Here is a 115343-nt window from a genome sequence, read left to right as displayed (position 1 = left end):
GCATACGTGCGAAACTTTCTAATTCCTCCATGTCTGTTTTCTGTTTTAACATATTGATAATCGTATCGTGCTCATCAATGGATTTAGGCGTACGTTGTGGAAAAAAGGTGAAGCCTGTCCTTCTTACAGCGTCCATTCGGTCCCACATTTGCGTAATGTTTTGAATGAGCAGCTGATTTGGACAAAAAGTGTAAATCGTAAAATGAAAATCTCTATTTAACTCTCCTATTTGTTCTAACTCATAATTTTTTAGGAGTACTTTCATGTTGTTGTTTAGTGCCTCCAGTTTTTCAATCCCTAAACGCGTTATGTAAGGAGCACTTAAAACTGTGGCATAACCTTCTATTAATGCCAACACCTCAAGGATTTCCATATAAGCCTTGTCATTAATCCCCCGAACAACAGCACCAGAATTCGGTTTGTATTCAATCAGTTGATCCGATTCCAATTGGTGAATAGCTTCTCTAACCGGAATGTGACTTGAGCCAACCTCCTTTGCAATTTGGTCAATAATGATTCTTTGTCCAGGGACATATGTGCCATTTAATATTCTTTTACGTATCACTTCATAAGCATATTGGCGTTTATTTAACTTTTTATTCTCATTCATACTTAAAAATATATACGATTTTATATATTATTTCAACAAGATCAATGCCAAATCTAACAAACGCACTATATTTCAGTGATAACAACAATTTTAAATCATTTGATTTAATAAAACTTTCGGAATAAACGCTTGTAATCATATATAATTTGATATATGATAATCGGTAAGAAATCGCTTACATAATAGGTGTTAAATTGATAAACAGCAACTTTGTCTGAGCTTGCTATCGTATTTTAGTTCATTTCGGGAATTGTGCTCCTCGATCATTAGAGTCAAACACAAACAGCAGCTTGTAAGCATATTCATAAATTTCAGAGAAACCTATTAAAGGAGTGAAGTTCATGAACCAGAAGCAGAAAAGATTTTTCATCTATTTGCTGACAGCTTTAGGAATACTGCTTATGTCGGCTTGCGGCAAAGATGTTAAGAAAACAAACTCAGAACATAAGATTGAGCTTGATTTATCTCATCATTTTCCGCCGAATCATGAGCAAGAGACCGTTGTCGTTCAGGAGTTTATTCAAGAAGTGAGAGATGCAACAGATGGAAAAGTGCATATTACATCATACCCAGGCGCATCATTGGCTGCCCCTGATGCAACCTATGATTCAGTGGCAACTGGAGCAATTGATGTTGGTTTAACGGTACATAGCTATACACCAAATCAATTTCCTCTTACTTCTATCATGGAGCTTCCGTTTATGAGCAAAAGTGGGGTCGAGGGTTCAACATTGTTATGGAAGCTGTATGAAGAGTTTCCAGAATTGCAAGAAGAACATGCAGAAACAGTCCCATTATGGCTGGCAACATCAGAACCAGGGCAGTTGTTTACAGTTCACAAACAAGTGAAAAGCGTTGAGGATCTGAAAGGAATGAGAATACGTTCTCCTTCTCCGGAAGTGAATGAGTGGTTGACAGCGTTAGGAGCGACACCAGTTTCTATGTCAATGACAGAAGTGTATGAAGCGCTTGAGCGGGGTGTTGTTGATGGAACTTTGGGCCCTTGGCATACGCTGCTCGATCATAGTTTGCAAGATGTAGTCAACTATGTTACAGTTGGTGATTTTTATATGAGTACATTCTTTTCCGTTATGAGCAAAGAAGGATGGAACTTATTAGGTGCTGACAATCAACATGCGATGACGGAGATAATAGGAGAGAGAATGGCGATTGCTGCAGGTGAAAACTTTGACAAACGTGCAGAAGAGGCAAGGAAAGCGGCTGCTGAAAAAGGGATTCGCTTATACGAATTGGATGAAGCTGAAATGGCAGAATGGACTTTGCTTATGGAGCCAGTAATAGAAAAATGGATTAAAAAGATGGAAGATAAAGGCTTGCCAGGGCAAAAAATGTATGATCGTGCTTTAGAATTAAGCAAAAAGTAAGCTATTTAACGTAGTCTCGTTTAGTGAATTTATTGTTAATTTTCAGAAATATAACCTTGTAATCATATATCTTTTTATATATGATTATCTTATATCACTATTTTCACAGTGGAAAGTTGGTGTTAAAACAGAAAATAGTTACAAAGAGCCATAAATAAAAAAATGAATGTAAAAAGCCAGCCGCTATCACTGAAGAAAATGTATACGGGTAAATCAAGGAGTTGAAAAGTATTGAAACAGAACAATTATTCTCAAAAGATGCTCACAATTCTGTTCATGGCAGGAATGCTTCTACTCACAGCTTGTAGCAATAACGGCAGTGATCAAAGCAATAAAAAAGCAGCTACAACGTCAAAGCAGAAATCTAATCTTGATTTTTCTCATTTTTTTCCGCCTAATCATGAACAAGAAACGGTAGTTGTACAAGAATTTATTTCGCGAGTGACAGATGCAACTGATGGAAAGCTAAAGGTTACTTCCTATCCAGGAGCGTCATTGGCAGCACCTTCTGCCCAGTTTGATTCTGCTGCAGCAGGAGCCGTTGATATCGGGCTTAGTGTACATAGCTATACACCGAATCAATTTCCTTTATCATCGGTAATGGAGCTTCCATTTATTAGTGATAGTGGCGTACAAGGTTCTAAAGTTTTATGGCAGCTATATGAAGAGTTTCCCGAAATGCAGCAAGAATACGCGGAAGTCGTCCCATTATGGCTATATACATCAGAACCAGGTCAATTATTTACGGTTGGCAAGCCGGTAAAAAGTGTTGATGACCTGAAAGGAATGCGGATTCGCTCCCCATCCCCAGAAGTAAATGAATGGTTGACAGCACTTGGAGCATCACCTGTCTCGATGTCAATGAATGAGACGTACGAGGCATTAGAAAAAGGCGTCGTGGATGGAACAGTCGGCCCGTGGCACACGTTGCTCGATTATAGTCTTCATAGTGTTGTTGACTATGTAACCGTTGGAAATTTTTATATGAGTACTTTTTTTACTGTTATGAATACAGACAGCTATGATGCCTTAGGGGCAGAAAACCAAAAAGTATTGAAAGACATTACTGGAGAAAAAATGGGGGAAGTTGCTGGCGGCAATTTTGATAAACGTGCAGAAGAAGCAATAAAAACTGCCAAAGAGTCTGGAATTAAAATATATCAATTAAGCGATCAAGATATAGAAGAATGGAAGATATTGATTAATCCGACAATCGAAAAGTGGATTAAAAAGATGGAAGATAAAGGCTTGCCAGGACAAAAAATATATGATCGCGCATTGGAATTAAGTCAGAAGTAGATAGGGGATGTTACGAATGATACGGACGATAAAGACATTTGATCATTGGCTGCAAGTACTAACGACATTCCTACACTATGTGTCAAATGGTTTACTTTTTTTTATCATGCTGATGATTAGTTTTGATGTGATTTGGCGCAATATTTTTAATCGTCCTTTAACGGGTGCATTTGAAATGACAGAATTAGGGTCAGCATTGCTCGTGTTTTTTTCCCTAGCGATTACACATCAGTATAAAGAACATATTTCGATTGGTTTTATTGTCGATAAGATGTCTGCTAAAGTAAAGGGGCTTGTTTTAGGAATAATTGAAATCGGGATCTTCATCATCTTAATTGTGATGTCAAATCAGCTATTCTCCAATGCTGCCCGTGTGATGGGAAGAAATACAACTACAAGCGACTTGAGTTTGCCGATTTATCCTTTTTTATATTTATCAGCTTTTGCAGCAATCGTCTTTGCTTTTGTTGCCTTATCAAGCGGTCTGAAGTATTGGATAAAGGCGGTGGATAAATCATGAGTGTAGAGATGATTGGTGTTATTGGCGTTATTGTACTATTAGTGTTGTTCCTTCTGAAAGTTCCTGTTAGCCTTTCTTTATTGATTGTCGGTACAGTAGGGATTGCGATGATTCGAGATTGGAATGCAGGCTTCGTTCAATTGGGAAACACGCCTTTCAATACAGCTAGTTCGTATTCATTAAGCGTGATCCCACTTTTTATTTTGATGGGAATGTTCCTTTCTTATAGCGGTTTCGGCCAAGATTTATACCGTGCTGTTGATTCTTGGATTGGCCAAGTAAAAGGCGGGCTTGCCATAACGACCATTGGAACGAGCGCTCTTTTTTCTTCCATTTCTGGATCGGTAAATGCAACGACAGCAACGATGGCGCGGATTGCACTCCCTGAAATGAATAAATACAAGTATGATCCTGGTCTTTCGACATCATGTGTTGCGGCAGGAGGAACATTAGGCATTCTTATTCCGCCAAGCGTTATTTTGATTCTTTATGGGGTATTAACGATGGAGCCGGTCGGAAAATTATTAATTGCTGGCATTATTCCAGGAATATTGCAAATGGTTATTTTTATGGCGGTCATTTATTTAATGGTTGTGAAAAATCCTTCGCTTGCCCCAACGAGTACGAGAAAATCTTGGAGTATAAGATTTAAATCATTAGGGAAAGTATGGCCTTTTTTCTTGCTTTTCGCACTTAGTATTGGCGGAATTTATCTTGGATTTTTTACACCTACAGAGGCAGGCGGGGTAGGAGCTTTTGGCGCGTTTATAATTTCAGCAGCAACAAGAAGATTAAGCTGGGAAGATTTTAAAAAAGCCCTTAGTGAAACGACTCGTCTTACTGCGATGATTTTTCTCATTTTAATGGGGGCAGATATTTTTAGTAAATTTCTGGCGATGAGCAGAATTCCGGTGATTGTTACTGAATTTGTAGGCAATCTTAACATGTCGCCATATATGATTCTTGCTTTTATTCTATTAGCATATTTTATTCTTGGTCTCTTTCTTGAGGGAATCGCCATTTATGTGTTGACATTGCCCGTCGTCTACCCGCTTATTATTCAGTTAGGGTTTGATGGCATTTGGTTTGGCGTCATTATGGTAATGGTGATGAACATTGGGCTGGTTACACCGCCGCTTGGTATTAGCGTATATGTCATAAGCGGTGTAGCAAAGGATGTACCTATTGAAAAGATATTCCGCGGAGTTGTTCCGATGCTATGTGCGATGATTCTTTGCTTGCTGTTAATCGCTGTTTTTCCACAAATTGTAACCTTTTTACCGAACTTGATGAAGGGCTGAGTTGTGCGGTGAAAGGACGCTGAAGCGTTCTTTTCACTGCTTTTTATTTTTCCGTAGAGGGAATCTCACTCTCAAGCAGAAAGGACATCTCCTATTATCCATTCAACTATGTCATTAGCTGAATCTTTCTAAAAGATGAGTTTATTTATTTGTTTTATTCTAGCATCGCTAGTATGTATAAAATACAATCAATCATTGAATAAAGATGACAATTAATGAAACTATTAAAAAAAATGAATGAAACAGAAAAAAAGAATGCAGCTAAATCAGCTGAAATTGCTTTTTGCTTTTATTCCATTATCTTACTCATTCATTCTCTGTATTCCTATTTTGTAAAAGGGACGTTTGGCGCTTCATTTACGTTTTAATTTTAGGTCTGATTGTATTCTTTAGTAGTGCGTTTATCCCACATCTAACTGGCAGTAAGACCTCTAAGCGCTTCATCTTCTTTGGTAGGTACGTATATAGATGTAAGCTCTCCGGCTCTAAATAATTGTGCTAAACGGAGTGCATCTCGACGATCTGTTTTTACTCGATCTCCTGGTTTTTGTGGAATAAGTGAGGGTGCAATGACTGCACATTCTACTCCAATGCTTACGAGCAAACGGTATATACCATATCCCGTTGGACCTGTTTCATAACAAAATTTTAATTGATCTAGATTACCCAGTTTTTTAACTAACTGTCTGATAGCATTTGGTGTATTAGAAATCATCCCAAGATATCTTGGTTCATTTCTTCCTTCATCTGCGATCGCAACAGCAATTTTTTCCTTTGACACGTCTAAACCTACGTATTTTGTGGTATCCTTCATATTAATGGCTCCTTTCGTAATGCAGCTCTAATTTGGTTTTCTATTTAGTAACAAGTCTAACCAAGTTAACCTGCGATATTACGAGTAAGGGGCCAGTTTCGTTCATGATAACTTTATTTTAAATAAGATAATAAGGGTTAGCAGCATATCATTTCTGCTAACCCTTATTATCTATTCTTTACGGTAACGAGCATGAATGTTGTTCTGTTTATAAGTGCCTGCTTCGCTAAATTCGATTAATTCCATTGATAATGCTAGGTAGCGTTTCGTAAATAAAACGGCAAAATGATCTTTAATGACATCGAAAAGTTCATCACAGGCTGTTTTTTTATCGGTTTCCGAGCGGCCGGCTCCAATTTTTAAGGCGACATGTACGAAGGCATCATCTTCTGCACCATCTGCAACGCGGTAATCTTGAAGCTCAATCGCTCTGGAGCGGATACCGCCAATAGGGAAAATGGCGCTTTTTGAAATAAGAACATCATTGATTTTTTTCAGCAGCTCCGGCATGTTTGCTTCGTTTTTTATGTTGGCTGTGTATTCCACAATAATATGCGGCATGAGCATTTCCTCCTCTCTTATTCCTAGTGAAGACTCAAGACTATTTCAAAAGGCATCATCACCGACAATCGTGTTTACCAAACGGCCAATGCCATCAATTTCTGTGATTACCTCATCACCAACCGCCGTATCAACAGAGCCCTTCGGGGTTCCGGTTAAGATGATGTCGCCGTCATTTAGTGTCATAAAGCTGCTAAGGTATGCTATCAGTTCGTGAATGCTAAAAATCATATCTTTCGTCGTACCCTCTTGCGTCAGTTTTCCGTTGACATATGTACGCAGTGAAAGATTCATAGGATCGCTAACGTCCTTTGCATCGACGAGCCAAGGGCCAATAGGAGTACAAGTGTCACGATTTTTCACTCGCAAGTTAGGACGATAATAGTTTTCTAAATAATCACGAATGGCATAGTCGTTTGCAACGGTGTAGCCTTTAATATAGTGATAGGCATCTTCTGCTTTCACATTGCGTGCCATTTTGCCAATGACGACAGCAAGCTCACATTCGTAATGCATAAATGTTACATCAGACGGTCTTCGTGTATGAGCGCGATGTCCGATAAACGTATTCGGGCCTTTTAAGAAAACAAGTGGTTCAGTTGGCGCGTTGAAAGCAAGTTCTTTTGCATGATCTGCATAGTTCAAGCCTAAAGCAAAGACTGTACGCGGTTGAATGGGCGGCAGCCATACGACTTCTTCTTCCGCGGCAATCCGCCCATCTGCCAGCTTTAGTTTGCCCTCAAATTCAAAAGCATCATGAATAGCGCCATCATATACAACTCTCGCTCTTTTCATTTCGCCACCCCCAAAACGAGCTCCTGTTCTCGTACAACGGTATTTTCGAGCATCCCTACACAATCGATTTCAATACGGACAATGTCACCTGCTGCAGCTGAAGGTGCTTTTTCGGGCACGCCTACTAGCAGCACATCACCAGGATGAAGCGTCATAAAATCTGTTACATCAGCAATTAAACGGGCGACAGGGCGAATTAAGTTTGCGGTCGTATTTTCCTGTTTCAGCTCGTTATTTATGTAGACACGTATTCCCAATTCGTCAGGGTTTGAGACCGCAGAACGATCTATAATCCAAGGGCCAATCGGGCAGAAGCCATCTCGCGCCTTGTATTGAACAGCAGGACGATATACGCTGTCATGTGGAATGCTGACATCATTTACAACTGTATATCCTGCTGCATAAGACAGCGCTTGTTCTTCACTTACACGTGTCGCTTTTTGTCCTATTACAACGCCTAATGCAGCGCCAATCTCTAATGCTTGTGTATGAGATGGCAGCGGAATTGGCATGTTGCAGCTGCTAAATGTATTTACTGGTTTTATATAAAGAATAGGTGCTTTTGGTGGCTCATGATAAGGAGACTTAGTCATTGCTTCATTGAGAGCAGCGAAGGCACCTTTATAATTTAATAGGGTTCCGTAAACAGTTCCTGAAATTGGAACATCTACTGACAATTCGTTTGTCTGAAAACGCTGTCCATTCAAGTTTACGATGTTGCCTTTAGGATCAACGTCTGCTTCGATAAGCTGTGGAATCCCGTACAGCTTCATTTTTGCTTTTGTCATTATGTCACTCCTCTGATAATAGAATATTTATTGTGTAGAAAAAAGAATCATAGAGATATCATATATCATATAATATATTATCTAAAGGTTCAAATAATTATTTATTTGTTTTAAAGGAGTAGGGAGTACCCTGTCATTACTTTTCTATCAAATAAAGATGCCCTGAATAAAGGAATTTTTCAAAAAATTACTTGAAATCATATATGATTTAGTATATGATTAAAACGTGAAAAATATTTAAAAAGATGAAGTCATTCATTTTAGTGAAGGTGTAAAACAGTTTTCATTTCAAGTTCCCAAAGGAATAATGAATGAAGAAAGGATGAGGAGGAGCTAATAAAGGAAGCAACATAAGAATGTACTCATTAGATTAGCCAACGGTTTAATACTAAGTGCACGTGTACTGCGCAGGTTTGGATTTGTTTTTATATTAAAAGTGCCTAGTTAATGATTGAAAACGAACAATAACATATATTATCAGAATATAATTATTATTCAAGTTGTAAGCGTTGACAAAAAACATGTTGAGGGGGAGAAATCATGCCAGCACGTACAGGCAAAGAATACATTGAAGGAATAAAAAGTCGGAAGACAGAAGTGTGGATTCATGGGGAAAAGGTGGACAACATTCCTGAGCATCCTGCCTTTAAAAATGTTGTTCAAAGTGTTGCCGGCCTTTATGATCTTCAATATGAGAAACCAGACAAAATGCTCTATACTTCTCCTACATCTGGAGAAAAAGTAGGTCTTTCTTTTATTGCCCCGAAGACAAAAGAAGATTTATTTAGAAGAAGAGAAATGCACAGTGAATGGGCTGCTTTTTCTGGTGGAATGATGGGAAGGTCGCCTGATTATTTAAATACGAGCATCATGGCTTTCGGGACGGCTAGCTCTTTTTTCGCGCAATCTGGCGGAGGCGATCCCCGCTTTGCTAAAAACGCGGAAAATTATTATGAATATGCTCGTGAGAACGATATCAGCTTAACACATACTTTGATTCATCCACAGGTGAATCGTTCAAAGCTGACACAATCTGAACAGAAGGACCCTTTCCTTTCTGCACGGATTACGAAAAAAACAGCAGATGGCATTGTTATTAATGGGTGTCGTCTCCTTGCAACTTTAGGCGGCATTACCGATGAGCTCGTTGTCTTTCCGTCTACGGTAAATAGAACACCTGGAAATACAGATGATCCGTATGCGTTTGCTTTTGCAATTCCAAACAATACGCCAGGTTTAAAGTTTCTATCTCGCGAATCATTTGATTACGGTAAAAATCAGTGGGATCATCCACTAGGCGCTCGTTTTGATGAAAGTGATGCGATTATTTCGTTTGAGGACGTACTTGTTCCTTGGGAAAGAGTATTTGTTTGTGAAAGTACAGATATTTGCAATCGTACATATGCGGAGACGAATGCCGTTGTGCATATGACTCATCAAGTCATCGCGAAAAACACTGTAAAGACAGAATTTGTACTTGGAGTTGTCCTTAGTATCATAGAAGCAATTGGCATTGAACAGTTCCAGCACGTCAAAGAGAAGGCAAGTGAGATCATGATTATTTTGGAAGTGATGAGATCACACTTATATCGTGCAGAACATAATGCCAAGATTGACAAGTATGGAAATATGACACCTGATTTTGAACCTTTGAATGCAGCACGCAACTGGTTTCCAAAAGTTTATCAAAGAATGGTAGAAATCATTAGGATACTGGGCGCTTCTGGCTTAATGGCTCTGCCAACACAGGATGATTTTAACAATGAAGATATTGGAAATCTCGTTCATCGCTATACACAAGGAGCTAATATTGACGGCTATGATCGAGTACAATTATTCCGTTTGGCTTGGGATATTTCTATTAGTGCATTTGGCAATCGCCAATCGCTTTATGAGTACTATTTCTTTGGCGACCCTGTCAGAATGTCCAATGTATATTATGATATGTACAACAAAGCGCCATATAAAGAAATGATAAAAACTTTTCTAGAAAGAGCAAAAAGTCCAAACAAAACGTATACGAATATATGAGTGAAAAAGAAAATAACATTCTTTTCTTGTCAGTTTACGATTTCGTATAATCGATAACACTTCTCACTTGCCTAAATGATGCAAGTTGCTTCATGATTGGAAGTAGAGGTGGAACCTCTACGATCCTTAGGTCGCCCTCATGATGGTAATAAAGAGTGTCTAGCGATACACAGCTTCTTAGCTTTACGATCATCTGAACTGAATAAAGGGCCTTCCTGTTCGGGAAATATGGAAGAAAGGAGGAGGAAAGATGGAAAAAATAGAACAAACCATCGATGATCGTTTGTTTCGTCAAGCGATGGGAAGCTTTGCATCAGGTGTGACCGTCATTACGACAAAATCTAATGGCGATATTCATGGAATGACTGCGAATGCTTTCATGTCTATATCATTACAGCCTAAGCTCATTGCCATAAGTGTTGATCATCGAGCGAAGATGCTGGAGCATATCCGTGAAGCAAAGAAATTCGCTGTTAATATTCTTTCCGATCAACAGAAAGAAATGTCTATGTATTTTGCAGGACAGCTGAAAGAAAAACGGGCGATTTCGTTTGAAGAACTTCAAGGCGTTCCAGTGCTTCCAAAATCAGCAACATCTATTGCTTGTCAATTATACAATGAGCATGAAGCAGGAGATCATACGATTTTTATCGGCGAGGTATTGGGAATAACATTAGAGAAGGAAGCACCTTTAGTTTTTCATGGGGGGCAATATAAAAAAATTGTTCCCGCTATAAATTAACGGATTGCGCTATTTTTATACTCATCTCTATTATACCTTGGGCTTAACAGTCAGGTGAAGCAGCCGCTTCACCTGCTAAAAGTCCGACGATCTAAGTGAATGTGTGATGCTTGTCTACGTAATCGGTTTATTAGGAACTAAGTTTTAGTCTCCTATATATTTTTACACTAAAAAATCATATATGATTTTATATATAATTTACATGTTTATTTAATATAATGTTATTGATAGAAGAGTAAGGGGATAATTTGCAAATAAAAATAAGAGGAGGCAGATTGTATTGGCTTATGAAGATGTAAAACAAAGATTAAGAGGTTCGATTTGTCCAGTTATTACACCGTTTACAGAGCAAGGAGAAATAGATGAGGAAACCTTTAAGCAATTAGTAAATTGGCAAATTGAAAGCGGCAGCCATGGCATATCGGTAACAGGAACGAGCGGCGAGCCAAGTTCTTTAACAGTGGAAGAAAGAAAACGAGTAATGAAATTAGCAATGGAAACGATTGATGGGCGTGTTCCCTTTGCACCTGGTACGGGTTCCACGAATCATAAAGAAACGATGGAATTAACAAAGTATGCAGAAGAGCTGAGTGCAGATGCAGCGATGGTTATTGTTCCTTATTATAACAAGCCGAATCAGCAAGCTCTATATAATCATTTTAAAACGGTTGCTAATGCAGTGAAAATACCGATTATTATCTATAATATTCCAGGACGTACTGCTGTTAATATGGAAGTTTCAACGATGAAACGTTTAGTGGAGGATTGCCCTAACATTATCGGGGCTAAAGAATCAAATAAAGATTTTGAACATGTTAATCGTGTACTCCTTCATTGTGGAAGAGATTTCTTGTTGTTTTCAGGCATTGAGCTGCTTTGTTATCCAATGCTGGCAATTGGCGGAGCAGGTTTTATTAGTGCTACAGCAAATGTGGAGCCAAAGAAAGTAGCTGCACTTTATAATGCTTGGGCCGATGGCGATGTGAAACGTGCACAGGATCTCCATTATGAGTTAATGCCGCTGAATGATGTACTCTTCAAGGATACAAATCCGGCTCCAGCAAAAGCAGCGCTTGGAATGATGGGCAAAATATATCCAAAATTGCGTATGCCAATGGGGCCGCCATCAGAAGCATTGAAAGCAGAAATCCGAGAGACATTAGCGCATTGCGGTATTCTTGCGTCAGCAGGAAGCAAGTCTTAAAAGAAAGGGAAGATGATAAACATGCTTCTTAAACACCAAGCACAAAAAGATATTTCCTTATATATCAATGGTGAATTTACCAAAAGTATAAGCGGCACTATGTTTAACAACGTGAATCCTTTTACAAATGAAGTAATCAATCAGGTAGCGGAAGGCCGTTCAGGAGACATAGAGCAGGCTGTAAAAGCAGCGAAGCAAGCATTTGTAGAAGGACCTTGGAAAACAATGAAAGTGAAGAAACGGTTGGCATATATCAATCGGATTGCTGACTTGATTGATGAAGAAGTAGAAAATATTGCTTATTTAGAATCTTTGGATACAGGCTTGCCTATTAGTCAAACGAGAAAAATGGTGAGCCGCGCTTCGGAAAATTTTCGCTTTTATGCAAGAATGGTAGAAAGCCGTCTCGTCGGAGAAACATATCAAGTGGACGATGAATTTATTAATTACACTATTCATCAACCCGTTGGCGTTGCTGGTTTAATAACACCGTGGAATGCGCCGTTTATGCTGGAAACGTGGAAAGTAGCTCCAGCACTTGCTACTGGAAATACTGTCGTTCTAAAGCCTGCAGAATTATCGCCGTTAACAGCGAATAAGCTTGCGGAGATCATTCATAAAGCAGAGCTTCCTAAAGGCGTTTTTAACATTGTTCATGGGTTCGGAGAGACAGCAGGTGCTGCACTTGTAAAGCATCCTGATGTTACACTCATTTCTTTTACTGGTGAGACTATTACAGGTTCTACTATAATGAAGAATGGTGCAGACACATTAAAACGCTTTTCAATGGAGCTTGGTGGGAAATCGCCAATCATTGTTTTTGACGACGCTGATCTTGACCGTGCTTTAGATGCTTGCGTCTGGGGCATCTATTCCTTTAATGGAGAGAGATGTACAGCGAATTCGCGGCTATTTTTACATGAAAATATAAAAGAGAAGTTTATTGCCGCATTAAAACAGCGTGTAGCAAATATTAAAGTTGGCGATCCGCTTGCTGAAGAAACGCAAGTAGGTCCACTTATTCATAAGGAACACTGGGAAAAAGTAAAAGGCTACTTAGAAATAGCGAAAGAAGAAGGGGCAGAAGTGATCACAGGGGAGATTCCGGCAAGCCTTCAAAAAGGAAATTTTGTATCCCCGACGATTATTTTAAATGTCGATAACAACATGCGCGTCGCACAAGAAGAAATTTTTGGTCCTGTGCTGACAGTACTGACTTTTAAAGAAGAAGCAGACGTCATTAAAATGGCTAATGATGTAAAATATGGTCTTGCCGGCTATGTTTGGACGAACGATATAAAGAGAGGACATAGAGTAGCGCATCAAGTTGATTCAGGTATGCTTTGGGTAAATGCGCAAAATGTCCGTGATTTAAGAACGCCTTTTGGCGGTTCCAAACATTCAGGAATTGGTCGTGAGGGCGGCCACTATAGTTTTGAATTTTATACAGAACAAAAAATCATTCATGTGGCAATTGGTGAACATCATATCCCTCAATTTGGCAAGTAAATGATGGGTGGGAATCAGGTGGAGATATTGCCTCCGCCTGTATTCCATATATTGATTAATAAATATTCTTAAAAATCAATCATTTGATAGGCAGTGTACACTATTTAAATCGTACTTTGATTTAACGTATTTTTGAATAACACATGTATATATTAGAAAAAATTATTTGTTTCTTTATGTTGATAAAAAATAGAAAGATAGGGTGAGAAACATGACATTTTCTATCATTCGTGTAGCCAGAACGGTGCTTCATGTAACTGACTTGCAGGCATCACGAGATTTTTATGTAAATGCGCTAGGCTTTATTGAAACAGAACATGATGAAGAGCATATTTATTTGCGAGGGCTGGAAGAACATGTCCATCATAGTCTATTGTTAAAAAAAGCTGACAAGCCAGTTGTTGAAGTGTTAGGATACAAGGTAGAGAAAGAAGAGCATTTGACAAAATTGGAAGCGCTTTTTCAATCGCAAGGCTTGAAAACTAAATGGGTGGAGAAAGGGAAACAGCGAGCAATGGGCAGGGCACTGCGCGTCCATGATATATCTGGGATTCCATTAGAATTCTTTTGTGAAATGGAAACTGTCGAACGCATGCTGCAGCGCTATGATTTATATCGAGGAGCAAGAATTCAACGAATTGATCATGTTAACTGTGCTGTACCAGATGTTCAAAAGGCGTATGACTTTTATATTGATCAATTGGGCTTTGCTTGTTCTGAATATACAGCTACTGAAGATGAGAAAATTTGGGCAGCATGGCTTCATCGTAAACCAACCGTCCATGACCAAGCCTTTATGAATGGCAAAGGCCCAAAGCTGCATCACTTTGCCTACTGGCTATCAGAACCAATGAGTTTGATTCATTGCTGCGATGTGCTGGCAAGCATGGGATATGCTGATGCCATTGAAAGAGGGCCGGGGCGGCATGGTTTATCGAATGCCTTTTTCCTTTATTTAAGAGATCCGGACGGCCATCGCATCGAGCTTTATACAGGTGACTATTTAACGAGTGACCCAGACTTTAAGCCAATTCGTTGGGATTTAAATGATCCAAGACGCCAAACCTTCTGGGGACACAAAGCTCCTGACAGCTGGTTTAACGAAACAAGTACATTTATCGATATTGAAACTGGTGAAGAGATTGCTGTTCACGAACCGCTGCTGGAGCAAAAAAAGCCTGAATTTATCATTTAAACACGAGGTCACAAGCTGTAGCAGTTATTAATCTTTCCTTCCTAATAAATGTAGCAGAGATGATTGTTTTTGCGCGCTGCGATAGTGGGTCGCAGCGTTTTTCATTTGTTGATGCTGCTCTTCTTTAAAGTGAAGTCTTTTCTAATCCATTTTTATGCGAACACAATAGGGGGGATGAACTTGAAAACAGTATTTTTATCTGAAGAAGAACAACCTATATCAATCGTAAAAACGGATACTTGCGTCATGGCTCTTGGCTTTTTTGACGGTGTCCATCTCGGCCACCGCAAAGTCATTCAGACAGCTTCTGAAATTGCTAAAACAAAAGGATTGACCACTGCTGTGATGACTTTTTTTCCTCATCCAAAAGAAGTGATTAGTGACGGTAAAATGAAAGTTGACTATCTCACTTCTCTTGCACAAAAAGAAGATATATTGAGTCGTCTAGGCGTTGATTGCTTATATGTCGTTGCATTTAACCGACGTTTTGCCATGCTTTCTCCAGAACAATTTATTGAACGGTATGTAACTAAGTTGGGAGCAAAACACGTTGTTGCTGGCTTTGATTTTACATACGGTTATCGTGGACAAGGGAATATGGATAGGATCGCAGTTGATGGCAAGGGAGCATTCTCTGTTACGAAAGTCGAAAAAGTAGCGTTAAACGGAGAGAAGATAAGCTCTACATTGATTAGATCCCTCATTTTAGCAGGAGAAGTAGACAAGGTATTGGCATATTTAGGGAATGAGTATCAAATAGCTGGTTCCCTTCAATTTAATCAGTATGAAATCACTTTTATCAATAGAGACAACAATTTATTGCCAAAACCAGGCGCCTATCATGTATCTGTTTATGATGGAAAAGAAACGCACTCTGCGATCGCTCATCGAAGAAATCATCATAACAACATATTGTTGCAGTTTACGAATAGTATCGCTCCATTTCCAGAGAACGCTTGGTTAACAATAACGTGGCACAAACAGTTTGTTCAAGATAAACAAAAATTTAGAGAGCATATGGACGTACAGATCCATCAGTAGAGGAAGAACCCCCTGCTGATGGACAGTTACTTGATCATGACAACTCATTCTGCGTATACATTCATCATTCAAAAACGCTTCTAATCTGCTAATCTAGTTCCTGCTTGATATTTCTGATTTCTTCGACACTTAATTCGGTGAGGCTCGCAATGACTTCTTCTGTATATCCTTTCTTTATCATATTAGAAGCGATACGTTTACTACTCTTTTTCATTCCTTGTTTCATACCTTGTTTCATTCCTCGTTTTATTCCTCTTTCAATCCATGAATTTGGCAGTTTTAAGATTCCTTCTGTTTCTTGAGGCTGAAGATGTTTGATTTCTTCCATTAGTATTTGTTCCTCCTTTTGGTCGAGTTTTAAATATGTTTCAAAGAAGCCATTAATCAATGCCATTTTTGCTGGGTTCAGTTCCATACGGACGAGCATGCGCAAAAATTCCAGCTTCACTTGAATCCGTTCTTTCGCAGTGTAGTCCATTTTACTAAGCAAGGCAGCAGCAGCGGGATTATTAGCGTACACAAAGCTGCGCCAATTCATTGTTCGCAGCTGCAGTTTTAAAAATTGAAAAGTGAGCACCTCTTGAAAAGGAAAAGACATTGAAAATGTCGTTGGTTCTTTCCGCTTTTCATCGTAGCTAAAGACAGCAATCGGTAGAATTGGTTTTCGATATTTTTCGTATAACCTGCTAAAGTAGATAAACATCCGTTCATGGAAATAAGGCTGTGTGTACGATTGGGGTTCAATGTGAATGATAATAATCGTATTTTTTTCGCGTAGTTTTGTTTCCATGAGGATGTCGACTCTCCTTCTTTCACCGACAGTTACATCTGTAAAAACTTCTTCTGATAGCAGTTTCAGGTAGGAAAAGTCAATGTGGCTGTGAATGTGTGGGAAAAAAGCTTCCAAAAATTCTGCGAAAAATGTCCGAATGAGCTCTTTAAACAAACGGTCATGGTCTGTATATTGCCGCGGCTCCTCACGAAGAAGCGCTGTTGACAACATTGTATCACATCCTTATTGAAGTAATGAAGATGACAAGGGGCGTTGCGGAGGTCTATAGGTGAGGGTTTCATCTTCATCATAAATATAACATAAAAAACAAACAGGAACAAGTGTTCTTTTTGTCGTTCATCTTTTTTGATCTAAACAGCTTCACTTCCACATATCATAAAAAAGACTTCATATCTTTGGTTAAAATAAAGTGAAACTTCCATGAGTGGGGGGGTTTCTTTTATCCCACTGATAAGAAGTAGAACAAAGGCTAAGATCGCAACGTCCTCGAAAAGGAAACCGCTTTTCTTCGTGCGATGTATCGCTGCCGAAGCTTTCCTTGTCCTGTTGCAACGCCTTTGTGACCGACATCCTCGAAAAAGAAAAACACTTTTTCTTCGTGCGATGTTGATTCAAGAAGCTTTCCCTTGTCCTGTCGGCCCGAACCAATCGGACATTTGACTTTCAGTTATCCCCACCTAGACTTCTTCGATTTCTCTTACTCTTGAGGTGGAGGTCTTACTGCCAGTTAGATGTGGGATAAAAAATAGTATTAAATGGACATATATGATAAATTTAGAATAGAATCTAATCGGACTTTCATAGCATCATAGAGTGATAGCGGAACAGCAAAGAGGAGGATGGCGATGAAGAAAATAAATTCTTTTAAGATTGTTGCTGCTGCCACAGTTCTTGCATTAGCGTTGCCTGCAGTTGCCAATGCTGCTGGAAACAGTGAAAAGATGGTGGAAACAGCTAAAGTATCTCAAACGAATTTGAAAGATGCAATCGTTCCTGTTCGCATGATTGCAGAGGCGATTGGCGCACAAGTTAAGTGGGAGCAAGGTGCAAAAACGATCACTGTTTTACGTGGTGATACAACACTTGTATTGCAAATTGGAGAATCGACTGCAACAGTGAATGGAAAGACGAAAGATATTGGACAGAAATTAGAAACAAAGAATGAACGGGCGATGATACCGCTCTCCTTTATGAATGAGGTGTTCACTACTCAGCTAGGCTGGAATGAAAATAAAATCATCTTTGAAGCGGATGATTATATTGGACGGGCAAGTTTTTTTATCCATGATGTCGTTCATGGAACTTTTTCTGCTTCCGATGCAAATTTGAGTCCAGAGCTTCAGAAGCTTTTTCAACCGCAAATTTTTCAGGAAATGTGGAAAACGTATGAGCAAAACATGTATGGGGAAATCGGAAAGCAAATTTCCGCTCATGTAGAGGAAAATAATGTTCATATTAATGCGACGTTATTATATGAAGCGAAAAATATGCCGTTTGAAGTTGTCATTCGCTTTAATAAACAGGGGCAGATTGATGACTTTATGATATCGCCGTTTGGTCCATCAACATCAACTATTTACCAAAAACCTGATTATGACCATAAAGAGAAATATATTGAGCAAGAAATAACTGTTGGTGAAGGGCCGTTTGCTCTGCCTGGGACATTAACACTGCCAAAAGGGGAGGGGCCATTTCCAGCTGTTGTGCTTGTTCAAGGTTCTGGTCCTCATGATCGAGATTCAACAATGGGTGGTATGAAGCCTTTTCGAGACATTGCTGTTGGATTGGCAGAGCATAACATTGCAGTCCTTCGCTACGAAAAAATTACGAAGGAACATCATTTTAAATCATTTGATCCAAAAATGACATTGAAAAGAGAGACAGTAGACGACGCTTTGAAAGCTGTTGCTTTATTGAAAGATCAAAAAGCGATTGATCCTTCCAAAATTTTTGTTGCTGGCCATAGCCAAGGTGGCTTCGCAGTGCCAATGATGATAGAAAGCGATAGAGATAAAAGCATTGCGGGTGCGATTTTATTAGCAGGGCCAAGTCAAAAGTTTGATGCACTACTCGTTGAACAGCAGGAAGTGGCCTTGGAACGAATGAACCAATTGAAGATGCCTACGGAAGCGATCAAACAGCAAGAGCAGGCTGCCGCGATGTGGAAAAGCATTGCTGAAATGATAAATGATCCGCAATATTCTATCGATCACTTGCCAGAGAATTTCCCGGCTGGCCACCCTTATTGGTGGTTTGAAATCCGAGATTATATTCCAAGTGAAGCAGCTAAAGAACAGAAGACGCCAATGCTGGTGATGCAAGGGGAAAATGATTGGCAAGTGTCTGTCAAGCAATTTGAGGGATGGAAAGCAGCTCTAAAGCATCGTCAAGATGTTGAATACAAATTATATCCAAAGGTAAACCACTTTTTAACGGAGTATGATGGTATATCTATTGGGATGGAATACAGTGAGCCTGCGAATGTCCCATCACAAATTATTGACAACATTGCTGCTTGGATCAAGAAAGTAAAGTAAGAGGAACAAAGAGCTAATGTCAAAAACATTGACGATGTTTTGACATAGCTCTTTTTCTAATAAAGCTTTAGAATTGTCCTGTATCAAAAGGTCTTTTATACCATATTTGACAAAGGTAATAGGATTGTTTACAATTATGACTGACGGTCAGTTTTTATTTTAATAGGTTAAGCCCTGCTGCTTAGGGAAGGAAGAACCCCTTTGATTCTCTATGTTCAAGCCGGAAGCTTAAATGAGGCTGTTAGAGGGATGTGAAGATTTACATGAGCAAAAAAGAGAAGTTATTGAATGCGGCCGTTGATATTTTTTCTGAGAAGGGGTTAGAAAAAGCAACGGTATCTGATATTACTGCAAAAGCTGGTGTTGGGAAAGGAACTTTTTATTTGTATTTTGCGTCTAAAATGCAAGTCGTTCCTGAAATTGCAGATGCACTGCTGCAAAAAATTATGCAAAAATCGAAGGAAAATATCTCTTTAGACGAACCATTCGACCAAAAAATAGAGAAACTAGTGGATCTTCATTTTCAAGCAACGAAAGATTACAAAAAAATATTAAAAATTTGCTATTCTAGTCTTGCTGTAGCAGATGAATTGACAAAATGGGAAAAAATATATGAACCATATTATCAATTTATTACGGAACTGCTGGAAGATGCGAAAGCAAAAAACGAAGTAATTTCTACAATTAACACGAAAATCACTGCTAGACTTATCGTTGGCTCAATTGAAGAGGCAGCTGAACAGTTATATATTTTTAATGATGATCTGCTTGAAATTGAGGAAACTAAAAAAGAACTAATAGATTTTTTAAGGAGAGCACTTCAATAAGCAGGTGCATCGGTATTATACTATTATGACTGACGGTCAGTCATTGAGTAGAGGAGCTTCATTATGAATAAAGGTTGGATTTATGTATTATTAACAAGTTTATTTGAGGTTGTATGGGTTACATTGTTAAAGACAGCTGATAGTGTTTTAGATTGGGTGATCATTGCCTTAATTGCTGTCGTTGATTTTAAAATTCTTATTAAAGCGTGTGATCATTTGCCGACAGGAACTGTTTACGCAGTATTTGCCGGTTTTGGTGCAGTTGGTGCGGTTTTAATTGATTGGCTGTTTTTTGATGGTCAAATAACAGTTCCTAGGTTATTTTTTGTCTTCTTAATGGTTTTAGCAGTGATAGGATTAAATTTAATTGAAACGAAACAACAAAAAGAGAGGAAAGCATAATGGGTTTACTAAGTGTATTTTTTGCCGCATTTCTTGAAATAGCAGGAGTAACGAGCTTGAATCGCTATAGCCGTGACAAAAAATTATTGGATTTAGCTGGTATTTTCGTATTTTTTGGCCTTAGTTTCTTCTTATTAAATATTGCTTTCCAGTACTTGCCTCTTAGCGTTGCATACGTTATTTGGACTGGAATTGGAACAGCAGGAGGCGTCATTATCAGCATGCTTTTCTTTGGAGAGTCAAAAGATTGGAGAAGAATTAGCTGTATAGCGGTTATTATTATTGCTGTTATTGGTTTGCAAATATATTAAGGATAGACAAATATTTAAAGCAAAGCAGCTAAGAAAAGTGCAACATTTTTCTTAGCTGCTTTTTAAAACCGATTTTATATCCCATATCTAACTGGCATTAAGACCCCCACTCATGGAAGTTTCATTATAGGAAAGTAGTGAGTTAGAAGCCCTGCTGCTTTGTAATCAATCCAAAGTTCACATAAGGAAAACGATTGGAAACAAACTGATTTCTTATTTATACTTTGTGCTGGCGTAGATGGCCACATTCTTCTTCAAGTTTAAATGCTGTTTTTTCCATGCTTTTAATATTTCGATCCATACTTAAAACAGTAAGTGCTAATGTATATTGACAGAAAAATATAAATATGTTAATTTTAATGAAAATTAATTCAAGAGCTTCTTATCTTCACATCAACTAGCCGAAGTTGATGCGCTTATTCCAGGTCTTGACGATTATAAGTTTTATTCAGAAATGAGATACAACCATCATTATCGAGGTTGGTTAAGCTTTTAATAAAGAAACAGATTTTGGCAATCTTGTGTATTACCGCGGTTTATATAGAGACCCTATACCATACCCAAGCCATTTGGTGGTCCGGCTGAATCTGAATAATTTACTATAAAAAAAGGCTCTTCCTTCCCTATAAATGGAAGTGAAGCGCCTTTTTTATATAAATATAGTCTTGATTTATTAGGAGGTCGAACGATGATTCTATCAGTCAATCAAATCCACAAATCGTATGGAAAAGAAAAAGTACTGAAAGGTATTTCTTTTACGATTGATCAACCGCAAATTGTTGCTTTAGTTGGTCCCAACGGTTCTGGAAAATCAACACTTTTAAACATTATCACTAATCTAGTCACCGCTGATCAAGGGACTGTGACGATTTTGGGCAAAAATAATAAGAATCCTCAGATTTTCAAGGAGATTGCTTTTATGCAAGATAACGCTGTCCTCTATGATTATTTAACGGGCTATGATCATCTTCAATTTATCAGTAACGTCCAAAAAATTCCGAAACAACAAATGTTAGAAACTGCAGAGCGAATTGGAATGACCGACTACCTACACAAAAAAGTAGGAAATTATTCTCTCGGAATGAAACAGCACTTATTATTAACAATGGCTCTTTTAAATCAACCGAAATTGCTCATATTAGATGAACCTTTAAATGGTCTTGATCCTACAAGCGCCATAAAAATAAGGAATCTATTACGAGATTTATACGAAAAAGGCACAACGATTATGCTATCTTCACATCAACTAGCTGAAATAGACCTTGTTACTTCCGACATCTTATTCTTGAAAGATGGCAACATCATACAAGAACATATCCCTCATGATGAAAAAATTGGTTACCAACTAACCGTTGACAATGTCCACCAAGCAAAAAAGCTCTTAGAAGCAAACAATATTCCAGTAAAAATAGAAAACAATCAACTATTGCTCTATATGAAAGATACTGCTATTCACGATATGCTTCAATTGTTCTTCGAGCAAGAAGTAAAACTATTAGATATCGAGAAAAAAATGCTCGGTTCTGAAGATCGTTATCAACAAATTTTTGGGGCGGATGTATCATGAGATTTCTTCAATTCGAACTAAAGAAAGTATGGCGGGAAAAACGACTTCTTTGGCTATTTGTAGTCATCCTTTTAAGCACAGGTGGTATGTTCTATCACCATTATTCGCAAAAGACTCTCATGTCAGAACGGGCTACAAAGAAGATGGAACCGCTTAACCGTGAAGTAAACCGTTTGAAAGAAGAACTGGAAATGCTGAAAGAAGGAAGCGGTTTCGACGATGTACAAGCAAAACAATTTGCACATTTGCAAGATATGGGAGTTTCATTGGTGCATTGGAAGGTTGCAATTAATCATGAAAAATGGGGTGAGATTCCCGCACATGAAGAGGATTTCTTGATCCATTTACAGGAGCTTGAACAGTCTGGAGGCACATTTCCTTTATTAGAAGGAATGGAAAAAGAAAAAGCAATCGCAAAAAATGCTTGGCTTCGAGATTATAACCTACCTTATGAAGATGAGGAATTTCCATTATCTCCAGTCTTGTTTTTAAAAGCAAATGCAACGGTGCATGTTGGTTTTTTCGGTATCCTCTTATTACTACTCTTCTTTGGTGCTACGATCATCGCAGAAAAAGAACAGAAAACATGGTTAACGTTAAGTACGCAACCAATTGCTAAATGGCGGTTGTTAGGCGGAAAATATGTAGGCTTATTAGCGATGTTGTTCCTTTTTCTCATCATGGTTACTGCTTTAGGGATCCTTATCCCTATCCTGTTTGGTTATAGTCAAATTCACTTTCATTATCCACAAATTGTCCCTGCTGGAGACAGTTTTGACCTGATTTCTACTTTTGAATATTTGATAAGAGGGGCAATGCTCTTTCTTAGTGCCAGTCTCTTTGCTTTTAGTCTTATCATTTTCTTTAGCACAAGACTCACAACGACTTTCCGAGCTTTATTATTTATTTGTACAACGGTTCTTTTTGGTTATGTCGTGACAAATAAGTATGAGGTGTTACAAACGCTTATTAATCCTTTTCAAGTTTTGCATTTATTATCAAAGATAGAAGCAATGTCTACCAGTACGATTATGTTATCCTTTCTCTCTGCAGTGGCATGGAGTTGTTTGTTGCTGGCAACCGCCATGGTACTACCTGAGAAAAAAGCTGGATTATCACGGGAACATGTCTATCGACCTTTTCGACGCGGGGCCATTCAACCGCAGCGCTCCACGTGGCGGCAGTTTACTATATTCGAATGGCGAAAAATGAAACGGAAGAAGCTCGTCAAGCAAGTGTCGATCTTTCTTGTTGCGCTGCTAGCGCTCGGATATGCGCTTATTTACCAAGAAGCAAAAGAAAAAGAAGCTGCCTACTTTAATAAGTTAAAAGACTCTCAAAAGCTTATTGATCTTTTGAAAGAAGATATGTCTGAAGCAGGAGAATTCGTTGAACTAATGGCCGATTTAGAAATAGCATTGGCCTTTGCTGAAGAACGATTAGCTAAAAGCAATCTTGCTATTGAAGGCTACAAAAAGGGAGATTGGCGTCCATTATATGAGTATCAGCTTTTCGAAAATCGGTTTGCGAACAACGAACTGGATACTGGTAATATTGAAGGTTCGATGGAGCATAAAACGGGGAGAATGGCAATAGCTGCTAGTTTGTTAGAAAAACAATGGTTGATGGAACGTCATATTCGACCTGTATTTCCAGGAGAGGACGTTCTCACTATATTTCATTATTGGAAAGAAAATGAGGCGCATTATCAAAAAATGTGGGAAGAAGAGAATCGGAAAGTAGATAGCAGTGGACTTTTTTCGCTATTTCTTTACATAGATCGGCATTACTTTTTTGTGCCCCTCGTCTTGTTTTTTCTATTATTAGGAGGCGGCTTGGCAGCAGAAAGAGGAAAGCGTCCAACACTACATTTTCTATTCACACAACCACTTTTGCGTACGCAAATTTTTAATGGAAAATGGCTATCATCGTTCATGGCAGCTATTGGAGGTAGTGTCGGGCTTGTTTTCATTTCTTTACTCATTGCGACGATCTTTAATCGCTTTGGAGATTGGATGTATCCCATTTTCGTCTATGATAGTGCTAGTTTAGCCAATTCACCAGCCTATACAGGAAATTATGCACAAGGAATGGGCTTTCACTTTATCCCAATTGGTGAATATGTAGTCCAAAGCATTGTCTTATTTTTAATTGTATTGATGTTCTTGCTTACTTTAACTATTTTTTGTTCTGTGTGGATAAAAAATCAATTCAGTTTGGTTACGTTCGTTACCATCCTTGTTATTGCTGGCTACTTCATAGGAACGCAACTATTTCCGCAATTCGCCCATTTGTCGCCGTTTACTTATTTTCATATTGCCAAGATCATGAATGGTGAAACGCAAGCGTTGCTAGACAATCAGTATGTACAGTTTACAACAGGCAGTATCGTGTTACTGCTTTTGACAGCTAGCTTGATCGTGATCGGGAACATCGTTTTGCATAGAGATAAAAGGAATATTAAGATGGACAAAGACACTACAAAGCAAATAAGGATATAGAATGATGTTTTAAGATGATAGGAACATCCCTTACCACCTTTATAATAGGGGCCAAAGAGCCCCTTATTTTTAGAAAAATGTACGTTATCATTAAAGACAAAGATATGATTTTGAGTATAGGGGTGAGGTTATGAAGATCATCATAGAAAATGCAAGAGTTGATGAGGCAGAAAGTTTAGTAGACGTTTACCGTGATGCTTACGAAGAAAATGAAAAGTTAGGGCTTCCTGCGAGCGCGCCAAAAGTATCAATACAGGAGTTCAACATTGGATAAATGAATCGATATTAGTGACGGCCAAAGAAGCAGGTTCTTTCCATATTTTAGGTACAGTTAGGTTAAAGTATCATCGTGATTGGCAGTGTTATGTTTTAAGTAGGTTGGCTGTTAAATCTGCTTATAAAGGGATAGGGATTGGGACAAATTTAATGAAAGATGGAGAAAAGAAACTGTCAAAAATGGGTGAAATAAAGATCAGGCTGACAGTCGCTCAAAGCCACCCTTATTTAGTTAAAATGTACGAAAAAAAGGGCTATGAAATCGTAGAAGAACGTTTCCTCCCTGACTTGCCGTATGATAAATTTGTCATGGAAAAATCATTATAAAAAAATCCTTGACTCCCTCGTTACGTGATACTTTAGATTAAAGGTATCTTAGTGAAGGGAGAGAAGGATAATGGAAGCTTATCCGATGCCGTTGTTTGTTAAACTTTCAGTAAACAATATGGAAAGTTCTCTTAATTGGTACAAAGAAGTACTTCATTTTGATTCCGTATTTGAGCTGCCGGACGGAGATGGTAATACGATAATGGCTCATATTCGAGGGAACAAGTATCAAGACATCATGTTGGTGTCAGAAAAAATCGATCAGGAATCTACTGGAAAAGGGATTGTTCTCAACTTTACAGTAGAAGATATTGAAAGTTATGCTGAAAGAGCAAGCAAGATGTGCGCAAACGTAATAGAAGGGCCTATCGAGCGGCCATGGAATGCTCGTGAACTTTTTTTGTGTGACCCTGATGGTTATGTCATCACCCTTTCGATGCAAATAGATCAGACCAAAACGATGAATGATATCGTGGATCAGGTTAAAGCATAAAGTATGAACAGTACTTGATGTTTTAAATATACGAAAAATAGTGCTCCGTTTAATTGGAGCACTATTTTTGTTACCCTGCTTGATTGTTCGGCTGTCCTTGCTGCAATTGATACATTTGATAATATTTTCCTTTTTTATCCATCAGTTCGCTATGATTGCCGCGTTCGACAATTTGTCCCCGATCTAAAACGAGAATTTGATCAGCATTTTTAATGGTGGATAGGCGATGGGCAATGATAAAGGTAGTTCTGCCTTTTTTAAGCACTTCCATCGCTTCTTGAATAATCATTTCTGTTTCTGTATCAATGCTTGACGTTGCTTCATCTAAAATTAAGATCGCTGGGTTAAAAGCCAACGCACGAGCAAAGGAAATGAGCTGACGCTGTCCAGAAGAAAGCGTACTGCCTTTTTCAACGACTGGTTCATCATAGCCATTTTCAAGATTTTTAAAGACTTGATCTGCACCAACCGCCTTCAAAGCTTCATCTACTCTTTCAGGGGTGATCCGAGGATCATTTAAGCTCACATTCGAACGAATTGTCCCTGTAAATAAATAGGGATCTTGCAGTACAATTGCCATATGCTCACGCAATGTTTGCTTTGGAATATCTTTAATGTTTCGTCCGTCAATGCGAATCTCGCCTTTCTTACTATCATAGAAACGAAACAATACATTCATAATCGAGCTTTTTCCTGATCCAGTATGTCCAACGAGTGCAATCGTTTCTCCTTTTTTCGCTTCAAAGTGAATATCTTTCAAGACGTAATCGTCTCCTTTGTAGCCAAAGTAGACGTGGTCAAAAGTAACGTTGCCTTGATAACGCGTTATTTTTTCGTCGCACACGTCTTCACCTTTTTCATCAAGTAAACGGAACACACGCTCACCAGCAACGAGGGCTTGCTCTAAGTTACTGAACTGATTGACAATATCGGTGATTGGGTTCATCAAGCGATTAATATATTGAACATATGCGTAGAGGACCCCAATTGTGATTGCTGAGTGCGCTTCAATTGCACCACTTCCGAAGTACCAAATAAATGCTACGAAAATCAGATTTTTTAATATCCCAACAATATTATGGGAAGACAGCGCATTTAAGGATAACAGCTTATTTTGGTACTGAAAATGCGTCTCATTTACAGCTTCAAATTCCTTCTGCATTTTTTCTTCACGGCGAAACGCCTGAATAATCGTCATTCCTTGAATCGATTCATTCATCATCGCGTTCAATTCACTTACTTTCGAACGAATCACATGATTATACTTTGATGCATATTTACGGTAGATAATCATCCAAGTGGTTAATATTGGCAGCAATAGCAAACATAGAAGTGCCAGCTTTACATCTAAGATAAACATCCCCGCAAAAATCCCTGTCATGGAAATAACGCTTGTAAAAAAGGTCGATAAGACAGCAACATAAAGATCACGGATTGCTTCTGTATCGTTTGTAATCCTGGCAACGACTTTTCCAGCGGGAAGATTATCAAAATAACGAATTGGCAATCGTTGAATGTGGCCGAATACATCGATGCGCATTTTTTGAATGATGCGATTAGCGGCTTTTTGCAAGTAAAAATATTGTCCATAATGAAAGACTGCCGCAATGATAAATAGGCTAAAATAAATGATCATCAGCTTCACCATATGAGGAATTTCCGGCTGATAAAACGCAAGTGTTTCCGATATGGAGAGCTTATCAGCATCATATGCCGTAGTTTCACCACGAAAAGCAACGATGAGTTTTCCATTTTTGATAGAACGATTTCCCTCAAAAGGCACTTCTTCATGAACAAAATAAAAGCTGCGTTCTACTTGAAGAATTGTTGCCTTTTCACTTTTTACCGCTTGTTGCTTATCGAGATAGGACTGTCTAACATAGTTTACTCCTTGATAGGCAACGGAAGCGTCTGTTTGACTTGTTTGCATCCAATGGTCCTCAATGCCCAAAATATGATCATCTATCACTTTTTTTGCAATGAATGGCCCAAGGACATCAGCGCTAACGGATATTGCCAGCATTACGAGAGCAGCGATAATGAGCCCCTTAAAAGCGAATGCATATTGACATAATCTTTTTCCGACCATTATGCATGCACCTCCTCTGTCAATTGCTGGCGATCAAATTGTTCTTTATACCAGCCATTCTTTGCCAACAATTCAAGATGCATGCCTTCTTCTGCCACTTTTCCATCCTCTAATACAATAATCCAATCGGCATGTTCTACAGCCGATAAGCGATGTGTTGTAATAATGGTTGTTTTTTCTTTTCTTTCCTCGCGAATGTTTTGAATAATGCTTGCTTCGGTTTTTGCATCTACAGCAGACAATGAGTCATCTAGGATGAGTAGCTCAGGATCTTTAATAAGCGCTCTAGCGATAGAGATGCGTTGTTTTTGGCCTCCTGACAGCGCTACTCCTTTTTCACCGACGAGTGTTTCTACTCCTTCAGGAAGCATTTCCAAATCTTTATCAAAAGCAGCGAGCTTGATCGCTTTTTTTAATTCTTTGTCTGAAGCATTCTCATTTCCGAATAAAATATTTTCTCTAATGCTTCTTGAAAAGAGAACGTGATCTTGTGGTACATAGCCAATCCAGCTTAGCACTCGATCTTTTGGCAATTTAGCAATGCTATGTCCAGAAATCTCCAGCTCTCCATCACCTAATGGATATTCACGAAGAAGCTGTTTAATAAGGGTTGTTTTGCCGCTGCCTGTTTTCCCTACAACACCAATCGTATCGCCTTTCTTTATGTGCAAGGAAAGATGAGACAGGTTATCGATTTTTGCTGAAGGATATCGGAAGCTCAGATCAGCAAATTGTATCGCATCTAATTGATCTACTATTTTTGGTGATGTAGGCTCCTTCACATCCTCTTTATAATCCAATGTTTCCTGTACACGATCTAATGATGCATTTCCACGCTGCATGACGTTCATTAATTCACCAATAGCAAACATTGGCCAAATAAGCATTCCTAAATACATATTGAAGGAAACGAGATGGCCGAGCGTAATCTCTTGGTGAAAGACTAAATATACTCCGTACGAAAGTCCAATCATGTAGCTCAATCCGGTAATGACTTTTGTCAACGGATTGAATAGGGCATCGATTCGTTCGACATGAATATTTTTCTCATACACATCTTCAGTCATTTCTCGAAAACGTGCTTCATCTGCTCTTTCTTGTACATAGGCACGAATGACACGTACTCCAGCAACCGTCTCTAATACGTGGTCATTCAACTTTCCGAACGCATCTTGTGCTGTCATATAGCGTGTATGAATTTTCTCTCCTAATAGCCTCATAATCCAAGCGAGCAGTGGCAATGGAAGAACAGCCGCGATTGTGAGCTTCCATGAAACGAGAAAACCCATCGTCAATAAAATCGTAATCATATATAAAGTTGAATCAAATAGGGTTAACATCCCGAAACCGGCTGTCATAGAAACTGCTTTTAAATCGTTTGTTCCTCTTGCCATTAAATCGCCTGTTCGATTCTTTTCAAAGAAGGTTGGCGTCATTTTTAATAAATGTCGAAATAAGCGGGAACGCAATGTTTTTTCAACGATAAATGCACCGCCAAACAATTGGTATTGCCATACGAACGTAATCCCATAATTCATAATGGCGCCGCCAAGTAAAATACCAATATATAAGAGTAACGTTTGCATTGTTAGCGAGCTAAGAAATATGTGATCAATCGCTGAACCGAGAATGAACGGTGGAATGACCTCAAGTACGTTTGCAATACCTAACAATACAAGCGCAATGATATATCTTTTCCAATGTTTTTTAAAAAACCAGTTTAATTTTTGTAATACAGTAAACACGGAGCAAATCCTCCTTTTTCGTTAAGCTCAAAAAAGCAGTTGTTGTACTTTACAACATCGCTTTTTTGAAGATTCCTCGTTTTGCTATCCACTCTCTAGCTCCATCGCTTCCATTAGCAGCACATACATTGGTCTCATTGTACCTTCCTCCTCTATGAATAAAATGATCTATGAGAAACAGCATGTTCGTGTGCTTTCACTGTCAGCAGGAAAGGGGGGGACCCCGCTGCAGAACAGCTTGCACGTTATGCTGTTATCCCCAAAAAAAGGATAAAAAAAGAAGGATAGTGCGCCAACTTTATGTGTACGCAACTATCCTTCACACAAAAAAGACACAGATTGATATTAGGCAACCTGTGTCATTATTTTCCATAAAAGTAAAACATGATTCAATGAAAAAGAAAGACTTATATCGACAGGCTACGTTCATATGTAATTTGTTTACGGTTTACAAGCAAATGCAGTAATTTTTTCATCATCGTAGCCTCCCTTTCTTAAAAATTGAATATCGTATGGACATAATGTTAGCATAGTACAATTTTTAGTGTCAATAGATATTTGGAAAATAGTGTGTGAAAAAAATTGTTTAATGATAGATCGTATGACTTCCGTGTCATTAAATTTAATTACTAAAAGTTTCATTAAAGAACACCAAAGTACGATCATACGTGTCTGATTCTATATTAATTTTATAACAGAATTCCGCACATTATTTGTGCGGAATTCTCGTATTATGGAATCGGATGCCAGTTTTCTACCGTGCTAATACGTTCGCTCTTTATCAAGCGTTCTTCCACTTTTTCTCTGTCCACTTCAAAACCGATGCCAAGTCCAATAGGTACTGCAATCAACCCTTTTTCCATTACGACTTCAGGAACGATAATATCTTCATCCCAATAATGGGAGGAAGGTGCAGTATCTCCTGGAATAGTAAAGTTGGAAAGGGCGGTCATCGCAACGTTATGTGCGCGTCCGATGCCAGTTTCAAGCATACCGCCGCACCATACTGGTATCCCATTTTCTTGACATAGATCGTGTATGCGAATCGATTCTCCAAGTCCGCCAACTCTACCAATTTTAATATTGATAATGCGGCAGCTGCCAAGTGACAGTGCTTTTCTAGCATCCTCCAAGCTATGAATGCTTTCATCTAAGCAGATCGGTGTTGCCATTTCTTTTTGTAAGACAGCATGGTCAATTATATCGTCATGTGCCAACGGTTGTTCGATCATCATTAAATCAAATTTGTCCATATCTTTTAGATGAGCAACATCTTTCAGCGTATACGCGGAATTGGCATCTGCCATTAATGGAATAGATGGAAAGCGGCTGCGGACAGCTTCTAAATAGTCAAGGTCATAGCCAGGTGCAATTTTCACCTTGATTTTTTTAAAGCCTTCTTCGACATATTCGCCTACTTTTTCTACCAGCTCTTGAGGAGAACGTTGGATGCCAATACTTTTTCCAACTTCAATCGCAGTGTTTTTGCCGCCAATCAATTGTGCCAGTGATTGATTATTTTTCTTAGCAAATACATCCCAAATTGCTGTTTCTAAAGCAGCTTTTGCAATGTTGTGCCTTCGGACAAATGTAAGCATGTCGTGTACGTCGGCAGGGTGCTGAATGGTTTGATGCATCACTTTTGGTATCAGAAATTCTCTTAAAATATACGTTGCAGTAAAGGTTGTTTCCTCGTTGTAATAAGGCTCATCGCTTGTAACCGTTTCTCCCCATCCTGATAAACCTGATTCATCGATCACTTCAACTAAACAAACGTGTTTTTCGCTCATCGTACCAAAGCTTGTTGTAAATGGTGTTTTTAGCTTCATTTTAATCGTATGAAGAATGACTTCTTTTATCTGGATAGGCTTCATGCGTCAACAGCTCCTTTTTTGGTCGTTAAATGAATGATTTCAGTTAAAACATCAATACCGTTGAATAATGCTTCGCGATCGAACGTCATTTTCGGATGATGCAGTCCAGGTTTTAAATCACAGCCAAGCCCGATCATTGTCGCTTTTAATGTAGGCTTCTTAATGGTGTAAAAATGAAAATCATCGCCTCCAGGTGTAACGAGTGGAGGAGTCTGCTTATCTTGGCCGAGAACATGTTGAATAGCTGTACTTGCAATGTCTTCCGCTTCTTTGTTCACTTCAGCAGCAACGATTCCGTTTTGGTCGATAATAGAAATCGGTGATTGGAAGAGCTTTTCGGTCGCTTTCAGTATGTCTTGGACTTTTTCCTCCAACTGTTTCATTAGTTGGTTTGTTTGAGCACGAAGGTCGATTGCTAATGTCGCTTGCCCTGGAATGATGTTTGTATTTTTTCCTCCTGCTTGAAACTTTGTCACTTTAACGGAATGTGGAACTCTTGGATCCAAGTGAATCATATTTATTGCATTTACGATATGCGTACCGACTTCAATCGCATTGCTCGTTAGGTGTGGTCTTGCCCCATGGGCATCATCGCCGGAAATGGCGATTTCCAAAGAACCGGTTGCGCCATGAACAATACAAGGGGCTGCATATCCATTTGGTGTTTCTTGGGCAGGACGCAAATGAATGCCAAATAAATAGTCGACATCATCAATAACGCCTTTTTCTGTCATTTTTAACGCTCCTGTACCAACTTCCTCTGCGGGTTGAAAGATGAAGCGGACAGCAACTTTTTCTTTAAGGGATGGATCTTCCGCAAGCTTCCAAAGGACGCCAAGCACCATTGTCATATGCGCATCATGTCCACAAGAATGATTCCCTTGAAATGTTCCGTCAACTTCTTGCCATAAAGCATCCATATCAGCGCGAATGCCGATAATCGGATTTTGGCCATTAAAGTTTCCAAAATCGCCTATCACTCCTGTGCAATCAGGAAATGTTTGTACTTTACATCCCGCTGCTTCAAGATGTTGTTTGATATATGCTGTTGTTTCTGTTTCTTCCCAACTAATCTCCGGATGGGTATGGAGGTGTTGAAATGTTTCTAAAATTCTTTCCCTAAATGAACTCAAGTGGTTTCATCCTTTCATTTTTCGTTAAAAATTTCTTCACCATTCCCTAAATCTACTCGATATAGTATTTATTCGTTGGATTGACGAAATCGAGCTTTTGCACTTTTTGGGCAATATGTAAAATAAGTGTGTTCAGAACAGAAAAGGTAACTGGGCCTTTTTCTAAAATAGATTTTTGAGAAATTTGAATGTTTAACACATAGTCCCCGTATTTTGCGACTGGCGAGAGCTTTGAATCGGTAATGACAATAATCGTATTTCCGTTTTGTTTAGCCTCTTCTACAAGACGTATCGAATCCAAAGCGTAGCGATAATAAGAGAAAATGACAAGACAATGTTCTTTGCCTTTTTCTCCAATATTCATATCTGTCTCGGGTCGATATAAATACGTATTTTTTAATAAAAAGTGTAAAAGAAAAGAGAACCAATGCGCATATGAAAAAGAGTGATAATAGCCAACCACTTTAATTTGCTTTGCTCCCACGAGCGCCTCTACAATTTGTGATCCTATTGTCCAATCGATAGATGCAGCAGTAGCAGCAATATTTTTTTGATCCATTGCCATAATTTGTGCGAATGTATTGTTATTTGTGTCAGCTGCTGGTTGATCAATTGATCCGTATAAAGATAGGAGTGTCTGCTGAACATCTTTTTGCAGCTCACTATAGCCATCGTAGCCAATCGCTTTGCAAAACCGAATAACCATCGTTTCACTTACATCCAATAACGAGGCGATTTTTTTTGCAGAGAAAGTTGCAAAAGGGATTGGATCAGTTAATAATGCTTCTGCTACTTTTTTTAAACCTTTTGTCAATTTATCGTGGTGAAGCTCCGTCCTTTTCATATAATTCATCGGCAAACCCCTTTTTAAAGTTTTTACAACATTCCTATTGAAATAAATTATAAGCTTTAATATAATGATCATCAACTAAAAATTCTTTATTTTTAAGAATTAAAGGGGGAAAGCCATAAATTGTAAGATATTAACGTTTTAGATGCTGTCGAATGATACGTGATGATTATTATCTCAAGAATGTTCAGATAATTTACTATCCTTTGTCCATTGGCATGGATCAGGATAGGCACTTATACTTTTTTTATGTGCTTTAGTACGGCAGCAAGTTAATACAGAAAACAAAAAATTGGAGGAGAAACGATGACAAAGGCTGAAGAAGCAAAAGTAAAAAAGAAATGGGGGATACCAGATGCATACGTCATTTTATTTGGCATTTTAGTACTCATATCGATTTTGACGTATGTGATCCCTTCTGGTGAATTTGAGAGAAAAGAAGTAGATGGGATTACGACTGTTGTCCCAAATAGTTATGCGAAAATAGATGCAGAACCAGCTGGAATAATGGACGTTTTTCTAGCAATTCAGCAAGGGATGATTGATTCGGCACCTTTGATTTTTCTCGTATTAATCATTGGTGGTTCGTTTGCAGTGATAGAATCAACAGGAGCGATTGATGCTCTTATCATGAAAACAATTCAAAAATCAAAAAATAGAGAAGTCTTTTTAATTACAGCAGTATGTATTCTGTTTTCTATCTTTGGTACACTTGGTATCATTGTGAATGCTGTTATTGCATTTATCCCAATCGGGATTATTTTAGCAAGATCAATGAAATTAGATGCAATTGTTGGTGTTTCTATCATTTATCTAGGCGCATATGCAGGTTTCAATACCGCCTTTCTTGACCCACTTACGACTGGAACGGCACAAAGAATAGCGCAGCTGCCGCTATTTTCAGGAATTGGCTTTCGGGTGATTATTTATATTGCAGTCCTATTATCTACTATTATTTACATTGTTTGGTATGCAAAGAAGATTAAGAAAAATCCTGCAAAGAGTGTGCTTGGAAATAATCCATTTCCAAAAGTTGATGAAAAGAATGATTTGAATAAGGAAGTAGCCCTTACAAGCTTGCATAAATTAGTGCTTGGTTGGCTTGTGCTAGGCATCGGCCTTTACGTTTTTGGCGTCTTTAAATACGGATGGGCATTAAATGAAATGGCGGCTATTTTCCTTATTATCGCAGTGGGAACAGCTTTTATAGGAAAAATAACGCCGAACAAACTTGTTCAAGAGTTTTTTAACGGTGCGCGGGGATTGGTCTATGGCGCATTAATTATTGGAATGGCACGTTCAGTCGTGGTGATCTTGGAAAATGGGAAAATACTAGACTCCATCGTTCAAGCAATGGCGATTGCCATGGAACCATTTTCAAGTGTCAGCGGAGCCATTGCGATGTTTATTGCGAATGAAATTTTTAATATCTTCGTATCGTCAGGCAGTGGACAAGCAGTTATTGTGATGCCGATTATGACGCCGCTTGCCGATATTATGGAAATACCAAGGCAAGTAGCCGTACAGGCATATAAAATGGGAGACGGCTTTACAAATGTGATCACACCAACGTCTGGTATTTTAATGGCGAATCTTGCTATTGCAGGCGTCCCATGGCCAAAGTGGATAAAATTTGTGATGCCATTATTACTTATTTGGACAATTATAGGGATTATCTTTTTAGCAATTGGCGTCATGATCAATTGGGGGCCAATGTAAGGAAGAGGGGGCTGTCTGATAAGTCCTTAAAACGAAAGCAGCTAAGAAAAATGAAACAAATTTCCTTAGCTGCTTTTTTAAAAAAATGATACTTTTTCTTATTCTTCCTCCTCAAGTAAAATAACACTTTCTAAGTTATGTACAAATCTTCTTAATTCTTTTGCTAATTCATTATTTATATTACCAGCTTGATACCATTCATTGATAAGATTTCTTTGTGCTTCAATTGCTATTAATGCTAAGTATTCTTTTTGTTCTTCCTGTTTTGAAGAATCCATTTTATAAGAAGCATATTGTAAGTGACGATAATACATCTCCACTTTTTGCGCAATATCTAAAGAAAATTCATTCGTTTCACGAACATGCTTTACAATTGAGGATGACACATATTTTTTTAAATCTTTTTTTACAGTAATCATTTGTTCTACAACATTGGCAGGTAGTTTGCTCATCTTCCGTTCATGTAAAAAATAACGTAAACGACGTTTTAACAAAGTAAATGGCTGATTATTCAACATATCTTTTCTTTCTTTAAGAATATACTCAATTTCATGTTGAATTGATTCATTTAATTCATGCTTAGCCATATATTGATTCGTATAAATTGTTTCTAACTCCATCCCAATTTTTCTAGCTTCCAGTATTTGTTGCTTGTACGCTTGAAGTGCTTCCTCTGACTGTTTTCGCTCAATATTCAATAACATTGTGTTATATTGATTCATTAACCTTAGAGCTATAGGAGCATTTTCTTCAACCGTTTCACGTTGAATACTACGAATCGCATGTTTTATCATTTTTCGTTTTTCATCAATTAAATTTGACTGTTGGGCTGTTTCTTGAGCGTTTAATAAAGGTAAAAATATGGTGGCCATTACCAAGGTAAATAAAATAACACCTGCAGCTAAAAAGATGAGTAATTGACGGTCCGGGAATAATTCTCCTTGATTTGTTATTAGAGGTAATGATAATATCCCGACCATCGTGATAGTACCACGAACTCCAACAAGCGTTGTCACAATATGATCTTTCATTGTCACTGTTTCTTTGCTCTTAAATATTTTTTTATCCATTACATGAAAGAACATCATCCAAGCAAAACGGATTACGAACACCATCAAGCCAATTCCTAGCACATATAAAATAAGGATACTATTGTGAATTTCTTCGCTTACCAGTATAGAATTTGTGGCAGAAGGTAACATCAGTCCTAGTAAAAGGAAAATAACGCCATTTAATATAAAATTCACAATTGACCAAACATGTTCTGTCACCACTTGTTCTTGTGCAATGATACTTTCGGTCTTTTCTTTAATAATTGCTGAAATAATTCCTCCTGTTACAACGGTAATTACCCCTGATGCATGAAACACTTCTTCTGCTATCAAAAATAAAATAAAGGGTGTTAGAACTTGTAGCAGGACGTAAAATGTTAAATCTACAATTCCTATACGACGAAAATGAAGACGTATCAAAAATATTACTAATGCACCGAATATCCCAATAAATACACCAACAAAAAACATATAAATAAAATCATTTGTTGCTGATTTCAATGAAAAGTAACCTGTTACAATCGCCGCAACTGCATATTTAAATGCGATTAACCCCGATGCATCATTGATTAAAGATTCCCCACGAACTAAATTCATAATACGATCTGGAATATGAACCCGTTTAGCGATGACATTTACCGCCACTGGGTCAGTAGGCGATAAAATAGCCATTAAAGCAAAGGCACCCGCTAAAGGAATCGACAGAATCATCCAGTGCACAAATAGACCGCCAACAATAGTCGTTAATAATACTAATATAATAGCGTTTCCTAAAATGGGTAATCGCATTTTCCATAATTGTTCACGAGGAAAATGTGCTCCATCATAATAAAGTAACGGTGCAATAAACAATAGCAAAAACCATTCCGCTTCAACTTCAATGGTGAAATTCTTTGCTGCTAAAGCAACTATCATTCCAACTGCAATTTGAATGAGAGCAATCGGGATGAAAGAAATATAATGTGCTAGGACATTTGTCACTAATAATAATACAAGTAGAATCAATATCGATATTAAGATCTCCATGTACGGTCTCCTTTATAAGAAATATGCCCCCAGTTTTTCAAAGTCAACCAAATTATATCCCACATCTAACTGGCAGTAAGACCCCAACCTCGGGGAGTAAGAGGAATTAGAAGCGCTAGGTGGGGGATAACTGAAAGTCAAATGTCCGATTGGTTCAACTAACCATCAGTGGGGGATAAGAGAAAACCCCCACTGATGGAAGTTTCACTTTATCCGACTAATTCTCCCTAAGTTTAAATATGTTTCACAAACTTTCGCTTTTATAAATAAATACACATATTTGTTCTGCTGTTCCCAACAACAAGAAATAGCCATTTCAACAGTTAGTATTTGTTCACGGACTCAATTTACACCCACATTCTTTCAACGAGTGAACAATACACTAGGACAGGTATAGTAAAAAGCCGTTTCTCTAATAGCGAAACGGCTTTTCTTTAATAAAATATCAGCAAGGATTACTCTTTTAAATCAACGGTGTTTATTCAAGGTCATTAGAACGTTTCAGTGTCAGTATGTTTGTTAGTAATATGCTATGTTAGAATCTGAAAACGATTAAATAATTTTTTCGATTGAAAAGAAAAATAAAAAATAATAAAAGCCAAATGCTCTCCACGTTTGTCTAATGTATGAGACGGAAAGAGAGTTGAATCAACTACATGGATATCGAAAAGCTTGTGAAGAAAGCGCAAAAAGGCAACGATAAGGCATATCTTACATTATTTCAACATTATGAGGAAGCAATCTATCGCACTGCCTTTGTATATGTGAAAAATCAGGATGATGCGCTTGATGTCGTGCAGGAAACGGCGTATCAATCTTTTAAATCTATACAGAAGTTAAGAGAACCAGCTTATTTTAAAACATGGTTAATTAGAATTACGATCAATTGTTCGATTAATTTGCTGCGGCAAAAAAAGAAAGTGATTGCGTTTAAACCCGAGTTAATAGAACAAATAGATAGCAGCAGTGACGATGATATTCTCCTAACTATTACGCTGCAAGATTTGCTAGATACGTTAGAAGATAATGAAAAAACTGTAATTATGCTAAAATACTATTTTGATTATACGCTTCAAACGATTGCTGAAATTATGGAATTGCCTTTAGGGACGACAAAAACTACTTTGTATAGAGGATTAAAAAAACTCCGTCATTGTGTAAAGAGAGGTGAAATCTCATGAGTAAAAAAGCAGCGAAAAAAGTGACTCAAGAAATAGAAACCATCGAGATTCCTTCAGAATTACAGCAGCGAAGCAAGTTAGGCATTCAACAAGCAAAACGAGAGATGAGAAAAACAACCCGGACGAAAAGATTCTTAAAGAACATCGCAGTGGTTGCTGCAGGAATTGTGCTTGCCGTTGCATTAGGAGCAGCTACATCGCCAACATTTGCCTCGTTTGTAAAATCGTTAGTAAGTGCAGTTGATGCGATTAAGGAGGTGGACTTCGAAGAAGTAGATCAAAAATATGTGGATGCAGCAAAGAAAGCAATTGAGCAGCATAGCAACGGGAAAGCTTTCAAGCTGGATAAAGTACAAAAACATGATAATCACTATGTTTTTGAAACGAAAATGAGTGAAGATTTCCTACGAAGCGATGTCTCTGTTTATGTAGATGCTAAAACGGGAGAAGTCTTTCATATTAATTTGAGATTTAAGGCTGATGAAGTAACAGGATCTTATAAAGAATATGTAGAATCGGCACAATCCGCAGTAAAACAAATCAATAGCAAATCAACATTCCAAGTGAATGAAATGCAATATAATTGGTTTAAAGGGGGCATAGAGCAGTTCAGATTTTATGGCGATGATAAAGATAATAAGTATCAACAATATATCGAGTTAGAAGCAGAAACGAATAAAGTCCTCGGTTATCGAATCAATTTCAAACCAGCGGATGTCGATGAAGCAATCATTTCCGCTGCTGAAAAAGCAGTGAAAAGTATACCAAATACAACATTAGAACCATTTACGAGAGCAATAAAAGTCAAATTTAATGAGTCGGAAGAAGAACGTTGGGTTGTTGGTAAAATTACTGAACATACCAATAATTACGGAAGCACATATGTTAACGAGAAGGAATCGACCTTTGCCACTATCGGAGAAAAATCCGGGAAAGTTTACGAAGTGAATGTTCCTCGAGAAACACAATATGAAGAGAACCAACTAACAAATGAACAAATTGTTGCTATTGCAAAGCCTGTTGTGCAGGAAGTATTGGGAGTCGACCTTTCTAATTATGAGCCTAAATCCGATAGCCAATGGGGGGGTTATCAATTCAGTAGTCCAGGAAAAGAAACCATTAGAATAGGCATTCATAATAATGGCCACTTACATTCAATTGAATTAGCAGGTCAATCAAATTGGAGGTAATGATAGAATAGAAAGGAGTTGCCCACAAGTTTTTTCCTAACTTGTGGGCGGCTCTTTTCTATAAAAAAATTGCCTCATTGTTATCATGCAAACGTCGACATTTTAGAACAAATGTATAAAAAAAGTGATATGAAGGATACCTACCATGTTTAAAAGTGAGGAACTTTCTCAGAATATCAATTGCTTCCAGAGGAAGAAAAATAAAGATTAATGTTAAACAATACGAACAATCAGGAGCTTCCTGCCCCATCTGATTCGAGTTATTGACCTTTTATATAAATTTTTTGAAAAAGTGAAAGCCAAGTGTATCCTTGGCTTGTCTAATAGATGAAAGAAAAAAACAAAATGAAGGAGAGATGGAAAATGAAACCAACAAAGAAAATCTTGACATCTATTCTAGCTTTAAGCGTCCTTTCTGCTACACCAGTGCTAGGAGCTGAACTTGAAACAGGTGCGACAGTAAATGCAGTTGAGGCGATTAAGGAGCTGGAAATCGAAAAAGTAGATCAAAAATATGTGGATGCAGCAAAGAAAGCAATTGAGCAGCATAGCAACGGGAAAGCTTTCAAACTGGATAAAGTAGAAAAAATGGATAATCGCTATGTTTTTCAAACGAAAATGAGTGAAGATTTCCTACGAAGCGATGCCTATGTTCATGTAGATGCTAAAACAGGAGAAGTTATTCATATTAATTTGACGTTTAAGGTTGCTGAAATAACAGGAAATTACAAAAAATATTTAGAATCGGCACAATCTGCAGTAAAAAAAATCAATAGCAAATCAACATTCCAAGTGAATGAACTGAATTATTTCTGGAATAAAGGGGAAAAGCAGTTCAGATTTTATGGCGATGATAAAGATAGTAAGTATCAACAATCTATCACGTTAGAAGCAGAAACGAATAAAGTCCTCGGTTATCGAATCAATTTCAAACCAGCGGATGTCGATGAAGCAATCATTTCCGCTGCTGAAAAAGCAGTGAAAAGTATACCAAATACAACATTAGAACCATTTACGAGAGCAATAAAAGTCAAATTTAATGAGTCGGAAGAAGAACGTTGGGTTGTTGGTAAAATTACTGAACATACCAATAATTACGGAAGCACATATGTTAACGAGAAGGAATCGACCTTTGCCACTATCGGAGAAAAATCGGGGAAAGTTTACGAAGTGAATGTTCCTCGAGAAACACAATATGAAAAGAACCAACTAACAAATGAACAAATTGTTTCTATTGCAAAGCCTGTTGTGCAGGAAGTATTGGGAGTCGACCTTTCCAATTATAAGCCTAAAGCCGATAGCCAATGGGGGTTTTATCAATTCAGTAGTCCAGGAAAAGAAACCATTAGAATAGGCATTCATAATGATAGCCACTTACATTCAATTGAATTAGCAGGTCAATCCAATTGGAGGTAATGATAGAATAGAAAGGAGTTGCCCACAAGTTTTTTCCTAACTTGTGGGCAGCTCTTTTCTATACAAAAATTCCTCATTGTTATCATGCAAACGTCGACATTTTAAAATAAATGTATGAAAAAAGTGATATGAAGGATACCTACCATGTTTAAAAGCAAGGAACGTTCTGGGAATAAGAAATAAAGATTAATCTTAAATAATACGAACAATTAGGGGCTTTTTGCCGCTCATCTGATTGAAGTAATTGATCTTTTATCCCACATCTAACTGGCAGTAAGACCCCCACCTCAATAGTAAGAGGAATCGAAGAAGTCTAGGTGGGAGATAACTGAAAGTCAAATGTCCGATTGGTTCCGGGCAGACAGGATAAGGAAAGCTTCTTGAATTAGCATCGCATGAAGAAGAAGTGCGCTTCTTTTTCGAGGACGTTGCGATCTTAGCCTTTGTTCTACTTCTTATAAATGGGGATGAGAGGAAACCCCCACTGATGGAAGTTTCACTTTATATTAATTTTTTTAAAAAGTGAAAGCCAAATGCATCCTTTGCTTGTCTAATAGATGAAGAGAAAAACAAAACGAAGGAGAGTATTGAAAATGAAACCAACAAAGAAAATCCTGACATCTATTCTAGCTTTAAGCGTCTTATCTGCTACACCAGTGCTAGGGACTGAATTCGAAACAGGTACGAGAGTAAGTGCAGCTGAAGTGAATAAGGTGCTGGACATCACAAAAGTAGATCAAAAATATGTGAATGCAGCAAACAAAGCAATTGAGCAGCATGGCAACGGGAAAGCTTTCAAACTGGATAAAGTAGAAAAAATGGATAATCGCTATGTTTTTCAAACGAAAATGAGTGAAGATTTCCTACGAAGCGATGCCTATGTTCATGTAGATGCTAAAACAGGAGAAGTTATTCATATTAATTTGACGTTTAAGGTTGCTGAAATAACAGGAAATTACAAAAAATATTTAGAATCGGCACAATCTGCAGTAAAAAAAATCAATAGCAAATCAACATTCCAAGTGAATGAACTGAATTATTTTTGGAATAAAGGGGAAAAGCAGTTCAGATTTTATGGCGATGATAAAGATAGTAAGTATCAACAATCTATCACGTTAGAAGCAGAAACGAATAAAGTCCTCGGTTATCGAATCAATTTCAAACCAACAGATGTCGATAAGCGCATCATTTCCGCTGCTGAAAAAGCAGTGAAAATTATACCAAATACAACATTAGAACCATTTACGAGAGCAATAAAAGTCAAATTTAATGAGTCGGAAGAAGAACGTTGGGTTGTTGGTAAAATTATAGAAATTACCAACAATTACGGAAGCACATATGTTAACGAGAAGGAATCGACCTTTGCCACTATCGGAGAAAAATCCGGGAAAGTTTACGAAGTGAATGTTCCTGGAGAACCACAAAATGAAAAGAACCAACTAACAAATGAACAAATTGTTGCTATTGCAAAGCCTGTTGTACAGGAAGTATTGGGAGTCGACCTTTCCAATTATAAGCCTAATGCCGATAGCCAATGGGGGGTTTATCAATTCAGTAGTCCAGGAAAAGAAACCATTAGAATCGGCATTCATAATAATGGCCACTTACATTCAATTGAATTAGCAGGTCAATCGAATTGGAGGTAATGATAGAATAAAAGAGCTGTCTACAAGTTTTTAACTCACTTGTGGACAGCTCTTTTCTATACAAAAATTCCTCATTGTTATAATGGAAATGTCGAACATCTTAAAATAAATATATGACGAACATCTAAAATAAATAGAGGATATAAGGCTGTTCCTTTATATTAAAATATCAGTTCATCGATAGACCGCGGACAATTTGTCAGCATTTCATAGCCATCTTTTGTGACGATAATTGTATCGGAATGACGAAATCCACCTATTCCCGGTACATAGATGCCTGGTTCGACTGTAAACGCCATTCCCTCCTGCAAGATAAAGTCTTCATCAAAGCGGAAGTATGGCGCTTCGTGAAGGCTGAGTCCGATACTATGCCCAACTCCATGGATTGCGAATTTACCATAGCCTGCTTCATGTATCACCGAGCGTGCTGCTGCGTCTATTTTACTTGCTTTCACACCAGCTTTTATTATTTGTAAGGCTGCATGCTGTGCTTTCAGCATGATATTAAATAGCTCTCTTTGCTTTTCAGTCGGCTCTCCGACAAAGCATGTACGCTCACACTCTCCTTTATATCCATCTAGCGAAGAAATTCTTGTAATAATTAAAACATCACCAGCCTCTACTTTTTTCAAATTTGAAAACACATGAGGCATAACCGTACGCTCTATACCAGAAGGACACATACCGCGAGTCATCACGGCTGAGTTTGGAAACAACTTAGGAGCTTCCTGATATAATGCTTGTGAACCAATACTTTCTATTTCTAATTCTGTCATACCGACTTTAAGTGCTTGCAACGATGCCTGTATCGAATAGGATGCTAATAAACTAGAATTCCGCAGCTTTTCCAATTCTTGGTCGTCCTTAACAGAGCGCTGGTGAATCATTTCTGCTGTTATATCTAGCAGTTCCCAATTTTTTGCTTGCAGATAGCTGGCTAAACCAAATGGCATCGAGAGGAATTCAATGCCGATCTTCTTGTTTCCATTTAGTGGTCCTAAGCAACGTTCAATTAATTGCATCGGATCAATACTTTCCTCCGCTTTTTCAGGATGTTCGTAATAAACTAACAAACGATCATATACTGCGGTTGCTTTTGCGTGCTGTTCCTCTAGTCCAGGAACAATCAATATCGATTCATGCTTTGTCACAATAGTAAAGATTGGTCGTGAATATGTAATAATCTCAAATCCCGTCAGATAGCACTGGTTATACGGGTCTGTTACAAGTACCGCTTCTACGTTCTCTTTTTCCATATATGTTTTTAATTTGTTTAATCGTTTTGTCGTGTTCACCTTTTATTCCTCCGATCCTTTACGATAGGAAAACCCATACCTTAATAGGCTGACTAGTCTTCCAATCTTTTTAGCATTTTTCAATAAAAACAAGAGAAGAACCAGCCTAAAAAAAACAGCACAAGAATAAACCCTTTATTTTGTGAACATGTTGAATTCAAAATCATTTTTCCCATCCAATCTGTTCTTCCCGTTGACTATTTTTCCAAAATATGCATTTGTCTGCTCCTTTTTCTATCATGAATAATCAGTAAACATAGTATGGTTAGTTATTTTTCTCTTCATCTATTAGACAAGCAACGGATGCATTTGGCCTTCACTTTTTTGAACAAATTAAATAAAAGTGGAATAACTCTAATCAGATTAGATTAAAAGATCCACCTGGATTTATATAACAGATGGAGGAGCACCCTTGAATATGTTTATCCTACATCTAACTGGCAGTAAGACCCCCACCTCAAGAGTAAGAGGAATCGAAGAAGTCTAGGTGGGGATAACTGAAAGTCAAATGTCCGATTGGTTCGGGCCGACAGGATAAGGAAAGCTTCTTGAATCAGCATCGCACGAAGAAAAAGTGTTCTCCTTTTTCGAGGATGTCGGTCACAAAGGCGTTGCAACAGGACGTTGCGATCTTAGCCTTTGTTCTATTTTTTATGAGTGGGGGATATGAGAGAAAACACCCACTCATGGAAGTTTCACTTTATTTTGTTCTTCGATAATGTATAGAAAAGGAGCTGCCCATCAGTTAGTTTAACTAACTTGTGGGCAGCTCCTTTCTACTCTATCATTACCACCAACTTTTAGCATGATCTACTAGTTGAATATCATATAGTTGGAAAGGTCGACTCCCAATACTTCCTGCACTACAGGCTTTGCAATAGAAACAATTTGTTCATTTGTTAGTTGTTTATTTTCATGTTGAGATTTTTGAGGAACATGAACTTGGTATATCTTCCCTGATTTTTCTCCAATAATAGCAAAGGTCGATTTCATCTCGTTAAATATTTTACTTCCAGAGTGAATCCGTTCATCAAGTACTACCAATTACCCAATGTCAAGTCAGTCTCTTTGTGCTGCAGCTCTTTCCCAGGCCTGGATTGAAGGAGATACTATGATCACATACCCTTCTCATGATGAGAAGAGCGAGGTGCTTGCATCTCCAGTTTTTTAGCGCGCAGGAAGCCGAACATAACAATGGATGTCAAAAAGCAGAGACAACCTGCTAAGAGAAGGACATTGCCGACACCAATTTTTTTAGCCAAAAGAGCGCCTAAGGAAGGAGCAAGCAGCATCATCATTGTTTGCATACTTTGGGCAGCTGAACTGACACGACCCATCTTTTCAGCAGGTGTTTCGACTTGCAAAATGTATCCATATGGAATGTTTTCTCCACATGTTAATATTCCTGCAATAAATGCACTAACGAACCATACATAGATTGGGAGCTGCAAAAGTTGAGAGGCTCCTATTCCCATCAGGGCAATAATAAAACCACTTCCAAAAAAACTATATAACATCGTTAATAACGGTTTTTGTTTCCAAAACTGCAGCTGCCCTAAAATAAGTGAACCGATGACGGAGCCAACGCCTACTAAGGAGACAAATAATCCAAAGAGGCCTTCATGAAATCCAATTAATTGAGAGACGAACACAATCAAGCCATCGTATAAAAAGATAATAAATAGCGAGATGCTTGCTGCAATAATCGCTGTAGATAAAATGGGGTTCTGTGTTATGTGTTGAAAACCTTCTCGTAATGCTTGAAAATAAGATAACTGATCCTGTTCTTTTTTATCGTCAAAAGAAACCGAAGAAGTATCCTTATTAGGAAAAGATACAAAAATCAAACAAATAGCAGCAAGGGAAAAGCAAAGTGCTTCAACAATAAACGCGATCGAAACATGAGAAACTGCAACCAATGCGCCACCTAAAGCCGGTCCGATGATTTTCATCGTTTGGTGAGAGATTTGCGACAGCGTGACCGCTTCGGGAAGCAATTGTTTAGGTACTAGCGTCCGAATGCTCGCTTGGCGAGCAGGATCGAATATCGAAGCGAAAACGCCTTTACAAAATACGAACAAGAGTAGAACGACTAAATTAGGTGCGGAAATGTAAGCTAGAACGACCGCAATTCGCAAGATTAATGTCATTGCCAGCACTTTTTTGCGCGGCCATCTATCAACAAAGACGGAGGCAAATGGTCCAATAATTACCCAGGGAAGGCCATATACAATGATGAATGAAGCCATGGCTGACTCATCTAATCCCCAGTTGTACGTAATAAGTACCGTTAAAATCGTAAAATCAAGCCAATTTCCTAAATCTGAAAATAACTGAACAGTATAAAAAAGTCGATATTCCTTTTGTTTTAAAGGAGCGATAAGCGTATGCTTCATCCATTATCCCCCTTCTTTTCTGCTTCTAATGCTTGCTGGTAGCGTTGCTTGCTTTTAGCGATCAGATTATGTGGATCTTGTACAGGAGGTTGGGCAGGACCTTTTAGTTTTTCAATCGTTTCATCGATCCAGTCTAATTCTGCTTGCAATTTTTTCGTTACATAATCAATGACAAACATACCATGTTCTCCTATAGAAGAAATGCCGTTTGTAGGCCATGCTTGATAAAAAGCAAGGGTCGCTTCTGAATGCTGCTTTCTTTCTAATAAATGATTCATTAATCCTTCTCGATCATCTTGGAGAATGGTTGCCCAAAAACTAACTTTGACGAGTAATTCGTCTTTTATTATTGGAGAAGACGGTTTTTTCTTAAGCCAAGTTTGCAATTCTCTCCACCCTTTTAACGTAAGTTCATAGACTTTCTTACCGCGACCAGATGATTCTTCAAATAATGTCGTGATATATCCGTTTTCTTCAAGTTTTTTTAATCGTGGATAGATGCTCCCAAAGCTGATACCCCAAAACTGGCCTGCACCAGGATGTTCAAATTCCATTTTAATGTCATAGCCAGTACTTGGCATGGTACTAATTGCACACATAATATAATGATCAAGTGACATCATGTTTCACCTTCTTTTCATAATATATCATCATGATATATCATTATGATATATCTACAATTGGGAAAGATGCAAGAAAAATATAAAATGTACCACTTTTTTCAAAAAGGTACTGTATGTTGTTCCTTAGTGAAAATGTAATATACTTAAATAGATGCAACTTTAGCTAGTTCGGTGAAATAGTTAGTGTATGTACATGACAATAGAAAGTTAGAATTAGATCATGAATGAAGAGATGGCAGGTGAAAAGCATGACCCATATTTTATATATTGAAGATGATTCGGAAATCGGAGAATGGGTGGCATCAGAACTAAAGGGAAATGGGTACGAGGTAACATGGCTATTATCAGGTGAAGGTGCACTCACTTTGATGTCGGAGGTAGATGTGGTCATTCTTGATGTGATGCTTCCGGGATTGGACGGCTTTTCAGTTGGAAAAAGATTGAAGAAAGTGCAACCAGATGTCCCTATTCTAATGCTTTCCGCTAGAACTTCTGTAGACGACAAGCTGCAAGGACTGGAATTTGCTGATGATTATTTAACGAAACCATTTCATCTGGAGGAGTTAGTAGCTAGAATTGAGGTACTGCTTAGAAGATTTGAGCGAGAGAAGCCAAATGTAATAGAGTTAGGGCATTTAACTGTTTATATAAAAGAAAATCGGATCGTTCATCGCTATACGGATGAAGAAATTATGCTAACTGGTAAGCAGCACCAAATATTTCATTATCTATTAAGACACCCAAATCAAATTTTAACAAAAGAGCAGCTTTACGAAGGTGTATGGGGGGAACCTTACTTGGATGGAGATAAAACCTTAATGGTACATATTCGTCATTTGCGTGGGAAATTAGAGAAAGATCCTTCTAAACCAACGATTATTGAAACGATTCGAGGAATTGGCTATCGGGTGAAGCAATGAAACGGCGCCATTCTTTATTAGCAAAGTACTTGATCATTATTGTGTTTGCCTTAGTTTTAATCCCGATATCCATCCCTACTATATCGATTCTTTATTATACTTCTATGGAGTCGATTCATGGCGGAGATGAATATCTATATAAAAATGGGACTGATCTGGAGAAGATGTGGCACGAAGAAGCTAGTGCATTACGTTCCTCAACAAAAGAGGAGATCATGACAACATTACAAAGCTTGCATGATGCATACAAAGAGGCGGCGATCTTTTGGGTGGACGAGCATGGCAAAAAACAATGGCAATCATCTAATAGTAAAGATATTCCCTCTATATGGGATGCTGCAGAAACGGTAGCTTTTATGAAAAAAAGCTACAATGGCGACCCTTTTACAGTCGTTGCTTTTGTTGGGGAAGATAAAAATAATGGGTTTATGGTTTTTCAATTGCCAAGGAAGTATTTAGATTATGAAGGCAAGACAATGGTAGAACGTTATTCTAAGCTGATGATTGTAACTATTCTATTCATATTATTGTTATTTATTTTCTTTTCTTGGCTTTTTTTCAACCGGATTCGCAAACGGCTTTTAAGGCTTCAATTAGTAATGGAAGATAGAAGCGATGATGGCATCCCTGAGCATGTACTTGTTGATAAAACGGATGAAATCGGGCAACTTGAATCTTCCTTTAATCGAATGGTTGATCAATTAGAAGAAAGCAGGAGGCGTGAGCAGGAAGAAGAACAGCTTCGCCGAGAACTAATCGCAAATTTGTCACATGATTTGCGAACCCCTTTAACGACGCTGCGCGGTCATGCATCTGTTCTAAAGAAGGAGCCGCTTACTGAAAATGGAAAACAAACATTAGCAGCATTAGATTTAAAAGTTACCTATTTGGGCGACCTTATTGACAATCTCCAATCTTATACACTCTTAAAAGCAGGCAAGTATCCTTTTCATCCACAAAAAACCGATGTTGTCAGGCTTGTGAGACAAGTTTCTGCATCGTGGTATCCTTTGTTTGAGAAGGAAGCTTTTGTAGTAGATATTGACTTGCCAAATGAGAAAGTAGAGTGGATAATTGATATCCAATGGTTTGAACGTGTGTTAGATAATTTTTTTCAAAATATATATAGACATGCGAGAGGCGGAAAATATATCCGAATCGGTATGGAAAAAACAGTGAATGGGAGGCAATTATGTATAGAAGACCATGGGCCAGGCTTTAAACAAACTTCGAAAAACAAAGGGGCTGGCATTGGTTTATCGATTGTATCATTAATGTTAAAGGAAATGTCGCTTGCTTGGGAGATTACATCTACTAAAAAGGGGACGTTGATTACAATAATGGAAGCACATTAAGCCGAGCGTTGCAGCTCGGTTTTTATTTGTATAGGGTCGAGAGGCTTTTTTTCTATTAGTATCAAATATTTTTTAACCTATTTTTAAACTTTCACTAGCTCTTCCTTTAACCATGTGCAGATAAGATGGACATTGAGGTGAAGGAAATGAGCGAATATATCGTAAGAACGAATCATTTAACGAAAAGATTTGGTGCAAGAAATGTTGTGAATGGTGTCAACCTAGAGATAGAAAAAGGTGAAATTTACGGTTTTTTAGGGCCGAATGGTGCGGGGAAAACAACCACCATTCGCATGCTTTTAGGGCTGATGAAACCGACCCATGGCTCGATTCAGTTATTTCAACAAGATTTTAGCAAGAATAAGCTTTCAGCATTGCGAAAGATTGGTTCTTTAGTTGAATCTCCTTCCTATTATGGGCATTTATCAGCGGTAGAAAATTTAGAAGCATTAAGAAAAATTTTAAGTGTGCCGCGATCACGTATTAGTGAAGTGTTGGAGACCGTTCGTTTGTCGAAAGAGGCTAATCGTCCTGTTAAAGGCTTTTCTTTAGGGATGAAGCAGCGTTTAGGTATTGCTGCCGCTTTATTAGGAAATCCCGAATTGCTTATTTTAGATGAACCAACGAATGGGCTAGATCCTTCAGGGATTCAAGAAATTCGTGAACTTATTAAAAATATGCCGCGTGAATATGGGATAACAGTACTTGTTTCTAGTCATTTATTAAGTGAAATCGATCAAATGGCAACAAGAGTCGGTATTATTTCAAAGGGATCTATGATTTTTCAAGATTCGATTGAAAAGTTGCGCCAAAAGGCAAAAAGCCAAATTCGCATCTCTGTAAATGACGGAGAAGCTGCATGGAAATTTTTATTGAACGAAGGAATAACAACGATGTATGAAGATGGTTCTCTCTTTTTGGACAAGGTTGAAAATGAACAGGTGGCAAGCGTTGTTTCTGCTTTGGCTTCTGAACGATTCTCAGTGTATCGCGTAGAGGAGCAGAAGATGTCTCTAGAGGATATTTTCCTTGAGCTGACAAAGGAGGAAGTCAGCTTATGATGATAAAAGTATTAAAGGCTGATTTATTAAAAATGAAGCGCAAGTGGATTTGGTTTTTGGTTTTTTTAGGACCTCTCGGCATCGTAGGTCTACAGGCAGTAAATTTCGGTCTTCGCTATGATTATTTAGTTGGACAGGCAGAAGATGTTTGGCAAGAGCTGCTGCAAAATGTGAACGTGCTTATTCCTATCACGCTATTGCTTGGCATTGCTATTCTTGCTTCGATGACTGCAAATGTGGAACATCAGCAAAATGCCTGGAAGCAGCTGTTAGCTCTACCAGTATCACGAACAGCCGTTTTTACGGCAAAGTTTATTGAAAATGTGCTGTTGTTGCTCGTCGCTTGCTTTCTATTGGTTATCGAAACCATTATACTTGGGATCGCTTTAAGGTTTGGCTTTGATTTTCCTTTGTTGCAAGTGATAAAAAATAGTTTTTATCCTTTATTTGCGGCACTGCCGATCATGGCGCTTCAGGTTTGGCTTTCAATTACAATGCGAAATCAGGCGCTTCCTTTAACCATTGGCATCTTTGGGGCAATTTTTTCTCTTTATTCTGTTCGTGGGCCAGATTGGCTTATTTGGAAATGGCCGCTTTTAATAAGTGACAAGCATCAACCTGAGTGGTTTGTGATGGTAGGTTTGGCGGTTGGATTGTTGATCTTATTGTTTGGAATATTTGATTTTGAGAAACGGGATGTGAAATGAATGTGGTGGAAACTTGTTCGTTCAGAATGGCTAAAGCTGCGAAAAACAAATATATGGCTGCTTATATTTATTAGTCCAGCGCTGGCAAGCTTTATAGGGTTTTTGAGTGAGAGTGAATTGGGGTGGCTTGGTACACTTGGAATGATGATCCCAGCGCATGGTCTGCTATTTTTACCTTTATTGTCTGGTGTTTTTTCTGCTTTCGTGTGTCGATATGAGCATCAAGGAAATAGCTGGAAACAACTGTTGGCGCTTCCGGTTTCAAGAAGGCAAGTATTTTTAGCAAAAGGCTTTATTGTCATTGTCTTTCTTGCTTTCACTCAATTGCTTTTATTATTTGGCTGGGTTTGTGTTGGTACATTAAAAGGATTTTCAGGGCCATTCCCTTGGGAATTGATGACCAAAAGTATTGTTGGTGGATTGATTGCTAGTTTGCCATTGGCTGCTTTACAGTTGTGGGTATCGTTTGCGTGGGCCAGCTTTGCAGCTCCTTTGGCATTAAATGTGATCATGACGATACCTAATCTTCTCGTCGTAAATTCCGCCAAATATGGTCCATGGTATCCGTGGGCACAGCCTTTTCTTATGATGATGCCGCAAACTGGCGACACATTTGGTGTCTTTTTCATGCCGATGGAGACACTTATCTATGTTGTTTTGGGAAGTTTTGTCTTGTTTTTAAGTGGAGGTTTGCTTTATTTTCAAAAGAAAGCTGTCTAAAGGAGATAAATAGGCTGGGTATCGAATGGTATCCAATGATTAATAAAAAGTTGTGACCTTAGGAATAAAGGGAATGTCTTTACAGAGATCGTTTACAAAATATGTTCCATCTAACGTCCTTATGAAAAAATGCAATAAAACCATTATCACTTTCTTCAGAAATGTATGTGATATGTGAACTATTGGCATTTCAGAAGATATTTGTTCTTTTTTCGCATAATTCGTTTGTTTTTACTCAAACTATTTAATGTTAAATGACAATAGGAGGGTTTAAACAAATGAACATGAATATGAACAATATGAATCCTAATCAACAAAACCAACAAAATCAAAACAATCCACAAATGCATCAGAATATGCAAACAGGCAGTGTTCCTCCCAAATTTAATCATGGCGGTCATGAAGTTTTTGACGTCAAAGAAGTATTGACAGGAGCAATTGGAACACTTGATTTGTATACAATGTGCAAGCAGTATGTGAAAGATCCAGAGCTTCAGGACATCCTTCAGCGTCAATACCAGTTTATCTTAGACGAGTACAATATTACGCTAGAGTGTTTCCAAACAGGCAAAGATCCATCAAAGCCAACACAAAGCTATCAAATGAAACAAGGAAATGATTTCATTTTTGGGCTTAAACCGACTCAGCCTACAAAGCCAGTCCAATCACAAAATGAAATCAATGATGCTTCCGCTTCTGGTTTTATGCTCAGTTCGCTAAAATCAATGGCATCAGCAAAAACATTGGCTGCACTTGAATCGACGAACCCAGTTGTGCGCCGCGTCCTAGCTGACAGCATTCCAAACTGTATTGAAATGGCGTATGAATTATCGATTTACCAAAATAAGCATCATTATTACCAAGTTCCACAGATGAATACAAACGATGTGCAGCAAATAATGAATTCATTTGCTCCAGTACAAGGAAATAATCAAATGCTTCAGTAATAAACTAATAAAATGGGACTGAACCAATCGTCTTTTGACATTTGGGACAGTCTCTTTATTTTTTAAAAATATCTCTTTCAGCAAAAAATCAATGAAGAAAAGGATTGAACCGAAAAAAGTGAACCATATCTTAAAAAAAGGCACTTAGTTAATGAAAGATGATAGTGTTAAAATTCAAATAACACAGAAAAATTATTGTTGAAAGTTGTTCCTACCTTACATCAACACAGATACTGCAAGGATGACCGTGCAAATTTCAATGCTGCATAAGAGGAATGGAGGGAAATCCACTGATGTATTGTGGATGGTTATTTTGAAGGAGGAAAGTGACGATGAATATTGTGGATGTCTTCATCATTGTTGTTTATTTTATCGGAATTGCATTGGTTGGTTTTTTGGGTGTAAAGAAGGCGAAATCTTCAGAGGATTATGCGATAGCCGGTAGAAATTTGAGCTTCTTTATGTACTTTGGATGTCTTTCTGCTCTTACACTTGGTGGAGCAGCTACAGTGGGTACAGCAAAATTAGGCTATCAGTCTGGCTTATCAGGGATGTGGTTTGTTTTTTCACAAGGGTTAGGCTTAATAATCATTAGTATATTTCTTGCCAAGAAGATATTTAACTTAAAAGTTTTAACGATCGGGGAAATGCTTGAAAAACGTTTTAGCGTGGAAGCAAGATTAATCAGTTCCCTTGTGTCAGCTACTTATACGACAATGCTGACTGTTACACAAATTATTGCTATTGGAAGCGTTTTAAATGCATGGGTTAAGTGGGATTTTAGCGTATCGATTTTGGTCGCAGGAGGAATCGTCATATTTTACACTGTTCTTGGTGGAATGTGGTCCGTGACGATGACAGATATTGTACAATTCATTGTGATGACAATCGGCATTTTCTTCATCATGCTTCCATTAAGTCTCAGCAAGGTTGGGGGTTGGTCAGGTTTACAGGACAGCATTCCTTCCTCCTATTTTGACTTCAGTGTGATGGGGGGACTTGATATGATGAAAAGCTTCCTCTTATATACATTAGGAATTGTGGTAGGCCAAGATGTCTGGCAGAGGATTTTTACGGCTAAGAGTTTGAAAGTTTCCCGTATTGGTATGGCGGCAGCTGGAGGCTATTCGTTCTTATATGCAATCACAGTCGCCATTATTGGAATGTGTGCCTTTGCCGTTGTCCCCAATATAGCTGATCCTCAACATGCATTTGCGAGTATTGCAATTGCCGCACTCCCCACTGGCGCATTAGGTATTGTATTGGCAGGTGTACTATCAGCTTTAATGTCAACCTCTTCTGGAACGTTGATTGCATCATCAACGTTAATCGTTAATGATGTCATTAAACGATTATTTCTTCCAAATATGAGTGAAAAACTTTTTTTAATTGTTTCCAGATTGGCTACTTTATGTATCGGATTATTTTCAATCACTTGTGCTTTGTGGGTTCAAGATGTGTTAGCTGCTTTAGACATAGCATTTGCTGTATTATCTGGTGCACTATTTTTCCCAATCATTCTAGGTTTCTTCTGGAAAAAGGTTACGGCACGAGCGGTTTTTTATTCGATAATAATTAGTACAGTTGTAATCGGAATTAGTCTTGCCTTTGAAGGAACAACATCGATTGTTCCAATTTTATATGGATTATTCACAAGCTTTATTACGATTGTAGTCATTACCTTAATCGAAGGATTAGGGAAATCTACGACCAAGAGTGTTGAACTATAAGAGAACATAAAACAAAGAATGTGCACTATTTTCAGAAATATCGTAAAATAATGCACTAAACAGTAGAATATCCCTCTTGTTATGAAATGCTAGACACATGAAAATGGAATTAATATAGAAAAGTGTGGTTGATTACAGAGAAAGAAGGGACGCCAAGTAATGAGGCTATATGATACAAAAAGTAAAAAGAATCTTGGTTCAAGGCAAATGCCCTAAACATTCATAAAAGAGGAGGAATCACCATGAAACAACCGCTTGCTAATGTAAAAGTACTTGACTTTACAAGAGTATTAGCTGGTCCATATTGTACAATGCTGCTAGGAGATATGGGGGCTGAGGTCATCAAAATTGAGAAGCCCGGTATAGGGGATGATACGAGGAGCTTTGGCCCATTTAAAAACAATGAAAGCGGTTACTTCATGTTTCTTAACAGGGGAAAAAAAAGTATTGCCCTTGATTTAAAGCAACCAGAATCGATTGGAATGATAAAAGAGCTTGTGAAAGAAGCAGATGTCATTGTTGAAAACTTTCGGCCAGGAGTGATGGACAAACTAGGATTAGATTATGACAGCTTACAAACAGTGAACCCTCGTATCATTTATACGTCCATATCCGGTTTTGGACAATATGGACCTTATAGTCAACGACCGGCCTATGATCTAGTTGCACAAGCGATGGGAGGCTTAGCAAGCATTACTGGGCATCCTGATCAACAACCGACTCGCGCGGGAGCGTCACTTGGAGATATGAGTGCGGCTCTCTATGCTGCATTTGGGATCATGGTAGCGTTATTCCATCGGGAGCAAACAGGAGAAGGCCAATACATTGATATTGCAATGGTTGATTCGATTTTTTCAATGCTGGAAAGCAATGTGATGCGGTATACGGCAGAAGGAATGATACCTGAACGAATCGGCAGTCGTCATCCGATTAGTTCACCGTTTGATATATACGAAGCGCAGGATGGGTATATTGTCATCGCCGTCGCTAATGATTCATTATTCAAGCGTCTATGTGCCGTTATGAAGCGTCCAGAACTTGAAGAAGATGAAAGGTTTCACACTGACGCACAGAGAACCCACAATGAAGCAGCGTTAAAAGTCATCATTGAAGAATGGCTGCAAGGGCATACTGTCAAAGAAGCTGTTGAATTAATAAATAACGGAGGAGTTCCAAGTTCGCCAATTTTAAATATCGATGAAATTTGTGAAAACAAGCATACAAAGGTAAGGGAAATGCTTGTCGAAATGGATCATCCAATTGCTGGGAAAGTGAGAATACCGGGGAATCCTGTAAAACTATCAAAAACGCCTCCTGTCATCGATCGGCCGAGTCCTGGATTAGGGGAGCATACAGATGAAATAATAGAACAGTTTAAAAAGGTTAGAAATTAAAAATCGTTTATCTCACTGGCAAGTCAAGACCTCTACCTCATTGAGTAGGAGGAATCAAGAAGCGCTAGTTGGGAGATAACTGAAAGTCAAATGTCCGATTGGATCGGGTCGACAGGATAAGGAAAGCTTCTTGAATCAGCATCACACGAAGAAAAAGCGGTTTCCTTTTTCGGGGACGTTGTGTCTTAGCTTGAGATTCTTTGTATAGGGGATGAGAGAAAAAGTTTCACTTTATCCCACATCTAACTGGCAGTAAGACCCCCACCTCAAGAGTAAGAGGAATCAGAAGCGCTAGGTGGGGGATAACTGCCAGTAAATGTCCGATTGGTTCAACTAACCATCAGTGGGGGATAAGAAAAAACCCCCACTGATGGAAGTTTCACTTTATCACATTAGAGGAGGCATAAGAAATGAATTTTGAATATACTGAAGAACAGGAAAGTATTCGCAAAATGGTACGCAACTTTAGCCGTGAGGTACTACAACCAAAAGCGGCGGAGCTTGATGAACAAAATCGATTTCCAATCGAACATATTTCTAAATTAGCTGAATTAGGATTAATGGGAATTGCTTATCCCGAAAAAGATGGAGGTGTTGGCGCAGATTCGATAGCCGAGGCGATTGCTGTGGAAGAAATTACATACGGTTGTGCGGCGACTGGCTCTATATTAACAGCTCATTACTTAGGGATTGATGGACTTTACCTCGCTGCTAATGAACAACAAAGAAAGAAATATTTAATACCTGGATGTATGGGAGAATCATTATTTGCTTTTTGCTTAACCGAACCGAATGGTGGGACAGATGTTTCTTCGATGAAAACAAACGCTGAGCTTGTCGGAAATGAATATGTTCTCAATGGTTCGAAGATTTTTATTACAAACGGTGCTTATGCGGACACGCTTATTGTCTATGCAAAGACAGATACTGAAAAAGGAGCTAAGGGAATTAGTGCATTTATTGTTGAAAAAGGAACACCAGGATTATCATATGGAGTTGGCGATGACAAAATGGGGATTCGAGGGGCAAGGACCCATGAAGTTATTTTTGAAAACTGCCATGTACCTAAAGAAAATCTCATTGGTCAAGAGGGAGAGGGCTTTAAAATTGCGATGACAGTTGTAGACCGTGGCCGCATTGGAATTGCATCTATGGCTGTAGGATTATCACAAGCCGCTTTAGATGCCGCCATTTCATATGCTAAAGAACGTATTGCTTTTAATCAATCAATCTCTCATTTTCAGGGTCTCCAATGGATGTTAGCAGAAATGGCTGCTGAAATTGAGATTGGCCGTTTATATACGTATTATGCTGCTAGTTTAAAAGATAAGAAAGGCTATCGGTTGTCAAAAGAAGCGGCGATTGCAAAATTATTTACCTCGGAGGCATCCAATCGCGTCATTCACAAAGCACTCCAAATTCATGGGGGTTACGGCTATATGAAAGAATATCCTGTGGAGCGATTTTATCGTGATCAGAGAATACTTGAGATCTTTGAAGGCACGTCTCAAGTGCAAAAAATGGTTATATCCCATCATTTACTAAAATGAATACTTTTAAAGCTGGACTAAAAAACAGGGGATTGGGAGAGAGTCTAGCTCTTATAGATAGGCCAGAACAAAAACGATTACTCATAAGTGGTCATGAATAAATGAAGAAAACGATTACCATCTTGAAAAAATAATAGGTTAGAAAGGAGAAAGATGAATGGTACATGCCATTTATTCTCCAGTTGGAAATAAACTTACGTGCAAAAACTGGGAAACAGAAGCATTATTACGTTTATTTTTAAATAGTTTAGACCCGAGAGTAGCTGAAAATAGCAATGAATTAATTGTATATGGAGGAAGAGGAAAAGCTGCAAGAGATAAACATGCCATGGAAGCAATTATACGTGAATTAAGACAACTTGATACAGATCAAACGCTATTAATTCAATCCGGAAAACCTGTAGCGATTTTCCGGACTTTTCCGTTTTCGCCACGCGTTCTTTCATCAACATCCATGATTGTTCCGAAATGGGCAAATGATGAATATTTTTCAATGCTAGAAAAAATGGGGTTAACGATGTATGGTCAAGCAACAGCTGCTTCTTGGGCATACATTGGGGTGCAAGGTGTTCTTCAGGCTACATTTGAGACGATGAGCGAAATCGCCAATCGGTATTTCAACGGCTCCTTAAAAGGGAAGATCGTCTTGACCTCGGGTCTGGGAGGAATGGGCTCTGCACAACCTTTGTCAGTAGCGATGAATGGCGGCGTATGTATCGTTGTTGAAATGAATGAGAGCAAAATAAATAAGCGATTAGTTAATAATTATTGTGATATCAAGGCGAATACTGTAGATGAAGCATTACAATTAGCGAAAGAGGCTGCTAAAAAAGAACAATCATTGACCATTGCACTATTAGGGAATGCTGCTGATGTGTATTGTGAAATGGTTGAAAGAGGATTTACTCCACACATTGTCACTGATCAAACAGCTGTTCATGATTTATTAAACGGATATATTCCGAGTGGCTTATCGTTGGAACAAGCTTATATTCTCAGAATGAAAAAACCTAAAAAATATATAGAAATGGCTCAGGAAACGGTTTATGCTCACGTACAATCGATGTGTATGCTTCAAGACCGGGGGGCTATTGTGTTTGACTATGGAAATAACATTCGTGGTCAAGCATATAAAGCCGGGTATGAGCAGGCTTTTTCGTTCCCAGGATTTATTTCTGAATTTTTACGTCCACTTTACTGTGAAGGCAGAGGCCCATGCCGCTGGATTGCACTATCAGGAGATCCTAGTGACATCTACAAAATTGATGAGGTTATTTTATCGGAATTTAATCGTGATGAGAGAATATGCCGCTGGATTCAATTTGTCCAAGAAAGAATCTATTTTTATGGGTTGCCTGCTCGTACTTGTTGGCTTAATTATCATGAGAGGAGACAGCTGGGAGACATGATTAACAGTATGGTTGCTTCCAATCAACTGTCCGCTCCGATTGCGATTACAAGAGATCACTCTGAAGGCAGTACAATGGCGGCGCCTACTAGAGAAACGGAAGACTTGTTAGATGGGAGTGATGCAGTGGCTGACTGGCCAATATTAAATGGATTGCTGAATGCTTGTTCCGGTGCTGCAATGGTAACCATTCAACATGGCGGTGGTGTAGGGATTGGGAATTCTATTCATACTGGTATGACTGCAGTTGCTGACGGCAGTTTGGAGGCAGCGAAAAAATTGAGCGGTTTGCTTACGATAGATCCAGGTTTAAACATTATTAGACATGCGGATGCAGGATATGAAAAAGCTGAATCTATGTTGCACAAAATAGGACTAAAAAAACCTTTATAGCTGTCTAGCAACGTACACTGCGCCAATTTTTCAAGACGTGCTAAATAAACGCGTACTTATAACACAATAGAATTTCTTAGCGAAAGGTTGTGTTAAAAATGAAGAAAGTAGTTTTGGTTGTAGCAGGAAATGATTGTTTCGTTAACATGCTTGAAAAAATAAAGAAGAACACCCGTTTTCAATTTCGGGTCAAAAGACTTTTATCACTAGATGATATAACATGGCATAAGGATACAGAATACGGGCCTTTTATTACATTTTTTGACATGGATCATTTAAAAAATGAATCGCGAGTTGTGATCGATTATATGAAACGGCATCATAAAGCAAAGCGATTTGTCATATTAAAGGATTATTTTTTAAATAATGAAATAAGACATTTTTTTAAAAGTGGTGCATTTGATTGCTTACAAAAACCAGTAGGCAAAGAGAGTATCTATCATTTAATCCACGAAGCGATGAATTCAGTTCAAGATCACTCGAATTCGAGACAAAATCAGCAACTAATGAAACACTATCAATCTTCTGTAAAAGTAAGCCTTGCTTACGACTTGATTTTTGGGAATGTAAAACATGCGAAGAAGATATGGGAAAGAAGTCAACTTGCTGGATTATCTAGAGTTCCAAATATTGCGATTGTTATATGTATTGATGATTTTTATCGATTAATGAAAAACAAAAGCAAGCTTTGGGAACAATCGGTTCGGAATAGAGTGATTGAAGCAATCCGAAAGTACTTTTTGCATGAAAAAGTTCGGGAAATGCTAGTCATTATTACTGGACCTGAAAAAATCGTTGTCCTGCTTTCTATTCCCGTAGAAAACAATGTACAAACATATAAACAAGCATCTATCAAATATTCCCAACAAATAAAAAAATATATAAACAAGATGATCGGGTACACGGTGACGATTGGAATCGGAAATTATTATGAAGATGCGAGGAATCTGCATCTTTCTTATCAGGAGGCACTGCATGCCCAATCATATAAATTTTTCACAGGAAATGATGCCATTATCCATATTGATGATATCGAACCTTATACAAATGAAATAAACTTTTTACCAAATAAGGAAATACTAATAATGGCCAATAAGTTAACTGTAGGTGATGTTGAAGGTGTAAAAGCACATGTAGAAGTCATTTTGCAAATAGTATTTTCACAGACGAATATGAACCCAAAATCGTTTAGACTAGTGATGTTAGATTTGTTATCTACTTTATCTCGCTCAGCCGTTAGCGGGGGAGCGAAACCTAGTGAAGTTATTGCCATTCAATTAGAATATGCAAAGGAATTATGCTTACTTGAGCATGTTGAGCAAATTCGTCAATGGTTTTATGAAGTGATGAATCATTTACTTGAACAATTGCTAACGAATCATAACGAACAGGTACTCAAATCTGTTCAGAAAGCACTGCAATATATAAACACACATTTTACAGAAGATGTTACCTTAGAAAAAGTTGCTCAATATGTGCATTTAAGTCCTAATTATTTCAGTCATATTTTTAAAAAAACGACAGGTTCTTCTTTCATTGAATATCTTACTTATTTACGCATAGATAAAGCAAAAACAATGCTGATGGATTTGAATTATACCATTTATCAAATTGCTGGAGCGGTAGGCTATCATACTCCTCGGTATTTTACTAGGGTTTTTAAATCTCTAAATGGAATGACCCCAAGTACATATAGAAACTCTATGCTCGTGACAAAAGTAACGAATAAATCAAAGTCGAGTTGAATACGTTCAACAAGAATATTTTTTTAATAAACGCTTCTAGTCATTTAGATTTTACTTGATTTGATTGGAAGCGTACTATTCTGCAATAAAGTCATAAAAAAGGTTTGCCCTGTAGCTTCAGTCAGTCAATTTCACAGATTTCCTCTAATATCCAATCATCTGTTTATTGTCATATATGTAAATAGTTAGGATTCAAAAGCATTTATTAGTCATCTTGACGCTTTAATGTTATTGTAATATAATTATATGTTGAAAATATAATAGTATTCAGACATTTTTGGAAGGGATGATTTTTTGAGTAAGAAAATATTGTTTGGTGGCCTGTTGATTACTGGCGATGGTGAATTGATAGAAAATTCCTATATCGTGATTGACGGGGAAAAAATTAGTGCAGTTGGAGTTGGAAGTAAAGATAATGTACCTTCAGATGCCGAGTTTATTGATGTAACAGGAAAAACGGTAATGCCGGGGTTAATTGATGCTCATTTGCACATTATTGGCGGCAAAAGCTTAAATTTAGCGCAAATGGCACTGGAACCTCGTGAATTACAAATGGGAAGAGCTTTAAAAGATTTAGACAAATTAATTGATGCTGGCTTTACAGCAGTTCGTGATGTTGGAAGTCCGATTGCAGTACATATTAGACAGCTGATTCAAGAAGGTGTTTATACAGGGCCGCGCATTAAAACGTCAAATCTCATGTTAAGCCAAACTGCGGGGCATGGTGATATGCATATGCTTCCTCCGTCATTTAATCTGTTTAGAGTATGCGATGGTGCAGATGAATGCCGAAAAGCAGCAAGAGAACAATTCCGTGCTGGTGCTGATTTTATTAAAATAAGCTCATCTGGCGGCGTTTTATCAGAAAAAGATGACCCACGTTCTCCGCAATTTACGATCGAAGAAATCGAGGCGATCGTTTATGAGGCAGAAGCTGTCGGCTCCTATGTTGCTTCTCATGCTCAAAGTACCATTGGTATTAAAAATGCACTGAAAGCTGGAGTAAAAACAATCGAGCATGGGATATTAATTGACCAAGAAGGCATTGAGATGATGCTGGAAAGAGATGCGATCCTTGTTCCTACCCTTTCGATCGTAAAAAGAATTGTAGAACAAGGCCATCTATATGGAGTGCCTGACTTCGGATTGCGCAAAGCAAAAGCTTACTATGAAATCCATAAAGAAAACATGTATAAAGCATATGAAGCTGGTGTGAAAATCGCTGCTGCTACTGACTTTTTAGGTTGTCCTCCTGTAGAGCATGGAGGGAATGCAGAAGAGCTTCAGATTTTCGTTGATGATCTTGGCTTTAGTCCAATGGAGGCTATCGTCAGTGGCACTCAACATGCTGCAGATGCGTTGGCTATCGGCGGCGAAGTTGGATCAATTAAAGAAGGCAAGCTTGCTGATCTGATCGTTGTGGACGGCAATCCTCTAGAAGATATTAATGTGCTTGTAAAGACTGAAAATATTGAAAAAGTATTTGTGGGCGGGGAATTATTGAAAGATAAAGTGAAACTTCCATGATTGGGGTTTTTCTCTCATCCCCTACACAAAGGATCTCAAGCTAAAAGCGCGACGTCCTGTCGCAACGCTTGAGTGACCAACATCCTCGAAAAAGAAGATCACTTTTTCTTCGTGCGATGTTGATTCAAGAAGCTTTCCTTATCCTGTTGGCCCGAACCAATCGGACATTTGACTTTCAGTTATGCCCCACCTAGCGCTTCTGATTCCTACTACTCTTGAGGTGGGGGTCTTGACTCGCAGTTAGATGTGGGATAAATAAGAGTTGTATATTGAAAGTTTTGTGAGACAAGTATCACATCATTAATTTTCAGATTTTTTTATAAAATAAAAAATGACTAGGAAAAACAGCTTCTAGGAACGTGATGCTGTTGATCAGGGCCCTTTTTATTTCAAAAGGGCTTTCTAAGTGCTTTCAACTTTAACATGAACACCGATGTTTAAGACAGAAAAAGGAGTATTGAAAACAGATGATGAATGAACCAATTGTTGCAGCTGTACTAATCTTTGCCTTGCTGATGGTCGGTGAGGTATTATCGATTGTTACTCGGGCTCGTGTACCGATGTTATTTGTTGTTTTTTTTGGTTATTTAATTTTACTATGGACGGGCTTATTTCCACTTGATATTATTGATCGCACCGGTCTATCAACGTTTGGAGCATTGATGGTTGCACCGTTAATTGTTCATATGGGAACACTGATTCCACTTAAAGTAATGAAGCAGCAATATAAGGCCGTTTTTATTTCATTAATGGGGATTGTTATTACAACAATAACGGTTTTACTAGTTGTTACACCAATCCTAGGCTATGAGATAGCAGTATCAGGAGTTGGTCCGTTAACTGGCGGAATCATTGCTTTTATTATTACTTCAGAAAAATTACAGATGTTAGGATTAACGACTTTAATTGTGATTCCTGCATTGGTTTTAGCACTACAGAACTTAATAGGGCTGCCGCTTGCAATTAATTTCCTTAGACGATATGCATACAAAATTCGTGAGCAAGCTCCAGTGAATGGAAGTGCCGATGACAATGAGGAAGGTCAACAGTTAGAAGAGAAGCAGGAGAAAAAGTCACTCATGGGTGAAAAATTCTCGACTCCAATTATTTTACTGTTTCAATTATTCTTTGGGGGAGCTTTAGCTGTTTTACTAGGAAAATGGACAGGCATTAATTATAGTTTATGGGCTTTAGCTATTGGTTTTAGTGGTATGCTAATCGGGTTTTATAAAGATAAGATGATGGAGCGTGCGAATTCGTTTGGCATCGCCATGGCTGGACTTATTTTTTTCATTATTCCTTCGATGAATGATGTAACATTTAGCAGTTTTATTCAATATCTTCCTAGTATTCTATTGATCCTTGGTATCGGTGCGGTTGGCATTATCGCAGGCGGCTATATTGGCTCTAAACTTTTCAAATGGGACCCGTTTCTTGGTATTCCCGTTGCACTGACCGCGATGTTTGGCTTTCCAGGCGATTATATTATCTGTGAAGAGATTAGCCGGACAACGGGAAGAAATGAAGCAGAGCGCAAGTATATTTTTGATCAACTCATTTCACCTTTATTAATTGGCGGCTTTACAACGGTAACCATTGCTTCCGTTATCGTGGCAAGTGTGCTCATGGGAACATTAGGGTGAGGAGGCTTATCACTTTATAGGCAGAATTTTTTAACTATTCTTATCTTAATTGTTTAAAGAACGAATAAACTTGGAGTACCATTATGATGGTTTCGCTTTTCTTGTCAATATTCCTTTATAGAAGTTTCTTCTCAGCATACTTGACTTTCAAAGACCGATGAGACAAGGTAATACTAATAGTCTGAAGAGTTTGAGCAAATATTTGTCCACGTATGGCTTGTTCTAATAAATAAAAGGGGAGGACTAAGTTGGGGAAAAAGACAGCAATCATTACTGGTACTTCGAGTGGCTTCGGGCTGCTGACAGCAATAGAACTTGCAAAAAACGGATTTTATGTCATTGCGACAATGCGGGATGTAAGCAAAGCTGCCAAATTAGAGGAACTGGCTGAATCACACAATGTAAAAGATGCCATTCAAGTACAGCCGCTAGATGTCACTTCTAGTGAATCAATTGATCAATTTCAAGTATTTGTCAATACTTTGACAAGTGTTGATGTTTTAGTAAATAATGCTGGTTTTGCGATGGGGGGATTTGGCGAAGAGGTTGCCATTGAAGAGTATCGGCGGCAGTTTGAAACAAATTTTTTTGGGACGATTGCTGTAACGCAAACTGTACTTCCATCTATGCGTCAACAAAGGAGCGGAAAGATTATTTATTTAAGCAGCATAAGCGGGCAAATAGGTTTTCCAGGATTGTCCCCGTACGTATCTTCAAAATTTGCACTTGAAGGATTCAGCGAATGTCTTCGGCTTGAGCTAAAACCACTCGGAATAGATGTGGCGTTAGTCGAACCAGGCTCTTATAAAACAAACATTTGGTCAAGTGGAAAACAAATAGCGAAAAAATCAATGCTTGAGGATTCACCTTATTATACGTATATGAAAAGTTTTGAACAGCAGATCGAAACAGAGAAAGCTAGATTTGGCGATCCTTTAGAAGTTGCTCAGCTTATTTGTTCATTAGCAATAAGCGATGAAATAAAAAAGCTTCGCCATCCAATTGGAAAAGGAGTAAAGCTAGGAATCTCTCTTCGAAAATGTATTCCCTGGAGCAGATGGGAGAAGCTCTTTTTTCATAGGCTTGGTCAAAAGGGGTAAGATCATTAACTTTTAAGACGAAGGCTGGAAGTATATTCTCTTCATCTTCGTCTTATTTAACTGGCAGGCAAGTCAAGACTCCACCTCACAGGGAGTCAGAGGAATCATGGGGGATAACTGAAAGTCAAATGTCCGATTGGTTAGGCCGACAGGATAAGGAACGAAGAAAAATTGCTTTTCTTTTTCAAGGACGCTTGCGATCTTTTTTATTCTACTTCTTATCAGTGGGGGATAAGAAAACCCCCACTGATGGAAGTTTTACTTTATCTAAGCAGCATCCGAAGGCCAAAAAAAGCAGCCCATGGGGTATTGCTATCTTTAAAAAAGAATCGGATTGGTTTTTGAAGCTGTTCAATCACTAGTGTTCTCTCATCACTTGCCCGTAAAGTATATGTTTTATTGTCAATTGTTGCCTTTAGTGTTTTTCCATCTAAATAAATATGCATATCTCCTCTTTCAGCAGACCGATAAGTTCCTGTCAGACGCTGTAATTGTTCTTCTGTTGCCTCGTAGGTTGGCTCTATACTTCTTTGCTGTTCAAGTGGCAATCCTAATGCCGTATTTACAGCAGCGAGCCAAATGGCATGTGCACGAACGCCAGTAACATTTGTTAATACAGCAGCAGCTAAGCCTTTTTGTGGGACAAAGCCAAAGTGAGAGGATACACCAGGCTGATTGCCGCTATGCTCTACTAAAGAGACTCCAGCATACGCTGGTGTCGTTTGCAGTCCGTATCCGTAAAAGGAATTTCTGCCAATTTGATGGACAGGACGATACATTTGGGCCACGGTGTCTGCTTTAACAATATTCCGTTCGTGAGGTTTGATATACATATTTCCATATTTCATTAAATCTAAGACGTTGGAACGGATGCCGCCGCCTACTGCATAGTTTCCTAATGTTGGCCATGGACAAGCCTCTAGTTCACCATTTTGGATGACATAAGGAGTAGACACATTGATCCATTGCTGTAATTGTTCGAGATGAAAAGTAGTTCTCTTCATTTGCAGCGGTTCTAATATGAGCTTTTGGATATAAGATTGATAGCTTTGTCCGGTTATTTTTTCAATAATAGCACCAAGCAGAAGGAAGCTATCATTACTATAGCTTAAATATGAGCCGGGCTCGCCCAGCCACTGAAGCTCTTGTTCGGCTAGATATGCGATATGCTCATTGAAATTGATTAAGTGTTCTTTTCTTTTTAACGGCGCTAAGCCTGTCGTATGAGAGAGGAGGTGATGAATCGTCATCTTCTCTGTTTTTTCTAGCTCTTTGAAGCGCAACTCAGGCAAATAATGAATCACCTTATCTTGAATGGTTAATTTTCCTTCCTCTGCGAGCTTCATGATCGCTAGTGCGGTAAATGATTTTGTAATAGAAGCAACGCCAAAAATCGTTTCTGGTGTAACTGGCTCGCTTGTTTTTATATCTTTTACTCCGAATCCTTGTTGATAGATCGTTTCTCCATCTTGTGATACTGCGACAGCTGCTCCTGGTATTTGTTCCTTTTCGATTATCTGCTTGACCATATCTTCAAATCGTTTCCACTGATTCATGAAATCCAACCCTTTCTGTTCACGATACATCTATTTTATACCTTTTTGCAGCATCATTCTTTTTTTTTTAATATCCATCACATTTAGTGGAGATAAGCTGTTTTTTCTCTCTTGTTATTCGTTAAGGGTTATACACAAATCTACCCACAATAACAGAGCATATATGAGTATGATATTTTTACTTATCCACTTTATCCACAAATAAACAGGTTTTTATCCACATTATTCATGTTGTTGTGGATAAGTTGTGGAGGCATCCATTCTATTTACCCCACACCTAACTACTCTAGAGGTGAGTGATAAGAAGTGAGAAGGGAACTTCTTTATCTCCTCTTCCTTCTATTTTAGTAAATGTTCGATGGTTCCGGTCGACAGGATAAGGAAAGCTTCGGCAGCGATACATCGCACGAAGAAAAGCGGTTGCCTTTTTCGAGAACGCCTGCCCATCTTAGCCTTTGTTCTACTTCTTATCAGTAGGGGATGAGAGAAAATCCTTACTCATGGAAGTTTTACTTTATCCTTCATTTATTTTTGCTTGTTAGTAACGCTGTTATTTTCAAAAGAGTGTGTTCATAACATATTAGTTATCCACAATTTGAGCTAACTAAAAAGGCGATTCAAAGTAGGACTTGTATTTCAGCGAAATGTTGAAAAAAATCTTAGTGAAATTTGAGGGGGGGGGGGAGATCACGAAGGAGTTTGTGAAGTTATCTAGCCATTCAACGGTAATGAAATAAAAGGGGGGATCTAGCAGTCTGTTAAACTGCTAGGATCCCCTTGACGTTCGACTCTTTATTATTGAAAGGCGTCAGATACTTCTTTAATCATTGCATTAACAGACTCAAGTCCACCGCCAGATAGGTACCAGTAGCCAGGGTCTAAGTAAATGACATTGCCTTCTTTTACTGCTTTTGTATTACTTACTAATTCGTTTTCTACTACTTGTTTCGCAGAAGATTCACCGCCGACTACAGCGCCTCTGTCGATAACAAAGAGATAGTCTGGATCTTTTTCAACGATATACTCAAAGGAAATGCTTTGACCATGAGTAGTTGCTTCAATGTTTTCATCAGCTTGTTTAAGACCGAAAACATCATGGATGATACCGAATCGTGATTGTGAACCGTACGCACTAACTTTACCATCATTTGCAAGGATTACTAACGCTTTTTTATCAGATGCAGATGCTTTATCATTTAATTCTTTTACTGCATCGTCAATTTTTGCTAGTTCTTCTTTTGCAGCATCTTCTTTTTCGAAGATTTCAGCTAACGTGTTTACATTTTCCTGGAAGGATTCCATATAATTTGTTGTATCTACACCCATATAGATAGTTGGTGCAATTTTTGTAAACTCATCATAAGAATCTGATTGTCTGCCAGAAATAATGATTAGGTCTGGCTGCAACTCGTGAATTTTTTCGAAATCAGGTTCCTTCAATCCACCGATATTCTCATATTTATCATCTTCATATTTAGATAGATAGGAAGGAATATTTTTCTTAGGAATACCAAGAACTTCTACTCCTAATTTATCTAAGGAATCTAATGTCCCAAAATCAAATACAATTACTTTTTCTGGGTTTTTCTTCACTTTTGTTTCGCCAAGTTGGTGTTTAACCGTTACTTCTTCATTCTTACTTTCTTCTTTTTGTGCATCTCCAGAAGATTTTTCTTCAGTAGTAGTGGATGCTGGTTCTGTTTTTTCCTCTTTTCCACTGTCTGAGCCGCATGCTACAGCGATAGCTGCGAAAACGGCGATGATAAACAGCAATAATGTTTTTTTCATTTTCTTCACCTCTAGAAAATTTTTATGATAAACAATAATGATTTTCATTATCATTTAGTTGTCAAAAGTAATTATAGCATCAGGAAAAAAATAGTCAATCAATTATTTGTTTTTTCTGAGCACTAAATGACTTGTTTGACACAATCAGTTGAAAAAAATACAAAAACTCTATTTTCCACTCCCACCTTCGTACGACAAGGAAAACAGACAATTAGAAGGGGGAATTATGAAAAGTAAACACATATTTTCCGATTATTAATATTTTCGATTTGAATGTCCATATCGTAAATATCTTTTAATATCGAACTGCGTATCATATCATCTGTCTTGCCTTGACTGACGATTCTTCCTTCTTTTAGCGCCACAATTTCATCAGAGTAGCAAGAGGCAAAATTAATATCATGTATCACAATAACAATCGTTTTGCCCAATTCATCCACTAGTCTTCTAAGAATCTTCATGATTTGCACGGAGTGCTTCATATCAAGGTTATTAAGTGGTTCATCTAAAAGAATGTATTCAGTATCCTGGGCAATGACCATCGCAATATAAGCTCGTTGTCTTTGCCCTCCACTTAATTGATCTAAATATTTATCTTTCATGTCGTCTAGTTCCATATACCGAATCGCTTCATCAATAAAATGCCAATCCTCTTTAGAAAGCCTTCCTTGTGAGTAGGGGAATCGGCCGAAAGAAACGAGCTCTTTTACTGTCAGCCGCAAATTAATATGATTAGACTGTTTTAAGATTGAAATTTTTTTCGCAAGCTCATTGCTTTTACAACGACGGATTTCCTCATCATCTATAAATATTTCTCCCTCATCTATCGAAATAAGGCGGCTCATCATCGAGAGCAGGGTACTTTTGCCAGCACCGTTAGGACCGATAAATGACGTTATTTTTCCTTTAGGAATACTGACAGAAACATCCTCAACTACTTTCTTGCTGCCATATGTTTTTGACACATTTTTTACAACTACCATGATTTATTCTCCTTTAATAGCAGATAAATAAAGTAAACGCCGCCGACGAAATTAATAATTACACTGAGCGGTGTTGTAAATTCAAAAACTCTTTCTACGATCAGCTGCCCGCCTACAAGTGCAACGATGCTAATGAGCACCGAACCAATAATCAAATACTTATGTTGATATGTTTTTAAAAATTGGTATGTAACATTCACAACGAGCAATCCTAAAAATGTAATCGGTCCTACTAAAGCTGTCGAGATAGAAATGAGGATAGCTACAACAATTAAGAGTCTCTTTACGACATAATCATAATTGATGCCGAGATTAATAGCATGATCTCTGCCAAGTGATAGAACATCTAAATATTTCATATACCTTGCGAAATAAATTGTAACAAGGACAATTAAAATGGCAGAAATATAAAGCAAATCGGTATTAACGTTGTTGAAACTGGCAAACATTTTATCTTGAACGATTTGAAATTCATTCGGATCAATTAAAACTTGCATAAAAGAAGAAAGACTGCCAAATAACGTACCGAAAATAAGTCCGATTAACAATAAGTAATAAATATTTTGCCCTTCTCTTTTAAAGAGCACTTTATATAAGATGCCAGAGAAAAGGACCATTAGGCCAACGGTCATTAAAAAATGAACGTTATGATTCATCATTGTCAGTGTTCCTGATCCAAACATGAAAATAACAAATGTCTGAATAAGCATATATAAAGAGTCCAGACCGAGAATGCTTGGGGTCAAAATTCTATTATTCGTAATGGTCTGAAATACCATTGTCGAAAAGGCAATGGCACCTCCGGTTAATATAATCGCAAATATTTTCATTGTTCTTCTTGGCAGCACATAGTCCCAATTAGAACCTATGTTCCAAAACATGAAGAGAGCAGTCAATACTAATGCGATTACTGCAAGCAGCCCTAGTTTAGCTTTATTACCCATATGCCCTTCTCCTCATCAATAAATACACAAAAATAGCACTTCCAATGACCCCTACTGTCAAGCTAATCGAAATTTCATACGGATAAATGATAATTCTTCCAAGAATATCACAGAAGAGCAAAAAAACAGCTCCAAGCATTGCAGTATGAAATAAACTATTCTTTAAATGATCTCCTTGATAAATCGAGACAATATTAGGAATGATCAATCCTAAAAATGGTATCGTTCCAACTGTTAAAATAACGGATGCAGTAATAAGTGCCACAATAATTAAACCGATGTTAACGATGCGTTTATAGTTGAGTCCTAAATTTTTGGAAAAATCTTCTCCCATCCCTGCTACTGTAAATTTATTTGCAAAAAGATACGCAATGATTAATAACGGGATGCTGACATACATCAGCTCATATCGACCTTTTATAATCATGGAGAAATCCCCTTGCAGCCATGAGGAAATGTTTTGAATTAAATCATATTTATAAGCAAAAAAAGTAGAAAGAGAGCTAATAATATTACCAAACATTAAACCTACTAAGGGGATGAAAATTGTATCCTTAAACTTGATTCTTTCTAAAATTTTCATAAAAACAAACGTGCCAAGCAAGGCAAATATAAACGCGACAATCATTTTTTGCAGTGGACTCGCAGTTGTAAAAATCATGAGAGAAACTAAGATTCCTAGTCTGGCAGAATCCATCGTACCAGCTGTTGTTGGAGAAACGAATTTGTTTCTGCTAAGCTGCTGCATAATCAATCCACAAATACTCATACTCATTCCTGCAATGATAATACTAATGAGACGAGGCAGCCGGCTAATCACTAGGATTTGTGCTTTGTCGTCAGTTAAATCAAAAAGGTCTAAAGGGGATATGTCCTTTACACCAACAAAGATTGAAACGATGGAAAAAACAATGAGTGCAATAAACAAGTATCTTTTTTTCATGATTTACTTTCCTTTGTTATTTTAGAAAATACAAATAAATCCCAGTATTTTTGCCAATGCGAAACAATAATGACATTCATTATCAATTAGTATTATAACACGCTATAACGGTCTGTCAATGAATGGCTATAAATAGAGAAGAGGTTGAATTACATTTTGAGTCTTTTCCTTAGAAAGAAAATGAATGTATCTATTTAGTAATATCGATGTAAAACCGAACCATAGCAAGATGTTTCGATGTTTCACTTTATTAATCAAACGTTTGATTGAGACTTTTTGTTCCTGAGAAAGATGAATTCGAGAGGAATAGAATCACTTTACAAATATATCGATGTTGTTTATTTTTTCATAATTGTTCTTTTCGCTTTCTTCACAATTCTGTTCGTTTCTTTTGTTTGAGAGGTCCGCTGCCAATCATTTTTTGTAGCTTTGTTCATTGGCTTTTTTAGGATTGGTAAAAAGAAAATTACAACGGATTGATAAGGTTAGGTATAATGAGGGCCTATTCGCGTGTTATAATAGAAGTTGTTCAAAAAGTCCGCCAGTAGCTTGCTTCTTCGCCTCCGGTGTTGAAGTCTCGCTTTCTAAAACTTATATACTCTTTTTGGACACGACAATATTAGGGAAAGGATTCTTTATATGAAGCTGATTTTTACAGGAAAAACGAAGGACGTTTACTCGCTGGAAGACGGAAATTATTTACTTCAATTTAAAGATGATGTGACAGGCGAAGACGGGGTATTTGATCCAGGGGCTAATACTGTAGGGCTAAAAATTGAAGGAGCAGGACGAGCAGGGCTGCGTATGACGAAGTATTTTTTTGATATTTTACAAGCAGAAGGTATTCCGACACACTATATCGGAGCGGATATCGAAAAGGCAACGATGACTGTGCGGCCTGCAGCAGTATTTGGCAACGGTCTTGAAGTCATTTGCCGCTACCGAGCAGTAGGGAGCTTTCTTCGCCGTTATGGCATGTATGCAAAAGAGGGTCAGCCACTAGATGCATTTGTAGAGGTAACTTTGAAGGACGATGAACGTCAAGATCCGCCAATTAGCGAAGATGCACTACATATGCTGGGAATCCTTTCGGCGGATGAATATAAAGTGTTAAAAGCACTCACACAGCAAATTGCTGGTATTGTGAAATCAGTTCTGGAGAAAAAAGGAATTGATCTTTACGATATTAAGTTTGAATTCGGCCGTGTTGGAGAGAACAAGGAGATTATCCTTATCGACGAAATTTCTGGCGGCAACATGCGAGCCTATAAAGATGGAAAATATATTGAACCTTTACAATTAGAGAAATTAATTCTAAATGATTGAGTCATATAAAGGATAACGCTTTGCATCAGACAGGGTGCAAAGCGTTGCTTATTGAAAAAGTGTGAAACATGCTGTTTACTCAATTGGAAAATGGCCCATCCAGACAATATTCTGATATTGATTAGAATCTGTGTCGCCTTCCGTGTTGATGAGCAGCACACGCGACTTCTCATTAAGTGATAGGTGTGTACAAATCATTTTTCAATCTATTTAAAAAGGAACAGACAGGAATAATAGCATTTTTTAAGCATATGTTGTCTTGATGATGTAGAAGATTGTTCATACTAAATGGTGAAAAAACTTGCAATGATTTACAATGATCTCTATAATAATAACTAATTATTCTGAACATACCAACCAGTTAGTATTTTTGCCATATACGGCAAACTCAAGAGTTGGAATCAGAATCATTTAGTGTTTTAGAATACCAGAAAGTTAAATGTCCGAATGGTTCGAACTTACTGGAAAAGGAAAGTTTTTTAAATTATCATTTCTTGTTTGGGGACGGTGCGATCTAAGCCATTGTTCGGATCTACTGGACGTCGTGTTTAATTGAAGTTCTTCAAGGGAGGCCGTTTTACGGCTTCCTAATAGTATGACTTATAAGGGAAAAGCAAGGGAGAGTTGAAAAATGAATTTTTCATTTTCTAGTAAAGTAGCTGCACTACAGCAAAAGCTAACACAATTTATGGAAGAAAATGTTTATCCGAATGAAGCCTTGTTTGAAAAGCAATTAAAAGAGCAAGAAACGCGATGGTCGGCAGTGCCGCCAATCATGGAAGAGTTGAAAAGGAAAGCGAAAGCACAAGAACTGTGGAATTTATTTTTGCCAGACAGTGAATATGGTGCGGGACTGACGAATCTAGAGTATGCGCCATTGTGTGAAATAATGGGGCGTTCTCTCATTGCTTCTGAAGTGTTTAATTGCAATGCTCCTGATACAGGAAACATGGAGGTCCTTGTTAGATATGGAACAAACATGCAGAAGGAAAAATGGCTGAAGCCGCTGTTAGCTGGTGACATACGTTCGTGCTTTTCAATGACAGAACCCGATGTTGCCTCAAGTGATGCGACAAATATTCAAGCGAGCATTGTAAAAGATGGCGACGAATACGTGATAAATGGGAGGAAATGGTGGTCATCTGGTGCTGGCGATCCTCGCTGTAATATTGCTATCGTAATGGGAAAAACCAATCCAGAAGCACCGAGACATGAACAGCAATCGATGATTCTTGTGCCGCTTGATACACCAGGAGTGAAAATCGAAAGAATGCAAACTGTTTTTGGCTACGATCATGCACCTCATGGCCATGCCGAGATTACATATGACAATGTTAGAGTGCCTGCGTCTCATATCATTTGGGGAGAAGGAAAAGGCTTTGCAATCGCACAAGGAAGACTTGGACCTGGCCGCATCCATCATTGTATGAGACTGATTGGCGCAGCTGAACGAGCGCTGGAAGATTTATGTAAACGTGTTCAAGAACGCACAACTTTTGGTAAAAAGTTGGCAGAGCAAGGAGTCGTGCAAGAATGGATTGCACAATCACGCATCGAAATTGAACAGGCTCGTTTGTTAACATTAAAGGCTGCTTATATGATGGATACAGTCGGGAATAAAGAAGCGAAAGCAGAAATAGCAATGATTAAGGTCGTTGCACCAAACATGGCCTTAAAAGTGATTGATCGTGCTATTCAAGCGTTTGGCGGTGCTGGCGTAAGCGATGATTTTACGTTGGCTTCACAATGGGCTAATGCACGAACGCTGCGGCTTGCTGATGGTCCTGATGAGGTGCACCGAGCTCAAGTCGCAAAACTAGAATTAAGAAAATATTCTTCATGAATGAAAGGGAAGTGACAAGATGCATGTACTTGATTTATTCAAGCTTGATGGGAAGACAGCTATCGTAACGGGAGGTGGGAGAGGACTCGGTGCTCAAATTGCTGAAGGTTTTGCAGAAGCAGGGGCAAATGTCGTGCTTTGCTCAAGAAAATTGGAAGCTTGCCAAGAGGCGAGTAAACGTTTAAAGGAAAAAGGTGCAGGTGCTTTAGCGATTGCCTGCGATGTCACGAAACAGGAAGAGGTTAAGAATGTTGTTGCAGAAACAGTGAAGCATTTTGGCAGGATAGATATCTTGGTCAATAATAGTGGAGCGTCATGGGCAGCGCCTGTAGTAGAGATGTCGTTAGCAGCATGGCAGAAAGTGATGGACGTAAATGTGACAGGTACTTTTCTAATGAGCCAGGAAGTTGGCAAGGTGATGATCAAACAAAAGTATGGAAAAATCATTAACATTGCTTCTATTGCGGGATTTGGCGGAACTGATCCAAGTGTGATGGACACGATAGGCTACAATACAAGCAAAGGCGCAATCATCACCTTTACGAAGGATCTCGCTGTTAAATGGGGACAGTACAACATTCATGTCAACGCGATTGCACCGGGGTTTTTCCCAACGAAGATGTCGAACGTATTAATTGAAATCGGGAAAGAAAAAATTCTCGAAGGAACGCCGTTGCAGCGATTAGGCAATCATTCAGATTTGAAAGGTGCAGCCTTATTTCTTGCTTCAAATGCATCTGATTATGTGACAGGAGATATATTAACAGTGGATGGCGGAGCACACGCACGATAAAAGGAGTCTTATCATCCGAAATTGGCGAATTATAAGTCAATGATAACTATTTACGAGCCAACCTTGCAATTGATCAGCCAAATGCTGCATTATCGAAATAAATGAAAAATGGAGGCGCCATGAAAGAAAAAATTACAGAACAAAGCGTGCTTCTCTTTGAAAAGAAAGGCTTTAGCCAAACTTCTATTCAAGACATTGTTGATGCTTTGAACGTCACAAAAGGAACATTTTATTATTATTTTTCTAGTAAGGAACAATTATTGATGGAGATTCACTTTCATTATATTGCTGATCTTTTACAAAGACAAAGAACCATCATAGCAGATGACACATCGACATATAAAGAGAAGCTGAGAAGAATGATTCGTCTCTTAATCTTTGATATTCGCGACAAAGGTGCAAGCGCCCGCGTTTTTTTTCGTGAAATGAAGCACTTGTCAGATGCAAATGCAGAAAAAATAAAACAAAAACGAGACGCATTTCGTTGTAATATCGAAAAACTAATTAGAGATGGAGTCAGCAATGGAGAATTTTCTAAAGAACTGCAAGCTGATATGATTGCATTCGGCATTTTAGGTGTAACAAATTGGAGCTATCAGTGGTACGATCCAAATGGAAAAATTTCAGAAGATGCATTATCCACCATTTTTGTAAATATGATTTTAAATGGGATCGCAGCCGACTCCATCCACAACTCCACTGTAATGAACTGACGTTTTCGTCAAATTATCATGATGGAATCGTTCCAAAATGTGTAAGAGAATAATTGTTTCATAAAAAAGAATCATGACTCAAAAGTTTGGAGGAAAGGGGAAGGAGCATACAAGAAAATGATACAAATAGAAAAAGACACAATCAAAGTACGAAAGGGAGAGGAATTAAATAATGCGGCATTAGAGCAGTTTTTACATAAAGAATTAGTTGAAGTGCCAAATGGAAATCTGGAAATAGAGCAATTTGGTGCTGGACATTCGAATTTAACCTATTTGTTGCGAATAGGGGAGTGGGAGGCAGTATTACGCAGGCCCCCTTTAGGCCCAGTCGCTCCGAAAGCACATGATATGCAAAGAGAGTACGAGATTTTATCGAGTTTGCATCCGGTTTTTCCAGCAGCACCAAAGCCGTATGTTTTTTCCAGCGATGAAAGCATTGTCGGGAGTCCATTTTTTTTGATGGAAAGAAAAAAAGGGATTGTCGTCGATGATGCTTTCCCAAAAAGTGTTACGTATACGAGTGAGCTTGGCCGCCATCTTTCCGAATTAATGGTAGATACATTGGCCGCGCTCCATGACATTCACTACAAAGAAACGCGGTTAACAAAGCTAAGCAAGCCTGATGGGTTTTTAGAGAGGCAGGTAAGCGGCTGGATTGGCCGTTATGAACGTGCAAAAACGGATGAAGTGAAAGAGGTTGGCGAATTGACAAAGTGGCTGGAGCGCCATCTGCCACAGTCCCCGGAACCGACTATTATTCATTACGATTATAAGTTAAATAATATGATGTTTTCAAAGGATTTTTCTAAAGTAACAGGCTTGTTTGATTGGGAAATGACGACTGTTGGCGACCCTTTGGCTGACTTGGGAGCTGCAATGAGCTATTGGATTGAAGCCGACGACCCTGAGCTATTAAAAAATGGGCTTGGGAAACCGCCCGTTACGATATTAGATGGATTTTTCACAAGAGAGGCTTTTATTGAGCGCTATGCAAAGAAAAGCGGCCGTGATGTCTCGAATATCCATTTCTATTTAACATTTGCTTATTTTAAGCTAGCTGTTATTTGTCAGCAAATATATTATCGCTATCAAAAAGGCCAGACTCGCGATCCACGATTTGCTCACTTTAACCAATTTGTAAAGACATTGATTCAATACGCACTGTTAACAGCAAACAAACGATAAAGGCAAAATCGGAGTGTGAAACGATGCCTACCATTCATCTATTGTTTAAAAAAGAAGAAATCGATGCAGTAAAAATGAAGGAAAATAAAGTAGCTGTTATTTTGGATATTTTACTGGCGACTTCCACAATAACAGCTTGTTTATACGGGGGAGCTAAAAAAATCATTGCTGTTCGTCACAAGGAAGAGGCTTTAGAAGAGATAAAACACCTTAAAAAAGGAAGCTTCTGTCTTGTTGGAGAGTATAAGGGCAAAACAATGGAAGGCTTCCTTGATCCAACTCCACGGCAATTAGAAAAATTAATCAACGGAAAAACAGTCGTGCTATCGACAACAAATGGGACGGTGGCCATACGAAAAGCAGCAAGTGCTAAACAGGTGTATATCGCTTCGCTGCTAAATGGCTCTGCAATTGCTAAGCACATCGCCTTCGCCCATCAAAAAGAGACAATCATCGTCGTTTGTGCAGGTTCCCAACATCAATTTTGTCTGGAGGATTTTTATGGAGCAGGTTATTTTATTGATCAGCTTGTAAGCGCTTCTTCTGGTCATTGGGAATTGACGGATGCTGCAAACGCAGCTTTGTTGTTTTTCAAAAATTCAGAAGCGCCTACAGCCATCTTAAAAGCGTCAAAAGTCGGAGAAATGCTTATCCAGAACGGCTTGGAAGAAGAAATCGCTTTTATATCACGTCTTGGCATCATGCCGATTGTTCCTTATGTATGTGACGGAAACATGATAATAAAGACTGTTCAAGGGTAGGGAGATGAGAGGTAGGAAGTAGATGGACGAAGAAAAAGCCTCTATTGATGGATGTATCATTTTATCCCACATCTAACTGGCGAGTCAAGCCCCCCACTTCAGGGAGTAAGAGGAATCAGAAGTCTAGGTGGGGGATGACTGAAAGTCAAATGTATCGATGGTTTGGGCTGACAGGAAAGGAAAAGCTTACTTAATCAACATCGCACGAAGAAAAGCGGTTTCCTTTTCGAGGACGCCTGCGACCTTAGTTTCTACTTACCCCACTGATGGAAGTATCACTTTATTGCCTAACTTGATGTCGACTCGCAGCAGCCAGCCTTCGTTCTTTTTGCATAGCAAGTAAAAAATTTTTGAAAGCGGGTGTATAGATGATGAAAGCAATACAATTTACACAATATGGCGGCCCTGAGGTGCTGACATTAGTGGATAAAGAAAAACCAATACCAAAAGCTCATGAGGTGCTTATTGATATAAGAGCGATCGGCGTTAATTATGCGGATACGGCACGCCGTGAAGGGAAATATGTTGTTCCAACTGTTCTTCCTTTTATCCCTGGTTCAGAAGTAGCAGGAATCGTAATAGAAACGGGAAAAGATGTAAAGAACATCGAGAAAGGCATGCGCGTTGCAGCATTAATCGAATCAGGCGGTTATGCAGAGTATGCTTTAGCTCCTGAAGCGGCACTTATTCCGATTCCCGATGATGTTGATTTTAACAAAGCAGCTGCCCTTCCGCTCCAAGGCTTAACTGCTTACCATATTTTAAAAACGATGGGAAGGCTTGAGGACGGAGAGTGTGTGCTTGTTCACGCAGCAGCAGGGGGAGTTGGCTCGATCGCAGTTCAGCTTGCGAAACGTTTTGGGGCAGGGAAAGTGATAGCCACAGCTAGTACGGCTGAAAAATTAGCATTTGCTGAGAAGCTCGGGGCTGATCATCTTATTAACTACACAGAAGATGGATGGGAAGAACGTGTTCGTGAGTTGACAGATGGAAAAGGGGTTGATGTCGCACTGGAAATGGCAGGGGGCGATGTGTTTCAAAAAACTGCTGCATGTTTGGCTCCGTTTGGAAGATTAATCATTTATGGTGTCGCGAGTGGGGAGCAAGTACCTTTTTATCCATCATCATTAATGCGCTACAATCAATCAGTTATTGGCTTTTTTTTGCCGCAAATGATGAAAAAGCAAAAAGAATTCCAGAGCAGTTTGCAAGAACTAGTCGCTTGCATGAAAAATGGCACGTTAGAATTAACAGTTGGCGGTGTTCACCCGTTGTCTGAAGCAGCACAAGTTCATAAAATGCTGCAAGGCAGAAAAACAAAAGGAAAACTGATTCTAGTACCTTAATACTGGACCATAAAAGGAAAAAAATAAGAGGTGAAAAGCGATGAACAAAGCTCATTTTCAATTTTGGCCAAAACGAATTGCGAAAACGTTGACAGTACCAGAGACGACATTGTATGAAAATCTTGCGATGACAACAAAAAAGTATCCTTCGAAAATCGCGCTTTATTATTATGGCAAACAATATTCATACGAACAGCTATTTCATGAAGTAGAGGCGTTTGCTGGCTACCTTGAACATTCTTTAGGCGTTCAAAAAGGACAAAAAGTATTATTATTTATGCAAAATGCACCGCAATTTATCATTAGTTATTTTGCACTTCTCCGTATTCGTGCTGTCGTTGTTCCGATTAATCCAATGAATACAACAGATGAATTGGCTTTTTATATAAATGATTGTCAAATAAAGCATGCAATCGTTGGCCAGGAGCTGTATGATCGCGTTGCACCGCTTCGGCATAGTACAACACTAGAACAAATAATTGTTGCCGCCTATTCCGATTATGCGCTAGTAGAACAGGAAGAGAATAAACTTCCAAAAGAAGTAAGTTCTCCTCGCCACTCATTTCCAGAGGCAATTTTGTGGACGGATGCCCTTGCCTTAGGTCATATGCCTTCCGTTTATGAGGGACATAAAGATGATATCGCAGTCCTTCCTTATACATCAGGGACAACAGGTTTGCCGAAAGGATGCGTACATACAAATGCGACAGTGCAGGCAAACACAGTTGGTGCATATCATTGGATGAACATCACTTCTGATACTGTTTCGCTGGCAACGCTGCCACTTTTCCATGTAACTGGCATGCTTCATAGTATGCATACACCTATTTACGCAGGCGGCGCGATTGTGATGATGACAAGATGGAATCGCGATGACGCTGGAAGGTTGATAGAATCTTTGCGCTGCACACATTGGATAAACATTAGTACGATGCTGATCGATTTTCTCTCTAATCCTCGTTTGGAAACATATGATATTTCTTCCCTTCAAGCGATTGCAGGCGGAGGTGCGCCGCTTCCGGCAGCTGTCGGGGAGAAGCTGTACCAACTAACGGGTCTGCATTTTGTAGAAGGCTATGGTTTATCAGAGTCAATGTCGCATACGCACTTTAATCCGCCTGATCGTCCAAAGCTTCAATGTCTTGGAATCCCTGCTTTTGATGTCGACGCACGCATCATTGATCCAATCACTAGCGAAGAACTCGGTGCAGGCCAGGAAGGAGAGTTGATTGTGAACGGGCCGCAATTGTTTAAAGGCTACTACAACCGAGATGACGACAATAGACAGTCTTTTATGAAACTAGGGGATCGAACATTTTTTAGAACGGGTGATATTGCCAAAATGGATGAAGAAGGATATTTTTTTATCGTCGATCGCGTGAAACGGATGATCAATGCTTCAGGCTATAAAGTTTGGCCAACTGAAGTAGAATCTCATCTATATAAGCATCCAGCTGTTCAACAGGCCTGTGTCGTCGGTGTTCCTGATTCGAGAAGAGGAGAAACGGTGAAAGCATTTATCATCTTGAATGATCCATATATAGGAAAAATATCTGAAACAGAAATCATTGAATGGTCGAAACAGCAAATGGCAGCTTACAAATATCCAAGAATCATTGAATTTCGCGACACGTTCCCGACAACGAGCAGTGGAAAAATCTTATGGAGAAAAATGCAAGCAGCAGAACGGGAAAGAGAACCAGAAACGCGCTGAACAGAGGAGGCGAATATTTCCATTAGTGGGATGAAGCAGCTCCCACTAATGGCAATAAAGGTGTAACTAAGTTACGAAATAAGAAAGATCATCATCTTTGAATGATAGATTAAAAGTGTGAGGGTGGAAACGATGTGGGTTTTTCACATAGAAGTATTTAATTAGAAAATGCAACGAGATCATCTCAGTCATATATTCTAAAAAATGCTATGTGTTGAAAATTTTAACGCTAAGATAGGAGAGGGCACTTGTGCCATATTGCCACGAGCCTTCGTGAGTTGGTAAGAGTAAATCACAAGTTGTTATTAATCAGCAAAAATGCGCTTTTCAAACTTTGAGATTACTTTAAAGTGTAGGGTATATTGAAGAAATTTAAGAGCCTTGCTTGAAGCAGTACACCGAACTTTATTGATTATACTGCAAAAGAAAAGCTAACCTATAAGTTATCATATAAATAGAAGGTCAGCCTTTCTTTATTTCATCCTTGCTATATCATGAGAATTGGTTGTCGATCGATCCATCACTTTGCTCCTTTATCTTTTGTTTTTCTAATTTTGCTTTTAGTTCCCAAAAACCGGGAGTTGCGTCCACATCGTAACCTTTGATGGCCTTGATGAGATGATATTTTAATTCTTGGGCTAAATCATCTCGTTCGTTATAGCTAGTAAGTGTTAAAGTTTTTCTTAGTTTTGGTTCAAACAAATTAATAATCGTTTCCAATGCCTGATTGCTTTCCTTTGACTCTTTTACTAATTCATACAGTACAATGGTCACCACTATTCATTCCTTCCTGAATTTTTTGCTGTTTCACCTAAATGGTGAATGGATTCCTCTAGCTTTTCCAATTTTTTTTCAAAACGAATAAAAAGGTAAATGGTTATTGCTATCGGAAAACCAACATTGCTTAGGATTGTGATAAATTGAGGCATTTCTGCAACAGTCATCTTTATTTCACCTCCTTATTAGATTTTAAAAATTGATACATATTTTGCAGTGCTTTTCGGTGTGTTTTGGAAATTGATTGTTGGGTTTTGTTTAGAAGAGTAGCGATTTCTGTATCAGTAAGTCCCTTCACATAAGTTAAAAAAATGATTTGTTTCTGTCTCGCCGTTAAGGTTTCAATTGCTCGATATAGTGCAGGGTCAATGATGTAATCAGATAAACGATCGCTATTTAAAATGTCATCAATCTTAATTTCCGATTTAGAATCGACGATAAAATCTTTAAAAGTACTATCTTCATCTTTTTTTAGCGGCTTATCAACTGTTAATGGATGGCGATACAATACTTTGCGATGTCTCTTATCAAAATTGATTGCATTATAGTATAAGGTGGAAGAGATAAAGGAAGTAAATCTAATGTAAAAGTAGAATTTCTTAAACGCAATATCTAATGCTTCATTGTTTTCTTTTGTTGGATTGCAAATCGCCTTAGTCAAAATAACTCGATGCTTTTCATTTTGGAGAAAAGATTGAACAATGTTGTTCTCGAACAATTCCTTGTTTTTTTCTTTGAACTTTTTGATGCCTTGCAAGCAGACTGTATCCATTTTATTAAATATCAATGCGCTCTCCCCCTTTCCATCAGAATAATCGTTCCAGTTTGGCGATGAAAAATGACCACTAAAACTCATTCAAGAAGCAGGGAATCTTTGTCTTCAGCTGATATTGGTAGTGAACTATCTATTATACCATTTATTTCATTATATTTTACAAAATTTAAAAAATTCTTTAAACCCCTCCTTTTTCTTATTTTTTCCGTAAGAAAAATTCATGATTATCCAAGCCTAAACATGATTCTTAACATTTTTTCTCATCCCTCCTTTCACTGTTATTATTAGTATGTAGAAAAAGAGCCTTGGTTAATAAAAAATACAACCTAATTTTTAAAATAGTAAAATAGGTATATTTTTTATAATAGAATATTACATGACTTTCTGTTGTCGAAAAGATGGTTTTATCAGCAGTATGAATCATTTTTGCAGGGATTTTAGCAATTAGTCACGAAATTAGGTAAAGAGTACACAAATTGAGGTGATAAAATGGGAAAATTTTCATATATGAGTAATGATGCGGTCGGTTTAGCTTCAATGGTAAAGAAGAAAGAGATAAAACCGCAGGAACTGGTGGATGCTGCCCTTAAGAGGCTGTACGAAGTAAATCCGAAACTGAATGCTGTTATCCATGTAATGGAAGAAAAAGCGAGACAGCAAGCAGAGCAGCAGCTTTCTGGACCGTTAGCTGGAGTGCCGATGCTATTAAAAAATATTTCACAGGCGATTGCAGGAGAGCCGTTGACATCTGGAGCGAAGCTGTTCCAGCACCACTTGGCACAGTCCGATTCTCATTTTACTGCGAAGCTTCGAGACGCTGGCGCTATTTTTCTCGGATTTACGAATGTACCGGAGTTTGGATTAATGGCAATAACGGAGCCTGAATTGCATGGATCTACGAGAAATCCTTGGAATGTAGATTATACACCGGGCGGTTCAAGCGGTGGCTCTGCTGCGGCAGTAGCGGCAGGGATAGTACCTGTTGCTGGCGCTAGTGATGGCGGTGGTTCGATTCGGATTCCTTCTGCTTATTGCGGCTGTTTTGGTTTAAAACCAACACGTGGACGTACTCCAGTAGGACCGGGTGTTGGTCGGCAATGGCAAGGAGCCTCCATTGATTTTGTTATTTCTCGTACTGTACGGGACAGTGCAGCAATGCTTGACGTGCTTCAAACAGTGCAACAAGCAGCAGCCTATCAAACACCTCTGTACGAAGGGAAATTTTTAGATGTTGTTCAAGCACCATCAACGCGTAAATTTCGCATTGCTTACACTACTGAATCGCCAGTAGGAACACCCGTACATGAAGAAGCGAAGCAAGCTGTCCACAAAATGGTCAACTGGCTAGCGGCGGAAGGACATTATGTAGAAGAGAAGCATGGTCCAGTTGATGGACATGCTGTCATGCATAGCTATTTTACAATGAATAATGGGGAAATTGCCGCAATGATCGCTTCGATTGAGAAACAGATTGGCCGCAGCATCACAGCTGAGGACGTTGAAGTAATCACGTGGGTATTAAACGTTGCTGGCCATAACGTTAGTGCAAAGGATTTCGTCTTAAGCTTGGAGCAATGGGATGTTGCAGCAGCGCAAATGGCAGCATTCCATGAAACATACGATTTCTATGTCACTCCAACAAATGCGTTCCCGCCAGCTAAAGTTGGAGAATTGATTCCGAACGAGGAACAAAGGAAGCATTTATTAACAATCAGTGAATTGTCTACAGCAGAACAAACAGAGATGATTAATCAAATGTTTGAGGCAAGCTTGAAGCGGACGCCATTCACTCAGCTCGCTAATTTGACTGGCCAGCCGGCTATGACAGTTCCAACACATGTGACAAAAGATGGGCTTCCGCTTGGGGTGCAATTTGTTGCACCAAAAGGAAGAGAGGATTTATTATTGACGATTGCAGCACACATTGAACAAGCTGATATTTGGGAAGGGATGAAGAAAAACCCGATGATGAAAAGCTCAGGTGAACTTGTTTAACTAAGCAAACATAGGAATTTTTCAATTTAATAGAATGGAGATGATGTTTTGATGGATCCATTTATGCAGCGAGCGATTAAACTGGCGGTCAAAAATGTGAAAGAAGGCGGGCAGCCGTTTGGGGCGGTGCTTGTGAAAGACGGAGAGATCATTTCCGAGGGTGTAAATGAGCTTCATCTTCATTATGATGTAAGTGGTCATGCAGAAATGCTTGCAATTCGCAGAGCACAAAAAAAGCTGCAAACAGCAGATTTACATGATTATGTTATGTACGCAAGTGGAGAGCCTTGCCCGATGTGTTTAACAGCGATGTATCAAATCGGTATTAAAAAAGTATATTTCTGGGCATCTATCGAAGATGCTGAAAAAGTTGGTTTAGGAAAGTCGAAAGTAATTTATGAGGAGCTTTCTAAAAACCGGGAAGACCGGTCAATAGAAATGATTTATCTATCTGAAGAAGAGATTGAGGAGAATCCGCTTAAAATGTGGGAAAAGAAAAACCGTTCATAAGACAGCTTGGGGATGCTCCCCAAGCTGTTTTTTAAAGGAAAAAAGAAACGATTGGGAAAATGGAAGTCAGCGTTCTTCTCGATGTATTATTGGCATTCAGCTTTTTATTTAATTCGTTTTCCAATAAAAATTTGTCGTGACTGCTACAGGCTTAAAACATAGGTTTTAGATGAAATAATCGGTAAATTTTTTGGAATGAAGTCGCTTAAAATTTGGAGAGGGAACGAAAAACGATGAATCTTTATCCATACTTTCTTGTAAACGTGTTATTAATCTCTAGTGGCAAACATTACTTTATTACCAATCTGTAACAATAATCTGATGAAATAAAGGAGATAGTTGACGATATAACAAATGATTACCAAAAACAAGGCTCTTAAAATTACGAAAGGAGAGAATTTATATGTACATTTCTTTTTCACCGCAGCAGCAGATAGGTTTAGCAAATGTAAGTTATCAGTCTCATCATCATTTGCCCAAAAATACTATTGATAACAATGGAATGTCTGGAAGACGTGAAGCTGTAAACAAAGGTATGATATTCGGAAATAGCATGGGTACATCTTTAGGAGGAAAAGCGAAGAAAAACAGTATGTTGGACAGTCTCATCCAACAGAAAGAAAATTTACTGGAAAGTAAAAATGCCCTTATTGAGAAAAATCTTGAAAACGGCGGCAATTTATTATCTATTAAAGAAAAGCTGGAAAGTATTGATAAACAAATTCAAGAAGTGAATGAGCAGATAAGTAAAATTCATTTTGAAGAACAGCAGAAAGCACTTAACATGGAAGGCAAAAGCAAGAAAACCGAAAACACAAACCAAACTGCAGATAACGATTCCTCTCACTGGGTGCAGACAGACGACTCTATCAATAAAATGAATGGTGTTGTATATCTTTCAAGTCAATTATCACAGGTTAAAGCTTTATCTTCGCAAAAGACTTCATTATCTGGTGAGGTGCGAATATTAAACTATGAAATAAAATTGGATGAGTCAAGGAGAGTTAATCCTGCCGCGAAAAGACAAAAAGTCGCTAAAATAGAGGATAACATTAAAAAAATGGATGAAATAATCGGTGACAGCTTAAAAAATGTAAACACGAAAATCAAAGACAGCACGTTGACTAACAAAGTTGATAAAAATGAAGAGAGTAAGATTAAGAACAGTAATAAAAACATTGAGGATACAGATAAAAGCTTGATGAAACTAGCTGAACAAAAATATCAGAATGATAGCGACAACATCAATAATCATGAAAATATGAATATAACCATTTAAATATGATTGGTTTTCAATAAAGGATGTAGGCTCAATTCTCACAACCTAAGCTGGTCAGAAAGTAATAACTGATTCATCACCATCGCCCAGTTTTGGATGAGTCCATTTTTCTATTGATTTCTAATTATTTTATACTTTTTAATAGAGCGTTTTCGTTAGGGAGTGTTCCTTTTTGGCAGCTTTCCTCTATCCTGCCGATAAAAAAACGATACTGCGAAGGAAGAGCCGTACACTCTCTTACTTACACAGTTTCGTTTACACTCCCAAACTGATTTAATGATTACGAATCAATAGGAATCTTCGTTATGTTTGCAGCTTGATGCTTGTTTTGTTCCGTGCCATCTAGACAAGCTTGCAGCTCCTCTTGCAAAATTCTCATCGCCATTTTTCCTGTGTTTTCAATAGGTCTTGGCATGAATTCTAAAAGTTTTACTCCTAAATCCAGCTTCATTCGGATCATTTTCTTTAAAAGGTTTTCATCCATGTTCTATCCCTCCAAACTGTATGTTAAGTTTGTCTTCTTCGAACTTTGCGCCTTGAATATGAAGGTGGGCCAATGTTCTTGGCAGTACTATATTCCGTTTTATGGAGCCAGCACGTATAATCAGTTCATCTCCTTTTTGACTTAATGACAAATCTTGTTTATCCGTAAACGGAAGATGGAGAGAAAGACAGTAATGATCGCCATCCTTTGTAATTTGTTGGGTACGCAAGTTGAATTTTACAGCGCTAGGGTTGTCATCATTGTTAAAAAGGGCGCTTCCCATCCGTTTTAACATGTTTATTCCTACCACCTCATGATCGAATAATGGTGCATAATAGATAGGTAGCGGCTGAAAGCTATCTTCAATGATGATCTTATACTCATGCTGTGTTTCTTTCCATGCATGAAAATATGGATCAGTAACACTATCAGGGATTAAGCGATTAACCATAATGGCATCGACATTGTAATCATATAAATTCAAATACGTAAAACTGCGCTGTGCCTCTTTAATAACCATTTTTTCAGGATTGACAACGATTCGTACACTAGTAATCTCTCGATTGGAAAAGATTTTTCGCATTTCATCTAGCTGATCCAAAATATTTCCAAGTTCACCCATGACGTCATCGGTTGGGAGTGGAATTCCCAAAAGCGGCTGTGCAACAGGTCGAAGAACCTTTAACGCTTTTCGCTTCATAGGGAATAGCTTTTCCATCCACCACCTCAGCATATCTGGAAAGCTTAGCATCGCTAACGTTTCCCCTGTTGGAGCACAATCAATAATGATGACATCGTATATTTTTTCTTTATAATATTGCAGAACCCGAAGCAGGCTCATTAAATCCTCCATGCCTGGAAACATTGTCAGCTCTTCCGTTGTAATATCGTCAACCGCTTTTGAAGTGAAAAGAAGAGTAATATATGATTGAATTTTTCCCCAGCCTTTTTCCATCTCGTAGGTGGTGTCAATTTCTTGCGCCCAAAGATTTTCTGCAACTTGCTGCGGTTCTGAAGTCAGCTTCATACTAAAAGAATCGCCTAAGCTGTGAGCAGGATCGGTGCTCATCACTAATGTTTTTTTGCCTGCCTGTGCACATTGGAGCGCAGTAGCTGCTGAGATGCTTGTTTTACCAACGCCGCCTTTGCCAGTGTATAGCATGATTCTCATAAAAACGCCTCCTTTAATTGTTCACTAACCGAATAGTACGAACATCGTAATATTCATCGGAATAAAAGCCTGCGAAGAGGCTCTCATTGAATCGGAATATGCTTGATCTTAGGTGAGGGTGCTTGTTTCTTGCCCTCTAGCTCCTTATCTGCTATCTGTTTTACTATTTTCTTAAAGATTTGAAGCAAGAAAACTTTCTCCTCTTCTGTCAACATTTCAGTCACAAGCTTAAAATAATGAGCAGCAGCAGCCCTCACTTCTTTTACAAGCTGATGGCCTTCCTCGGTTAAGGCAATGAGAACAATTCTTCTATCTGTCTCGCTGCGATATCGTTCTAAATAGCCTTTTTTCACGAGACGATTGACAACTCCAGTTGTCGTGCTCATCGGGATATCAAGAAACCCAGCGATGTCGCTCATGATCACTTCATCATTTTTACTCATCCAAAGAAGGCAAAATATTTCGGTTTTCGATAAGGAAAGATCGATGCTAATCCATTCTTCAGGAGAAAAAAGTTTACGGGCATGATTCAGTAAAAAATCTAAAAAATCCTCATATTGAACCAAGTATTTCATCCTCCGTATATTTCGATGTTCATAATATTATCGTTTAGATTAACGTATTTTTGCTGTCCTGTCAATCTGTATGGAGGAGATAGGGCTATTTTTCATGAAGTTAGCCGCTGTTTAAAAAGAAGTTGTAGAAAAAAGCCGAACATTAAGATGCTATGAGCATATACTCTCCAATAAATATGAAACAAACAAAAGCTGCATATTTTTTTATCGCCTTTTTACTTTAGTCTCTGATGTCTGCTATACAAACGATTTTCAATAACAAAAACATATGCAGTATCAATCATTTCGATGAAAGAGGTGAACTTGTTGAACAAATGTTACAGCGAATCCTAATTATTGAATAAAGAAAGGAGAAATATTGTATGAACAAAATAAGATTAATGCTCATGATGAGTATTTTATTCATTTCAGTTGTTATGTTTGGCCATACAGCTCATGCGGAAACATCGCAAAACATAGATGTTTATGAACAATTGCAGCTTAGAGAAGATTTTGGCTTTCCTGTCGATGAAAAAACAGTAGAAAGAATGCTTTCTTCAAATGAGTTTAGTCAAGATGAGTATGGAATTCTTTTGACAAAAGCAGAACAAATCATGATGAAGGAAAAGTTTCGTATGCAGAATGAGGTTGTACCGAGGTTAAAAGAACTGCTTCAGTTAAATCATATCGAACCAGCCGGTATTATCATTAATCAGAAAGAAAATAATATTATTGTCATGGTAAAGGAATTGGATAAACTACAACACATCATAGACAATGAAGCACTTTTTTCTGTTGATCATACTATAGTGAAGTATATAAACGCACAATACTCTGAAAAAGATCTGGACGAATTTTCTCATGCTATTTGGGAAGCAGCTGATCACCTATTAACAGAGGGAATAGAAATTGTTTCAACATCTATTGAATTAAAAGATGAAAAAGTTCATATTGGTGTTTATGATAAAACGAACGCTACAGAACAGAAAATCATCCAATATTTTTCATCATTTCCGGTTGAAGTGATGGAAGTCGAAGAACCTACAGATTTTGCGTCTCCTTATGGGGGAGAAAAAATCGTATCTGAAAGAGGTGCAGGCTGCAGTGTTGGATATTCCGCTAAAAGCAGCTCAACATATTATTTAGTAACAGCGGGACATTGCAGCCTTGAAAACGGAAAGTTTCTCTCAGGAGAAGACTGGTACTACAAATCAAAATCTAATAGCAACTATTTAGGTACAGCATATGATTATCAATATCGAGGCGCAGTAGATGCTATGATCATAAAAGTATCATCAAGCAAGACAAACAACAAAATTAATATTAATGGCAGCAGTAGAACAATGACTTCATCAGAGGGAAGAAATGCTGACAATGTAGGTCAAATTGTATGTAGAGTAGGGTTTGCTTCTGGCAAAGCTCAATGCGGGGAGCTAAAAAGTAAAAATGTTTCATATAGAATTAATGGCGTTCAATTTAATAATCTAAGAGGGGCGTCCGTTACCTCTACAAACGGAGACAGTGGAGGAACCATATACGCAGATTATAAATATATTGGCATCACAAAAGGCAGGGGAGGCGGTTATAATACAACCTATTCACAAATTGGCGAAATCAATTCAAGTTTAGGCATCTCTACTATTATTAGATAATATTTGAAAGGAACAGTTCGAAGCTGTTCCTTTTTATCAATAAATGAAACGAGAGCGCCCGCTGTAACAGGTTTACGGTTATATCTAGTCAACATTCTATTTGATATAATAGGCTATAAAAATGTAAGATCACTATATGAAAGGGGGAAATGATACATGAGCATCATTTATCAACAGCCTGTAGATGTCGGCGCATTGGCTGCATTTATTGCAGAGTTGAATACGGACAAGCAGCATCATGTTGGTTATTGTGGGGAGAAAGCGTCTGAAATTGCTAATACTTTAACCACTAACTTTTCTGATGATGATTTAGATCGTTCATTCGCTGTTGCCTATAAAGATGGAAAAATGATTGGGGCACTTGGATTTGATGTTGATACGGAAGAAGCGGAAGCAGAGATATGGGGGCCTTTTATTAATAGACAAGAAGATTGGCTGCAAATCGCTGAAAATCTATGGGACACAAGCATGTCCAAATTGAATGGCTCAGTTCATACTTTTTATGGGTTTTATCATGAAGAGAATCAAAGCGCTCAAAAATGGATGAAAAAACTGAATGCAGAGCAAAAGGGAACACATGCGATTCTAAAAGCGGAACGTTCCTCTTTTGTCCATAAACCGAAACATCGTTTACAAGAAATTACTGCTGACTACTATGCTGATTTTATTAACTTGCATGATACTGTATTTCCAGATACGTATTATAACGGGGAAGCAGTTATTCGAAGATTAGGTGATGAGCATAAGCTATTTATAATAATTGAAGAGAAGCGAATGCTTGGATATGTATATGTAGAGGGTAGTTCTGAATTTAAAGAGGGCAATATAGAATACATTGCAGTTTCACAAGATGCGAGAAAGAAAGGCATTGGAACAGAGCTTTTACATGGTGCTTTGCATTATTTCTTTCACAAGCTTCAGATTGATAAGACATATATTTGTGTTCACATTAACAATGAAAAGGCGATCAAACTTTATCGTAAGGCGGGTTTCCGTGAAGTGAGTATTTTAAATAACTATATTCTCCGTTTGTTATGATTATCTTCAAACATTGCGATCTTATCCTGGTGGACTTTCTGTTCAACAGGTTATTTTTTGTCGGAAATTCGTCATGAAACCTATTCTAAATGCCTGCTACTTTTCGATTAAGGCCAATGGTAATTTTATCTAGTGTATGATAAAATATGACTATCTTTTTATAGTAAAAATTTTCGAGTTTAATTAACTGAAAATTTATTTAACGGGCGAAAATGAGAGCATTTCCTCTACTTTGCCTAGTCAATAGAAATCTTATTTGTTTGGAAAACAAAGTGAGGTGGTCTCTATAAAATAAAAATCTCCATACTTTACGAAGTTGGAGATAAAGGTCATTGTTTAAAAAACAAAACGAAGAAGCTATTTTATCCCACATCTAACTGGCAGTAAGACCCCCACCTCAAGAGTAAGAGGAAACGAAGAAGTCTAGGTGGGGGATAAGAGAAAACCCCCACTGATGGAAGTTTCACTTTATCCCACATCTAACTGACAGTAAGCCCCTCAGTAGAGGAGTCAAAGAAGTCTAGGTGTGGGTTAACTAAGTCAAATGTCCGATTTCGAGGACGTTGCGACTTTAGCTTTTTTACTATTTTTATAAGTGGGGGATGAGAGAAACTCCCACTGATGGAAGTTTCACTTTATGTTCATATGGAGGAATTTTTTATTATGTTATTTTTGAGAAAAGGTTTTAGTTTAAGATTACAATTAATGATGATGATCTTTTTAATTTTATCAGGAGCTCTCATTACTACATTTATCATTGCTTATGAACAAGCAAAACAGCAGGTGATTGATGTAGGCGGGGAAATGTTCAGCAATGTTTTAAAAGATTCTGTCGGCTTTATGGATGCAATGAATGAAAGGGTAATAGCTGGAGACCTCACGTTAGAAGAAGCGCAGGAAATTGCTAGAACATATATTCTTGGACCGAAGCAAGCAGATGGAACAAGAGACATCTCTAAAACAAAAATGTCTACGAATGATTATATGTATGTCTGGGCAGCGAATCCTGACAACGTCTTTACAATGCATTCATTTGATGTAGAAGGGCATGATTTATCAGATTACAATATTAATGGCAAATACACAGTGAAAGACAGCTGGGCCAATAAAGAGAAAATCGGCCATGTTTTTGAAGAGCTTTGGCAAAATGAAGGGGAACCAGTCTATACCTTTATCGCTTACCAAGATTATTATGCACCATGGGATTGGGTAGTAGGCGCCGGCGGCAGGAAAGAAATTATTTACAAGAATCGGTTAGCGGGGATGAAACATATGTTTATGATCGCCAGTGCTGCTGCATTGGTTATTTCTCTTGGCATTGCATACTTTTTTGCAAATAAAATTGCAAATAAAATGGCACAAATCAATGTTGCAATTGGTAAAGCAAGTACGGGCGACTTTACAGAAACTGTACAAATTACGTATAAAGACGAGTTTGGGCAATTATCTGATAACTTCAATAAAATGACTGATGACTTAAAAAGTATGATCAACCAAGTTACACTAACAACGAATTCTGTTGCTTCAGCGGCTGAGGAATTAACCGCCAACACTGAATCAGTCAGTGTTGCTACGAAACAAATTGCTGAAACGGCGCAGACTGTTGCTTCGGGAGCGGACAATCAAGCACGAAGTATAGGGGAATCAAGCCGAACGATGGATGAAATATCTTCAAGCATTCAGCATGTTGCCTCCAACACTGAAGAAATGGCTAATGCTGCGGTTGATACAACTACGTTGGCTGAAACCGGAGATGAAGTGGTGAACAAGGCTGTCAGACAGATGGATTCGATTACTGCAACTGTCCATACAACCGAATCAGCAATCGTTGAGCTTGGCAATCGCTCGAATGAAATCGGTGAAATTGTCAATGTCATTACGCAAATTGCCTCTCAAACAAATTTGTTGGCTCTAAATGCTGCAATTGAAGCTTCACGAGCAGGTGAGCATGGCCGAGGATTTGCAGTAGTTGCCGATGAAGTAAGGAAGCTTGCCGAACAATCGTCTGCATCAGCGCTTCAAATTACGGAGCTTATTTCTCATATTCAAAATGAGACCAACTTTGTCGTTCAAAAGATGAAAACAAGCACCAGCGAGGTTGCTAATGGCATGGAGTTAGTGAAGCGAGCTGGGGAAATGTTTGAACAAATAAAAGAAGCAGCTAATGTCGTAGCGGCTCAGGCTCAAGATGTATCTGCTTCTGTGGAAGAAGTGACTGCTGGAGTTGAACAAATTGTAGTTGCTGCTGATACATTACATGAGATCGCCCATACATCGTCTGAAGGGGCGCAGGGCATGTCAGCAGCAACAGAAGAGCAGCTTGCTTCAATGGAAGAAATATCATCCTCTGCGGCATCATTGGAGAAGATGGCTGAAGAGCTTCAATTATTTATGAATAAGTTTAAAATTTAACTAGTTTGTTAATAAGATGGGGCTGTCTGATAAGTCCTTAAAACGAAAGCAACTAAGGGAAAATGAAAATTTTTCCTTAGTTGCCTTTAAATTTAAATGTCACAATCATATCGAGGAATATTTTTTGTATTACAATGAATGCCACCACCGTATAAATTTAATGCAAGTGTATGAATAGGAATGACTTGCTTATCAGGAAAAACAACTTGTAAGGTAGCAAGAGCTTCCTCATCTTTTTCTTTTATAGAAAGTGGCAGACCGGGTTCATAATAAGATTGAGCCAACACAACTTCATTTAGAATAAGAAAGTTACAATAGCTTAAAGCAGGTAAAACTGTTATTTTTTTTGTTGGAAAAGATGACCCGTCTAATAACGTTTCCTGTTCATTAACAGGCTCCCATAAATAATAAGCGTCATCCTCAGGTGTCAATTCAATATAAATCGGTTCTGGCATAGGTAATGTTACTATTTTAAAAGGTTCACCATTACTTTGAGTGGCTTCTTTTAGTACGTCAAATGCTGCATCCATTCTCACTTTATTGTATTGATGAATGAGATTATCCTTAGCTTCCTCTTCTGTAACACGAGCTAACACGATTGTGTCTTCACTAGCAAAACGACAAATTTCATCAATATGCCCATTGGCAGAGGCGGAACGATAAGCATCAAATTTTCCTGTTGGACCTGGAATGGGCCCCATTAGATAGTGTTCATCTTCATATGATCCGTGAGGAATCCAAATAATTTTTTCTAAACCATAGACATTTTTAAAGGTTTGCTCAATTTCTTCTTTTGTTTTATGACTGTTTCGTTTTTTTACTTCAGTATCTTCAATCGCCATCATCACACCGGCACTATTAAATTCATGGTTCCCACCTTCTGTGATTAAGTCAGTCTTAATACAATTTTTTATACCTAGACATTCAGCTTGAAATAGAGAAAATTGATTAAGAACTTGACTTGTTTCATCCTCCAATCCATAGTACCCGTAACTATCAAATAGATGATGAACATGAGCTAATTCATTTCCAGATTGAATAACATCAATCCCAAAATCTCTCGGATAAATAATAGGTGCTGGATATTCTACGTAATGAATATGATCAGTTTGACGTAAGTTCTTTTTTATTAAATTGTTAGCTCGTGTTTTTACATTAGCATCAAAACACACAATATGAATATCGACATCAGTTGGCATATTTTTTACCATTTCCAATGCAACTCGGTCTACATTTAATTGACGTGTTGCCCATTCTCCTATCGGCCAACACATCCAAACACTTTTTTGTGGAGAAAACTCTCCAGCAACATAAGGTTTCATCAGCTACACTCCGCGTATTATATATTTAAGAACTAATGTTCTGGATAATAGAATTGGAACGGATCCAACTGGGAATATGTTGAATCCTCCTGTAGATCAACTACAATTAAAGACTGTAACCCAGACAATTGTTGTACTCTAAACGCACAAGCTGTATCCAAGCTTATTCCAAAATCACATGTAAGGAGGTCCTTTCCTTGAAATGATTTGCAGGTATTGATGTTAGCTCTCAATAACTTGATATATGTTTCCTTTCCAGCAATGATACACGTTTGGATCATAAAAATTATTAAATCAACTTTAATATGTTAGACTCCTAACATATTAAAATAAAATACAAAAAAAGTCAAACATAAATAAGTTAATGTATAAAGTGATAAATCGAGGTTTCAAGAACAAATGAAATGTTAAAAAGACAGTTAGTGCTTATTGGATTTTTTTCAAAAATGAATTTGTTGGTGATTGTAAAGTTTAAAGGTTAGGAGTAAGTCGTTTTGTCATTTGATAAAGGGGCTCCAGAAAGTTAGATTACTGACTTTCTGGAGCCCCATTTTTTTCAGTTCGTATTACGATGAAACAATGCCAGCTGTTTCTTCCATTCTTTTTGCAACAGCCTCTGAAAACTCCGTCGTTGTTTTTGGTACGTAAGATTTTAAGACAGCATTGATCATTGGTGCTTTTGCTCCTTTGGCTGTTATATCAAGGCAGCCAGTCATTCGCGTCTTTTTTTCTTCCAATGCCTCTGCTTGAAAATAGCCGTGTCCAGCGAAATTTTCATTGATTCCAGTAAGGTCAAAGGTTACCTTTGTTGGTTCTTTCCATTCTTTAATATTCACTTGAAGATGAATGGTTTTTTTAATAATACCGAGATCACTTTTAAATTTCCAAGTAGAAATGCGTTCGTTAATCATCTCATGTTCGATATATCCAGGGATTAATGGAGCCCAGTGATCCATGTCACTAACGAAGTTCCAGATTGTATAGATAGGTAGGTCTAAGTCAATTGTATGAACACCATTTGACATTCCTTTTCCTCCTTTTCTACATGCTAGCAAGTCGTACTGCCTTCATCCATATACTCAAAAAGCAAGCTCTCTCCAGCAAGCGAGGGTAGAGTATTTATCCCACATCTAACTGGCGAGTCAAGACCCCCACCTTGGGGAGTAAGAGGAATCAGAAGCGCTAGGTGAGGGATAACTGAAAGTCAAATGTCCGATTGTTTCGGGCCGACAGGATAAGGAAAGCTTCGAGAGCGAATACATCGCACGAAGAAAAAGCGGTTTCCTTTTTCGAGGACGCCTGCGATCTTAGCCTTTGTTCTATTTTTTATCAGTGGGGGAAAATCCCAACTGATGGAAGTCTCACTTTATCTGATCCCTCCGTTCTTATTACTTCACTAAAATTATGACAATAAAATAAAGCATCATCAAGCTTAATCCGAGCGGAAAACCGAAGCGTGCCCATTCTTTACTTGTGATCTGAAGTTTGCCAGCTGCGATAATATTCGGTATGTTTCCAGGAATGAGCATGCCTCCGCTGATGAGGAGACCTAATAAAATGGCTCTAATCGTCGCATGATCCATTACTGGACTAATTTCAGCAGCAGTAAGAGTAGCATTATCCAATATCGCGGAGACCATATTTACCCAATAAAGAAAAAGAGGACTCAATCCAATTATGTAGCGATGAATCAATGGCTCAAATCCTGCACCTAATAAAGTCAATCCCATGACGAAAAGATAAATTTTACCTGTTCGAATAAGAATTTCTTGATAACTATCCTTTATAGATTTGGATGATCGATGAATGGCTCCCTTTGGCTTAACGAGAAATATGGTTAGGACTCCTAAGAGAAGAATTGCCGCCATGACATCAGGTCCAATTAAGCGCAGAAGGAAGAAAAAATCCTCATTTAATTTACTTGTTGCAATGGTGGAAAGCGGCTCTCCAATAGGTGTAAGTGCTGCCCCAAGACCAATGGAAAAGCAGGCCAAAATAACGAAACGCTGCTCAGATTTGTTATCCAACCTTAATGTCGACGCAATCATGACCAGGATCAATGCAGAAATAATCGCTGTAATGATACTGGAAATGAATCCTAATATGACTACAAGTAGTGCCATAAAAAACCTTGTAGACAATTTTTGATTAATGGCATAGATGCCTTTTTCCAGAGGTGTTTGAAACCACTTGAATAAGAGTCCTGCTATGAGAACGGCAAGAGAAAGATTAATGGGATCTTCTAAAGCCTTCAAAAATAAAGGCCTCTGCAATTGACCACTAACGGTAGCTGCTAACAATCCCATTGCAAACAGAAATATTTCCAGATGCTGTTCCACAGCTTTTGATGAAAATGGTAGGAAGAGGACGAGTACGAAAATAATGAGTAATCCAATAATCATAAGCTAGTTCCTTTGCGTATTTTTAGTGTTATTTTATAGTGCGATTCATGATGGAAGTGAACTAGATTTAGTATATGCTTCACTCTTGAGAAATATTATTTTTTTACCGTAAGTTATTTTGTATGCTGAAACTCAAAATAAGAAAAGTAAACAACATTTCATTTCATCAATAAGAAGGAGGTTCCTAGCAAATCAAAGTTTCAAAGATTATTAGAAAAAAATGTAATGCAGCTTCTTTAAAGACGTGGAGTGTATGTTATTTGAATTCATCATGAATAAAGGAGTTTTCGTTTCTCGCTTCTAATCTATTAAAAGTCTTCGTAAAAAATATTTAAAATATATCGAAAATAAAATCAAATTGTGCTTAAATGATATGTAACAACTGGTACGGACGTCACGATATCATCATGAGATAGAAAAAACTAATAAGCATCTATTTTCTTTAATAAAATGTAATGACAAGGAGGGATCAGTGTATGACAAAGGTTAGAGTCGAGGATAAAGAAACATTCATCCAACAAGATCAAGACCATTTATGGCACGCAATGTCACGTCATGTAGAAGGTTCAAAACCAATGATTGCTCACTCAGGGGAAGGTGCATGGTTTACGGATTATGATGGAAATCGTTATTTGGATGGAGTTTCTGGTTTATGGTGTTTAAATCTAGGACATGGAAGGAAAGAAATTGTAAAAGCTGCTGCGGATCAAATGATGCAGCTGTCCTATTTTCCGCTTACACACAGCCATATTCCAGCAATTCAATTATCAGCAAAAATCAGCGAGCTGCTTGGCGATGCTTACGTTACGTTTTTTTCAAATAGTGGTTCGGAAGCAAATGAAACCGCATTCAAAATTGCGAGGCAATATCATCAGCAAAACGGCAATCCTGGCAAATATAAATTTATTTCTCGATATCGAGCTTACCATGGCTCAACATTAGGAGCTTTAAGTGCAACAGCACAGGCAAATCGAAGAATGAAATACGAACCAAGCATGCCCGGCTTTTTACATGTTCCACCTCCATATAGCTATCGCTGTCCTTTCGGTGAAAGTGTAAAAGACTGTGATCAGGCAGCAGCAAATATGATCGATGAAATGATTCGTTGGGAAGGTGCAGACACTGTTGCTGGGGTGATCATGGAGCCATTTATATCTGGCGGCGGTGTCATCATTCCATCTCCAGCTTATTTGCAGCAAGTTGCGGATATTTGCAAGAAGCATGATGTACTGCTTATTGTTGACGAAGTAGTCTCAGGTTTTGGACGAACAGGAAAAATGTTTGGTTTTATGCATGCTGAAGGTGTTCAGCCAGATATCGTGACGATGGCAAAAGGTTTAACAAGCGGCTATTTGCCATTAGGAGCAACTGCTGTATCTTCGCGAATTTATGAGAAATTTAAAGCAAAAGGCAAGGATAATCATTTTCGCCATATTTCGACTTTTGGCGGCCACCCAGCTGCTTGTGCAGTCGGATTGAAAAACATTGAAATAATCGAACGGGAGCAAATAGTGGAGCGTGTCGCAAAGTTAGGAGATTCCATACTTGGCAGGCTTCGGCAGCTTGACGATCACGAACATGTCGGTGAAGTTCGCCATGTTGGATTTCTTTATGGCATCGAAGTTGTGGCAAATAAGAAAACAAAAGAACCAGCTTCAGATGCATTTATGTCTAAAATAATTGAAAATTGCAAACAAAAAGGGCTGATAATTGGCCGCAACGGCGACACGGTTCCAGAATTTAATAATGTACTCATTATTGCACCGCCGCTTTCCTCAACAGAGGAGGATCTGCATTTCTTAGTAGACGTTGTGCAAAGTGTCTTTCGTGAACTTGTTTGAATCTTGCATAGTAAGTAGTGTTTTTAATGCTGATTCGACTTTTGCCATATTTTCCGCTCCCTTTCCTATATCATTAAAGTACAAACAAGGAAAATCAAAATGACACCGAGTGAGGCAATTGTAGAAACGTTATTGGCAGAAGGCATCGATCAAGTTTACGGTATTTTAGGATCAGCATTTATGGATATGCTTGATTTATTTTGCAATTTCTCTATTGCACAGGATTAAGCGCTAAAAACAGCGGAGGATTTGGCTGCTTTTCAGTCCGAAAAAACCAGTAAAAGGGCTGCGGGATACTTGAACATTGCATGATTTGGGAACAGGGAAAAAGGAAAAAATCAATGATGCAAAGTGAGATAGTGACGTAAAGATTAACATTGTCACGACAAGATGTTTTTTGAAGATTGCTCAAGAAAAAAGTGAAAAAAAAAGACATTCAGACATTGGAGGTAATTCATTGAACAGACTGTAAAAGTAAAAAACACAAAGATGAAAAGGGAAAAACTAACGGAATGAAGATGGGATGTGTTAGGGAACGGCAAAAACATCCGCGCTGATAATAGCAAGTGGATGTTTTTGCATGCTAATTATAGGAGTAACACTATTTTTTAGGGCGCGCATTTTTCAATTTAAAGTGAAAAATGATGAGTCTAAAGCCGGCGCCTAAGTCAATCGTTGCAAGGATGACGAGGAGATAGGAAAAAAATCCCCATCCGCTCATGCTCACTTGTTGAATGGCGAAATATGTGAATAACACTCCGAGCAAACAGTATATGAATCCAGAAAAAAGCGGCGATTGTTTCATGAAAAGAATCCTCCAATAAAGCTTTGCACTTTTTCAGCTTCTTGTATATATTTTTCTAAATCATCCTTAAATAGATATTGCATGAGAACGACTAGGGTGTTCATCATGACATGTGAGATAATCGGGACGATAATTCTTTTCGTCATGGAGTATAAAAAGGCAAACGTAAAGCCCATCGCAGTATAAAGGATGATATGGGTAAAGTCCATATGAGCAATTGCAAAAATGATGGAGCTAATCAGTGCAGAGATAACAAACGAAAACTTGTTATTTAGTCCACCAAAAATAATTTTCCGAAAGACGATTTCCTCCAAAATCGGCCCGAAAATAGAGCTCACAAGCATGACCAATGGCAGAACAGTAATGATTCCGATAATAGCTTCTGTATTTTCTGAACCTGGTTCAATACCAAGCGATGTTTCTAATAATACAGCAAAAATCTGTGCAAAAAATGCGAGGAAAATACCACCCACTGACAATAGGATAGAAAGCCCTATCGATAATGGAGGTTCTTTATCTATTTTCGTTACTGGTTTTGCATTTTTTAATAAAAGCAAGATAATAATTAACCCTACAGTAAAGCTAAACACAAGCCAATATGCTTTTGCTAATGCTTCGATTTCTTGGGAAGGAAGATCAGAGATCGACATTCCGATAATGTAAAAAATCGGCATACCAACAATTCCAGACAGTTGCATGGCAAGATATGTAATTAAAATAAACATATACTTTTTACTCACAATTTGTATCTCCTTCTCTGATCAATAAACACTATCCATTCTACTAATAATTGCAAAAGCATTCAAATCATACTGCTCATTTATACCATATTTTTGTCTTTCTTTTTTAAATTACTCTATTAACGAGCCTTTTGTTCATTAAGTCATTGTCTCTATTTCGTGTGCATATACTCAAATATTGATTTTTTTACCGAAAGATACCTTGGAAGAACATATGATGGCTTGTCCGCTATTCATTTTGATAAAGCATATGGAAACACATAGAATAGAACGAAGGATAAAAGATTTTTAAAAAAATGAAGCATCACTCTTGCAAAAAGAAGTTGAATTCATTATTATAATAATTGTGATTAGCACTCCATTGAGGAGAGTGCTAATATACCAAAACATTACATATTATTTTTGAGGAGGTTGTTTCACTTGTTAAAACCACTAGGTGATCGCGTTGTCATTGAGCTAGTAGAAAGTGAAGAAAAAACTGCGAGCGGTATTGTACTGCCGGATTCAGCGAAGGAAAAACCACAAGAGGGTAAAATAGTTGCTGTTGGAACAGGACGTGTACTAGAGAGCGGTGAACGTGTTGCACTTGAAGTGTCTGAAGGTGATCGTATTATCTTCTCTAAATACGCAGGTACAGAAGTGAAATACCAAGGAACTGAATATTTATTATTACGCGAAAGCGATATTTTAGCAGTTATTAACGAATAAAACAAAACGTTTTTTGAAATATACGATTGTAAACAGGAAGAGTAAATAAGGAGGTAATTTAACAAATGGCAAAAGATATTTTATTCAGTGAAGATGCACGTCGTGCAATGCTTCGTGGTGTTGATCAATTAGCAGATGCTGTAAAAGTAACGCTTGGACCAAAAGGACGCAACGTGGTTCTAGAGAAAAAATTCGGTTCTCCATTGATTACAAACGATGGTGTTACGATTGCAAAAGAAATCGAACTTGAAGATGCTTTTGAAAATATGGGTGCGAAGCTTGTCTCTGAAGTTGCTAGCAAAACAAATGATGTTGCTGGGGACGGTACAACAACAGCAACAGTACTTGCACAAGCAATGATTCGTGAAGGTTTGAAAAACGTAACTGCTGGTGCAAATCCTGTTGGTGTTCGCAAAGGAATCGAAAAAGCAGTTCAAGTGGCAGTTGAGGAATTAAAAGTTATTTCTAAATCTATTGAAGGCAAAGAATCAATTGCACAAGTTGCTTCTATCTCTTCAGGTGAAGACGAAATCGGACAATTAATTGCTGAAGCAATGGAACGCGTTGGAAACGACGGTGTTATTACAATTGAAGAATCTAAAGGATTCAGCACTGAGCTTGATGTAGTAGAAGGAATGCAGTTCGACCGCGGATATGCTTCTCCATATATGGTAACAGATTCCGACAAAATGGAAGCTGTATTGGATAACCCATATATTCTCATTACAGATAAGAAAATTGCTAGCATCCAAGAAGTTCTTCCTGTACTAGAGCAAGTAGTACAACAAGGAAAATCACTTTTAATAATTGCTGAAGATGTTGAAGGTGAAGCATTGGCAACACTAGTTGTGAACAAGCTTCGTGGTACATTCAACGCAGTGGCTGTAAAAGCTCCTGGATTTGGAGATCGCCGTAAAGCAATGCTAGAAGATATTGCGATTTTAACTGGCGGTGAAGTGATTACAGAAGATTTAGGCCTTGACCTTAAAACAGCAACAATTGACTCTTTAGGACGTGCTGCTAAAGTAGTCGTAACGAAAGAAAATACAACAATCGTTGAAGGCGCTGGCGACACTGCTAACATTGCTGCTCGTGTCAACCAAATTCGCGTTCAATTAGAAGAAACAACTTCAGAATTTGATCGTGAAAAATTACAAGAACGCCTTGCTAAACTTTCTGGCGGCGTAGCAGTAATTAAAGTTGGAGCTGCAACAGAAACAGAATTAAAAGAGCGCAAACTTCGCATTGAAGACGCATTGAACTCTACTCGTGCGGCTGTTGAAGAAGGTATCGTTGCCGGCGGCGGTACAGCACTTGTGAACGTATACAGCAAAGTTGCTGCAATCGATGCAACTGGCGACGAAGAAACAGGAATCAGCATTGTTCTTCGTGCATTAGAAGAACCAATTCGCCAAATCGCAGACAACGCTGGCCTAGAAGGATCAGTAGTTGTAGAACGCTTGAAAAAAGAAGAGCTTGGCGTAGGCTTCAACGCTGCTGACGGTGTATGGGTCAACATGATCGACGCTGGAATTGTCGACCCTACTAAAGTAACTCGTTCTGCACTGCAAAACGCTGCATCTGTAGCTTCCATGCTCTTAACAACAGAAGCTGTTGTTGCCGACAAACCAGAAGAAAACGCTGGTGGCGGTGGAATGCCTGACATGGGCGGCATGGGTGGAATGGGCGGTATGATGTAATAATCTGCCCGTAAACCCTATACCAAGGTTTTGGAGGTCACGATTAATAATCGTGGCCTTTTTTGACTTTATTTAGATTCTATTTATCAAAATTGACCCCATTTGGTTTCCAGTTAATTATGCATCCATATCTATTATTCTATATTTTTGAAATATTATTAATTATGCGGTTAATTTGATTCACAACTTCCTCTGTATGTTCATTTATGAAAAAATGTCCACCTTTAAATGAATAAAAATTACATTTTTTTTTTGCGACTTCTTGCCATTGTAATAAGTCGTCCCAATCAACTGTACGATCTTCAGTTCCTCCAAATACTGAAATATCACAGTCTAGGCGGTCATCTGTATGATCAAATTTATACGTTTCTACAATTTTAAAATCAGCTCTTAAGATAGGGATAAACAGGGAGGCTAATTCTTTATTTTTGAATACACTTTCATTTGTTCCATTGTATTTTAAGATGTGATCTATAAACTCATCTTCAGGTAAATGATAAAGTTTTAGATCTTTAATTGCGACCTGGGGGCTTTTTTTACCTGAAATAAACATATGAACAGGAGCTGGGTACCCTGCCTTCTTTAATTTTTTATAAAGTTCATAAGTAATAAGCGCACCCATGCTATGGCCGAATAAAGCATAAGGTGGTTTAATTTCATTTTTCATCTCCTTAAAAATATTTTCAACCATTTCAGGCATATTATCTAAAAGAGGTTCTTTCATTTTATAGCCTCTTCCAGGTAATTCAATTTCTTTAAGTTCAATTAAAGGATTAATAAGTTTTTTCCATTTTGAATAGACTACTGCCGAGCCTCCTGCATAAGGAATACAAAAAAGCTTTATTTTACTCAAATTTTTCTATCCTTTCTGATTAGATGAAGATCAACTTAATTATCTACAAACTTTCTGAGGCGTGTCAATAACACCTATGTAATATTAATATTATGTAAAAATTGATATAAAACAACAATATTTGGTTGCAAATTTGATATTTTTGTCTTACAATGTAAAAAAATACTTAAATATATTTAAATTAATAATATAACAAATATTGTTATTTATCTAACTAACCGAAGTGTCGGGGGTAAATGAGTGTAGTCTAAGTACCAAAAACCACGTCCTTGGGTGACCTTAATTATTTATTATTTGTGTTTTTTATGATGCTATTAAAAGTGATAAAAGAATCAAATAATTGTTTTTCAAGTGTAATTAGAGTAATGAAGGATTTAGCATCTTTTGAAATAGTACTATAAATTGTTGTACAAATCTCCATGTTCAACCATTTATTCTAATTTTTTTAAAAAATAAATCTTCTTTGTTTAAGCCTCTTAAAGTAGCAATTCATACAACTTACATCTTTCAAACATCACCACAGAATATTACCTTATCCGTTATTGATCTTACTGCCAATCTCATTTAAAAAACTACGAGTGTTACAATGGGCCAATTGCTGATTAAACGTATACCTGACTTATTTATCGTTTACAAGAACTAAGTTATGTCCCTTCATGATACGTCTATGTAAATAAGTTCTTGATGATAAACTTACTTATACTTCTCCCTTGTTCAAAGACTTTATATAATATGTTCATTCAAAAATGATAGAAGTATATTCTTTTGTTTTAGTTACAGTGCTTGTCCTTTAATAGAGAACATGAACAGAAAATATTTGAATCTATTTGTAAAAAATTTACATAAAGAAAATAAATAAAAAAGGGGAGATGACAGTGGGTTTAAAAGGTGTTCAACTTATTAATAATTCGCAGATGAAAACTGGAACTGATGTTAATGTCGTAGGCATTTCGTTTGGCTATCATGATTCCTCATGTTGCATTATTCAAAATGGTAAGTTGGTAGCGGCAGCTGAGGAAGAGCGCTTTACTCGCAATAAGCATGAATTTTCAATTCCTCAACAAGCTTTTTTATATTGTCTTCAGGAAGCAGGTATTTCAATTTCCGATATTGATTATCTCGCTTACTATGAAAATCCCTCCAAAAAGTTAGCAAGACAAATATGGATGGGACTACTACCTAATACATCTACTCACCGCATTCAGGCACTGGCAAATAGACTAAAGGATCCAAATCAATATTTGAGAGAAATTAGAGAAAAATTAGGCTATACAGGAGATATTGAGTTTATTGACCATCATTTGTCTCATGCAGCTAGTTCTTATTATTTTTCGGGATTTGATGATGCCGCAGTTATGACTATTGATAGTGTCGGAGAATGGGCCACCATGACATATGGATATGGAAATGGTAATAACCTATCGATTGAAGAGGAGGTAAACTTTCCAGATTCAATAGGTCTTTTGTATAGTGCTGTAACTGGGTACCTAGGATTTGATGTGAATGATGGTGAATATAAAGTTATGGGTCTAGCCCCTTATGGAAAACCGAAATATGTTGATAAAATTTATAAATTAATTGAAAGTTCCCCAAATGGTCAGTTTCGCTTAAATATGGAATATTTCTCTTTTTTAACTGATGACAGAATGTATTCAAATAATCTGTCAGAGCTTTTTGGTCAGCCGCCGCGCGTCCCGGAGAGTGAGCTGCTTGATTTCCATAAGGATCTTGCTAAGAGTCTGCAAGTAGTTGTAGAAGAAATATTGCTCCAAAAGGTAAATTATATCCATGATAAATTTCCAAGTGATAATTTATGCATGGCAGGCGGCGTGGCACTTAACTGTGTTGCTAATGGACGGATCTTAAGAGAAGGTCCTTTTAAACGATTATTTATACAACCTGCTGCAGGAGATGCAGGCGGTGCACTTGGAGCAGCTGCTGTTGCATATTTAAAATTAAATCGCGCCCAATCAATTAAGCCAATGGAGAATGCGTACTTGGGACCTAGTTTCACTTCGGATTACATACATAAAGTATTAGAATCGACATCTATCAACTATTTAGATTTCCGCAACGATCAAGATCAATTATTACAAGAAGTAACTTGTAATTTAATGGAAGGTAAAGTGGTTGGTTGGTTTCAAGGGAGGATGGAGTTTGGTCCGCGTGCATTAGGATCAAGATCAATCATTGCGGATCCTCGCGATTCTGGTATGAGAGACCTCATTAATGCATTAGTGAAGAAAAGAGAAAGCTTTCGGCCGTTTGCCCCTTCTGTTCTTGAGTCAAAATCAAAAGAGCATTTTGATATTGATCATGCATCACCATATATGCTTGAAACATGTCAAGTAATATCCGATCTTGATTTGCCAGCTATTACCCATGTAGACCATTCAGCAAGAATCCAGACTGTTAATTCAAAAACTAATCCTAAATATACGGCATTGCTAGAACGTTTTTTCGAGAGAACTGGTTGTCCTATTTTATTAAATACTTCATTTAATATGAGGGGAGAACCAATCGTTTGTACACCTTTAGATGCTATTAAATGTTTCGTTAAATCTAAGCTTGATGTCCTAGTGTTAGAAGATTTTGTGATCTTTCAAGAAGATGTACCTGAAATATGGGAGTATTTTATTAATCGAACTGAAGATGAACAAAAAGTTTCAGTCAATAATCTCGTTTACACTCTTTTATAACTGGAGGGAAAAAAGTGGATAGGCCTAACGAGCTGATGAAATTGTATACGAACCGTCTAGTAAACATGTTAATGGATAAAGACAATGCAGAAATAATTAATTTAATGCATCAATTACAATTAATAGGAAGTCCTAGTCAATCGGAAGTACATTCTAGCGTCGATTTGGATGTGGAAAAACAAACAATGATCGGTATTTGGGAACAAAAATCGGATAGTGAAAACAAAACTTTTGTCCGCAGTCCAAAAAAATATTTAGACTGGAATTTTTGGTCGAATATTTCGCAAATAGAACCAAAAAGAGCGAAAAAACGTATTGTCTTATTAGGAGAGTCAGTAGCAAGAGGTTATTTTTATGACCCGATCTATAATCCGTCAATAGAATTGGAAACAATTTTAAAAAGATATTTAGATGCAGGAAGTGTTGAAGTTTTGGATTTAGCTCGAACAGATCTAAATATGGAACAGCTGCTTGAATTACTTAAATCGGTTCCACTTGTAGAGCCAGATGCTTTAGTGATTTTTTCGGGGAACAATTGGCTTCCATTCGATTTCTGGGAAAAGCCAAATAGTGAGGCTTATCTTGAAGCGGCTGTTCGGTTGAAAGAAGCGGGAATTAGTGGATTAAAAGCGTATTTTGAAAATGAAATTAAGCAAAAAGTTAAGCAGCTTTTTCGTTCGGCAAGTGAAATTTATGAAAAATTAGAAATTCCAGTTGTGTTTATTGTTCCTGAATTTAATTTAAGTGACTGGAAGGACCCTTGTATGTCCGCTCTTTGGCTACTCGATGGTGGAAATAAGGAATGGATAGAGGGTGTGGAAAAGGCTTTAAAGCTATATGCTGAGGGGGAATGGGATCAAGTAATTGAAATTGCAAAACATTTAGTAAGTCTTGACCATGGAACTTGCGGGACAGCGTTATATCTGCTTTCAAAATGTTACAGTCATAAGGGGCTTGATAAGAAAGCTAGATACTACGCCGAAAGAGCTAGAGATTCTGTTATTGTTTATCCTAAAGTTAATACTCCGCGTGTGTTATCGGTTATTCAAAAGACGATGTACGAGGAAGCAACACGATATAAAAATATAACTTTAGTTGACTTACCAAGTATTTTTAGCGAGTTTTTAAAAGGAGCGCTTCCGGGCAGAGAACTTTTTATGGATTATTGTCATTTAACAGCACGAGGTATTAAATTAACGATGCAACATACCGCTGCCTATTTATTACCGCTATTAGGCTATCAAAAAGTTGTTAATGATGAAACTTTTTCAAATATGAACGTGATAAAAGATACATATGTAGAGGGGGAAGCACATTTTTTAGCAGCAATGCATAATGCACACTGGGGACAGGATTATGAGATTATTTTTTATCACTGTCATGAAGCGATAAAGAAAGCTCCCGAGATTGCTGAAACGATGATGCTTTATTTAGAACTTCAAGATAAAAGAGTACCAGTTTGGATGAGAAAAGCATTAGAAAAAATAATTAAAAACATTTCACCATCAAGACAAAGATACCTTATGAATAATACCAGTATTTTCCAAGATAAATTGTTATTTGATGCAATTAAGAAAGCATTAGGGGAGATAAATTCTAATGTTCCAGAGCATTATGAGTTAAATTGGAATAAAATACACAGTGTGAATGATCAAAATATTAATTTATTAGATCGATATTATTCTATCCGCTCCATTTCTCATCCTGAGTCTAATTGGAATTTAGAATCTCTAGCGGATCATGTCAAACGAAAAGGCTTCTATCAAGCATTTACAAGGACATCATCCTTTTGTTTTATAGCTGAGAAAAATACGTCTGTTACTTTTCATTTCACGTGTAGATTATTAGACAGCGGAGATCTACATAAAAAAATACGGTTACAATGTAATGGCATTGAAATGATGAATGAAGTGGTTCATGATGTATGGACAGATTTCGTATTGAAAATTGACGAATCCTATATAAACGAGGGAATTAATGAGTTGCATGTTATTTGGCCGAATATAGAAGATAAAGGGCAGCACTTTATTGAAGAGGCTGTACGAGATTTAGAGTTTGGTCTATATCCAGAACTGCTTCCTGTATTTGGTGAAATACATCAGCTCACTGTAACGACACAATTTAAAGAAAGAGGACAGTTAGTTGAAGATGCTGCTCTTATTATGTTGAAAGGGTGATGTCATGAATAAAGGAACATATTTTGCGTCTGTATTTATAATAATAGGCTTTTTAATGTTAATTCTTCGCTATATATTAGATGTGAAGTTTTTGGATCTAAAACCTGAGGAACTTTGGCCTTTTATTGTTATTGGAATTGGTTTAGCATTTGAATCAATTTATTTTGTGACATCAAGAAATCCCAGCTTTTTAATTCCTGGAGGGATGTTAACTGTTTCTGGTATTGTCCTGTTATTTGAAGTTTCAACAAATTGGGAATATGCAAAATATACTTGGCCAATGCATATATTTTCTGTTGGTATTAGTTTGCTGCAATATTATTTATTTGGTTTTAGAAATAAAGGTATCTACATCCCTGCAATTATATTAATAATGATATCTTTCATATTTGGAATAACATCAATCCTTCAAGTGTCAAATATACAACTGGATTATGGGCTCGCTGCGTCTATAACGATCATATTACTCGGTGTCTTTATTCTAATAATTTCGAAAAACAATAAAGTAACTAATAAAGAACAATAATAGTCATGACGGATAAAAAAAAGAATATTTAGATACAGTTTTAGAAATGCTAAACTAATATTTTTTTATTATTTTGCAAATAATCCGATGAATCATAGTGGGGCTATCGAACAAGTAGAAAAAAATAAAGGCAGTCCTTCTTATGCTATTCATTATCGGTAAATTTAACTGGGAGGGTAGAACTTGGAGAAAGTTGCCTTACTATTTCCGGGACAAGGTTCTCATTACGTAGGAATGGGAAAAAATTATTACGATTCGTTTCTTACGGTTAGAACAGTATTTGAAGAGGCAAACGATACATTAGGCTTTAACTTAAAGAAGCTTTGCTTCGAAGGTCCACTAGAAGAGCTTTCGAAAACAAATATAACACAGCCTGCTCTATTAACTGTTAGTGTCGCATACTACAAAATGTATATGCAAGAAATCGGAATTATTCCTAAATTTGCTGCCGGCCATAGTCTAGGAGAGTTCTCTGCATTGACTTGCAGCGGGGTGATTTCTTTTTCCGACGCTTTAAAAATGGTTAGACGAAGAGGGGAACTAATGGCTGATTCAGCAGGATTAAATCGAGGTGTAATGGCTGCAATCAATGACTTAGAGCAAATTTCATTACAGAAACTGTGCAGCCAATATTCTCATGCAGACAATCCTGTTGTTATCGCTTGCAATAACTTATCAATACAAAATGTCATTTCTGGAATGCAAGATGCAGTGGATATCATCGTTAAATACGCAATGGAAAAAGGCGCCAAAGTTTCTTACTTGAATGTAAGTGCACCATTTCATAGTCCATACATGCAGCTAGCAGCTGATAAATTTAAAAAAGAACTGCAACAATATAAGTTCAATAAACCAGAGTGGCCCATTCTTTCAAATGTTACAGCCTTGCCTTATAAGGAGAATGAAATATCTGCAATATTAGCAGAGCAAATAACGATGCCTGTTAAGTGGAATGATACGATGAGTTATTTGGAGAAACAAAATATTGACGCTGTGATAGAAATGGGTCCTAATATGATCCTAAAACATCTATGGCAGAAAAAAAGAAGTGAAATCGATGCTTTTGCGATCGAAGACTACCCTGATTTTATGAAACTTTATAAGAAGCATAAGCCGGGAAAACATAAAGAGATAATTAATCAATGTATTGCAACTGTAGTTTGTACGAGGAACCGTAATTGGAATGAGGAAGAATACGAAGTGGGGGTTATTAAACCGTACAAAAAAATGCAATTAATTCAAAATAAAATAGAAGAAGAAAACCGCGGACCAATGTTGGAAGAGATAAATGAAGCAGTAGCACTGTTACGGACGGTGCTTAAAACAAAAAAAGTACCTTCTGCCAAAGTTTCTTCTATTTTTGAACAAATTGAAAAGGCCATGGGAACAATTTAATACCATTTAAGCATAGGAGGTAACAAATATGCTAAAATACAAAACTTTAGTAGAAGCTATCGAATCTAGAAAAATGCTTGATAATAAAGGGATTCATTTTATCACTGGTGATAAAAATGAAAAATATATTTCATATAAAAATTTATATAACAAGGCAATTAAAGTTTTGTACAACCTTCAATTAAAAGGAGTTAAGCGTGGGGAAGAATTAGTTTTTCAAATAGATGATGAGGAGTATTTTCTTTATGTATTTTGGGCTTGTTTATTAGGTGGCATCATTCCTGTCCCTATTACAGTTGGAAATAATGATGAACATAAACAAAAGCTATTTAATGTATGGGAGGTTATGAATAACCCTCATTTAGTTACAACAGATAAGGTAATGAAAAAACTGAATGATTTTTCTGAAAAGAATAATTATAATCGCATTTTCAACGAAATGAATAAAAGAGTAATGATGATTAATGAAATGGATGAAGTGTCTAAGCGTGGAACGATTTACGTGCCAAGTCCAAATGAAATTGCATTTATTCAGTTTTCTTCTGGTTCAACAGGTGATCCTAAAGGGGTAATACTTACGCACGAAAACTTATTGACAAATATATATGCAATTATAAACAGATCTCAGTATAGATCATACGATTCTTTCCTAAGCTGGATGCCTCTTACTCATGATATGGGTTTAATTGCATTTCATTTGCTGCCGTTTATATCTAATGCTGACTCATATCTATTACCAACTGCTCTCTTTATTCGTCGACCGACTTTATGGATGAAGAAAGTAAATGAACATAAAATAACAGTAATTGGTTCACCTAATTTTGGATATAAATATTTTTTATCGTTTTTTAAGCATAAAATTGCAGCTGAATGGGACTTATCTCATGTTCGAGTTATTTATAATGGTGCAGAACCGATTTCTGTTGACGTTTGTAATCAATTTTTAAATGAACTATCTCCATACGGGTTAAAAAGATCAGCTATGTACACTGTATATGGTATGGCGGAAGGTTCTGTAGGAATTTCCGTTCCTCCGGTTCAAAAAGAAAATGAAGAATTTCATGCTGTTCATCTCAATAGGGAACATTTAAATGTTGGTGATGTTGTACAGGAGGTTAATAAAAGTGATTCTAGATGTGTCACTTTTTTAGATGTAGGATCTGCAATCAATGATTGTTCTATCAGAATATGTGATGAGCAAAATAAACGTCTACATGAAAACACTGTTGGTCATATTCAAATAAAAGGAAAGAGCGTTACGAAAGGGTATTACAATAATCAAAAAGCAACAGCAAAAGTCATCACTGAGGATGGATGGCTGCAAACAGGGGATATAGGATTTTTAAGAAACGATCATTTAGTCGTCATTGGGCGTTCGAAAGACATTATTTTTATTAATGGACAAAACTATTTTCCTCATGATCTGGAAAGAGTGGCAGAGGAAGTTGAGGAGATTGAGCTTGGCAACATTGTTGTATGCGGTGTACCAGACTTACAGACTCAGGAAGATCAAATTGTTGTATTTATTCGATTTAAGAAAAGTATAGAAGAATTTATTCCTCTTGCAAAAAAAGTAAAGAAGCACCTCAATATGAAGGGCAGCTGGAATCCGACAGATATTATACCGATAAGAAAAATTCCTAAAACAACAAGCGGCAAAGTAGAACGTTACAAATTAAGAAAAAATTATCAAAATGGCGAATATTTATCGCTTTCTAAGCAGATTAGAGAATATTTAAAGGCACCGTCACAAAGAACGGGGGACGTTTCAAGGATTGCAGCAGAAGAAAAGCTAATCAACATTTGCAAAGAAGTGTTACTAACAGACTCTATTGGAGTGCATGACAGTTATTTTGATATCGGAGCAACTTCCATCCAGCTCGTGCAAATTGCAGACAAAATTGAAAGCCAATTTAATATTTCATTATCCGTTACGGAGCTTTTTGCCTACCCGACACTTTCCAAATTAGCTCGGTTTGTAACTGAGGAAAAGAAAGGTCAATTAAGTGAAAGTACAAGCAGTGTGAAAGAACAAAAGGAAAATAGCATAGCGGTTATCGGCATATCGGGAACGTTTCCTATGGCTCGTAATACCGAAGATTATTGGAATCATATAATTAAAGGAACGGACTGCATCAGTGCGTATCCTAAAGAAAGACAAAAAGATACAGAAAGTTATCTTGCTCATCTCAAAATCAATAAAGATCAGACTGAGTTTGCTGAAGGCGGTTATCTTGAGGAAATTGATAAGTTTGATTATGAATTTTTCAAAATAACTCCAAAAGAAGCGGAATTGATAGATCCGAATCAAAGATTATTTTTACAAACTGCATGGCATACACTCGAAGATGCTGGTTATGCCGAAGATGAAATGTCTATTAAGAATATCGGGGTTTATGTAGGCTTTTCCAAAACCAGCTTTGATTACGAAAGGTTAGTGTCAGAGGTTCAACCTGATACATTGTCAGACCACGCAGTTGGGAATTTACCATCGACTTTATCAAGCAGAATTTCATACTTTCTTGATTTAAAAGGGCCTGCTGTAACAGTTGATACAGCTTGTTCCTCCTCGTTAGTGGCCGTTCACATGGCATGCAAAGGAATCATTAATGGGGATTGTGAGATGGCTATAGCAGGCGGAGTGAAAACGACGTTATTGCCATTCAAATCTGGGCTTGGGATGGAATCATCTACCTCCAGAGCCAGAGCATTTGACGATGACTCAGATGGAACAGGCTGGGGAGAGGGAGTAGCGTCTATTTTACTCAAGCCTTTAGATAAAGCCATTCGTGACGGTGATCAGATATATGCAGTTATTAAGGGAAGTGCGATTAATCAAGATGGAACAACAGTAGGGATAACTGCTCCAAATTCGTTGACCCAAGCGGATGTCATTACGAAAGCATGGAAGGAAGCCGAAATTGATCCAGAAACAATTACTTATATTGAAGCTCATGGAACAGGGACGAAGCTTGGAGATCCGGTTGAGGTAGATGGTTTACGAAAGGCTTTTGAAAAATATACGACTAAAAAACAATTTTGTGCCATTGGCTCTGTTAAAACGAATATTGGACATCTGTATGAAGCAGCAGGGATTGCCAGTTTAATTAAAGCGATTTTGTCTTTAAAAAACAGCAAAGTCGCACCCATTGTTCATTTTGCTAAACCAAATCGTAATATTAAGTTTGAAACATCTCCATTATACGTTAATCAACAGCTAGCGGATTGGGAAACGGATCAGACGCCACGCAGGTGCGGAGTGAGTTCATTTGGCTTTAGTGGAACAAATTGCCACGTTGTCTTAGAAGAATATATAAAAGAACATCAGGATGCCATGGAACCGCAGCGTAATCCATTTAATATGTTGACACTGTCTGCTAAAAGCGAATGGGCATTAGAACGTCTTATTCGTAAGTATATTACCTTTTTAGACGGGAAAACAAATAGTGATTTACCTAATATTTGTTATACCTCTAATATAGGTAGAGCACATTTTAATTATAGAATAGCTCTCGTTGTGAATGATATTGATGAGTTAAAAGGCAGATTACAGGGTATTGCAAGCAGCCGTGATTATCTTTCAGCCAAAGGAGTATACACTGGCTCCTTTCGAATAGTCTCTGCTGCTTGGCAAGATTCAAAAGATTGGGAAGTTACCGAAATGAAATTGCAGCAATTAACGGAAGAAGCCAATTTTCGAATCTTGGAATTTATTACCGATCGTGGAGATAAACAAGAAATTTTAGATGATATTGGCCAATTATATGTAAAAGGAGCACGAATAAATTGGGCTGAATTACATCGGTTCAATCAAGCATCTAGAGTAAGCATTCCCCTCTATCCTTTTGAAAAACACAGATGCTGGATCAGCGTTCCAGAAGTTGCACCAAAACCAGTGAGTGTGACACAGCAAAGTACTATGAATAGGGAGCCTGCAGTTCAAATGAATGAGAAAAACGAGTACCTGATCAATACGTTGAAAGAAATGATATATAAAACAACTAGTATTCCGATGAACAAAATTGATATTCATGCACAATTTTTAGAGATGGGGCTTGATTCTATCTCGTTGACACAAATGAAAAACCTTATTAATGAGATATTCCATGTAGACATTCCTTTAAGTGAGTTGTTTAGTGATCTGTCAACGATTTATTCATTAGTTGAGTACCTTAGCCATACTATAGATATGCCTTTCCAAGAGACTATCGAAAAAGCAAAAGAAACCGAACCAGTGATGGATTCATCACATCAGTCAGACGTTCCTGAGGAGAAGCATGTGAATGTACAATTAAGCACGTTTATGGAACGAATGATTGAACAGCAGTTGTCCATCTTACAGAAACAGCTTGACCTTGTTCAATATAGC

96 protein-coding genes (2 of these 96 cut by a window edge) are annotated in these 115343 nt (G+C 37.9%); 63 read left to right on the top strand and 33 right to left on the bottom strand.

What is annotated here, in order from left to right:
* A protein-coding gene (locus J2S08_RS05925; protein WP_307227613.1) for a GntR family transcriptional regulator crosses the window boundary here: on the bottom strand, positions 1 to 610 show its 5' portion. 41 nt of this gene lie to the left of the window's left edge; only the first 610 of its 651 coding nucleotides appear in the window; it begins with the start codon at positions 608 to 610; the stop codon falls past the left edge of the window.
* A 341-nt stretch (positions 611 to 951) separates the two neighbouring features.
* Between J2S08_RS05925 and J2S08_RS05920 the strand changes: the two genes are divergently transcribed.
* The 5 genes from J2S08_RS05920 (at position 952) to J2S08_RS05900 (ending at position 5483) form a co-directional block, all read left to right on the top strand.
* The gene (locus J2S08_RS05920; protein WP_307227612.1) at positions 952 to 1995 is read left to right on the top strand and encodes a TRAP transporter substrate-binding protein; all 1044 of its coding nucleotides are present in this window, start codon (positions 952 to 954) and stop codon (positions 1993 to 1995) included.
* A 231-nt stretch (positions 1996 to 2226) separates the two neighbouring features.
* Entirely contained in the window at positions 2227 to 3294 is a 1068-nt protein-coding gene (locus J2S08_RS05915; RefSeq protein WP_307227610.1) for a TRAP transporter substrate-binding protein, read from the top strand.
* 16 nt (positions 3295 to 3310) lie between these two features.
* Positions 3311 to 3814: a TRAP transporter small permease gene (locus tag J2S08_RS05910; protein WP_307227608.1), complete on the top strand. Its 504-nt coding sequence runs from the start codon at positions 3311 to 3313 to the stop codon at positions 3812 to 3814.
* A complete protein-coding gene (locus J2S08_RS05905) occupies positions 3811 to 5115 on the top strand; it encodes a TRAP transporter large permease (protein ID WP_307227606.1) in 1305 nt (434 codons plus the stop codon). Before J2S08_RS05910 ends, J2S08_RS05905 begins: the two co-directional genes overlap by 4 nt.
* Positions 5116 to 5330: 215 nt before the next feature.
* Positions 5331 to 5483, top strand: coding sequence for a hypothetical protein (locus J2S08_RS05900; RefSeq protein ID WP_307227604.1), 153 nt, complete (start codon positions 5331 to 5333; stop codon positions 5481 to 5483).
* A 44-nt stretch (positions 5484 to 5527) separates the two neighbouring features.
* Here J2S08_RS05900 and J2S08_RS05895 read toward each other — a convergent pair whose 3' ends face one another.
* The 4 genes from J2S08_RS05895 to J2S08_RS05880 form a co-directional block, all read right to left on the bottom strand.
* Positions 5528 to 5929: an IS110 family transposase gene (locus J2S08_RS05895; protein ID WP_370875636.1), complete on the bottom strand. Its 402-nt coding sequence runs from the start codon at positions 5927 to 5929 to the stop codon at positions 5528 to 5530.
* Between the two features lie 171 nt (positions 5930 to 6100).
* Positions 6101 to 6490 (bottom strand): 5-carboxymethyl-2-hydroxymuconate Delta-isomerase, encoded by a 390-nt coding sequence (locus J2S08_RS05890; RefSeq protein WP_307227602.1) that lies wholly within the window; start codon positions 6488 to 6490, stop codon positions 6101 to 6103.
* A 45-nt stretch (positions 6491 to 6535) separates the two neighbouring features.
* On the bottom strand, positions 6536 to 7285 hold the full coding sequence (locus J2S08_RS05885; protein ID WP_307227600.1) for a fumarylacetoacetate hydrolase family protein: 750 nt from the start codon (positions 7283 to 7285) through the stop codon (positions 6536 to 6538).
* On the bottom strand, positions 7282 to 8073 hold the full coding sequence (locus J2S08_RS05880; protein ID WP_307227598.1) for a fumarylacetoacetate hydrolase family protein: 792 nt from the start codon (positions 8071 to 8073) through the stop codon (positions 7282 to 7284). The genes J2S08_RS05885 and J2S08_RS05880 overlap by 4 nt, the downstream gene beginning before the upstream one ends.
* Before the next feature lie 540 nt (positions 8074 to 8613).
* Between J2S08_RS05880 and hpaB the strand changes: the two genes are divergently transcribed.
* The 6 genes from hpaB (at position 8614) to J2S08_RS05850 (ending at position 15795) form a co-directional block, all read left to right on the top strand.
* A complete protein-coding gene (hpaB, locus tag J2S08_RS05875; protein WP_307227596.1) occupies positions 8614 to 10104 on the top strand; it encodes a 4-hydroxyphenylacetate 3-monooxygenase, oxygenase component in 1491 nt (496 codons plus the stop codon).
* 250 nt (positions 10105 to 10354) lie between these two features.
* Positions 10355 to 10846, top strand: coding sequence for a flavin reductase family protein (locus J2S08_RS05870; protein ID WP_307227594.1), 492 nt, complete (start codon positions 10355 to 10357; stop codon positions 10844 to 10846).
* Between the two features lie 280 nt (positions 10847 to 11126).
* Entirely contained in the window at positions 11127 to 12050 is a 924-nt protein-coding gene (gene hpaI, locus J2S08_RS05865) for a 2,4-dihydroxyhept-2-ene-1,7-dioic acid aldolase (RefSeq protein WP_307227592.1), read from the top strand.
* Positions 12051 to 12071: 21 nt separating this feature from the next.
* On the top strand, positions 12072 to 13559 hold the full coding sequence (gene hpaE, locus J2S08_RS05860; RefSeq protein WP_370875635.1) for a 5-carboxymethyl-2-hydroxymuconate semialdehyde dehydrogenase: 1488 nt from the start codon (positions 12072 to 12074) through the stop codon (positions 13557 to 13559).
* Between the two features lie 211 nt (positions 13560 to 13770).
* Positions 13771 to 14754 (top strand): 3,4-dihydroxyphenylacetate 2,3-dioxygenase, encoded by a 984-nt coding sequence (gene hpaD, locus J2S08_RS05855; RefSeq protein ID WP_307227589.1) that lies wholly within the window; start codon positions 13771 to 13773, stop codon positions 14752 to 14754.
* A 180-nt stretch (positions 14755 to 14934) separates the two neighbouring features.
* On the top strand, positions 14935 to 15795 hold the full coding sequence (locus tag J2S08_RS05850; protein WP_307227587.1) for an FAD synthetase family protein: 861 nt from the start codon (positions 14935 to 14937) through the stop codon (positions 15793 to 15795).
* 88 nt (positions 15796 to 15883) lie between these two features.
* Here J2S08_RS05850 and J2S08_RS05845 read toward each other — a convergent pair whose 3' ends face one another.
* On the bottom strand, positions 15884 to 16798 hold the full coding sequence (locus J2S08_RS05845) for an Rpn family recombination-promoting nuclease/putative transposase (RefSeq protein ID WP_307227585.1): 915 nt from the start codon (positions 16796 to 16798) through the stop codon (positions 15884 to 15886).
* Positions 16799 to 17433: 635 nt separating this feature from the next.
* Between J2S08_RS05845 and J2S08_RS05840 the strand changes: the two genes are divergently transcribed.
* The 9 genes from J2S08_RS05840 to J2S08_RS05800 all read left to right on the top strand — a co-directional run bounded on the left by J2S08_RS05840 (position 17434) and on the right by J2S08_RS05800 (position 25829).
* On the top strand, positions 17434 to 19125 hold the full coding sequence (locus J2S08_RS05840; RefSeq protein WP_307227583.1) for a stalk domain-containing protein: 1692 nt from the start codon (positions 17434 to 17436) through the stop codon (positions 19123 to 19125).
* Positions 19126 to 19388: 263 nt separating this feature from the next.
* A complete protein-coding gene (locus J2S08_RS05835; protein ID WP_307227581.1) occupies positions 19389 to 19952 on the top strand; it encodes a TetR family transcriptional regulator in 564 nt (187 codons plus the stop codon).
* A gap of 63 nt (positions 19953 to 20015) precedes the next feature.
* A complete protein-coding gene (locus tag J2S08_RS05830; protein ID WP_370875634.1) occupies positions 20016 to 20354 on the top strand; it encodes a DMT family transporter in 339 nt (112 codons plus the stop codon).
* Complete coding sequence (locus J2S08_RS05825) at positions 20354 to 20665, top strand: DMT family transporter (RefSeq protein ID WP_307227579.1); 312 nt, start codon at positions 20354 to 20356, stop codon at positions 20663 to 20665. Before J2S08_RS05830 ends, J2S08_RS05825 begins: the two co-directional genes overlap by 1 nt.
* A 688-nt stretch (positions 20666 to 21353) precedes the next feature.
* Positions 21354 to 22232, top strand: coding sequence for an ABC transporter ATP-binding protein (locus J2S08_RS05820; protein ID WP_307227577.1), 879 nt, complete (start codon positions 21354 to 21356; stop codon positions 22230 to 22232).
* Positions 22229 to 24733, top strand: a complete 2505-nt coding sequence (locus J2S08_RS05815; protein ID WP_307227575.1) for an ABC transporter permease — start codon at positions 22229 to 22231, stop codon at positions 24731 to 24733. Before J2S08_RS05820 ends, J2S08_RS05815 begins: the two co-directional genes overlap by 4 nt.
* Before the next feature lie 130 nt (positions 24734 to 24863).
* Positions 24864 to 25007, top strand: a complete 144-nt coding sequence (locus tag J2S08_RS05810; RefSeq protein ID WP_307227572.1) for a hypothetical protein — start codon at positions 24864 to 24866, stop codon at positions 25005 to 25007.
* Positions 25008 to 25021: 14 nt separating this feature from the next.
* The gene (locus J2S08_RS05805; RefSeq protein ID WP_307227570.1) at positions 25022 to 25336 is read left to right on the top strand and encodes a GNAT family N-acetyltransferase; all 315 of its coding nucleotides are present in this window, start codon (positions 25022 to 25024) and stop codon (positions 25334 to 25336) included.
* 70 nt (positions 25337 to 25406) lie between these two features.
* Positions 25407 to 25829, top strand: a complete 423-nt coding sequence (locus J2S08_RS05800) for a VOC family protein (protein WP_307227568.1) — start codon at positions 25407 to 25409, stop codon at positions 25827 to 25829.
* 70 nt (positions 25830 to 25899) lie between these two features.
* Here J2S08_RS05800 and J2S08_RS05795 read toward each other — a convergent pair whose 3' ends face one another.
* From J2S08_RS05795 to J2S08_RS05775, 5 genes are all read right to left on the bottom strand, one after another.
* Positions 25900 to 27918, bottom strand: coding sequence for an ABC transporter ATP-binding protein (locus J2S08_RS05795; protein WP_307227566.1), 2019 nt, complete (start codon positions 27916 to 27918; stop codon positions 25900 to 25902).
* Positions 27918 to 29663, bottom strand: coding sequence for an ABC transporter ATP-binding protein (locus tag J2S08_RS05790; RefSeq protein WP_307227564.1), 1746 nt, complete (start codon positions 29661 to 29663; stop codon positions 27918 to 27920). Before J2S08_RS05790 ends, J2S08_RS05795 begins: the two co-directional genes overlap by 1 nt.
* Before the next feature lie 731 nt (positions 29664 to 30394).
* On the bottom strand, positions 30395 to 31537 hold the full coding sequence (gene menC / locus J2S08_RS05785; protein ID WP_307227563.1) for an o-succinylbenzoate synthase: 1143 nt from the start codon (positions 31535 to 31537) through the stop codon (positions 30395 to 30397).
* On the bottom strand, positions 31534 to 32670 hold the full coding sequence (locus J2S08_RS05780) for a M20 peptidase aminoacylase family protein (RefSeq protein WP_307227561.1): 1137 nt from the start codon (positions 32668 to 32670) through the stop codon (positions 31534 to 31536). Before J2S08_RS05780 ends, menC begins: the two co-directional genes overlap by 4 nt.
* Before the next feature lie 52 nt (positions 32671 to 32722).
* Positions 32723 to 33523 carry a MurR/RpiR family transcriptional regulator gene (locus tag J2S08_RS05775; RefSeq protein ID WP_307227559.1) on the bottom strand — a complete coding sequence of 267 codons (801 nt, stop codon included), beginning with the start codon at positions 33521 to 33523 and terminating at the stop codon, positions 32723 to 32725.
* A gap of 303 nt (positions 33524 to 33826) precedes the next feature.
* On the opposite strand from J2S08_RS05775, the gene J2S08_RS05770 reads away from it, so the two are divergent.
* Positions 33827 to 35239, top strand: coding sequence for a YfcC family protein (locus J2S08_RS05770; RefSeq protein WP_307227557.1), 1413 nt, complete (start codon positions 33827 to 33829; stop codon positions 35237 to 35239).
* Between the two features lie 98 nt (positions 35240 to 35337).
* On the opposite strand, the gene J2S08_RS05765 is transcribed toward J2S08_RS05770, so the two are convergent.
* On the bottom strand, positions 35338 to 37317 hold the full coding sequence (locus J2S08_RS05765; protein ID WP_307227555.1) for a cation:proton antiporter: 1980 nt from the start codon (positions 37315 to 37317) through the stop codon (positions 35338 to 35340).
* A gap of 656 nt (positions 37318 to 37973) precedes the next feature.
* Here J2S08_RS05765 and J2S08_RS05760 point away from each other — a divergent pair.
* The 4 genes from J2S08_RS05760 to J2S08_RS05745 all read left to right on the top strand — a co-directional run bounded on the left by J2S08_RS05760 (position 37974) and on the right by J2S08_RS05745 (position 42750).
* Positions 37974 to 38498 (top strand): sigma-70 family RNA polymerase sigma factor, encoded by a 525-nt coding sequence (locus J2S08_RS05760; RefSeq protein ID WP_307227553.1) that lies wholly within the window; start codon positions 37974 to 37976, stop codon positions 38496 to 38498.
* Complete coding sequence (locus tag J2S08_RS05755; protein ID WP_307227551.1) at positions 38495 to 39688, top strand: DUF4179 domain-containing protein; 1194 nt, start codon at positions 38495 to 38497, stop codon at positions 39686 to 39688. The genes J2S08_RS05760 and J2S08_RS05755 overlap by 4 nt, the downstream gene beginning before the upstream one ends.
* 363 nt (positions 39689 to 40051) lie before the next feature.
* A complete protein-coding gene (locus tag J2S08_RS05750; RefSeq protein ID WP_307227549.1) occupies positions 40052 to 41104 on the top strand; it encodes a hypothetical protein in 1053 nt (350 codons plus the stop codon).
* A 593-nt stretch (positions 41105 to 41697) separates the two neighbouring features.
* A complete protein-coding gene (locus J2S08_RS05745) occupies positions 41698 to 42750 on the top strand; it encodes a hypothetical protein (RefSeq protein WP_307227548.1) in 1053 nt (350 codons plus the stop codon).
* Positions 42751 to 42911: 161 nt separating this feature from the next.
* On the opposite strand, the gene J2S08_RS05740 is transcribed toward J2S08_RS05745, so the two are convergent.
* The 4 genes from J2S08_RS05740 to J2S08_RS05725 form a co-directional block, all read right to left on the bottom strand.
* On the bottom strand, positions 42912 to 44045 hold the full coding sequence (locus tag J2S08_RS05740) for a M24 family metallopeptidase (RefSeq protein ID WP_307227546.1): 1134 nt from the start codon (positions 44043 to 44045) through the stop codon (positions 42912 to 42914).
* An 813-nt stretch (positions 44046 to 44858) separates the two neighbouring features.
* Positions 44859 to 45089, bottom strand: coding sequence for a hypothetical protein (locus J2S08_RS05735; RefSeq protein WP_307227544.1), 231 nt, complete (start codon positions 45087 to 45089; stop codon positions 44859 to 44861).
* Positions 45090 to 45160: 71 nt separating this feature from the next.
* Positions 45161 to 46441: an MFS transporter gene (locus J2S08_RS05730; protein WP_307227542.1), complete on the bottom strand. Its 1281-nt coding sequence runs from the start codon at positions 46439 to 46441 to the stop codon at positions 45161 to 45163.
* Positions 46438 to 47064: a PadR family transcriptional regulator gene (locus tag J2S08_RS05725; protein WP_307227540.1), complete on the bottom strand. Its 627-nt coding sequence runs from the start codon at positions 47062 to 47064 to the stop codon at positions 46438 to 46440. Before J2S08_RS05725 ends, J2S08_RS05730 begins: the two co-directional genes overlap by 4 nt.
* 248 nt (positions 47065 to 47312) lie before the next feature.
* Here J2S08_RS05725 and J2S08_RS05720 point away from each other — a divergent pair, with 248 nt between their 5' ends.
* The 14 genes from J2S08_RS05720 (at position 47313) to J2S08_RS05655 (ending at position 65264) form a co-directional block, all read left to right on the top strand.
* Positions 47313 to 47984: a response regulator transcription factor gene (locus tag J2S08_RS05720; RefSeq protein WP_307227538.1), complete on the top strand. Its 672-nt coding sequence runs from the start codon at positions 47313 to 47315 to the stop codon at positions 47982 to 47984.
* The gene (locus J2S08_RS05715; RefSeq protein ID WP_307227536.1) at positions 47981 to 49339 is read left to right on the top strand and encodes a HAMP domain-containing sensor histidine kinase; all 1359 of its coding nucleotides are present in this window, start codon (positions 47981 to 47983) and stop codon (positions 49337 to 49339) included. The genes J2S08_RS05720 and J2S08_RS05715 overlap by 4 nt, the downstream gene beginning before the upstream one ends.
* Positions 49340 to 49485: 146 nt before the next feature.
* Positions 49486 to 50400 (top strand): ATP-binding cassette domain-containing protein, encoded by a 915-nt coding sequence (locus tag J2S08_RS05710; RefSeq protein WP_307227534.1) that lies wholly within the window; start codon positions 49486 to 49488, stop codon positions 50398 to 50400.
* Entirely contained in the window at positions 50397 to 51107 is a 711-nt protein-coding gene (locus J2S08_RS05705) for an ABC transporter permease (RefSeq protein ID WP_307227532.1), read from the top strand. Before J2S08_RS05710 ends, J2S08_RS05705 begins: the two co-directional genes overlap by 4 nt.
* Positions 51108 to 51827 carry an ABC transporter permease gene (locus J2S08_RS05700; protein ID WP_307227530.1) on the top strand — a complete coding sequence of 240 codons (720 nt, stop codon included), beginning with the start codon at positions 51108 to 51110 and terminating at the stop codon, positions 51825 to 51827.
* A 284-nt stretch (positions 51828 to 52111) separates the two neighbouring features.
* Complete coding sequence (locus J2S08_RS05695) at positions 52112 to 52774, top strand: spore coat protein (RefSeq protein WP_370875640.1); 663 nt, start codon at positions 52112 to 52114, stop codon at positions 52772 to 52774.
* A 332-nt stretch (positions 52775 to 53106) separates the two neighbouring features.
* Positions 53107 to 54504 (top strand): sodium:solute symporter family protein, encoded by a 1398-nt coding sequence (locus tag J2S08_RS05690; protein WP_307227528.1) that lies wholly within the window; start codon positions 53107 to 53109, stop codon positions 54502 to 54504.
* Between the two features lie 242 nt (positions 54505 to 54746).
* Positions 54747 to 55898: a CaiB/BaiF CoA transferase family protein gene (locus J2S08_RS05685; protein WP_307227526.1), complete on the top strand. Its 1152-nt coding sequence runs from the start codon at positions 54747 to 54749 to the stop codon at positions 55896 to 55898.
* A 410-nt stretch (positions 55899 to 56308) separates the two neighbouring features.
* A complete protein-coding gene (locus J2S08_RS05680; protein WP_307227524.1) occupies positions 56309 to 57448 on the top strand; it encodes an acyl-CoA dehydrogenase family protein in 1140 nt (379 codons plus the stop codon).
* 157 nt (positions 57449 to 57605) lie between these two features.
* Complete coding sequence (gene hutU / locus J2S08_RS05675; protein WP_307227521.1) at positions 57606 to 59249, top strand: urocanate hydratase; 1644 nt, start codon at positions 57606 to 57608, stop codon at positions 59247 to 59249.
* Positions 59250 to 59347: 98 nt separating this feature from the next.
* Positions 59348 to 60994, top strand: a complete 1647-nt coding sequence (locus J2S08_RS05670; protein WP_307227519.1) for a helix-turn-helix domain-containing protein — start codon at positions 59348 to 59350, stop codon at positions 60992 to 60994.
* 294 nt (positions 60995 to 61288) lie between these two features.
* Positions 61289 to 62521, top strand: a complete 1233-nt coding sequence (locus J2S08_RS05665; protein WP_307227517.1) for a metal-dependent hydrolase family protein — start codon at positions 61289 to 61291, stop codon at positions 62519 to 62521.
* 467 nt (positions 62522 to 62988) lie between these two features.
* The gene (locus tag J2S08_RS05660) at positions 62989 to 64164 is read left to right on the top strand and encodes a hypothetical protein (protein ID WP_307227515.1); all 1176 of its coding nucleotides are present in this window, start codon (positions 62989 to 62991) and stop codon (positions 64162 to 64164) included.
* A gap of 248 nt (positions 64165 to 64412) precedes the next feature.
* Positions 64413 to 65264 carry an oxidoreductase gene (locus J2S08_RS05655; protein ID WP_307227513.1) on the top strand — a complete coding sequence of 284 codons (852 nt, stop codon included), beginning with the start codon at positions 64413 to 64415 and terminating at the stop codon, positions 65262 to 65264.
* A 263-nt stretch (positions 65265 to 65527) separates the two neighbouring features.
* Here the strand turns inward: J2S08_RS05655 and J2S08_RS05650 are convergent, their stop codons facing one another.
* From J2S08_RS05650 to J2S08_RS05630, 5 genes are all read right to left on the bottom strand, one after another.
* Positions 65528 to 66820, bottom strand: coding sequence for a serine hydrolase domain-containing protein (locus J2S08_RS05650; protein WP_307227511.1), 1293 nt, complete (start codon positions 66818 to 66820; stop codon positions 65528 to 65530).
* 795 nt (positions 66821 to 67615) lie between these two features.
* Positions 67616 to 68608 carry a siderophore ABC transporter substrate-binding protein gene (locus tag J2S08_RS05645; RefSeq protein WP_307227509.1) on the bottom strand — a complete coding sequence of 331 codons (993 nt, stop codon included), beginning with the start codon at positions 68606 to 68608 and terminating at the stop codon, positions 67616 to 67618.
* A gap of 224 nt (positions 68609 to 68832) precedes the next feature.
* Complete coding sequence (locus tag J2S08_RS05640; protein WP_307227507.1) at positions 68833 to 69591, bottom strand: iron ABC transporter ATP-binding protein; 759 nt, start codon at positions 69589 to 69591, stop codon at positions 68833 to 68835.
* A complete protein-coding gene (locus tag J2S08_RS05635) occupies positions 69585 to 70535 on the bottom strand; it encodes an iron chelate uptake ABC transporter family permease subunit (protein WP_307227505.1) in 951 nt (316 codons plus the stop codon). The genes J2S08_RS05640 and J2S08_RS05635 overlap by 7 nt, the downstream gene beginning before the upstream one ends.
* Positions 70528 to 71478 carry an ABC transporter permease gene (locus J2S08_RS05630; RefSeq protein ID WP_307227503.1) on the bottom strand — a complete coding sequence of 317 codons (951 nt, stop codon included), beginning with the start codon at positions 71476 to 71478 and terminating at the stop codon, positions 70528 to 70530. Before J2S08_RS05630 ends, J2S08_RS05635 begins: the two co-directional genes overlap by 8 nt.
* 639 nt (positions 71479 to 72117) lie before the next feature.
* On the opposite strand from J2S08_RS05630, the gene J2S08_RS05625 reads away from it, so the two are divergent.
* From J2S08_RS05625 to J2S08_RS05590, 8 genes are all read left to right on the top strand, one after another.
* On the top strand, positions 72118 to 72804 hold the full coding sequence (locus J2S08_RS05625) for a phosphoribosylaminoimidazolesuccinocarboxamide synthase (protein WP_307227501.1): 687 nt from the start codon (positions 72118 to 72120) through the stop codon (positions 72802 to 72804).
* Positions 72805 to 73435: 631 nt separating this feature from the next.
* Entirely contained in the window at positions 73436 to 74647 is a 1212-nt protein-coding gene (locus tag J2S08_RS05620) for an acyl-CoA dehydrogenase (protein ID WP_307227499.1), read from the top strand.
* 19 nt (positions 74648 to 74666) lie between these two features.
* On the top strand, positions 74667 to 75440 hold the full coding sequence (locus J2S08_RS05615; protein WP_307227497.1) for an SDR family oxidoreductase: 774 nt from the start codon (positions 74667 to 74669) through the stop codon (positions 75438 to 75440).
* 119 nt (positions 75441 to 75559) lie between these two features.
* Positions 75560 to 76153 carry a TetR/AcrR family transcriptional regulator gene (locus tag J2S08_RS05610; protein ID WP_307227495.1) on the top strand — a complete coding sequence of 198 codons (594 nt, stop codon included), beginning with the start codon at positions 75560 to 75562 and terminating at the stop codon, positions 76151 to 76153.
* 117 nt (positions 76154 to 76270) lie between these two features.
* Entirely contained in the window at positions 76271 to 77338 is a 1068-nt protein-coding gene (locus J2S08_RS05605) for a phosphotransferase family protein (protein WP_307227493.1), read from the top strand.
* Between the two features lie 23 nt (positions 77339 to 77361).
* Positions 77362 to 78099 carry a 2-phosphosulfolactate phosphatase gene (locus J2S08_RS05600; RefSeq protein WP_307227491.1) on the top strand — a complete coding sequence of 246 codons (738 nt, stop codon included), beginning with the start codon at positions 77362 to 77364 and terminating at the stop codon, positions 78097 to 78099.
* 371 nt (positions 78100 to 78470) lie between these two features.
* Positions 78471 to 79445 (top strand): quinone oxidoreductase family protein, encoded by a 975-nt coding sequence (locus tag J2S08_RS05595; protein ID WP_307227647.1) that lies wholly within the window; start codon positions 78471 to 78473, stop codon positions 79443 to 79445.
* A gap of 40 nt (positions 79446 to 79485) precedes the next feature.
* On the top strand, positions 79486 to 81159 hold the full coding sequence (locus J2S08_RS05590) for a long-chain fatty acid--CoA ligase (RefSeq protein WP_307227488.1): 1674 nt from the start codon (positions 79486 to 79488) through the stop codon (positions 81157 to 81159).
* Between the two features lie 492 nt (positions 81160 to 81651).
* Here J2S08_RS05590 and J2S08_RS05585 read toward each other — a convergent pair whose 3' ends face one another.
* From J2S08_RS05585 to J2S08_RS05575, 3 genes are read right to left on the bottom strand one after another with little or no spacing between them, the layout of a single operon-like run.
* Positions 81652 to 81936: a helix-turn-helix domain-containing protein gene (locus tag J2S08_RS05585; RefSeq protein WP_307227486.1), complete on the bottom strand. Its 285-nt coding sequence runs from the start codon at positions 81934 to 81936 to the stop codon at positions 81652 to 81654.
* Complete coding sequence (locus J2S08_RS05580) at positions 81936 to 82103, bottom strand: YvrJ family protein (protein WP_307227484.1); 168 nt, start codon at positions 82101 to 82103, stop codon at positions 81936 to 81938. The genes J2S08_RS05585 and J2S08_RS05580 overlap by 1 nt, the downstream gene beginning before the upstream one ends.
* Before the next feature lie 2 nt (positions 82104 to 82105).
* A complete protein-coding gene (locus J2S08_RS05575; protein WP_307227482.1) occupies positions 82106 to 82723 on the bottom strand; it encodes a sigma-70 family RNA polymerase sigma factor in 618 nt (205 codons plus the stop codon).
* Positions 82724 to 83200: 477 nt separating this feature from the next.
* Between J2S08_RS05575 and J2S08_RS05570 the strand changes: the two genes are divergently transcribed.
* From J2S08_RS05570 to J2S08_RS05560, 3 genes are all read left to right on the top strand, one after another.
* Positions 83201 to 84706: an amidase family protein gene (locus J2S08_RS05570; RefSeq protein WP_307227480.1), complete on the top strand. Its 1506-nt coding sequence runs from the start codon at positions 83201 to 83203 to the stop codon at positions 84704 to 84706.
* A 51-nt stretch (positions 84707 to 84757) separates the two neighbouring features.
* On the top strand, positions 84758 to 85216 hold the full coding sequence (locus J2S08_RS05565; protein WP_307227479.1) for a nucleoside deaminase: 459 nt from the start codon (positions 84758 to 84760) through the stop codon (positions 85214 to 85216).
* Positions 85217 to 85619: 403 nt separating this feature from the next.
* Positions 85620 to 86495, top strand: a complete 876-nt coding sequence (locus tag J2S08_RS05560) for a hypothetical protein (RefSeq protein WP_307227477.1) — start codon at positions 85620 to 85622, stop codon at positions 86493 to 86495.
* Positions 86496 to 86775: 280 nt separating this feature from the next.
* Here the strand turns inward: J2S08_RS05560 and J2S08_RS05555 are convergent, their stop codons facing one another.
* From J2S08_RS05555 to J2S08_RS05545, 3 genes are all read right to left on the bottom strand, one after another.
* On the bottom strand, positions 86776 to 86979 hold the full coding sequence (locus tag J2S08_RS05555) for a hypothetical protein (RefSeq protein WP_307227475.1): 204 nt from the start codon (positions 86977 to 86979) through the stop codon (positions 86776 to 86778).
* Positions 86972 to 88150 carry an ArsA family ATPase gene (locus J2S08_RS05550; protein ID WP_307227474.1) on the bottom strand — a complete coding sequence of 393 codons (1179 nt, stop codon included), beginning with the start codon at positions 88148 to 88150 and terminating at the stop codon, positions 86972 to 86974. The genes J2S08_RS05555 and J2S08_RS05550 overlap by 8 nt, the downstream gene beginning before the upstream one ends.
* A gap of 83 nt (positions 88151 to 88233) precedes the next feature.
* Positions 88234 to 88716: a MarR family winged helix-turn-helix transcriptional regulator gene (locus tag J2S08_RS05545; RefSeq protein WP_307227471.1), complete on the bottom strand. Its 483-nt coding sequence runs from the start codon at positions 88714 to 88716 to the stop codon at positions 88234 to 88236.
* 371 nt (positions 88717 to 89087) lie between these two features.
* On the opposite strand from J2S08_RS05545, the gene J2S08_RS05540 reads away from it, so the two are divergent.
* From J2S08_RS05540 to J2S08_RS05530, 3 genes are all read left to right on the top strand, one after another.
* Entirely contained in the window at positions 89088 to 90356 is a 1269-nt protein-coding gene (locus tag J2S08_RS05540) for a S1 family peptidase (protein ID WP_307227469.1), read from the top strand.
* A gap of 156 nt (positions 90357 to 90512) precedes the next feature.
* Positions 90513 to 91394: a GNAT family N-acetyltransferase gene (locus tag J2S08_RS05535; RefSeq protein WP_307227467.1), complete on the top strand. Its 882-nt coding sequence runs from the start codon at positions 90513 to 90515 to the stop codon at positions 91392 to 91394.
* Between the two features lie 663 nt (positions 91395 to 92057).
* Positions 92058 to 93806: a methyl-accepting chemotaxis protein gene (locus J2S08_RS05530; protein WP_307227465.1), complete on the top strand. Its 1749-nt coding sequence runs from the start codon at positions 92058 to 92060 to the stop codon at positions 93804 to 93806.
* A gap of 92 nt (positions 93807 to 93898) precedes the next feature.
* On the opposite strand, the gene J2S08_RS05525 is transcribed toward J2S08_RS05530, so the two are convergent.
* The 3 genes from J2S08_RS05525 to J2S08_RS05515 all read right to left on the bottom strand — a co-directional run bounded on the left by J2S08_RS05525 (position 93899) and on the right by J2S08_RS05515 (position 97530).
* Complete coding sequence (locus J2S08_RS05525; RefSeq protein WP_307227462.1) at positions 93899 to 95128, bottom strand: agmatine deiminase family protein; 1230 nt, start codon at positions 95126 to 95128, stop codon at positions 93899 to 93901.
* Positions 95129 to 95694: 566 nt separating this feature from the next.
* A complete protein-coding gene (locus tag J2S08_RS05520) occupies positions 95695 to 96153 on the bottom strand; it encodes a CoxG family protein (RefSeq protein ID WP_307227460.1) in 459 nt (152 codons plus the stop codon).
* A 363-nt stretch (positions 96154 to 96516) separates the two neighbouring features.
* Positions 96517 to 97530 carry a DUF1646 family protein gene (locus J2S08_RS05515; protein ID WP_307227458.1) on the bottom strand — a complete coding sequence of 338 codons (1014 nt, stop codon included), beginning with the start codon at positions 97528 to 97530 and terminating at the stop codon, positions 96517 to 96519.
* Positions 97531 to 98006: 476 nt separating this feature from the next.
* On the opposite strand from J2S08_RS05515, the gene J2S08_RS05510 reads away from it, so the two are divergent.
* The 3 genes from J2S08_RS05510 to J2S08_RS22445 all read left to right on the top strand — a co-directional run bounded on the left by J2S08_RS05510 (position 98007) and on the right by J2S08_RS22445 (position 99652).
* Complete coding sequence (locus J2S08_RS05510) at positions 98007 to 99371, top strand: aminotransferase (protein ID WP_307227456.1); 1365 nt, start codon at positions 98007 to 98009, stop codon at positions 99369 to 99371.
* Between the two features lie 99 nt (positions 99372 to 99470).
* On the top strand, positions 99471 to 99599 hold the full coding sequence (locus J2S08_RS05505; protein ID WP_307227659.1) for a hypothetical protein: 129 nt from the start codon (positions 99471 to 99473) through the stop codon (positions 99597 to 99599).
* Entirely contained in the window at positions 99572 to 99652 is an 81-nt protein-coding gene (locus J2S08_RS22445; RefSeq protein ID WP_370875639.1) for a hypothetical protein, read from the top strand. Before J2S08_RS05505 ends, J2S08_RS22445 begins: the two co-directional genes overlap by 28 nt.
* A 320-nt stretch (positions 99653 to 99972) precedes the next feature.
* Here the strand turns inward: J2S08_RS22445 and J2S08_RS05500 are convergent, their stop codons facing one another.
* Both J2S08_RS05500 and J2S08_RS05495 read right to left on the bottom strand, forming a co-directional pair.
* Entirely contained in the window at positions 99973 to 100176 is a 204-nt protein-coding gene (locus J2S08_RS05500; protein ID WP_307227454.1) for a YdiK family protein, read from the bottom strand.
* Complete coding sequence (locus J2S08_RS05495) at positions 100173 to 100916, bottom strand: CPBP family intramembrane glutamic endopeptidase (protein ID WP_307227453.1); 744 nt, start codon at positions 100914 to 100916, stop codon at positions 100173 to 100175. Before J2S08_RS05495 ends, J2S08_RS05500 begins: the two co-directional genes overlap by 4 nt.
* A gap of 420 nt (positions 100917 to 101336) precedes the next feature.
* Between J2S08_RS05495 and groES the strand changes: the two genes are divergently transcribed.
* Positions 101337 to 101624 (top strand): co-chaperone GroES, encoded by a 288-nt coding sequence (gene groES, locus J2S08_RS05490; RefSeq protein ID WP_307227451.1) that lies wholly within the window; start codon positions 101337 to 101339, stop codon positions 101622 to 101624.
* Positions 101625 to 101689: 65 nt separating this feature from the next.
* Positions 101690 to 103324: a chaperonin GroEL gene (gene groL / locus J2S08_RS05485; protein WP_307227449.1), complete on the top strand. Its 1635-nt coding sequence runs from the start codon at positions 101690 to 101692 to the stop codon at positions 103322 to 103324.
* Positions 103325 to 103463: 139 nt separating this feature from the next.
* Here groL and J2S08_RS05480 read toward each other — a convergent pair whose 3' ends face one another.
* A complete protein-coding gene (locus J2S08_RS05480; RefSeq protein WP_307227448.1) occupies positions 103464 to 104177 on the bottom strand; it encodes a thioesterase II family protein in 714 nt (237 codons plus the stop codon).
* Between the two features lie 875 nt (positions 104178 to 105052).
* On the opposite strand from J2S08_RS05480, the gene J2S08_RS05475 reads away from it, so the two are divergent.
* The 5 genes from J2S08_RS05475 to J2S08_RS05455 all read left to right on the top strand — a co-directional run.
* A complete protein-coding gene (locus tag J2S08_RS05475; protein ID WP_307227445.1) occupies positions 105053 to 106876 on the top strand; it encodes a carbamoyltransferase family protein in 1824 nt (607 codons plus the stop codon).
* A gap of 14 nt (positions 106877 to 106890) precedes the next feature.
* A complete protein-coding gene (locus J2S08_RS05470; protein ID WP_307227444.1) occupies positions 106891 to 109053 on the top strand; it encodes a hypothetical protein in 2163 nt (720 codons plus the stop codon).
* A 4-nt stretch (positions 109054 to 109057) separates the two neighbouring features.
* Complete coding sequence (locus J2S08_RS05465; protein ID WP_307227442.1) at positions 109058 to 109579, top strand: hypothetical protein; 522 nt, start codon at positions 109058 to 109060, stop codon at positions 109577 to 109579.
* 183 nt (positions 109580 to 109762) lie between these two features.
* Complete coding sequence (gene fabD, locus J2S08_RS05460) at positions 109763 to 110974, top strand: ACP S-malonyltransferase (RefSeq protein WP_307227441.1); 1212 nt, start codon at positions 109763 to 109765, stop codon at positions 110972 to 110974.
* A gap of 28 nt (positions 110975 to 111002) precedes the next feature.
* On the top strand, positions 111003 to 115343 hold the 5' portion of the coding sequence (locus tag J2S08_RS05455; RefSeq protein ID WP_307227439.1) for a non-ribosomal peptide synthetase. Its footprint extends 9444 nt past the window's final position; only the first 4341 of its 13785 coding nucleotides appear in the window; its start codon is at positions 111003 to 111005; its stop codon lies beyond the right edge, outside the window.

Source organism: Bacillus chungangensis, from assembly GCF_030812995.1.
GTDB classification, from domain to species: Bacteria; Bacillota; Bacilli; order Bacillales; family Bacillaceae_C; genus Bacillus_CF; species Bacillus_CF chungangensis.
This window is presented reverse-complemented; position numbering and strand designations above follow the sequence as displayed.

What these genes read in the sequence shown, in the direction of transcription:
- J2S08_RS05920 (WP_307227612.1), top strand. Translation starts at nt 952, where the DNA reads ATGAACCAGAAGCAGAAAAGATTTTTCATCTATTTGCTGACAGCTTTA.
- J2S08_RS05910 (WP_307227608.1), top strand. Translation starts at nt 3,311, where the DNA reads ATGATACGGACGATAAAGACATTTGATCATTGGCTGCAAGTACTAACG.
- J2S08_RS05905 (WP_307227606.1), top strand. Translation starts at nt 3,811, where the DNA reads ATGAGTGTAGAGATGATTGGTGTTATTGGCGTTATTGTACTATTAGTG.
- J2S08_RS05900 (WP_307227604.1), top strand. Translation starts at nt 5,331, where the DNA reads ATGAAACTATTAAAAAAAATGAATGAAACAGAAAAAAAGAATGCAGCT.
- J2S08_RS05895 (WP_370875636.1), bottom strand. Translation starts at nt 5,929, where the DNA reads ATGAAGGATACCACAAAATACGTAGGTTTAGACGTGTCAAAGGAAAAA.
- J2S08_RS05890 (WP_307227602.1), bottom strand. Translation starts at nt 6,490, where the DNA reads ATGCCGCATATTATTGTGGAATACACAGCCAACATAAAAAACGAAGCA.
- J2S08_RS05885 (WP_307227600.1), bottom strand. Translation starts at nt 7,285, where the DNA reads ATGAAAAGAGCGAGAGTTGTATATGATGGCGCTATTCATGATGCTTTT.
- J2S08_RS05880 (WP_307227598.1), bottom strand. Translation starts at nt 8,073, where the DNA reads ATGACAAAAGCAAAAATGAAGCTGTACGGGATTCCACAGCTTATCGAA.
- hpaB (WP_307227596.1), top strand. Translation starts at nt 8,614, where the DNA reads ATGCCAGCACGTACAGGCAAAGAATACATTGAAGGAATAAAAAGTCGG.
- J2S08_RS05870 (WP_307227594.1), top strand. Translation starts at nt 10,355, where the DNA reads ATGGAAAAAATAGAACAAACCATCGATGATCGTTTGTTTCGTCAAGCG.
- hpaE (WP_370875635.1), top strand. Translation starts at nt 12,072, where the DNA reads ATGCTTCTTAAACACCAAGCACAAAAAGATATTTCCTTATATATCAAT.
- hpaD (WP_307227589.1), top strand. Translation starts at nt 13,771, where the DNA reads ATGACATTTTCTATCATTCGTGTAGCCAGAACGGTGCTTCATGTAACT.
- J2S08_RS05845 (WP_307227585.1), bottom strand. Translation starts at nt 16,798, where the DNA reads ATGTTGTCAACAGCGCTTCTTCGTGAGGAGCCGCGGCAATATACAGAC.
- J2S08_RS05840 (WP_307227583.1), top strand. Translation starts at nt 17,434, where the DNA reads ATGAAGAAAATAAATTCTTTTAAGATTGTTGCTGCTGCCACAGTTCTT.
- J2S08_RS05835 (WP_307227581.1), top strand. Translation starts at nt 19,389, where the DNA reads ATGAGCAAAAAAGAGAAGTTATTGAATGCGGCCGTTGATATTTTTTCT.
- J2S08_RS05830 (WP_370875634.1), top strand. Translation starts at nt 20,016, where the DNA reads ATGAATAAAGGTTGGATTTATGTATTATTAACAAGTTTATTTGAGGTT.
- J2S08_RS05825 (WP_307227579.1), top strand. Translation starts at nt 20,354, where the DNA reads ATGGGTTTACTAAGTGTATTTTTTGCCGCATTTCTTGAAATAGCAGGA.
- J2S08_RS05820 (WP_307227577.1), top strand. Translation starts at nt 21,354, where the DNA reads ATGATTCTATCAGTCAATCAAATCCACAAATCGTATGGAAAAGAAAAA.
- J2S08_RS05815 (WP_307227575.1), top strand. Translation starts at nt 22,229, where the DNA reads ATGAGATTTCTTCAATTCGAACTAAAGAAAGTATGGCGGGAAAAACGA.
- J2S08_RS05810 (WP_307227572.1), top strand. Translation starts at nt 24,864, where the DNA reads ATGAAGATCATCATAGAAAATGCAAGAGTTGATGAGGCAGAAAGTTTA.
- J2S08_RS05800 (WP_307227568.1), top strand. Translation starts at nt 25,407, where the DNA reads ATGGAAGCTTATCCGATGCCGTTGTTTGTTAAACTTTCAGTAAACAAT.
- J2S08_RS05795 (WP_307227566.1), bottom strand. Translation starts at nt 27,918, where the DNA reads ATGGTCGGAAAAAGATTATGTCAATATGCATTCGCTTTTAAGGGGCTC.
- menC (WP_307227563.1), bottom strand. Translation starts at nt 31,537, where the DNA reads ATGAAGCCTATCCAGATAAAAGAAGTCATTCTTCATACGATTAAAATG.
- J2S08_RS05775 (WP_307227559.1), bottom strand. Translation starts at nt 33,523, where the DNA reads ATGAATTATATGAAAAGGACGGAGCTTCACCACGATAAATTGACAAAA.
- J2S08_RS05770 (WP_307227557.1), top strand. Translation starts at nt 33,827, where the DNA reads ATGACAAAGGCTGAAGAAGCAAAAGTAAAAAAGAAATGGGGGATACCA.
- J2S08_RS05765 (WP_307227555.1), bottom strand. Translation starts at nt 37,317, where the DNA reads ATGGAGATCTTAATATCGATATTGATTCTACTTGTATTATTATTAGTG.
- J2S08_RS05760 (WP_307227553.1), top strand. Translation starts at nt 37,974, where the DNA reads ATGGATATCGAAAAGCTTGTGAAGAAAGCGCAAAAAGGCAACGATAAG.
- J2S08_RS05755 (WP_307227551.1), top strand. Translation starts at nt 38,495, where the DNA reads ATGAGTAAAAAAGCAGCGAAAAAAGTGACTCAAGAAATAGAAACCATC.
- J2S08_RS05750 (WP_307227549.1), top strand. Translation starts at nt 40,052, where the DNA reads ATGAAACCAACAAAGAAAATCTTGACATCTATTCTAGCTTTAAGCGTC.
- J2S08_RS05745 (WP_307227548.1), top strand. Translation starts at nt 41,698, where the DNA reads ATGAAACCAACAAAGAAAATCCTGACATCTATTCTAGCTTTAAGCGTC.
- J2S08_RS05730 (WP_307227542.1), bottom strand. Translation starts at nt 46,441, where the DNA reads ATGAAGCATACGCTTATCGCTCCTTTAAAACAAAAGGAATATCGACTT.
- J2S08_RS05725 (WP_307227540.1), bottom strand. Translation starts at nt 47,064, where the DNA reads ATGATGTCACTTGATCATTATATTATGTGTGCAATTAGTACCATGCCA.
- J2S08_RS05720 (WP_307227538.1), top strand. Translation starts at nt 47,313, where the DNA reads ATGACCCATATTTTATATATTGAAGATGATTCGGAAATCGGAGAATGG.
- J2S08_RS05715 (WP_307227536.1), top strand. Translation starts at nt 47,981, where the DNA reads ATGAAACGGCGCCATTCTTTATTAGCAAAGTACTTGATCATTATTGTG.
- J2S08_RS05710 (WP_307227534.1), top strand. Translation starts at nt 49,486, where the DNA reads ATGAGCGAATATATCGTAAGAACGAATCATTTAACGAAAAGATTTGGT.
- J2S08_RS05705 (WP_307227532.1), top strand. Translation starts at nt 50,397, where the DNA reads ATGATGATAAAAGTATTAAAGGCTGATTTATTAAAAATGAAGCGCAAG.
- J2S08_RS05700 (WP_307227530.1), top strand. Translation starts at nt 51,108, where the DNA reads ATGTGGTGGAAACTTGTTCGTTCAGAATGGCTAAAGCTGCGAAAAACA.
- J2S08_RS05695 (WP_370875640.1), top strand. Translation starts at nt 52,112, where the DNA reads ATGAATATGAACAATATGAATCCTAATCAACAAAACCAACAAAATCAA.
- J2S08_RS05690 (WP_307227528.1), top strand. Translation starts at nt 53,107, where the DNA reads ATGAATATTGTGGATGTCTTCATCATTGTTGTTTATTTTATCGGAATT.
- J2S08_RS05685 (WP_307227526.1), top strand. Translation starts at nt 54,747, where the DNA reads ATGAAACAACCGCTTGCTAATGTAAAAGTACTTGACTTTACAAGAGTA.
- J2S08_RS05680 (WP_307227524.1), top strand. Translation starts at nt 56,309, where the DNA reads ATGAATTTTGAATATACTGAAGAACAGGAAAGTATTCGCAAAATGGTA.
- hutU (WP_307227521.1), top strand. Translation starts at nt 57,606, where the DNA reads ATGGTACATGCCATTTATTCTCCAGTTGGAAATAAACTTACGTGCAAA.
- J2S08_RS05670 (WP_307227519.1), top strand. Translation starts at nt 59,348, where the DNA reads ATGAAGAAAGTAGTTTTGGTTGTAGCAGGAAATGATTGTTTCGTTAAC.
- J2S08_RS05660 (WP_307227515.1), top strand. Translation starts at nt 62,989, where the DNA reads ATGATGAATGAACCAATTGTTGCAGCTGTACTAATCTTTGCCTTGCTG.
- J2S08_RS05650 (WP_307227511.1), bottom strand. Translation starts at nt 66,820, where the DNA reads ATGAATCAGTGGAAACGATTTGAAGATATGGTCAAGCAGATAATCGAA.
- J2S08_RS05645 (WP_307227509.1), bottom strand. Translation starts at nt 68,608, where the DNA reads ATGAAAAAAACATTATTGCTGTTTATCATCGCCGTTTTCGCAGCTATC.
- J2S08_RS05640 (WP_307227507.1), bottom strand. Translation starts at nt 69,591, where the DNA reads ATGGTAGTTGTAAAAAATGTGTCAAAAACATATGGCAGCAAGAAAGTA.
- J2S08_RS05635 (WP_307227505.1), bottom strand. Translation starts at nt 70,535, where the DNA reads ATGGGTAATAAAGCTAAACTAGGGCTGCTTGCAGTAATCGCATTAGTA.
- J2S08_RS05630 (WP_307227503.1), bottom strand. Translation starts at nt 71,478, where the DNA reads ATGAAAAAAAGATACTTGTTTATTGCACTCATTGTTTTTTCCATCGTT.
- J2S08_RS05625 (WP_307227501.1), top strand. Translation starts at nt 72,118, where the DNA reads ATGAAGCTGATTTTTACAGGAAAAACGAAGGACGTTTACTCGCTGGAA.
- J2S08_RS05620 (WP_307227499.1), top strand. Translation starts at nt 73,436, where the DNA reads ATGAATTTTTCATTTTCTAGTAAAGTAGCTGCACTACAGCAAAAGCTA.
- J2S08_RS05615 (WP_307227497.1), top strand. Translation starts at nt 74,667, where the DNA reads ATGCATGTACTTGATTTATTCAAGCTTGATGGGAAGACAGCTATCGTA.
- J2S08_RS05610 (WP_307227495.1), top strand. Translation starts at nt 75,560, where the DNA reads ATGAAAGAAAAAATTACAGAACAAAGCGTGCTTCTCTTTGAAAAGAAA.
- J2S08_RS05605 (WP_307227493.1), top strand. Translation starts at nt 76,271, where the DNA reads ATGATACAAATAGAAAAAGACACAATCAAAGTACGAAAGGGAGAGGAA.
- J2S08_RS05600 (WP_307227491.1), top strand. Translation starts at nt 77,362, where the DNA reads ATGCCTACCATTCATCTATTGTTTAAAAAAGAAGAAATCGATGCAGTA.
- J2S08_RS05595 (WP_307227647.1), top strand. Translation starts at nt 78,471, where the DNA reads ATGAAAGCAATACAATTTACACAATATGGCGGCCCTGAGGTGCTGACA.
- J2S08_RS05590 (WP_307227488.1), top strand. Translation starts at nt 79,486, where the DNA reads ATGAACAAAGCTCATTTTCAATTTTGGCCAAAACGAATTGCGAAAACG.
- J2S08_RS05580 (WP_307227484.1), bottom strand. Translation starts at nt 82,103, where the DNA reads ATGACTGTTGCAGAAATGCCTCAATTTATCACAATCCTAAGCAATGTT.
- J2S08_RS05570 (WP_307227480.1), top strand. Translation starts at nt 83,201, where the DNA reads ATGGGAAAATTTTCATATATGAGTAATGATGCGGTCGGTTTAGCTTCA.
- J2S08_RS05565 (WP_307227479.1), top strand. Translation starts at nt 84,758, where the DNA reads ATGGATCCATTTATGCAGCGAGCGATTAAACTGGCGGTCAAAAATGTG.
- J2S08_RS05560 (WP_307227477.1), top strand. Translation starts at nt 85,620, where the DNA reads ATGTACATTTCTTTTTCACCGCAGCAGCAGATAGGTTTAGCAAATGTA.
- J2S08_RS05555 (WP_307227475.1), bottom strand. Translation starts at nt 86,979, where the DNA reads ATGGATGAAAACCTTTTAAAGAAAATGATCCGAATGAAGCTGGATTTA.
- J2S08_RS05550 (WP_307227474.1), bottom strand. Translation starts at nt 88,150, where the DNA reads ATGAGAATCATGCTATACACTGGCAAAGGCGGCGTTGGTAAAACAAGC.
- J2S08_RS05540 (WP_307227469.1), top strand. Translation starts at nt 89,088, where the DNA reads ATGAACAAAATAAGATTAATGCTCATGATGAGTATTTTATTCATTTCA.
- J2S08_RS05535 (WP_307227467.1), top strand. Translation starts at nt 90,513, where the DNA reads ATGAGCATCATTTATCAACAGCCTGTAGATGTCGGCGCATTGGCTGCA.
- J2S08_RS05530 (WP_307227465.1), top strand. Translation starts at nt 92,058, where the DNA reads ATGTTATTTTTGAGAAAAGGTTTTAGTTTAAGATTACAATTAATGATG.
- J2S08_RS05525 (WP_307227462.1), bottom strand. Translation starts at nt 95,128, where the DNA reads ATGAAACCTTATGTTGCTGGAGAGTTTTCTCCACAAAAAAGTGTTTGG.
- J2S08_RS05520 (WP_307227460.1), bottom strand. Translation starts at nt 96,153, where the DNA reads ATGTCAAATGGTGTTCATACAATTGACTTAGACCTACCTATCTATACA.
- J2S08_RS05515 (WP_307227458.1), bottom strand. Translation starts at nt 97,530, where the DNA reads ATGATTATTGGATTACTCATTATTTTCGTACTCGTCCTCTTCCTACCA.
- J2S08_RS05510 (WP_307227456.1), top strand. Translation starts at nt 98,007, where the DNA reads ATGACAAAGGTTAGAGTCGAGGATAAAGAAACATTCATCCAACAAGAT.
- J2S08_RS05505 (WP_307227659.1), top strand. Translation starts at nt 99,471, where the DNA reads ATGACACCGAGTGAGGCAATTGTAGAAACGTTATTGGCAGAAGGCATC.
- J2S08_RS05500 (WP_307227454.1), bottom strand. Translation starts at nt 100,176, where the DNA reads ATGAAACAATCGCCGCTTTTTTCTGGATTCATATACTGTTTGCTCGGA.
- groL (WP_307227449.1), top strand. Translation starts at nt 101,690, where the DNA reads ATGGCAAAAGATATTTTATTCAGTGAAGATGCACGTCGTGCAATGCTT.
- J2S08_RS05465 (WP_307227442.1), top strand. Translation starts at nt 109,058, where the DNA reads ATGAATAAAGGAACATATTTTGCGTCTGTATTTATAATAATAGGCTTT.